This is a genomic window from Dongia sp. (genome assembly GCF_041918875.1).
In the GTDB taxonomy this organism is placed as follows: Bacteria; Pseudomonadota; Alphaproteobacteria; order Dongiales; family Dongiaceae; genus Dongia.
This window is the reverse complement of the sequence record NZ_JAYRUV010000009.1, coordinates 1-107532: the sequence shown is the minus strand read 5'-3', so window position 1 is coordinate 107532 and position 107532 is coordinate 1. Positions and strand designations below refer to the sequence as shown.

Annotated in this window: 130 protein-coding genes and 1 tRNA gene (1 of these 131 only partly in view); 35 read left to right on the top strand and 96 right to left on the bottom strand. The window is 64.0% G+C overall.

Translation table 11 applies throughout. From position 1 onward, the window contains the following. From ACE3TY_RS11445 to ACE3TY_RS11435, 3 genes are all read left to right on the top strand, one after another. Positions 1–1001, top strand: partial view of an ActS/PrrB/RegB family redox-sensitive histidine kinase gene (locus tag ACE3TY_RS11445; protein WP_374653164.1) — the 3' portion only. It extends 400 nt beyond the left edge of the window; the window shows 1001 of its 1401 coding nt (coding positions 401–1401); its start codon lies beyond the left edge, outside the window; its stop codon occupies positions 999–1001. A 13-nt stretch (positions 1002–1014) separates the two neighbouring features. Next, the gene (locus tag ACE3TY_RS11440) at positions 1015–1569 is read left to right on the top strand and encodes an ActR/PrrA/RegA family redox response regulator transcription factor (RefSeq protein WP_374653163.1); all 555 of its coding nucleotides are present in this window, start codon (positions 1015–1017) and stop codon (positions 1567–1569) included. Between the two features lie 123 nt (positions 1570–1692). Beyond that, complete coding sequence (locus ACE3TY_RS11435; RefSeq protein ID WP_374653162.1) at positions 1693–2181, top strand: NUDIX domain-containing protein; 489 nt, start codon at positions 1693–1695, stop codon at positions 2179–2181. A gap of 78 nt (positions 2182–2259) precedes the next feature. Here the strand turns inward: ACE3TY_RS11435 and ACE3TY_RS11430 are convergent, their stop codons facing one another. Next, positions 2260–3513, bottom strand: coding sequence for a UbiH/UbiF/VisC/COQ6 family ubiquinone biosynthesis hydroxylase (locus ACE3TY_RS11430; protein WP_374653161.1), 1254 nt, complete (start codon positions 3511–3513; stop codon positions 2260–2262). 244 nt (positions 3514–3757) lie between these two features. Between ACE3TY_RS11430 and ACE3TY_RS11425 the strand changes: the two genes are divergently transcribed. The 3 genes from ACE3TY_RS11425 (at position 3758) to ACE3TY_RS11415 (ending at position 6556) form a co-directional block, all read left to right on the top strand. Continuing rightward, positions 3758–4348, top strand: coding sequence for an N-acetyltransferase family protein (locus ACE3TY_RS11425; protein WP_374653160.1), 591 nt, complete (start codon positions 3758–3760; stop codon positions 4346–4348). Positions 4349–4436: 88 nt separating this feature from the next. Next, a complete protein-coding gene (guaA, locus tag ACE3TY_RS11420; RefSeq protein ID WP_374653159.1) occupies positions 4437–5984 on the top strand; it encodes a glutamine-hydrolyzing GMP synthase in 1548 nt (515 codons plus the stop codon). 233 nt (positions 5985–6217) lie between these two features. Further along, positions 6218–6556, top strand: coding sequence for a hypothetical protein (locus tag ACE3TY_RS11415; RefSeq protein ID WP_374653158.1), 339 nt, complete (start codon positions 6218–6220; stop codon positions 6554–6556). Positions 6557–6763: 207 nt separating this feature from the next. Here ACE3TY_RS11415 and ACE3TY_RS11410 read toward each other — a convergent pair whose 3' ends face one another. The 3 genes from ACE3TY_RS11410 to ACE3TY_RS11400 all read right to left on the bottom strand — a co-directional run bounded on the left by ACE3TY_RS11410 (position 6764) and on the right by ACE3TY_RS11400 (position 8810). Continuing rightward, on the bottom strand, positions 6764–7672 hold the full coding sequence (locus ACE3TY_RS11410) for a PLP-dependent cysteine synthase family protein (protein WP_374653157.1): 909 nt from the start codon (positions 7670–7672) through the stop codon (positions 6764–6766). Positions 7673–7746: 74 nt separating this feature from the next. Next, on the bottom strand, positions 7747–8133 hold the full coding sequence (locus ACE3TY_RS11405; protein WP_374653156.1) for a DUF488 domain-containing protein: 387 nt from the start codon (positions 8131–8133) through the stop codon (positions 7747–7749). Beyond that, positions 8130–8810, bottom strand: coding sequence for a winged helix-turn-helix transcriptional regulator (locus ACE3TY_RS11400; protein WP_374653155.1), 681 nt, complete (start codon positions 8808–8810; stop codon positions 8130–8132). Before ACE3TY_RS11400 ends, ACE3TY_RS11405 begins: the two co-directional genes overlap by 4 nt. Before the next feature lie 110 nt (positions 8811–8920). Between ACE3TY_RS11400 and ACE3TY_RS11395 the strand changes: the two genes are divergently transcribed. Continuing rightward, positions 8921–9268, top strand: coding sequence for an ArsC family reductase (locus ACE3TY_RS11395; protein ID WP_374653154.1), 348 nt, complete (start codon positions 8921–8923; stop codon positions 9266–9268). Positions 9269–9271: 3 nt separating this feature from the next. Here ACE3TY_RS11395 and ACE3TY_RS11390 read toward each other — a convergent pair whose 3' ends face one another. After that, the gene (locus ACE3TY_RS11390; RefSeq protein WP_374653153.1) at positions 9272–9931 is read right to left on the bottom strand and encodes a glutathione S-transferase family protein; all 660 of its coding nucleotides are present in this window, start codon (positions 9929–9931) and stop codon (positions 9272–9274) included. Between the two features lie 288 nt (positions 9932–10219). Between ACE3TY_RS11390 and ACE3TY_RS11385 the strand changes: the two genes are divergently transcribed. Beyond that, positions 10220–11293, top strand: coding sequence for a glycosyltransferase (locus ACE3TY_RS11385; RefSeq protein WP_374653152.1), 1074 nt, complete (start codon positions 10220–10222; stop codon positions 11291–11293). A gap of 53 nt (positions 11294–11346) precedes the next feature. Here ACE3TY_RS11385 and ACE3TY_RS11380 read toward each other — a convergent pair whose 3' ends face one another. The 4 genes from ACE3TY_RS11380 to ACE3TY_RS11365 all read right to left on the bottom strand — a co-directional run bounded on the left by ACE3TY_RS11380 (position 11347) and on the right by ACE3TY_RS11365 (position 14833). Then, positions 11347–12843, bottom strand: coding sequence for a calcium-binding protein (locus ACE3TY_RS11380; RefSeq protein ID WP_374653151.1), 1497 nt, complete (start codon positions 12841–12843; stop codon positions 11347–11349). A 403-nt stretch (positions 12844–13246) separates the two neighbouring features. After that, positions 13247–13798, bottom strand: a complete 552-nt coding sequence (locus tag ACE3TY_RS11375; RefSeq protein WP_374653150.1) for a GcrA family cell cycle regulator — start codon at positions 13796–13798, stop codon at positions 13247–13249. A gap of 211 nt (positions 13799–14009) precedes the next feature. Beyond that, positions 14010–14345, bottom strand: a complete 336-nt coding sequence (locus ACE3TY_RS11370) for a DUF2794 domain-containing protein (RefSeq protein ID WP_374653149.1) — start codon at positions 14343–14345, stop codon at positions 14010–14012. 104 nt (positions 14346–14449) lie between these two features. After that, complete coding sequence (locus ACE3TY_RS11365; protein WP_374653148.1) at positions 14450–14833, bottom strand: hypothetical protein; 384 nt, start codon at positions 14831–14833, stop codon at positions 14450–14452. A 209-nt stretch (positions 14834–15042) separates the two neighbouring features. On the opposite strand from ACE3TY_RS11365, the gene ACE3TY_RS11360 reads away from it, so the two are divergent. The 3 genes from ACE3TY_RS11360 (at position 15043) to der (ending at position 18625) form a co-directional block, all read left to right on the top strand. Further along, positions 15043–15708, top strand: coding sequence for a tetratricopeptide repeat protein (locus ACE3TY_RS11360; RefSeq protein ID WP_374653147.1), 666 nt, complete (start codon positions 15043–15045; stop codon positions 15706–15708). A gap of 80 nt (positions 15709–15788) precedes the next feature. After that, positions 15789–17147, top strand: coding sequence for a PQQ-binding-like beta-propeller repeat protein (locus ACE3TY_RS11355; protein ID WP_374653146.1), 1359 nt, complete (start codon positions 15789–15791; stop codon positions 17145–17147). Between the two features lie 53 nt (positions 17148–17200). Beyond that, complete coding sequence (gene der / locus ACE3TY_RS11350; RefSeq protein ID WP_374653145.1) at positions 17201–18625, top strand: ribosome biogenesis GTPase Der; 1425 nt, start codon at positions 17201–17203, stop codon at positions 18623–18625. Positions 18626–18646: 21 nt separating this feature from the next. Here the strand turns inward: der and ACE3TY_RS11345 are convergent, their stop codons facing one another. From ACE3TY_RS11345 to ACE3TY_RS11335, 3 genes are all read right to left on the bottom strand, one after another. After that, positions 18647–19312 carry a hypothetical protein gene (locus ACE3TY_RS11345; RefSeq protein WP_374653144.1) on the bottom strand — a complete coding sequence of 222 codons (666 nt, stop codon included), beginning with the start codon at positions 19310–19312 and terminating at the stop codon, positions 18647–18649. After that, positions 19312–19725, bottom strand: a complete 414-nt coding sequence (locus ACE3TY_RS11340) for a RusA family crossover junction endodeoxyribonuclease (protein ID WP_374653143.1) — start codon at positions 19723–19725, stop codon at positions 19312–19314. The genes ACE3TY_RS11345 and ACE3TY_RS11340 overlap by 1 nt, the downstream gene beginning before the upstream one ends. A gap of 111 nt (positions 19726–19836) precedes the next feature. Beyond that, positions 19837–20601, bottom strand: a complete 765-nt coding sequence (locus ACE3TY_RS11335) for an SDR family NAD(P)-dependent oxidoreductase (RefSeq protein ID WP_374653142.1) — start codon at positions 20599–20601, stop codon at positions 19837–19839. A 116-nt stretch (positions 20602–20717) separates the two neighbouring features. Between ACE3TY_RS11335 and ACE3TY_RS11330 the strand changes: the two genes are divergently transcribed. Both ACE3TY_RS11330 and ACE3TY_RS11325 read left to right on the top strand, forming a co-directional pair. Beyond that, positions 20718–21059 carry an NIPSNAP family protein gene (locus ACE3TY_RS11330; protein WP_374653141.1) on the top strand — a complete coding sequence of 114 codons (342 nt, stop codon included), beginning with the start codon at positions 20718–20720 and terminating at the stop codon, positions 21057–21059. Beyond that, complete coding sequence (locus ACE3TY_RS11325; protein WP_374653140.1) at positions 21056–21400, top strand: antibiotic biosynthesis monooxygenase; 345 nt, start codon at positions 21056–21058, stop codon at positions 21398–21400. The genes ACE3TY_RS11330 and ACE3TY_RS11325 overlap by 4 nt, the downstream gene beginning before the upstream one ends. Here ACE3TY_RS11325 and ACE3TY_RS11320 read toward each other — a convergent pair. From ACE3TY_RS11320 to ACE3TY_RS11300, 5 genes are all read right to left on the bottom strand, one after another. Next, positions 21397–21843 (bottom strand): gamma-butyrobetaine hydroxylase-like domain-containing protein, encoded by a 447-nt coding sequence (locus ACE3TY_RS11320; protein WP_374653139.1) that lies wholly within the window; start codon positions 21841–21843, stop codon positions 21397–21399. The genes ACE3TY_RS11325 and ACE3TY_RS11320 overlap by 4 nt on opposite strands. Then, positions 21840–22034 carry a Trm112 family protein gene (locus tag ACE3TY_RS11315; protein ID WP_374653138.1) on the bottom strand — a complete coding sequence of 65 codons (195 nt, stop codon included), beginning with the start codon at positions 22032–22034 and terminating at the stop codon, positions 21840–21842. The genes ACE3TY_RS11320 and ACE3TY_RS11315 overlap by 4 nt, the downstream gene beginning before the upstream one ends. A gap of 13 nt (positions 22035–22047) precedes the next feature. Next, positions 22048–22746, bottom strand: a complete 699-nt coding sequence (locus ACE3TY_RS11310) for an LON peptidase substrate-binding domain-containing protein (protein WP_374653137.1) — start codon at positions 22744–22746, stop codon at positions 22048–22050. 24 nt (positions 22747–22770) lie between these two features. Further along, a complete protein-coding gene (gene trxA / locus ACE3TY_RS11305) occupies positions 22771–23697 on the bottom strand; it encodes a thioredoxin (protein WP_374653136.1) in 927 nt (308 codons plus the stop codon). 122 nt (positions 23698–23819) lie between these two features. Next, positions 23820–24380, bottom strand: coding sequence for a prolyl-tRNA synthetase associated domain-containing protein (locus ACE3TY_RS11300; protein WP_374653135.1), 561 nt, complete (start codon positions 24378–24380; stop codon positions 23820–23822). A gap of 246 nt (positions 24381–24626) precedes the next feature. On the opposite strand from ACE3TY_RS11300, the gene ACE3TY_RS11295 reads away from it, so the two are divergent. Further along, positions 24627–24701: transfer RNA gene (locus ACE3TY_RS11295), tRNA-Gly, on the top strand. A 162-nt stretch (positions 24702–24863) separates the two neighbouring features. Here ACE3TY_RS11295 and ACE3TY_RS11290 read toward each other — a convergent pair. The 3 genes from ACE3TY_RS11290 to ACE3TY_RS11280 are packed head-to-tail and all read right to left on the bottom strand — an operon-like array spanning position 24864 to position 26673. Continuing rightward, a complete protein-coding gene (locus tag ACE3TY_RS11290) occupies positions 24864–25328 on the bottom strand; it encodes a hypothetical protein (RefSeq protein ID WP_374653134.1) in 465 nt (154 codons plus the stop codon). A gap of 48 nt (positions 25329–25376) precedes the next feature. Further along, on the bottom strand, positions 25377–25865 hold the full coding sequence (locus ACE3TY_RS11285; protein ID WP_374653133.1) for a thermonuclease family protein: 489 nt from the start codon (positions 25863–25865) through the stop codon (positions 25377–25379). Further along, positions 25858–26673, bottom strand: coding sequence for a DNA adenine methylase (locus ACE3TY_RS11280; RefSeq protein ID WP_374653132.1), 816 nt, complete (start codon positions 26671–26673; stop codon positions 25858–25860). The genes ACE3TY_RS11285 and ACE3TY_RS11280 overlap by 8 nt, the downstream gene beginning before the upstream one ends. 141 nt (positions 26674–26814) lie before the next feature. Between ACE3TY_RS11280 and ACE3TY_RS11275 the strand changes: the two genes are divergently transcribed. Next, on the top strand, positions 26815–27429 hold the full coding sequence (locus ACE3TY_RS11275) for a hypothetical protein (protein ID WP_374653131.1): 615 nt from the start codon (positions 26815–26817) through the stop codon (positions 27427–27429). Between the two features lie 49 nt (positions 27430–27478). Here ACE3TY_RS11275 and ACE3TY_RS11270 read toward each other — a convergent pair whose 3' ends face one another. The 50 genes from ACE3TY_RS11270 to ACE3TY_RS11025 form a co-directional block, all read right to left on the bottom strand. Next, the gene (locus ACE3TY_RS11270; RefSeq protein ID WP_374653130.1) at positions 27479–27655 is read right to left on the bottom strand and encodes a hypothetical protein; all 177 of its coding nucleotides are present in this window, start codon (positions 27653–27655) and stop codon (positions 27479–27481) included. A 1-nt stretch (position 27656) separates the two neighbouring features. Beyond that, on the bottom strand, positions 27657–27905 hold the full coding sequence (locus ACE3TY_RS11265; RefSeq protein ID WP_374653129.1) for a hypothetical protein: 249 nt from the start codon (positions 27903–27905) through the stop codon (positions 27657–27659). After that, the gene (locus tag ACE3TY_RS11260) at positions 27905–28702 is read right to left on the bottom strand and encodes a hypothetical protein (protein WP_374653128.1); all 798 of its coding nucleotides are present in this window, start codon (positions 28700–28702) and stop codon (positions 27905–27907) included. Before ACE3TY_RS11260 ends, ACE3TY_RS11265 begins: the two co-directional genes overlap by 1 nt. 9 nt (positions 28703–28711) lie before the next feature. Further along, the gene (locus tag ACE3TY_RS11255) at positions 28712–30286 is read right to left on the bottom strand and encodes a hypothetical protein (protein WP_374653127.1); all 1575 of its coding nucleotides are present in this window, start codon (positions 30284–30286) and stop codon (positions 28712–28714) included. Then, positions 30286–30408: a hypothetical protein gene (locus tag ACE3TY_RS11250; RefSeq protein WP_374653126.1), complete on the bottom strand. Its 123-nt coding sequence runs from the start codon at positions 30406–30408 to the stop codon at positions 30286–30288. Before ACE3TY_RS11250 ends, ACE3TY_RS11255 begins: the two co-directional genes overlap by 1 nt. A 36-nt stretch (positions 30409–30444) precedes the next feature. After that, entirely contained in the window at positions 30445–30987 is a 543-nt protein-coding gene (locus ACE3TY_RS11245) for a hypothetical protein (protein WP_374653125.1), read from the bottom strand. A gap of 3 nt (positions 30988–30990) precedes the next feature. Then, the gene (locus ACE3TY_RS11240; protein WP_374653124.1) at positions 30991–32502 is read right to left on the bottom strand and encodes a hypothetical protein; all 1512 of its coding nucleotides are present in this window, start codon (positions 32500–32502) and stop codon (positions 30991–30993) included. Positions 32503–32519: 17 nt separating this feature from the next. Beyond that, positions 32520–37682, bottom strand: a complete 5163-nt coding sequence (locus ACE3TY_RS11235) for a tape measure protein (protein ID WP_374653247.1) — start codon at positions 37680–37682, stop codon at positions 32520–32522. Positions 37683–37687: 5 nt separating this feature from the next. After that, a complete protein-coding gene (locus ACE3TY_RS11230; RefSeq protein ID WP_374653123.1) occupies positions 37688–37999 on the bottom strand; it encodes a DUF1799 domain-containing protein in 312 nt (103 codons plus the stop codon). 83 nt (positions 38000–38082) lie between these two features. Then, entirely contained in the window at positions 38083–38415 is a 333-nt protein-coding gene (locus tag ACE3TY_RS11225) for a hypothetical protein (RefSeq protein ID WP_374653122.1), read from the bottom strand. A gap of 153 nt (positions 38416–38568) precedes the next feature. Then, positions 38569–39501: a phage tail tube protein gene (locus tag ACE3TY_RS11220; RefSeq protein ID WP_374653121.1), complete on the bottom strand. Its 933-nt coding sequence runs from the start codon at positions 39499–39501 to the stop codon at positions 38569–38571. 6 nt (positions 39502–39507) lie between these two features. Continuing rightward, the gene (locus ACE3TY_RS11215) at positions 39508–39768 is read right to left on the bottom strand and encodes a hypothetical protein (protein WP_374653120.1); all 261 of its coding nucleotides are present in this window, start codon (positions 39766–39768) and stop codon (positions 39508–39510) included. Positions 39769–39805: 37 nt separating this feature from the next. Continuing rightward, positions 39806–40246 carry a hypothetical protein gene (locus ACE3TY_RS11210; protein ID WP_374653119.1) on the bottom strand — a complete coding sequence of 147 codons (441 nt, stop codon included), beginning with the start codon at positions 40244–40246 and terminating at the stop codon, positions 39806–39808. Beyond that, the gene (locus tag ACE3TY_RS11205; RefSeq protein ID WP_374653118.1) at positions 40243–40731 is read right to left on the bottom strand and encodes a phage virion morphogenesis protein; all 489 of its coding nucleotides are present in this window, start codon (positions 40729–40731) and stop codon (positions 40243–40245) included. The genes ACE3TY_RS11210 and ACE3TY_RS11205 overlap by 4 nt, the downstream gene beginning before the upstream one ends. After that, positions 40731–41156 (bottom strand): gp436 family protein, encoded by a 426-nt coding sequence (locus ACE3TY_RS11200; RefSeq protein WP_374653117.1) that lies wholly within the window; start codon positions 41154–41156, stop codon positions 40731–40733. The genes ACE3TY_RS11205 and ACE3TY_RS11200 overlap by 1 nt, the downstream gene beginning before the upstream one ends. Beyond that, a complete protein-coding gene (locus ACE3TY_RS11195; RefSeq protein WP_374653116.1) occupies positions 41153–41317 on the bottom strand; it encodes a hypothetical protein in 165 nt (54 codons plus the stop codon). The genes ACE3TY_RS11200 and ACE3TY_RS11195 overlap by 4 nt, the downstream gene beginning before the upstream one ends. Before the next feature lie 88 nt (positions 41318–41405). After that, positions 41406–41591 carry an HI1506-related protein gene (locus tag ACE3TY_RS11190; protein WP_374653115.1) on the bottom strand — a complete coding sequence of 62 codons (186 nt, stop codon included), beginning with the start codon at positions 41589–41591 and terminating at the stop codon, positions 41406–41408. An 88-nt stretch (positions 41592–41679) separates the two neighbouring features. After that, positions 41680–42573: a Mu-like prophage major head subunit gpT family protein gene (locus ACE3TY_RS11185; protein WP_374653114.1), complete on the bottom strand. Its 894-nt coding sequence runs from the start codon at positions 42571–42573 to the stop codon at positions 41680–41682. Positions 42574–42605: 32 nt separating this feature from the next. Continuing rightward, positions 42606–43010 carry a hypothetical protein gene (locus ACE3TY_RS11180; protein ID WP_374653113.1) on the bottom strand — a complete coding sequence of 135 codons (405 nt, stop codon included), beginning with the start codon at positions 43008–43010 and terminating at the stop codon, positions 42606–42608. Further along, the gene (locus tag ACE3TY_RS11175) at positions 43010–44110 is read right to left on the bottom strand and encodes a phage protease (RefSeq protein WP_374653112.1); all 1101 of its coding nucleotides are present in this window, start codon (positions 44108–44110) and stop codon (positions 43010–43012) included. The genes ACE3TY_RS11180 and ACE3TY_RS11175 overlap by 1 nt, the downstream gene beginning before the upstream one ends. Positions 44111–44586: 476 nt before the next feature. Beyond that, positions 44587–45837 carry a PBECR2 nuclease fold domain-containing protein gene (locus ACE3TY_RS11170; RefSeq protein WP_374653111.1) on the bottom strand — a complete coding sequence of 417 codons (1251 nt, stop codon included), beginning with the start codon at positions 45835–45837 and terminating at the stop codon, positions 44587–44589. Further along, positions 45830–47398: a DUF935 domain-containing protein gene (locus tag ACE3TY_RS11165; protein WP_374653110.1), complete on the bottom strand. Its 1569-nt coding sequence runs from the start codon at positions 47396–47398 to the stop codon at positions 45830–45832. Before ACE3TY_RS11165 ends, ACE3TY_RS11170 begins: the two co-directional genes overlap by 8 nt. Before the next feature lie 49 nt (positions 47399–47447). Next, positions 47448–47696, bottom strand: coding sequence for a hypothetical protein (locus ACE3TY_RS11160; RefSeq protein WP_374653109.1), 249 nt, complete (start codon positions 47694–47696; stop codon positions 47448–47450). A 58-nt stretch (positions 47697–47754) separates the two neighbouring features. Then, positions 47755–49131, bottom strand: a complete 1377-nt coding sequence (locus ACE3TY_RS11155) for a terminase large subunit domain-containing protein (RefSeq protein WP_374653108.1) — start codon at positions 49129–49131, stop codon at positions 47755–47757. Next, a complete protein-coding gene (locus tag ACE3TY_RS11150; protein WP_374653107.1) occupies positions 49128–49676 on the bottom strand; it encodes a phage protein Gp27 family protein in 549 nt (182 codons plus the stop codon). Before ACE3TY_RS11150 ends, ACE3TY_RS11155 begins: the two co-directional genes overlap by 4 nt. Before the next feature lie 3 nt (positions 49677–49679). Further along, positions 49680–49970 (bottom strand): hypothetical protein, encoded by a 291-nt coding sequence (locus ACE3TY_RS11145; RefSeq protein ID WP_374653106.1) that lies wholly within the window; start codon positions 49968–49970, stop codon positions 49680–49682. Beyond that, the gene (locus tag ACE3TY_RS11140) at positions 49967–50359 is read right to left on the bottom strand and encodes a DUF2730 family protein (RefSeq protein ID WP_374653105.1); all 393 of its coding nucleotides are present in this window, start codon (positions 50357–50359) and stop codon (positions 49967–49969) included. Before ACE3TY_RS11140 ends, ACE3TY_RS11145 begins: the two co-directional genes overlap by 4 nt. Then, on the bottom strand, positions 50344–50583 hold the full coding sequence (locus tag ACE3TY_RS11135; RefSeq protein WP_374653104.1) for a TraR/DksA family transcriptional regulator: 240 nt from the start codon (positions 50581–50583) through the stop codon (positions 50344–50346). Before ACE3TY_RS11135 ends, ACE3TY_RS11140 begins: the two co-directional genes overlap by 16 nt. Beyond that, positions 50573–50803: a hypothetical protein gene (locus ACE3TY_RS11130; protein WP_374653103.1), complete on the bottom strand. Its 231-nt coding sequence runs from the start codon at positions 50801–50803 to the stop codon at positions 50573–50575. The genes ACE3TY_RS11135 and ACE3TY_RS11130 overlap by 11 nt, the downstream gene beginning before the upstream one ends. Positions 50804–50805: 2 nt before the next feature. Further along, a complete protein-coding gene (locus ACE3TY_RS11125; RefSeq protein ID WP_374653102.1) occupies positions 50806–51255 on the bottom strand; it encodes a cell wall hydrolase in 450 nt (149 codons plus the stop codon). After that, positions 51252–51725: a DUF1353 domain-containing protein gene (locus ACE3TY_RS11120; RefSeq protein WP_374653101.1), complete on the bottom strand. Its 474-nt coding sequence runs from the start codon at positions 51723–51725 to the stop codon at positions 51252–51254. Before ACE3TY_RS11120 ends, ACE3TY_RS11125 begins: the two co-directional genes overlap by 4 nt. After that, positions 51722–52378: a hypothetical protein gene (locus ACE3TY_RS11115; protein WP_374653100.1), complete on the bottom strand. Its 657-nt coding sequence runs from the start codon at positions 52376–52378 to the stop codon at positions 51722–51724. Before ACE3TY_RS11115 ends, ACE3TY_RS11120 begins: the two co-directional genes overlap by 4 nt. Positions 52379–52381: 3 nt before the next feature. Next, positions 52382–52690 (bottom strand): hypothetical protein, encoded by a 309-nt coding sequence (locus ACE3TY_RS11110; protein ID WP_374653099.1) that lies wholly within the window; start codon positions 52688–52690, stop codon positions 52382–52384. A 119-nt stretch (positions 52691–52809) separates the two neighbouring features. Then, positions 52810–53265 carry a helix-turn-helix domain-containing protein gene (locus ACE3TY_RS11105; RefSeq protein WP_374653098.1) on the bottom strand — a complete coding sequence of 152 codons (456 nt, stop codon included), beginning with the start codon at positions 53263–53265 and terminating at the stop codon, positions 52810–52812. Next, entirely contained in the window at positions 53262–53957 is a 696-nt protein-coding gene (locus tag ACE3TY_RS11100; RefSeq protein WP_374653097.1) for a gp16 family protein, read from the bottom strand. The genes ACE3TY_RS11105 and ACE3TY_RS11100 overlap by 4 nt, the downstream gene beginning before the upstream one ends. Then, positions 53954–54175, bottom strand: a complete 222-nt coding sequence (locus ACE3TY_RS11095; protein ID WP_374653096.1) for a hypothetical protein — start codon at positions 54173–54175, stop codon at positions 53954–53956. The genes ACE3TY_RS11100 and ACE3TY_RS11095 overlap by 4 nt, the downstream gene beginning before the upstream one ends. Before the next feature lie 3 nt (positions 54176–54178). Next, positions 54179–54421: a hypothetical protein gene (locus ACE3TY_RS11090; protein WP_374653095.1), complete on the bottom strand. Its 243-nt coding sequence runs from the start codon at positions 54419–54421 to the stop codon at positions 54179–54181. A 3-nt stretch (positions 54422–54424) separates the two neighbouring features. After that, complete coding sequence (locus ACE3TY_RS11085; protein ID WP_374653094.1) at positions 54425–54715, bottom strand: hypothetical protein; 291 nt, start codon at positions 54713–54715, stop codon at positions 54425–54427. Then, positions 54712–55014 (bottom strand): hypothetical protein, encoded by a 303-nt coding sequence (locus tag ACE3TY_RS11080; protein ID WP_374653093.1) that lies wholly within the window; start codon positions 55012–55014, stop codon positions 54712–54714. Before ACE3TY_RS11080 ends, ACE3TY_RS11085 begins: the two co-directional genes overlap by 4 nt. Beyond that, positions 55007–55243 (bottom strand): hypothetical protein, encoded by a 237-nt coding sequence (locus ACE3TY_RS11075; protein ID WP_374653092.1) that lies wholly within the window; start codon positions 55241–55243, stop codon positions 55007–55009. Before ACE3TY_RS11075 ends, ACE3TY_RS11080 begins: the two co-directional genes overlap by 8 nt. 239 nt (positions 55244–55482) lie before the next feature. Continuing rightward, a complete protein-coding gene (locus ACE3TY_RS11070; RefSeq protein WP_374653091.1) occupies positions 55483–56142 on the bottom strand; it encodes a DUF3164 family protein in 660 nt (219 codons plus the stop codon). A 103-nt stretch (positions 56143–56245) separates the two neighbouring features. Further along, positions 56246–56692 (bottom strand): helix-turn-helix domain-containing protein, encoded by a 447-nt coding sequence (locus tag ACE3TY_RS11065; protein ID WP_374653090.1) that lies wholly within the window; start codon positions 56690–56692, stop codon positions 56246–56248. Then, positions 56689–56928 carry a hypothetical protein gene (locus tag ACE3TY_RS11060; protein ID WP_374653089.1) on the bottom strand — a complete coding sequence of 80 codons (240 nt, stop codon included), beginning with the start codon at positions 56926–56928 and terminating at the stop codon, positions 56689–56691. The genes ACE3TY_RS11065 and ACE3TY_RS11060 overlap by 4 nt, the downstream gene beginning before the upstream one ends. A gap of 3 nt (positions 56929–56931) precedes the next feature. Further along, the gene (locus tag ACE3TY_RS11055; RefSeq protein ID WP_374653088.1) at positions 56932–57297 is read right to left on the bottom strand and encodes a hypothetical protein; all 366 of its coding nucleotides are present in this window, start codon (positions 57295–57297) and stop codon (positions 56932–56934) included. 8 nt (positions 57298–57305) lie between these two features. Then, positions 57306–57980, bottom strand: a complete 675-nt coding sequence (locus tag ACE3TY_RS11050; protein WP_374653087.1) for a hypothetical protein — start codon at positions 57978–57980, stop codon at positions 57306–57308. Further along, the gene (locus ACE3TY_RS11045) at positions 57980–58735 is read right to left on the bottom strand and encodes an AAA family ATPase (RefSeq protein ID WP_374653086.1); all 756 of its coding nucleotides are present in this window, start codon (positions 58733–58735) and stop codon (positions 57980–57982) included. Before ACE3TY_RS11045 ends, ACE3TY_RS11050 begins: the two co-directional genes overlap by 1 nt. Positions 58736–58815: 80 nt before the next feature. Next, complete coding sequence (locus ACE3TY_RS11040; RefSeq protein WP_374653085.1) at positions 58816–60930, bottom strand: transposase domain-containing protein; 2115 nt, start codon at positions 60928–60930, stop codon at positions 58816–58818. Continuing rightward, a complete protein-coding gene (locus ACE3TY_RS11035) occupies positions 60927–61391 on the bottom strand; it encodes a DNA transposition protein (RefSeq protein ID WP_374653084.1) in 465 nt (154 codons plus the stop codon). The genes ACE3TY_RS11040 and ACE3TY_RS11035 overlap by 4 nt, the downstream gene beginning before the upstream one ends. Next, a complete protein-coding gene (locus tag ACE3TY_RS11030) occupies positions 61391–61606 on the bottom strand; it encodes a hypothetical protein (protein ID WP_374653083.1) in 216 nt (71 codons plus the stop codon). The genes ACE3TY_RS11035 and ACE3TY_RS11030 overlap by 1 nt, the downstream gene beginning before the upstream one ends. Further along, positions 61603–61944, bottom strand: coding sequence for a hypothetical protein (locus ACE3TY_RS11025; protein WP_374653082.1), 342 nt, complete (start codon positions 61942–61944; stop codon positions 61603–61605). Before ACE3TY_RS11025 ends, ACE3TY_RS11030 begins: the two co-directional genes overlap by 4 nt. A gap of 120 nt (positions 61945–62064) precedes the next feature. Here ACE3TY_RS11025 and ACE3TY_RS11020 point away from each other — a divergent pair, with 120 nt between their 5' ends. After that, positions 62065–62382: a hypothetical protein gene (locus tag ACE3TY_RS11020; RefSeq protein ID WP_374653081.1), complete on the top strand. Its 318-nt coding sequence runs from the start codon at positions 62065–62067 to the stop codon at positions 62380–62382. A 153-nt stretch (positions 62383–62535) separates the two neighbouring features. Here the strand turns inward: ACE3TY_RS11020 and ACE3TY_RS11015 are convergent, their stop codons facing one another. Genes ACE3TY_RS11015 through ACE3TY_RS11005 form a run of 3 tightly spaced genes read right to left on the bottom strand, consistent with a single transcriptional unit; the run spans position 62536 to position 64025 of the window. Next, positions 62536–63360, bottom strand: a complete 825-nt coding sequence (locus ACE3TY_RS11015; RefSeq protein ID WP_374653080.1) for a ParB N-terminal domain-containing protein — start codon at positions 63358–63360, stop codon at positions 62536–62538. Continuing rightward, complete coding sequence (locus tag ACE3TY_RS11010; RefSeq protein ID WP_374653079.1) at positions 63357–63704, bottom strand: hypothetical protein; 348 nt, start codon at positions 63702–63704, stop codon at positions 63357–63359. The genes ACE3TY_RS11015 and ACE3TY_RS11010 overlap by 4 nt, the downstream gene beginning before the upstream one ends. Before the next feature lie 18 nt (positions 63705–63722). After that, complete coding sequence (locus ACE3TY_RS11005) at positions 63723–64025, bottom strand: transcriptional regulator (RefSeq protein ID WP_374653078.1); 303 nt, start codon at positions 64023–64025, stop codon at positions 63723–63725. A gap of 219 nt (positions 64026–64244) precedes the next feature. Here ACE3TY_RS11005 and ACE3TY_RS11000 point away from each other — a divergent pair, with 219 nt between their 5' ends. Then, on the top strand, positions 64245–64745 hold the full coding sequence (locus tag ACE3TY_RS11000) for a helix-turn-helix domain-containing protein (protein ID WP_374653077.1): 501 nt from the start codon (positions 64245–64247) through the stop codon (positions 64743–64745). Positions 64746–65003: 258 nt separating this feature from the next. On the opposite strand, the gene ACE3TY_RS10995 is transcribed toward ACE3TY_RS11000, so the two are convergent. Together ACE3TY_RS10995 and ACE3TY_RS10990 are read right to left on the bottom strand one after the other, a co-directional pair. Then, the gene (locus ACE3TY_RS10995) at positions 65004–65447 is read right to left on the bottom strand and encodes a cupin domain-containing protein (protein ID WP_374653076.1); all 444 of its coding nucleotides are present in this window, start codon (positions 65445–65447) and stop codon (positions 65004–65006) included. 25 nt (positions 65448–65472) lie between these two features. Next, positions 65473–66051, bottom strand: coding sequence for a hypothetical protein (locus tag ACE3TY_RS10990; RefSeq protein ID WP_374653075.1), 579 nt, complete (start codon positions 66049–66051; stop codon positions 65473–65475). Positions 66052–66247: 196 nt separating this feature from the next. Here ACE3TY_RS10990 and ACE3TY_RS10985 point away from each other — a divergent pair, with 196 nt between their 5' ends. The 3 genes from ACE3TY_RS10985 to ACE3TY_RS10975 are packed head-to-tail and all read left to right on the top strand — an operon-like array spanning position 66248 to position 67520. Then, on the top strand, positions 66248–66784 hold the full coding sequence (locus ACE3TY_RS10985; protein WP_374653074.1) for a macro domain-containing protein: 537 nt from the start codon (positions 66248–66250) through the stop codon (positions 66782–66784). 11 nt (positions 66785–66795) lie between these two features. Next, on the top strand, positions 66796–67188 hold the full coding sequence (locus ACE3TY_RS10980; RefSeq protein WP_374653073.1) for a hypothetical protein: 393 nt from the start codon (positions 66796–66798) through the stop codon (positions 67186–67188). A gap of 47 nt (positions 67189–67235) precedes the next feature. Then, positions 67236–67520, top strand: a complete 285-nt coding sequence (locus ACE3TY_RS10975) for a hypothetical protein (RefSeq protein WP_374653072.1) — start codon at positions 67236–67238, stop codon at positions 67518–67520. On the opposite strand, the gene ACE3TY_RS10970 is transcribed toward ACE3TY_RS10975, so the two are convergent. Further along, complete coding sequence (locus tag ACE3TY_RS10970) at positions 67517–67993, bottom strand: CreA family protein (RefSeq protein ID WP_374653071.1); 477 nt, start codon at positions 67991–67993, stop codon at positions 67517–67519. The two genes, ACE3TY_RS10975 and ACE3TY_RS10970, sit on opposite strands and share 4 nt — an antisense overlap. A 118-nt stretch (positions 67994–68111) precedes the next feature. Here ACE3TY_RS10970 and ACE3TY_RS10965 point away from each other — a divergent pair, with 118 nt between their 5' ends. After that, positions 68112–68663, top strand: coding sequence for a superoxide dismutase family protein (locus ACE3TY_RS10965; RefSeq protein ID WP_374653070.1), 552 nt, complete (start codon positions 68112–68114; stop codon positions 68661–68663). Positions 68664–68732: 69 nt separating this feature from the next. Here ACE3TY_RS10965 and ftsY read toward each other — a convergent pair whose 3' ends face one another. The 3 genes from ftsY to dapF are packed head-to-tail and all read right to left on the bottom strand — an operon-like array spanning position 68733 to position 71832. After that, the gene (gene ftsY, locus ACE3TY_RS10960) at positions 68733–69671 is read right to left on the bottom strand and encodes a signal recognition particle-docking protein FtsY (RefSeq protein ID WP_374653069.1); all 939 of its coding nucleotides are present in this window, start codon (positions 69669–69671) and stop codon (positions 68733–68735) included. A 15-nt stretch (positions 69672–69686) separates the two neighbouring features. Further along, a complete protein-coding gene (gene mtaB, locus ACE3TY_RS10955; protein ID WP_374653068.1) occupies positions 69687–70994 on the bottom strand; it encodes a tRNA (N(6)-L-threonylcarbamoyladenosine(37)-C(2))-methylthiotransferase MtaB in 1308 nt (435 codons plus the stop codon). After that, positions 70987–71832, bottom strand: a complete 846-nt coding sequence (dapF, locus tag ACE3TY_RS10950) for a diaminopimelate epimerase (RefSeq protein ID WP_374653067.1) — start codon at positions 71830–71832, stop codon at positions 70987–70989. Before dapF ends, mtaB begins: the two co-directional genes overlap by 8 nt. Positions 71833–72077: 245 nt before the next feature. Here dapF and rpsT point away from each other — a divergent pair, with 245 nt between their 5' ends. The 6 genes from rpsT to gyrB all read left to right on the top strand — a co-directional run bounded on the left by rpsT (position 72078) and on the right by gyrB (position 80145). Further along, on the top strand, positions 72078–72341 hold the full coding sequence (gene rpsT / locus ACE3TY_RS10945) for a 30S ribosomal protein S20 (RefSeq protein WP_374653066.1): 264 nt from the start codon (positions 72078–72080) through the stop codon (positions 72339–72341). A gap of 683 nt (positions 72342–73024) precedes the next feature. After that, a complete protein-coding gene (locus tag ACE3TY_RS10940) occupies positions 73025–73453 on the top strand; it encodes a rhodanese-like domain-containing protein (RefSeq protein WP_374653065.1) in 429 nt (142 codons plus the stop codon). A 62-nt stretch (positions 73454–73515) separates the two neighbouring features. Continuing rightward, positions 73516–74946, top strand: coding sequence for a chromosomal replication initiator protein DnaA (dnaA, locus tag ACE3TY_RS10935; protein ID WP_374653246.1), 1431 nt, complete (start codon positions 73516–73518; stop codon positions 74944–74946). A gap of 276 nt (positions 74947–75222) precedes the next feature. Then, positions 75223–76341: a DNA polymerase III subunit beta gene (dnaN, locus tag ACE3TY_RS10930; RefSeq protein WP_374653064.1), complete on the top strand. Its 1119-nt coding sequence runs from the start codon at positions 75223–75225 to the stop codon at positions 76339–76341. Between the two features lie 21 nt (positions 76342–76362). Continuing rightward, positions 76363–77655 carry a DNA replication/repair protein RecF gene (gene recF, locus ACE3TY_RS10925; RefSeq protein ID WP_374653063.1) on the top strand — a complete coding sequence of 431 codons (1293 nt, stop codon included), beginning with the start codon at positions 76363–76365 and terminating at the stop codon, positions 77653–77655. 60 nt (positions 77656–77715) lie between these two features. Continuing rightward, entirely contained in the window at positions 77716–80145 is a 2430-nt protein-coding gene (gyrB, locus tag ACE3TY_RS10920; RefSeq protein WP_374653062.1) for a DNA topoisomerase (ATP-hydrolyzing) subunit B, read from the top strand. A 67-nt stretch (positions 80146–80212) separates the two neighbouring features. On the opposite strand, the gene ACE3TY_RS10915 is transcribed toward gyrB, so the two are convergent. Then, positions 80213–80464 (bottom strand): hypothetical protein, encoded by a 252-nt coding sequence (locus tag ACE3TY_RS10915; RefSeq protein WP_374653061.1) that lies wholly within the window; start codon positions 80462–80464, stop codon positions 80213–80215. Between the two features lie 197 nt (positions 80465–80661). Between ACE3TY_RS10915 and ACE3TY_RS10910 the strand changes: the two genes are divergently transcribed. Both ACE3TY_RS10910 and ACE3TY_RS10905 read left to right on the top strand, forming a co-directional pair. After that, complete coding sequence (locus ACE3TY_RS10910) at positions 80662–81102, top strand: antitoxin Xre-like helix-turn-helix domain-containing protein (protein ID WP_374653060.1); 441 nt, start codon at positions 80662–80664, stop codon at positions 81100–81102. Between the two features lie 74 nt (positions 81103–81176). Further along, a complete protein-coding gene (locus tag ACE3TY_RS10905; protein WP_374653059.1) occupies positions 81177–81842 on the top strand; it encodes an RES family NAD+ phosphorylase in 666 nt (221 codons plus the stop codon). 146 nt (positions 81843–81988) lie between these two features. On the opposite strand, the gene ACE3TY_RS10900 is transcribed toward ACE3TY_RS10905, so the two are convergent. Together ACE3TY_RS10900 and ACE3TY_RS10895 are read right to left on the bottom strand one after the other, a co-directional pair. Further along, a complete protein-coding gene (locus ACE3TY_RS10900) occupies positions 81989–82618 on the bottom strand; it encodes a DUF2272 domain-containing protein (protein ID WP_374653058.1) in 630 nt (209 codons plus the stop codon). A 227-nt stretch (positions 82619–82845) separates the two neighbouring features. After that, positions 82846–83661 (bottom strand): GGDEF domain-containing protein, encoded by an 816-nt coding sequence (locus ACE3TY_RS10895; protein WP_374653057.1) that lies wholly within the window; start codon positions 83659–83661, stop codon positions 82846–82848. Positions 83662–83933: 272 nt separating this feature from the next. Here ACE3TY_RS10895 and purE point away from each other — a divergent pair, with 272 nt between their 5' ends. Continuing rightward, entirely contained in the window at positions 83934–84467 is a 534-nt protein-coding gene (gene purE, locus ACE3TY_RS10890) for a 5-(carboxyamino)imidazole ribonucleotide mutase (RefSeq protein ID WP_374653056.1), read from the top strand. A 5-nt stretch (positions 84468–84472) separates the two neighbouring features. Then, a complete protein-coding gene (locus tag ACE3TY_RS10885) occupies positions 84473–85567 on the top strand; it encodes a 5-(carboxyamino)imidazole ribonucleotide synthase (RefSeq protein ID WP_374653055.1) in 1095 nt (364 codons plus the stop codon). A 222-nt stretch (positions 85568–85789) separates the two neighbouring features. On the opposite strand, the gene ACE3TY_RS10880 is transcribed toward ACE3TY_RS10885, so the two are convergent. The 13 genes from ACE3TY_RS10880 to ACE3TY_RS10820 form a co-directional block, all read right to left on the bottom strand. After that, positions 85790–86800: an ABC transporter substrate-binding protein gene (locus ACE3TY_RS10880; protein WP_374653054.1), complete on the bottom strand. Its 1011-nt coding sequence runs from the start codon at positions 86798–86800 to the stop codon at positions 85790–85792. Positions 86801–86850: 50 nt separating this feature from the next. After that, positions 86851–87819: an ABC transporter permease gene (locus tag ACE3TY_RS10875; RefSeq protein ID WP_374653053.1), complete on the bottom strand. Its 969-nt coding sequence runs from the start codon at positions 87817–87819 to the stop codon at positions 86851–86853. Next, complete coding sequence (locus ACE3TY_RS10870) at positions 87816–88907, bottom strand: ABC transporter permease (RefSeq protein ID WP_374653052.1); 1092 nt, start codon at positions 88905–88907, stop codon at positions 87816–87818. The genes ACE3TY_RS10875 and ACE3TY_RS10870 overlap by 4 nt, the downstream gene beginning before the upstream one ends. After that, a complete protein-coding gene (locus tag ACE3TY_RS10865; RefSeq protein WP_374653051.1) occupies positions 88904–89698 on the bottom strand; it encodes an ABC transporter ATP-binding protein in 795 nt (264 codons plus the stop codon). The genes ACE3TY_RS10870 and ACE3TY_RS10865 overlap by 4 nt, the downstream gene beginning before the upstream one ends. A 129-nt stretch (positions 89699–89827) precedes the next feature. Further along, the gene (locus tag ACE3TY_RS10860) at positions 89828–91066 is read right to left on the bottom strand and encodes a Zn-dependent hydrolase (RefSeq protein ID WP_374653050.1); all 1239 of its coding nucleotides are present in this window, start codon (positions 91064–91066) and stop codon (positions 89828–89830) included. 217 nt (positions 91067–91283) lie between these two features. Continuing rightward, positions 91284–92570 (bottom strand): amidohydrolase family protein, encoded by a 1287-nt coding sequence (locus tag ACE3TY_RS10855; protein WP_374653049.1) that lies wholly within the window; start codon positions 92568–92570, stop codon positions 91284–91286. A gap of 4 nt (positions 92571–92574) precedes the next feature. Then, the gene (locus ACE3TY_RS10850; protein ID WP_374653245.1) at positions 92575–93513 is read right to left on the bottom strand and encodes an ABC transporter permease; all 939 of its coding nucleotides are present in this window, start codon (positions 93511–93513) and stop codon (positions 92575–92577) included. A 4-nt stretch (positions 93514–93517) separates the two neighbouring features. Next, complete coding sequence (locus ACE3TY_RS10845) at positions 93518–94567, bottom strand: ABC transporter permease (RefSeq protein ID WP_374653048.1); 1050 nt, start codon at positions 94565–94567, stop codon at positions 93518–93520. Next, positions 94557–96101: an ABC transporter ATP-binding protein gene (locus tag ACE3TY_RS10840; protein WP_374653047.1), complete on the bottom strand. Its 1545-nt coding sequence runs from the start codon at positions 96099–96101 to the stop codon at positions 94557–94559. Before ACE3TY_RS10840 ends, ACE3TY_RS10845 begins: the two co-directional genes overlap by 11 nt. Beyond that, on the bottom strand, positions 96101–97102 hold the full coding sequence (locus tag ACE3TY_RS10835) for a BMP family protein (protein WP_374653046.1): 1002 nt from the start codon (positions 97100–97102) through the stop codon (positions 96101–96103). The genes ACE3TY_RS10840 and ACE3TY_RS10835 overlap by 1 nt, the downstream gene beginning before the upstream one ends. A gap of 371 nt (positions 97103–97473) precedes the next feature. Further along, positions 97474–99171 (bottom strand): ATP-binding protein, encoded by a 1698-nt coding sequence (locus tag ACE3TY_RS10830; RefSeq protein ID WP_374653045.1) that lies wholly within the window; start codon positions 99169–99171, stop codon positions 97474–97476. A gap of 160 nt (positions 99172–99331) precedes the next feature. Beyond that, complete coding sequence (preA, locus tag ACE3TY_RS10825) at positions 99332–100624, bottom strand: NAD-dependent dihydropyrimidine dehydrogenase subunit PreA (protein ID WP_374653044.1); 1293 nt, start codon at positions 100622–100624, stop codon at positions 99332–99334. Between the two features lie 134 nt (positions 100625–100758). Next, positions 100759–102120, bottom strand: coding sequence for an NAD(P)-dependent oxidoreductase (locus tag ACE3TY_RS10820; RefSeq protein WP_374653043.1), 1362 nt, complete (start codon positions 102118–102120; stop codon positions 100759–100761). A gap of 262 nt (positions 102121–102382) precedes the next feature. Between ACE3TY_RS10820 and ACE3TY_RS10815 the strand changes: the two genes are divergently transcribed. From ACE3TY_RS10815 to ACE3TY_RS10800, 4 genes are all read left to right on the top strand, one after another. Then, positions 102383–102589, top strand: coding sequence for a DUF1127 domain-containing protein (locus ACE3TY_RS10815; protein WP_374653042.1), 207 nt, complete (start codon positions 102383–102385; stop codon positions 102587–102589). 128 nt (positions 102590–102717) lie between these two features. Then, a complete protein-coding gene (locus tag ACE3TY_RS10810) occupies positions 102718–103902 on the top strand; it encodes an AGE family epimerase/isomerase (protein ID WP_374653041.1) in 1185 nt (394 codons plus the stop codon). A gap of 250 nt (positions 103903–104152) precedes the next feature. After that, the gene (locus ACE3TY_RS10805) at positions 104153–104830 is read left to right on the top strand and encodes a TetR/AcrR family transcriptional regulator (protein WP_374653040.1); all 678 of its coding nucleotides are present in this window, start codon (positions 104153–104155) and stop codon (positions 104828–104830) included. Between the two features lie 199 nt (positions 104831–105029). Further along, positions 105030–105506 carry an SRPBCC family protein gene (locus ACE3TY_RS10800; protein WP_374653039.1) on the top strand — a complete coding sequence of 159 codons (477 nt, stop codon included), beginning with the start codon at positions 105030–105032 and terminating at the stop codon, positions 105504–105506. 116 nt (positions 105507–105622) lie between these two features. Here the strand turns inward: ACE3TY_RS10800 and hydA are convergent, their stop codons facing one another. Next, entirely contained in the window at positions 105623–107083 is a 1461-nt protein-coding gene (gene hydA, locus ACE3TY_RS10795; protein WP_374653038.1) for a dihydropyrimidinase, read from the bottom strand. Positions 107084–107532 lie beyond the last annotated feature (449 nt).

Sequence of the window (107532 nt, the reverse complement as noted above, 5' to 3'; positions counted from 1 at the left end):
GCTTCCGCTCGACGCTGGGTCTCACGGCACTCGCCATCACCTGCATCAACATCCTCGCTTTGTTCCATCTGCCGCTGCCCTGGCCAGGTTCGAGCTTCGATCTGCCGCCGATTTTCGTCTTCGGCCTGACCATCGCCCTGGGCCTCGCCGTGGTTTTCATCTCGGTCTATGTCTTCAAGGTGGCCGAGGAATCGCGCCGGGTGACCGATGCGCTGATGGCGGTGCAGTCGGCTCTCGACCGCGAACAGCGCATTTCCTCCGTCGGCGCGCTGGCCGCTGCCGCGGCGCACGAACTGGGCTCGCCGCTGGGCACCATTTCCCTCATCGCCAAGGAACTGACCAACGAGCTTCCGGCCGAGTCGCCCTACCGCGCGGATGCCGAGCTGTTGCTGAGCCAGGCGGATCGCTGCCGGCACATCCTGGCCGAGATCGCGGCCCGGCCCGAGCAATCCTCGCACGATCATTTCCATGTGCTGGCCGCCCCCTTGCTGGTGGAGCTGGCGGCAGAGCCCTTCCTGCGCCCGTCGGTCGCCCTGCGCATCGAGGCGCGGAGCGAGGGCGGCGAACAGGACCCGCCTCTCATGCCGCGCCGGCCGGAAATCATGCACGGCCTCGGGAATCTGCTGCAGAATGCCATCGAATTCGCCAAGGAAGAGGTGCAGGTGGTCGTCGCCTGGTCGCGCGCGGAACTCAGCATCACCATCACGGACGATGGGGTTGGATTTCCGCCCGACCTTCTCGCCCGGCTCGGCGACCCCTATATTTCCGCGGCGATGCGGCGTTATGGTGGGGGCAAGCTGGTCGGCCGGGTCGGCAGCGGCGGCGGCCGGGCGGCGGACCGGCGCAAGGGCGACCATATGGGGCTGGGCATCTTCATTGCCCAGAATCTGCTGGAACGGTCGGGCGGCAACGTCCAGTTCGGCAATAACGATTTCGGCGGTGCCGAGGTAAAAGTGGTCTGGCCACGCAGCGCGCTTGCCCACGAAGCGTCAAGAGAGTGAAGAGCGAGGTGACATGAACGACAAGCCGGAAACCATGGCGGGCGAGAAGACCCTGCTGATCATCGACGACGATGCGCCCTATCGGCAGCGTCTTTCCCTGGCACTGGAGAAGCGCGGCTTCCAGGTGACCCAGGCGGAGAGCGTCGATGCGGGGATTGCTGCCGCCCGGTCGCATCCGCCGCGTTATGCCGTGGTCGATCTGCGGCTGGCCGACGGCAGCGGCCTCGACGTCGTGCCGGAAATCAAGAAGAGCCGGCCCGATTGCCGTGTGGTCATCCTGACCGGCTATGGCAATATCGCCACCGCCGTGGCCGCGATCAAATCGGGCGCCATCGATTACCTGCCCAAGCCCGCCGATGCCGACCAGGTCGAAGCGGCGCTGCTGGAGCATCGCGACGCCCTGCCGCCGCCGCCGGAACAGCCGATGACCGCCGACCGCGTGCGCTGGGAACATATCCAGCGCGTCTACGAGCAATGCGACCGCAACGTCTCGGAAACCGCGCGGCGCCTGCGCATGCATCGGCGCACCCTGCAGCGCATCCTCGCCAAATACGCCCCGCGCGCGTAATTGCATTTTCTACCGTCATCCCCGGGCTCGACCCGGGAATCAGGTTCGACTGAGCTCTGTCCTTCAGTTGCATACTGATGCCCGGATCAAGTCCGGGCATGACGTTATGAAGGAACCGCGGTTATGAGCTTCCGCGACAGCTATCTGTTCCCGCTGCGCCAGAAGGTCGGTAACGACCTGCTGCTGCTGCCGGGCGCCTCGTGCCTCTTCGTCCACGATGACGGAAGCATCCTCCTGGAGCGGCGCAGCGATTTCGGCATCTGGGGCATTCCCGCCGGCAGTCCGGAACCGGGCGAGGATATCGCCACCGCCATTCGCCGCGAGATGGCGGAGGAAACGGGTGTCGAGGTCGAGACGGTGACACCCTATGGCTTCGCGTCCGACCCGAGGACGAAGACCATCACCTTCCCCAACGGCCATCGCTGCCAGTTCTTCGTCATGCTGTTCTGGGCGGACTGGCCGCAAGGCGCCGTGCCGGTGACGTCGGAGGAGTCCTTCGAATTCGGCTGGTTCCGCCCGAACGCGCTGCCGGAAGCAATCATGCCTTCGACGCCGGTCGGCATCGCCGCCTATCTGCGCTTCCGCGAAACGGGCGCCTTTCAGCTGGTTTGATGTTCGATCCGCCAAACCTTTCTTGTCATGCCCCGGCCAAGGTGGCGCTGGGCGGGGCCGGGTCGAACATAGGCGCGGTCAGAGCTTTTCGCCGCGCACCAGACGCGGCAGGTCGCCCACCACACCCATCGCATGGCGCATGGCGAGCCGCTTCAGCGGCTTTGCCTTGTTGAAGAGGAAGAAACCGAGATCGCGCGCAAGCCGCAGCGGCGGCAGATCGTTGGAGAAGAGCCGGGTCAGCCCGTCGGTCACCACCAGCATCATGAGATTGTCGAAGCGGCGCCAGCGCGCGTAACGTTCCAGCACCTGCAAGCTGCCGAGGTCGAGGCCGCCGCGCCAGGCGTCGACCAGCACTTCGGAAAGTGCCGCCACGTCGCGCACCCCCATGTTGAAACCCTGCCCCGCGATGGGATGCATGCCATGGGCGGCATCGCCGGTCAGCGCCAGGCCTTCCTTGATATAGGTATCGGCCAGGATCATCTTGAGCGGATAGGTAAAGCGCGGCCCCGTGGGCATGATGGCGCCCAGCGTCTTGCCGAAGCGCCGCTCGATCTCGGCCCCCAGATCCGCATCCGAGAGCTTCAGCAGCATCGGGATGATGCGCGCATCCTCGGTCCAGACGATGGATGAACGATGGCGGCCCTCCGCATCGTCCCGCATCGGCAGCATCGCGAAGGGTCCGATCGGCAGGAAATGCTCGTGTGCGACGCCCTCATGCGGCAGTTCGTGGGTCACCGTGCAGACGATGGCGCTGTGCTTGTAGCCCAGTTCCTTGACGCCGATCCCCGCCATGCGCCGCACGGCGGAAGCGCGGCCGTCGGCGCCGATGACGAGGCGCGCGCGGATGCGCCGGCCATCGTCCAGCGTGACCAGGTTGCTGCCGCCGGCGAACTCGATCCCGCTTACGCGCGTGCCGGGAATGTGAAGGAGCGACGGGATTTCCTTGAGACGCTCGAGCAGCCCCACGCGCACCGCCCGGTTCTCGATGATCCAGCCGAAGGGCGGCTGGCCGCCATGAGCGCCCGGCACGGATTGGGGATCGAGATCGGCAAAATGATAGTGGACGAAAAAGGGGCTGGCCGCCTTGTACTGCCAGCCGCCGTCGGAGACGCGGATATCGCGGATGGGTTCGGCGAAGGGGGCGATATGATCCCAGGCGCCGATCCCGGCGAGAACCTGCTGCGAGCCATAGGCGATGGCCGAGGAACGGCCGTCGAACGCAGCCCTGGTGAGGTCCGGCAGCTTTTCCGATTCGACCAGGGTCACCGGGATTCCGGCCCCGCCGAGGGCCGCCGCCATGGCCATGCCGACGAGGCCGCCACCCACAATCAAGATTTCGGTTTCGTGTTGGGCGGCAGACGAAAGCGCAGTGAGCCTCAGACCTTTAGGGGAGAGGCTGGAGGGGGGCTGCTGGCGCGCATTTTGGGAGCCTTCACTTGCGCCTCCACCCTGCCCTCCCCCTGAAGGGGGAGGGTAAGTCCCTGCACTTGTTGACGCATTGGCGCCGGTCTTGAAGTCCATCATGAGCCGCACAATCCCGGTTTACGCCGCTCATGTCCAGCGGCTATAAGGCCACATGAATATCCGCTCCGCCATTGAAGCCGATCTGCCGGCGATTGCCGAGATCCACCTCAAGGGTTGGGAACTCGCCTATGGCGCCTTCATGCCGGCGGACCAGCTCGCCGCCATGCAGCCGGACCGGCGCCTGCCGCTCTGGCGCGCGTGGCTGGCGGACCCGACGAAACTGATCCTGGTCGGCAGCGTCGGCGAGCAGATCGACGGCTTCGTGCTGGGTGGCCCGGTCAAGGAACACGATATCCGCCGGGGCAGCCTTACCGGCTTCGATTGCGAAATCTATTCGCTCCACTGCCGCGCCGTGGTTCAGGGCAAGGGCCTGGGCCGCGCCCTCATCGCCGCCGCCGCCGCGCATTGGGCCGCGACCGGCAAAAACGCGCTGATGCTCTGGGCCTATAGCGACAACGCCTATCGCAGGTTCTACGAAAAGATCGGTGGCGAACTCATCGCCGAAGGCATCGACGACGGCGTGCCCGACGTTGCCTATGGCTGGCGGGATTTGACGGCGCTGGCCGGTCTGAATGAGACACCCCTCACCCCAACCCTCTCCCCGCCGGTGCGGGGCGAGGGGGTTGTCGGTGTGGAGAACTGAAGAAGACTCCCTCGCCCCCTCTAAGGGGGAGAGGGTCGGGGTGAAGGGGTTACCCTCGCTCAGGAAAGGCTTAAGCTAAGGAGACCGAATGACCGACCGTATACTTATTCTCGATTTCGGCTCGCAGGTGACGCAGTTGATTGCGCGGCGACTGCGCGAGGCTGGGGTTTATTGCGAGATTTTCCCGTTCAGCGCCGATGCGGCGCGCATCAAGGCGTTCGATCCCAAGGGCATCATCCTCTCTGGCTCGCCGCATTCGGTGACCACCGATGACGGCCCGCGCGCGCCGCAATATGTGTGGGAGTCGAAACTGCCGGTGCTGGGCATCTGCTATGGCGAGCAGGCGATGTGCGCGCAGTTGGGCGGCAAGGTCGAGGGGTCGGACCATCGCGAGTTCGGGCGCTCGGAACTGCATGTGCAGAAGGACGTGCCGCTGTTCGAGGGCGTCTGGGTCAAGGGCGGATCATATCAGGTGTGGATGAGCCATGGCGACCGCGTCGCCGCCATCCCCGCCGGCTTTGAAGTGGTGGCGGTCTCGGAAGGCGCCCCTTTCGCCGCCATCGCCAACGTCAAGGACAAGCGCTATGCCGTGCAGTTCCACCCGGAAGTGGCGCATACGCCGGACGGGTCGAAGCTGCTCGCCAATTTCGTCCACAAGATCTGCGGCTGCACGAGCGACTGGACCATGGCCGCCTTCCGCGATGCCGAGATCGCCAAGATCCGCGCCCAGGTCGGTAAGGGCCGCGTTATCTGCGGTCTGTCCGGCGGCGTCGATTCAGCCGTGGCGGCGGTGCTGATCCATCAGGCGATCGGCGACCAGCTCACTTGCATCTTCGTCGACCATGGCTTGCTGCGCGCCGGCGAAGGCGACCAGGTGGTGAGCCTGTTCCGCGACCATTACAACATCCCGCTGGTGCATCGCGACGCGAGCGCGCTGTTCCTTGGGGAACTCGACGGCGTCTCGGACCCGGAGACCAAGCGCAAGACCATCGGGCGCCTCTTCATCGAAGTGTTCGAGGAGGAAGCGAAGAAACTGGGCGGCGCCGAATACCTCGCGCAAGGGACGCTCTACCCGGACGTGATCGAAAGCGTCTCCTTCACCGGCGGACCCAGCGTCACCATCAAGAGCCACCATAATGTGGGGGGCCTGCCCGAACGCATGCGCATGAAGCTGGTGGAACCCTTGCGCGAGCTCTTCAAGGACGAGGTCCGGGTGCTGGGCCGCGAGCTCGGTCTTCCGGAAAAGATGATCCGCCGCCACCCCTTCCCGGGACCGGGGCTCGCCATTCGCATTCCGGGCGCCGTCTCCCGCGAGAAATGCGACATCCTCCGGAAAGCCGATACTATCTATCTCGAGGAGATCGACAAGGCCGGCCTCTATGAAAAAATCTGGCAGGCCTTCGCCGTGCTGCTCCCCGTGCGCACGGTCGGCGTCATGGGCGACGGGCGCACCTACGATTTCGTCTGCGGCTTGCGCGCCGTCACCTCGACCGACGGCATGACGGCCGATTTCTACCCCTTCGAACCCGCCTTCCTGGGCCGCGTCGCCACGCGCATCGTGAACGAGGTCAAAGGCATCAACCGCGTCGTCTACGACTATACCTCGAAGCCGCCGGGAACGATCGAGTGGGAATGATTGGGCGAGCTTCCCTTGCGCCTTCCCTTGGCTCCCGCCGCCATCGTCTTCGACATGGACGGTCTGCTCTTCGATACGGAGGCGCTGTATCAGAAGGCGATTGCCGCGGCGGCGGCCGAGGGCGGGCATGATCTGACAGCGGCCAGCAGCCTTATGATTGCGGCGTTCTCGGCCGGTGTTAGAATATCGCACCTCTGGATCAATGCGTTATCGGGACGCCAGGAGGAAGCTGCATGGACCTGCATGAACTCAGATGGTCTGGCTCCGAGAAGAAGATCGCGCGGCAAGCCTTTGAGGCTGCGATCGAGGCAGCTTTGGCGGGAATCGTCACCAAATTCAAGGCGAAGGCAGCCGCGGTAGTGACGGTTTCCGATGTGTGGGACATTGAGAACTACCTGCGGCGTCTACGCAGGGAGGCAGATGAGCTGTTCGATTATCGCTATTCGCGACTCTGCTCTGTCTTTGCCCGGCTCATCTGCCTCGGCCATATGGATGAAGGGCAGCTCGCTGGACTGTCTGACGACAAACGGGAGATCATTCTTGGATTGCGGGACTGGATGAGAGAACGCTAGGGAAGGCGATGGCGAAGCGAACCACAAAATGGATGTGGCGACCGGTGCTTCGCGCGGGGTGAGGCCTATCATCGCGATGACCGGATCGCCCTCCTGTCGCTCACCACCGATCGCGTTCTACCGGAAGGAACGATTCCGGCGACGTCGCGACTTCATGAAACTGCTTGACCGGATCCCGTAGCTCCCAGTGTTTATCCGATAAGTTGCTCAGCCGGTAAGTCCCTTGAGATATTTCATGCCCGTATCGCACATCACCGTGACGATACGGGCATCTGGCCCCAGCCGTTCCGCCGTGCGCAGCGCCGCCACGAGATTGGCGCCGGTCGAGGTGCCGGCGAAGAGTCCCTCTTCGCGCGCCAGCCGCAGCATCATCGCCTTGGCGTCCTCGGTCGAGACGCGCTCGATGGCATCCGCGATGCCGTCGCGCCACAGCGGCACCACATAGCCGGCGCCGATGCCGTCGATCCTGTGGGCGCCGGTGGGGCCGCCCGAGAGTACGGCGGATTCGGCGGGCTCGACGGCGACGATCTCGATTTCGGGATTGCGGCGGCGCAAGCCTTCGCTGAGGCCCCTGATGCTGGCGGCCGTCCCCACCGACTGCACCAGGGCGTCGATCCGGCCTTCGGTCTCATCCCAGATCTCGTCGGCCATCATGCGATAGGCGGCGAGCTGGTCGCGGTTCCGCATCTGGTCGGTGAGATAGGCGCCCGTCTCATCGGCGATCGCATGGGCCCGGGCGATCATGTCCCTGGTGAGCTTCTCGGTCATGCGGCCGCTGTCGCTCGGCAGCACCGTGAGCCTGGCACCCAGCACGCGCATATGGGCGAGCTTCTCGGCGGCGAAGGCATCCGATGTCACGATGTGGAGCGGATGTCCCTTGACCGCGCAGACAAGGGCCAAGGAGACGCCGGTGCTGCCGCCGGTATATTCGACCACCGCACCGCCGGGCGGAAGGCGGCCGTCCGCCGCCGCCTCGATCATGGCCAGGGCCATGCGATCCTTCATGCTGCCCGTCGGATTCTCGGTTTCCAGTTTAAGGGATATGCGCGCGCCGACCTTGCGCAAGGGCAGCAGGCGGGTTCCGCCGATACAATCCAGAATGCCGGTCGCGTTCATGAGCGCCTCCATCGTGCAGCCGGCGGGTTATAGCGCCGGAGCGGCGCCCTCGGCGGTACGAAATCCGGACCGGATCAGGCGATCTTCGCGCCGCGCTCGGCAAGAAGGGCGCGCAGGATGGAGCGATGGCAGCGCGCTTCGTCCGCGCAATAGCAGCCGAGCGAAAAATCGGCATGCTGCGAGAGCGCCGAGAGCAGATCGAGCGTGCGCCTGGCGGCGGGTGCGTTCATCTCGGCGCGGAAGGCGCGCTCGAAGGCGGACCATTCCCTGGGCGTCGCGGCACCCAGCGCCTTGGCCACCAGATCGGGGCTGGGCGAAAGCTCCGGGTACCAGACGTCGAACCAGTCGTCGGCGGCGAAACGTTCCTTGGAGACGCCGCGCGGCGGGCGGCGCACGGTGCCGATCCTTGTCCCCTCACCCTTCGCGCGCGGCGCGCCGAGACGGATGATGCGGATGCTCATTTCTTCCCCTCCCTCCCCCGGGCCGGGCCTATATCGGCCAGCAGGTAGAGTTGAAACCAGCCGGGAAAGGCGCGCACCAGTGCGCGCGCGCCTTCGAGCTTCAGCCCGGCGCGCTGCGCCCCGGCGAAGTCGGTATCGCCACGCCACCACCCGATGAGGGCCGCCAGCCTGCCGCGCACGACGAGCCCTTCCGGAAAGCCCGGATTCTCGGCGCAGGCCGCGGCTTCGCCGGGCTTGAGCAGCAGGAAGCGCGGGCGCTGCCGGTCTATCTCGAAGCGCACAACCAGGGGCGCCTTGGGCAGGCCGGCGAAGTTCACGCGGCGCTGCATGTCGACGAGCAGCGGATCGAGATCGATATCCTCCGCCTGCGCCTTGCGCGGCAGCCAGCGCTGACCCCAACTGCCGAGCGCGATGAGCGGCTCCATGAGATCGCGTCCCGCCTCGGTCAGGTCGTATTCTGGACCGCGCCCGCTTGCATACCGCAGGACCGCGCCCACCTCGACCAGTTCCCGCAGCCGTTCGGACAGCATGGTGCGCGAGATGCGCGGGATGCCGCGGCGGATATCGTTGAAACGCCGGCTGCCCATCAGCAGTTCGCGCACGACGAGCAGGGTCCAGCGCCCGCCCAGCACCTCATGCGCGCGTGCGATCGCGCAGAATTGGCCATATCCGCTCATGCGCGCATCCTAGCACAGGCCACGCGCGCATACGGTACGGAATCCGGACCGTGCTGGCAAAGGCTGGCGGATTGGGCTATGCGGAAGGTCCGGCAAGCGGGGTTTTCAGGATGAGCGTCACGATCTACGGCATCAGGAATTGCGACACGATGAAGAAGGCGCGCAGCTGGCTCGATGCCAAGGGCGTCGCCTATGCCTTCCACGATTACAAGGCGGTGGGCATCGACAAGGCGCACCTTGCCGCCTGGTGCCGGGAATTCGGCTGGGAGAAGGTGCTCAACCGTGCCGGCACGACCTTCCGTGCCCTGCCCGATGCCGAGAAGGTGAACCTCACCGAAGCCCGTGCCATCGCGCTCATGATGGCGCAGCCTTCGATGATCAGGCGCCCCGTGCTCGATCTCGGCAAGCAGCGCCTCATTGGTTTCAGGCCCGAGGAATATGCGGCGGCGGTGAAATAACGCCTAATCCCGATCCGGAGCACCGAGCGGGAATAAGTGACGATAGGGCCGCGCCTCGTCGACGGCGCGGGCGAAGCTCGGCCGCTTGAGCAGGCGCGCGCGATAGGCCTTCAGCGTGTCGAATTCGTCCGCGATCGGGTGAGCCCAATCGGCATAGAAGAGCGAGGGGGCCGCCGCGCAATCGGCCAGCGAAAAATTGTCACCCGCCGCCCAGATACGCCCGCCCAGATGCGTCTCGAGCCAGCGATAGCTCCTGTCGAGCAGCCGGCGCGCCTCGCCGACGCCGTGGGGGTCGCGGCTTTCTTCCGTGCGAAGGGCGTTGAAAACGATCTGCTGCAGCGGCGTCATCACATAATTGTCGAAGACACGGTCCAGGAACCGCACCTGCAGCGCGAGCGACGCGTCGGCGGGAATGAACCGCACGGGGCCCGGATGATTCACATCCAGATACTCGATGATGACGGTCGATTCCATGACGCTGGCCGCGCCGTCGCGCAGCAGGGGCATGCGCTGGATCGGCCAGGCCCGCGCGAACTCTGCCCCCGTCTCGCGCTGGTCTGGCGCGAGGAGCCGCAGGGTGAAGGGCGTCCCGTTCTCATAAAGGGCGGTCAGGACCTTCTGGCAATAGGAAGAAAAGGGATGGGCAAACAGCGACAGGGCCATGGTAAGCCTCCATTGATCTCATATTACAACCAGTTGTTATTTACAATCAGATTGCCATTTTGACAAGTCCAATTCAGGCTGTCGGCATGGTGCGCTTCAACGTTACTCAGAATCGTTCGCCTTGTTCCGTCATCCCTGTATTAGATCCGGGCCGGATACGAGTAGGCTTCTGGTGCGGTTGCAGCGCGTTGATCCCCGGAGCCGCTGAGGTTGGAAAGCCGCGTTTTCCGCCGAATTGCAAAGCTGCGGCCGGTTGAATGAACAGCACGATCACAGAATTCCGAACCCATGAAGATTGCCGTCTACACCATCGCACTCAATGAAGCGCAGTTCGTTGCGCGGTGGGCCGAGACCGCGGCACCGGCGGACTGCCGTGTGGTGGCCGATACCGGTTCCACCGACGGCACCATCGAAAAACTGCGCGCGGCCGGCGTCGAGGTACACAGCATCAGCATCAACCCCTGGCGCTTCGACCATGCACGCAACACCGCGCTGGCGCTGGTGCCGGGAGATGTGGATATCTGCGTCTCGCTCGACATGGACGAAGTCATCCAGCCGGGCTGGCGCGAAGCCTTGCTCGCGGCCTGGAAGCCGGGAACGACGCGGGTACGCAATCCGCTGGAAATCCATATCGGCGCCGACGGCGTGGCACGCAGCCATTTCAACAGCAGCCGCATCCACCAGCGCTTCGGCTATAGCTGGAAGTATCCGATTCATGAATTGATCGTGCCGGCGGCGCATATCACCGAGCAGACCGCCTATACCGATCAATTGCGCATCCGCCATCTGCCCGACGACAACAAGTCGCGCGGCCAATATCTGCCGATGCTGGCGGCGGCCGCGGCGGAGGCGCCGGACGATGACCGGCTGGCGCATTATTACGGCCGCGAACTGATGTTCCGCCACCGGTACGAAGAGGCCATCGTGGAGCTGCGCCGGCATCTCGGCCTGCCGCGCGCCACCTGGAAGGCGGAGCGGGCCGCCTCGATGCGCTTCATCGGCCGCTGTCACAAATCCCTGGGCCGCCTTGCCGAAGCGCGCGGTGCCTATCTTCAAGCCTGCGCCGAGACGCCGGATGCACGCGAACCCTGGCACGATCTGGCCAAACTCTGCATGGACGGAAAGGATTGGGCCGGCGGCATCTGGGCGGCACAGCGCGCGCTTGCCATCGACGTCATGCCGCGCGACCATACGCGCGACGCCAAGGCCTGGGGCATCGGCCCCTACGATATCGGCAGTATCTGCGCTTATTACGCCGGCCAGCACGAACTGGCGCGCGAATGGCTGACCAAGGCGCTGGCGTTCGAACCGGACAATGCGCGCCTGATCAAGAATTCCAGCTGGATCTTCGCCCAGAAATAAGAAAGGCGCCCCCGCGATGGGAGCGCCTTCTTTTTCCCGTTTCTTCCAGACGGTCAGGGCGTAATAACGATGTCGGTATCGACATAGACATGCACGGTTTCGCCGCCGACATCCGCGGTGAAGAGCGCATAGGTCCGCCCGTCGTCGCCATTGTGCAACGCCGCATCCTGGGTCCAATCGCCCAACATGCTGATCTGGTCCTTGTCGTCGCCCTGGACGAACAGCGTGTTGCGATCGTCCGTCATGTCGAGCACGCTCGACGCGTCGAGGGTGATCGTCGTGCCGACGCCGTCGTCGGCGCTGTCCGCCTGCTTGCCGTCGAAGTTCAGCACTTCGATCTCGCGGACATACTGGTCGTCGTTATTGGCGGTGTCGCCGCGGAAGTTCTGCAGCCCGCTCATCATGGCGATGTCGTCGCCCTGGGTCGAGCCATCGCCATTGTCGCCGACGATCACCGGCTGGTTGCCGTGCAGATCGTTATTGTCGATGCCGTGGAAGATGTCGTTGCCGGCACCGCCTTCGAACGCATCCGCGCCGCCTTCGCCGAACAGGCAGTCATTGCCCTCGCCACCATGGAGCTCATCGGCACCCAAACCGCCGAACAGCATGTCGTTACCGGTGCCGCCGAGGAGCTTGTCGTCATTGTTGCCACCCTCCAGCCAGTCGTTGCCGGTCTCGCCATAGAGCGTGTCGTCGCTCTGATCGCCGAACAGCGCATCGTCGCCGCTCCCGCCATAGAGCTGGTCGCCCTGCTGGTAGCCGTGGATGCTGTCATTGCCGTCGCCGCCATGCAGCTCGTCGGATCCGGTGCCGCCGCCCGTCACCACCGAAAGATCGGTCGGCAACGTGCCTTCACAGACACCGGCCGGCAGGTCCAGGTCAGGACCGGTCGGACCGGTTTCGCCAGTGTTGCCCGTTTCGCCAGTGTTGCCCGTTTCACCGGTGTTACCGGTGGGGCCGGTCGGGCCAGTGGGACCGGTCGGGCCGGTATTGCCGGTTTCGCCGGTTTCGCCGGTTTCGCCCGTCTCGCCGGTCGGGCCGGTTTCGGCCGCCACGACCTCGGCATCGTCCTCCTCGATCAGCAGGGGCGCTGCGCGCTGGATGGTCGCATAGTTCAGCGCCGTCGCCTGCAATCCGCCCACGGCATCGAGGCCGCCGATGCCGGCAGCCGGTGCGAAGGGCGAGAACAGGCCGCCATTATTGTCCACCGCCCCGGCACCCGGCGCGCCCGCCGCCGGCCCGGCCGCCGTTTCGATATCGAGGCTGGGATCGGTCGATGCCAGGATTTCGGCAATGTCGATGGGCTGCCCGGACGTCGTAAGGGTAATCGGAGCCGCCTGATTGGCCTCGGCATAGCCTAGCAGAATGACGGTCTGGTCCTGGACGCGGATCGACAGGTTGCCGTTTTCGCCCAGCTTTGCAGCCAGCTCCTGCGGCGCAAACGGCAGGTCGACCGTGGCACCCGGCACCATCTGGATGCGGATGGTCCCGGCGCCCTCGGGGAGGGTGATGGCATTGCTGCCCGGGATGCTGGTTTCGACACTGGCCATAATGAATCTGTTCCTTCGGTTTCCGGTTCGGCGCGGGCATCGGTGCCCGCGTGCCTCTGGTTCGAAAACGGAACATGGGACGCGCTAGTCCCGGCGGCCATTTCGTAAACGCGAAATCGCGCACACTATGGTGATGCGAACGTTCTTATCGGGAAATATTCTTAAAATCTATCGTAAACAATCAGTTAATCCCGCCGTGCAGATGCGCGGAACCGCCACGGCAAGGAGCGATGCCGTTCGATAGTTATGTTGCGTCCATAATAGTGTGATAAGCGGAAATTCCTGTTAGCGGGAAGCCGCAAAGCAAAAAGGGGCGGTCCGCTACCGAACCGCCCCAGTCTGGCCCCCACCGGAACAGCGCCTTTGCCGCGGCGCCGCTGCTAATAGGGAGAATAAAAGCCGTTTACGCCGCTTCGGATTTGCGGTGATAGGCGATGGTGCAATGATGCGCGCAATAGGGCCGGCCGGGTTCCGCCACATCGCCGCAGAAATGGAAGCCGGGCTGCTTGGGGTCGCCTACCGGCCAGGAGCAGGATTTCGACCCGGCGCCGGCCGCCACCCGCGGCGCACTCGGTGCCTTGACGGCAGCGACCTGCGGTTCGATGCGGGTTTCGACGATTTCCGGCGCCGGCGCCGCATAGCGGGTTTCGGCTGGCACGCTGGCCGGCGCCTGGATGTTCTGGTGGGCGCTCGGGGCAACCGCATGGCGCGGTGCCGGCATTGGCGCGATGGCGGGCTGCTGCCGGCGCTGGGCGGCCGGCTTGCGGCGGGGCGCGGCGGATTCGGCGCCTTCCCGCTTGATGGGCGACGGGCGGCCGGTCAGCCCCAGGCGGTGCGCCTTGCCGATCACGGCATTGCGGGTGACACCCCCCAACAGGGTCGCGATCTGGCTTGCCGTCTGGCCCTGGCCCCAGAGCTTGCGCAGCATTTCAATCCGCTGTTCGGTCCATTCCATGATGTCTTCTCCGCACCGGTTTCTGGCTGGCGATTTTGCTGGCGCCATAAGCCACAAAGGCGGCGCCAGCTCAAGATGTTGAGTGAGGATTATTTCACCCTACAAGATGCGGGGAGGCAAGAGGGGAAACTCAAAATGTTGTGGATAACAGCAGATTCTATCGGAACATATGGTGTTCACCCACGCAATCGGGCCACAATCGGGTGAGACATCAGTCCACGAGGTTGAGCTGCCGGTCGAGGAACTCGATGAGCTCGGGCAGGCGCCGCGAGGATTTCAGCTGCCGCTTGCCGGAGAGAAGGATGTAGTTGGGCTCCTTCTCGCCCCGCAGGAGGACCTTGGTGATGGCAAAGGTCGGCTGCTCCTGCGCCCGGCGGTAGACGGAGAAGACCGCCATGTTGCTGCGATGGTCGATCGCATAGTCGCGCCAGACGGCATGCGCCACCTTGCGGCTGTAGATTCCAAGCAGAAGATTGAGTTCGTCGCGGTTGAAATAGACCCGGCGGCCCTGACGGCGGTAATCATTAAGAAGAACGAGCTGCGCCATTCGGTCCTTATGATCACTGAACTATAGGCGACTCGGAGGTTGCTCCATGCCTTCGTTAAGTGTCGCCGAAAGTCACGAATCCGTAAAGCGCCGATCGGCCCTCCCTACCAGCCATGGGCTTCGGGATAGGTTTCCAGCGCATCGGTGGCGGTGCGGTCGGGTGTGTCGTAGCAGATGACCGTCGCCCGCTGGCGGTAGCAATAGCCGGGATAAGGCCGGTTCTTTTCCGCCTGCTCCTGGGCGATTTCGGCCGCGGTCCGGCAGTATTTGCCTGTCTTGGTATAGTCCAGGATCGAGCAATCGTCGCCGGTGGCCAGCGATGCCAGATGGTCTGAAGCCGTCTTGCCAGTCTGATTGAGCGATATGCCCTCGACCGCAGCATAGGCCGTTGTGCCGGAAACCCAGGTGGGAATCGTCGTGGTATTGCATCCCTGCAGGACCATGGCCGCCGCCAGCAGAATTGCACCCTTCCAGCTCGTCTTCGCCATCTCGTTCACCCAGATTGGTCGCATTGGCCCGTTGCCACCCCACGGGTAAGCAATTCCCGTTCCAATCGCCCGGCAAACCGCCCGGTGGATGCGCCAAAGCCTTGGTTGGCAAGGCAACGAGCTTGCCTGTATGTTAGCGCCCGATCAAGAACCCGGCCCATCAGGCTGGGGGTGAACAATTGCGCCCGGATGGGCTCCAGGGGTCTTAAGTGGCTGACATTTTTGAAGAAGTCGACGAGGATCTGCGCCGAGACACGGCAGCGGCGCTTTGGGCGAAATACCAGAACCTGGTCTATGGCGCGGTAGCGCTCATCGTCATCGGCACGGCGGCCGCCACCGGCTGGCAGATCTACGACCGCAACGCGCGCGAAAAGGCCGGGCTCGACTATCTTTCTGCCCTCCAGCGCACGACGCAGGATCCCAAGGCGGCCCCCGAACTCCTGGGCCAGCTCATCCATGCCGGCGGTCCCTTCGCCAGCCTCGCCCGCTTCGACCTGGTCCATGCCGCCCTCAAAGCCGGCGACAAGGCCAAGGCGCTGGAATTGCTGACCACCATGGCGGGCGATGCCGAATTCGCCGCCCCCCTCAAGGGTGCCGCCGCTCTCATGGGTGGCTATGTGGCGCTCGACCTGGGCAAAGCGGACGCAGCCCTTGCGCTGGTGCAGCCGCTCTCGGCCGAGGGCCAGCCCTACCGCTTGGCCGCCATCGAGATCACGGGCCTTGCCGCCTATGCCACCGGCGACACGGCGAAGGCCAAGGAAATCTACCAGGGCCTGGACACGGCGCTGAAGAAAGACGAGGCCCAAGGCCTTGGCACCGCGCCGGCCAACCTGCGCGATCGCGTCGCCATCATGCTCGACCGGCTGGGTGCGTGAACGGGCCCGATAAGCGTAAGTCCGATAAGCATGAGTCCGATAGGCGTAAGACGGCGATGGCACAGAATGATTTCGGGGGAATGATGGCGACCACTGGCAACCGAACCGACCGGCGGACTGACCGGATCAAGCGCGCCGGCGTGTTGCTGGCTGCGAGCCTCGCGGCGACGGCGATGCTCGGCGCCTGCGGTCCCAACAAGGTGCCGTTGCCGGGCGATCGCGTCTCGGTGCTGCAGCAGAGCAGCGAGAATGCGGCCGACCCGACCCTGGGCGAGATCGCCGTGCGCCTGCCCAAACCCTATGTGAACAGCGACTGGGCGCAGGTGGGCGGCAATCAGGCCCATGCCATGTATCACCTGCAGGCAACCTCCGACATACTCACCGAAGTGTGGTCCGCCGACATCGGCTCGTCGGCCGATTCCACCAACCGTCTGCTGGCCGAACCGGTCGTGGCCGACGGCATGGTCTATACGCTCGACGCCGAAGCCCTGGTGCGCGCCTTCGATGCCAATACGGGTGCCCGCGTCTGGCAGGCCGATTTCACGCCCGAGGACGAGGATGACGATCTCTTCGGCGGCGGCATGGCCTTGGCCGAAGGCAAGATTTTCGTCACCACTCCTTATGCCAAGGTTTATGCGCTCGACGCCAAGACCGGCGCCTTCATCTGGGAAGCCAAGGCTCCGGCGCCGATGCGCGCGGCCCCCACGGTGAGCGATGGGCGCGTCTTCGTCACCACCATCGACAACCAGCTCGTGGCCTTCGCCCTCGATGACGGGCGGCGTTTGTGGTCCAATGCCGGCGTCGAGGAGGCGGCGGGTCTGCTCGGCGGCTCCACGCCGGCGGTGCTCGGCAATGTCGTCGTCGCCGCCTACACGTCGGGCGAGCTTCTGGCCTTCGACGTGGTCAACGGCAACTCGCTGTGGACCGACAGCCTCGCCGGCAAGGCCCGCACCTCGTCGGTGGCGGCCCTTTCGGATATCCGCGGACGGCCGGTGATCGACCGCGACCGCGTCATCGCCATCGGCAATGGCGGCGTCATGGCGGCGATCGACGTGCGCCGCGGCGAGCGCTATTGGGACAAGGACCTGGGCGGCACGCAGATGCCCTGGGCCGCCGGCGATTTCATCTATCTCGTCACCTCGCAGAGCGAAGTCGTCTGCCTCACGCGCGACGACGGCAAGATCAAGTGGCTCACTCCCCTGCCGCCCTTCGAGGACATGGAATATCGCGAAGACCCGATCTACTGGTCCGGCCCTGTGCTGGTGGGCGATCGGCTGCTGGTGACCGGTTCCAACGGCCTGGCGCTTTCCATCTCGCCTTATACGGGCGCGCTGCTGGGCAAGCAGGAACTGCCCGACCGCTCGCATCTGCCGCCGGTCGTCGCCAATGAAATGGTGTACATGCTGTCGGACGATGCCGACCTCATTGCCCTGAAATAATACCGCGCGCGGTGCATTTGCGCCGCGCCTCGTTTTGATCGGCCCTTGACCTGATGTCCTTTACCGTCGCCATCGTCGGCCGGCCCAATGTGGGCAAGTCGACACTCTTCAACCGTCTGATCCGCAAGCGTCTCGCCATCGTCGACGATACGCCGGGCGTCACGCGCGACCGGCGCTATGGCGAAGCGCATCTGGGCGATCTCAGCTTCACCGTGATCGACACGGCGGGGCTCGAGGATGCGGTCGACGACAGTCTCGAAGGGCGCATGCGCCAGCAGACGCAGGCCGCCATCGCCGAGGCAGATGTGACGCTGCTGGTCTTCGACGCCCGCGCTGGCGTGACACCGATGGACGAGCATTTCGCGCGCCTCATCCGCAAGTCGAGGAAGCCCGTCATCCTCGTCGCGAACAAGGCCGAAGGCCGCGCCGGGACGGATGCCGCGCGCGAGGGTTTCTCGCTGGGCCTCGGCACGCCGCTGCCGCTCTCGGCCGAACATGGCGAGGGCTTGAGCGATCTATACGACGCGCTGGAACCCTTCGCGGTTCGAAAGGCCGGCGAAAAATCCACTGCCCATCTCGATGCCGATCTCGAGGAAGTGGCCCCGCTCGACCTCGAGGAGGATACGGGCGAGGAAGATCTGGTGGAGGCGCCGCCGGCGCCCAAGCATCTGCAGATGGCCATCGTCGGCCGGCCGAATGTCGGCAAATCCACCCTGGTCAATGCCCTTCTCGGCGAAGACCGCCTGCTGACCGGGCCGGAAGCCGGCATCACGCGCGATTCCATCGCCATCGACTGGTCATGGAAGGGCCAGGCGATCCGCCTCATCGACACGGCGGGTCTCAGGCGCCATTCGCGCGTCACGAAGAAGCTCGAGCGCCTTTCCGGCGCCGATACGCGCCGCGCCATCCAGTACGCCCATGTCGTCGTCCTGGTGCTGGACGGCAACGACATGCTGGAGAAGCAGGACCTCACCATCGCCAGGCAGGTGGTGGAGGAAGGCCGCGCCCTCATCATCGCCGCCAACAAATGGGACGCGGTCGAGGACAAGAACGCCGCCATCAAGAAGCTGCATGAGCGCATCGACTGGTCGCTGCCCCAAGCCAAGGGCATTCCCGTCATCACCATGAGCGCCATGACCGAGCGCGGCCTCGACAAGCTGATGCAGGCGGTGCTCGACATCTACGTGACCTGGAACAAGCGCGTCTCGACTGCCAGGCTCAACCGCTGGCTATCGGAAGTGACCGCCCAGCATCCGCCGCCCCTGGTCAGCGGCAGGCGCATCAAGATCCGCTACATGACGCAGATCAAGACCAGGCCGCCCACCTTCGCCATCTTCGCCTCGAAGGCCGACGATCTGCCGGAAAGCTATCACCGCTATCTGGTGAAAAGCTTGCGCGACGTCTTCGATCTCCCAGGCACACCGATCCGCATCGTCATGCGGCGGACGGACAATCCCTACGACACGGACCGGGATTGATATGTGTGAAACGAGTGCTTTTCACTTGGACGGTGTCAAGGAATGACCTGGCAACATTGACGCCAGGGCGATAAGAATTCTCGCCAATACCTCAATATGTTGCCGATCAATCCGCGTATCGAGTCCACCGTGAGCTGCGCGGTTTCTTATCTGGCCGATCTCTCTGAGTTGGTCCGCTTCGGTCGGTGTCACATAGCCTTCTGACGCAAGAGCGGAGATGAGCGGCGTAACGCCCTGAGGCCGGGTTAGACGCCCGGGGAGAAGAGAACGGCCGATTGCTTCGAGAATAGTCCAACCCATCATTAAGGTCGCGAAAGGTGCGCCGCCACCAGAAGCCAAATTTCTAAATTCCGCTAGTTCCGCTTCAATCGTTTCAGTCGGCATAATGTCGAGATCAACCTTGGAAGATGTAGGTGGTGCGTAGAAGACACGTAACTCCCACTCATCTTGATCTTGCAAAAGGCGCTTTAGTTCGTTCGCTCTCTGCTCATCGCGCTCCCTGCCGGTGAGCACCTCAATCAGAATCTTCTTGTCGCCCCGTCGCGCAATCGCATCGGGCCGGAAATTCTTCAGGAATGGCGGCAACGCAAACGACGACGGCTGCAGAAAAACTTCAAAGCCTTCGTCTTCAAGCCTTGCCACAATACTTTGGAGGACTTCACTTTCGCGCACGGCGGCAACACCCATTAGACTAATTCCTCTGATGGATTGTCCGACAAGCGGACGTAAAGCACTGGCTTGTCCCCATTCAGGGCTTGCTCCAAGGCGTCCGACGGAGCTGAGAACCGGAAGATACCACCCGGCTCAAACTTCTGCACCACGACGCGTTCGATCTGCCGATCATCGGCATAGATATCCCTGCTCATTGCATCGAGCACGGGCTTAACGATGTTGTCGATGTCGCCCTGCATCTCAGCATCCGGAAAATAATACAACGTCACAGCCAACGGGCCATCGTTTGCAAAGTATCCCTCTGGCAGAGCCCGCTTTCCAGCCGCTTTGATGCGCTCTTTCCACTCAGCGACAGACTCTCTTCGTTTGGCCGACAGAGATACAGCAGTGCCGCCAACGACAAACTCGACAGGAAATGTAATGTCCACGCTCATTTCCTCAAAACTTAAGGCGACAGTACAAACCAAGAACTACTTAGAAGAAATTTCACCTCGTTACAACAACTATGAGGCGTAAATACCCCAAAATTGTCAAACCCCTTACCGCGCCCCGCCGCCGTCCATGACGATGGTCTGGCCGGTGATATAGGGGGCTCCTGCCAGTAAATAGAAGATCGTTTCGGCATAATCGGCCGGGGTGCCGGCGCGTTGCAGCGGCAGTTTGGCCACATAGTTCTTCAATTGGTCGGGATCGAATCTGCAGTCCCAGCCGGAGCCGTCGACGACATTGGGCGCGATGGCGTTGACGCGCACCTCGGGGCCCATGGCGTAGGACCATTCGGTGGTGAGCAGGATGATGGCGGCTTTCGTCGAAGCATAGACACTCGACGAGCCGCCATAGCCGAGGCCCGCCGTCGAGGCGACATTGACCACCGCACCCTTGGCTGCCTTGAGATGGGGTGCCGCGGCCTTGAGGCAGCGATAGGGCCCGATCTGGTTGATGCTGACAAGCTTGGCCCAGAACGCCTCGTCCATGCGCGCAAAATCGTCGACGGGAATGGGCGCCGCCGTGCCGGGTGTGCCGGCGTTGTTGACCAGGTAGTCCAGCCGCCCGAAATGTGCGACCGCAGCCGCCACTGCCGCATCCATGTCGGCTTGGCTGGAGACATCGCCCGGGAAAGCGGCGACATCACGACCGGCGGCGCGCAGCCGCTCCACCTCGGCGGCAAGGCGCGGGCTGGCGGCAAGATCGTTGATCGCCACCCTGCATTTGTTGGCGGCGAGCCGCTCGACCGTGGCAAGGCCGATGCCCGAGGCACCACCCGTGACGAACGCCACCTTGCCGGAAAGATCGGCACTGATCATGCAACACTCCCCCTGCTGAATTCGACAGGCTGCAGCATGGCACATTTCGCTGCGGGACGAAGCATCGATCGCGCGTCATGCGGTAAAAGCGGGCGAACAATTCGAGAGATTGATCCATGGCCGTCACCGTTTTCATCCGCTACCAGATCGATCCCTTCCAGCTAGAGGCCTTCCATGCCTATGCCGGGAATTGGGGCCGCATCATTCCGGCCTGCGGCGGGCATCTGATCGGTTACTTCCTGCCCCATGAGGGCACCAGCGATATCGCCTGGGGGCTCATCTCCTTTCCCGACCTTGCCGCTTACGAGGCCTATCGCGCGCGGTTGAAATCGGATGAAGCGGGGCGCGCGAACTTCACCCTCGCCCAGGAAAAGCGTTTCATCCTGCGCGAGGAGCGGACATTCTTGGAACCCGTCGCCGGCACAAGAGACCAGGCCCCCAGGAGCGTCGCCCCATGATCGCCATCATCTTCGAAGTCGAACCCGTGGCCGCGCATCGCGACGCCTATCTCGATATCGCCGCGAGGCTGAGACCCGAGTTGGAAAAGATCGACGGCTTCATTTCCGTCGAGCGTTTCCAGAGCATCGCCAATCCGGGCAGGATGCTCTCGCTCTCTTTCTTCCGTGACGAAGAGGCCGTGCGCGCCTGGCGCAATCTGGAAGTTCACCGCCGCGCCCAGGAAGCCGGCCGCAACGGCCTTTTTGCCGGATACCGGCTGCGCGTGGCATCGGTCCTGCGCGATTACGGCCTCGACGAGCGTGAACAGGCGCCGGACGACAGCCGCGCGCTGCACGGCTAGCGGCAGCCGCAGCCGCCCGACCCGCAGCCGCCATCACGATCATGGGCTTTAGCCGGCGCCTTCACCGCGCGCGGGTCGCGGCTGAGGCCATGTTGGGCGAGTGCGTCGAGATAGCCTTGCCAGATCCTGTCCTTGTCGCGGCCCAGTTCGTAGAGATAGCGCCACGTATAGATGCCGGTATCGTGCATATCGTCGAAATCGATGCGGATGGCGTAGCGGCCGACCGGCTCGATCTTCATGATACCGACATGGCGCCGGCCCGGCACGATGGTCTTCTGCCCCGGTCCGTGCCCCTTCACTTCCGCCGAGGGGCTTTCGACGCGCAGCAGTTCGGCCGGATATTGAAACACCTTGCCGTCGTCGAACTCGATCTCCAGCAGCTTCTCCGCCTGGCGATGTCGGATCTCGACCGGCCAATGCTCGGTGCCGAGAGTGTCGCTCATTCATCGATCTCCAGCGGCCGCGCTTCGTCGACCAGCATGATCGGAATGCCGTCGCGGATCGGATAAGCGAGCCCGGCGGCCTTGCTGATCAATTCCTGCCTCTGCCGGTCGTAGACAAGCGTCGTCTTGCTGATCGGGCAGACCAGGATTTCCAGCAGCTTCGGATCGATGAGAATATCGTTGTCGCCCATGCTCGGCGTCCTTTCAGTGCAGCCGGTGTTCGCCGCCGGAAGCGGTGGCGCCGTGCACCTCGAACATCGCCGTCATCATTTCGACCACGGCGTCGAGATCGGCGCATTCCAGCAGCGACTGTTTTTCCTCCGGCTCCAGCGGTGACATCTGCGCCATGGCGACGACCAGTTCGTCATCGGCCACTTCCTCGATGCCCTTCCAGTCGAGCCGCGCCTGGCGCGTCTTCAGATATTCCTGCAGGACGGCCAGGAAGCGCGGCCGGTCCGCGAGCTGGAATTCATGCTCCGCCATGTCATGGGCGAAAGGCTGGAAGTCCGGCAAGACGCGGCGGAAACCGCCCTTGGCCAGCGGCAGCTCTTGCCTGATGCGAAAGCGGATGAGGCCGGAGAGGATGAGTTGATAGCGCCCGTCCGGCGTCTCCTCGAACGAGACGATGCGGCCCGCGCAGCCGATCCTGTGCACGGCCGGCACGAAATCGGCCTGCATGTTCCGGTCGGCATTGGCTTCGACCGGCTGCACCATGCCGATGAGGCGCTGCGGGGTCGAGAGCGCCGCGCGCACCATGGCGAGGTAGCGCTTCTCGAACACGTTGAGCGGCAGGCGGCCGCCCGGCAGCAGCAGGGCATTGGTCAGCGGGAAGATCGGCATTTCCGCCGGCAGATCGGCGAAACCCGGATCGAAGGGACCAAGATGGCTGGGGCCGGAGCGCATGACTGCCTTGCCTTTCCCGTGAGGTTACGAAAAGAGCAGCGAGGAAAGCCGCCGGCGCGCGCTCAAGGTCAGCGGATCCATCGGGCCCATCGCCTCGAAGAAGGTCACGAGCTGCTTCCTCGCCGCTTCCTCGTTATGGGCGCGGTTGATGCGGATGCTCTCCAGCAGCTGGTCGATCGCCCCTTCCTTGTCGCCGGTGGCGAACAGGGCCTGGGCAAGTTCGATACGCGCCTCGTGATCCTTCGGATCGGCATCGACCCGGGCGCGCAGCGCATCGGACTGGCCCGCGGCCTTCTGGCCGGCCATCGCCACGTCGAGCTGCGCCTTGGCGGCGGCGATGGCGGGATCGCCCTGCTTGTCCTTGGGCGCCTGGCCCAGGAACTCGGCCGCCTGATCCAGTTCGCCAAGGGCGACGAGGCAGCGCACCATGCCGCCGATCGCCTTCACATGGCCGGGTTCGTGCTCCAGCACCTGCCCGAAGATTTCGGTCGCGGTCGCATGGTCGCCGGTCTCGATCGCGGCTTCGGCGTGTTCGATCGCCTCGTCGATGGGCGAGGGGCCGGGCTCGCCGCCGAGCTTCGAGAGGCGCTGCACGAAGGCCTTGAGCTGGCCTTCAGGCTGTGCTCCCTGGAAGGCATCGACGGGGCGTCCCTGGAAGAAGGCGAACACGGCCGGGATCGACTGGATGCGCAGCTGGCCGGCCAGCGCCTGGTTCTCGTCGACATTGATCTTGACCATGCGCACGGCGCCGCGCGCTTCCTTCACCACCTTTTCCAGCAGCGGGCCCAACTGCTTGCACGGGCCGCACCAGGGCGCCCAGAAATCGACGATCACCGGCACTTCCATCGACGGGTCGATGACATCGGCCTTGAATGTCTGCTGGCTGCCATCCTTCACCAGGTCGGCCGGGGCCGCGCCATTCGTGGCGCCGGCGCCGATCAGATTGTCCATTCTCAAACACTCCCAAATGATCCGGATTCAAGGCTTATAGATGGGCCTTTCCGGCGTTCAAATCAACCGCGCTGGACTGGCCTTGTTCCCAATCGGACCAAGGTCTTAGGCGGGCACGGATCTTAGTCGAAATCGACCAGCTGCGGTTTGTGCCCCTCGGCCTCCAGGAACGCCAGCAGGTCCCCTGGCGAAATGGCGGTGGTCTTGAAATTGACCAGCGGATGGGCGTTCACGGGATCGCAGTCGAGCAGATGCCGGTCCAGCACCATCTTCACCTTGCGGCCCTTGTCGTTGATGACGGCGAAGGGCGTCACCGCCCCCGGGATGACGCCGAGATACGTCATCAGCCGGTCGGCCGAGCCGAAGGACAGCTTGGCATTGGAGCCGGTCTCGCCGGTGAGCTTCTCGCCCAGCTTCTTCAGGTCGACGCGGCGATTCTCCTCGACCGTCACCAGCCACATCTCTTCCCTTTTGTTGCGCAGGAACAGGTTCTTGATATGCCCGCCGCTCATGTCGCGGCTGACCTGCTGGCTCTCCTCCACCGTGAAGACCGGGACATGGTCCGTGGTCCGAGTGGCAAGGCCGAGTTCGGTCAGGCGCGCCAGAAGCTGGTCGGGGCTGGTCGGCAGGTTGGCTTGGGCAACGAGGGCGGCGCTGTGATCGGGTACGGTATCGGCGGGCATGGGGCTCTGGGACCTTCGTTAACGAACTCGCCGCCGGGTATAGCCGGGCCCGGCGCCCGCGACAATGGCGAGACCGCCGGGAAGCCGCCGCGCGGGACCGATTCCGTCAAGCCGCCAAACCGCCGATTCCTGGCTAAGCCTTTGCGCAGAAAAAAGAATAAGCCCACTTGCAAATGCGCCGCCGATGCGTATGATGCGCCGCGCTCGTGAGGCCAAGCCTCGGCGGGCGCCGCTGCCAAACGGAGTGCGGGCGTAGCTCAGGGGTAGAGCACAACCTTGCCAAGGTTGGGGTCGAGGGTTCGAATCCCTTCGCCCGCTCCAGTTTGGACTTTCAAAGAAGATGATCGCGAAGAACGGCCCCCAGCGGGCCGCTTTTGCATTTTGGCCCCCTACTTTGTAGCGCGCCACTTGATCCTGGAGCCGTCGCCACTTGATCCTGGAGCACTCGGAAAACAGTGGGTTCCAGGGACGTTCCGACCCCATTTAAGTGTGCTTGAAGGGGGCAAGTTCCGGCGGTGTGCCGGCCTCGCCCACGGCCTGCCGTTTGGCCTCGGCTGACCGCCGGCTGTATTCAAGGTCGACCAGCTCACGGAGCTTGTCTCTGGTGCCTCGCGAATGGGAGAGCATCTCCCCCATCCAGAATAGGAAGCTGGCGCCGATGAGGGCCGCCCCGGCAAAACCCAATGCCCACCGCATCTGGGCCTGACGTAGTTCTGGCGGCATCGAGCCGGCACATGTCCTGGGAGGTAGGGTCGTCGTTGGGTTAAGCATCTCCTGCAGGCGAGCCGTCTCGCACTGGGCCACCTCGACCGGGTCGCCCGCCGGGGCCGGCCAGGAGATCGAGGCGCTGTATATTCCGGCCAGAACGACCAGAACGCTCAATCCCTTGAAGAAGTATTCCAGTGCCATTTCGCCCACCCCAATTTGGTCATTGCCGCTGGCCAGCATAGAGAACCTCTCGGGCCTCGCACAGCCGTTCCGGACTCGACCTGGCCTCTAGACCCTGCCACACCAGCCAGCCCGCTTGCCGCCGTCATAGGGGCGCCCCAGCCCCTTGCCGATCAGGGTTCCGGCCATGTCTTGGCCGCCGATCAAGACGCGGGCGTCCACCCGACCGCCGTACTTGTCCCACTTCACCTCCCGGAACTCGATCGGCTGGCCCGCCCGGAGGGCCGCCGCGACCAGGCGCTTGGCCTCGGCCTTCGCCTTGGCGCCGAGATCGCGCTCGCTCTGGCACTGCGCCTTGCCCCCGGTCTCCGGAGTGTTGATGCCCCGGAGGCGCACGCCGATCGGGTTCAGCTCGGCCGGGAGGCCGGGGATCGCCACCTTGATGGTGTCGCCGTCCGTCACCTCGATCACAGGCCAGCGGTAGGTTCCCACCCCGGCCGCGTCGGCCGATGCCTGGGCGACCGTCAGCAGGCCCAATGCGACTGCCGCCACCAGCATGAGGGAGAGCGAGAGAGGGGCCACCTTCTGATTAGCCATTGGAGATGATCAACTCCTTTGCCTTTTTGCCCGGCCCGGTCTGTCGCACCGTGTAGGTCGTCGACACGGCCTGCTGTTTGAAGCGCCCGAAGATCCGGCGGATCTGGGGCACGTCGTTGATCGATAGTAGAAAGCGCCCCTTGATGCCGGCGAGCTGGTCCGCCAGCCGTTCAAAATCCGCCTTCCCGAACATGTCTTTGCCATAATATCCCTCGCTGCCCCAATAGGGCGGGTCGAGGTAAAAGAGCGTCCCCGGTTGGTCGTAACGGTCGATGAACTCGCCATAGGGCAGGCATTCGATCGTCACCGCCGTTAGCCTGATATGGAGATCCTCCAGCGCCGGCACGACCTTGCTGACATCGAAGCGTGCCGGGTTGCCCGGACTGGTGCCGAAATTCCGCGAGGCGACCTTCCCACCGAAACTGGTCCGCTGCAAATAGAGGAACCGCGCAGCCCGCTCCAGATCGGTGAGGGTGGATGGATCGGTGGCCATCAGCCGCTCGAACTCGACCCGCGTGGTGAGCTGGAAACGCAGCATGTCCAGGAAGGCGGTATAGTGCCGCTGCAGCACCCTAAAGAAGGTCGCCACGTCGCGGCTATAATCGTTGATGTATTCGGCCTTCGCGGCCGTCGGTCGCCGCAGGAAAACGCCACCCATGCCGATGAAGGGTTCGGCATAGGTATGGTGTGGGATCTTGGCAATGCGGGCGATGATGGCGGCCGCTAGACCCCGCTTTCCGCCGACATAGGGGGCCACCGGCCTGACATTGACCTGGTTGGCGGTTGCCGGACTCGACTCTTGACGCATGAAACTGGTACTCCAAACCCGCCCCTGCAGGGGTGGCGGGACGGCCTCAATCGGCCGGTTGTTGCTGTGCGAGTGACAGCTCGCGGTTCGGGCTGTTGACGCAGCCCTGACCCCCGCCCAAAAAGAATTGGGACGGCAGACATGTTCACGAAGCTCAAATCCCTCCAAGTCAGAAAGATATGGACCGGCCTCGGCGTGCTCGATTTGGCCCTTGTCACAATTCAACAGGGTAGTGATATCGGTGCCAAGCCCGAGACCATCGCGGCGATGCTTGGTATCATTCTCGCCATCGGCGTCCCGGTTTTTCAGAAAGCAATGGACCAAGATACTGCCGTCCGGGATAAGCAGGAGGCCGCGCTCACAGTCGGCTGGCGCATTTTCCCGGCCATGCTTCTGCTGAGCGACAACGTCGATCGCGTCATCATCGACTTCGACCAAGTTTCCAGTGGGACGCAATATAGGAACCCAAGTGCCTTTATCATTGGCCTTCCGCGCGATATTGACGACTCCTGGTTGGAGTACCGCCACTTTCCAAACGACCTGGCCAAGGTCATTAACCAGGGCGTCGGCCTTGCGAAGCTCCACAGCCAGATGATGCTTGATGCGGGTGATGCCGTGCCGGTCACCGAGGACTTTGTATTGATATACCGAAGACAACTCCAGGAAGCCGGGAATTGCATCCACAGAGCCTGCCTGGGTTTGGCCAATCTCCTCGGAGAACCGTTGCCTGCTCGGCGCGCCATACCTCACGCTTGAATTCACAAAGCGGGGTGTCGGGATAAACATGAAGGGTGCGGGTCGACGGTCACGGCAACACCTTCTCGGCCGAGAACTTGATGCCAAGTTCCTTCAGCACCTCGTCTGCGGCTTTCTGCGCTGGCCCGGCGGCGCGCTCACCTGGCTCCAGATGCGTCACGACCTTGGTCGAGACATTCCCTGGCCGGCGCTTGCTGTCCGTGATGGTGATGGTGACGCGCGCCATGTCATGCCCTCCCTTGGCCGGCTGGCAAGACGATCTCGATCCTGCCCCGCTTGGTGACGCGAAGCAGTTCGGTCGGATCGACCGGGTTCTTGACGGGTTGCCCGTCATTTCCGGTGACGTAGCAGATGGCCTTGCCGGCATCGCTATCCGCCGTGATGCATAGGGGCAGCACATGGCCGTCGAGCATGACCAGATATCGAGATGCGTCGGGACGAAAATCAACGTCGGCGCGGTCACAGGAAATCCGCATCACAGCCTCTCCTCGACTTCATATCGGCGGGCCCGCAGATTGACCTGGCGCCGGGTGACGCCACCCAATGTCGTGAGCGTCCCGAAGACCACGTCGTCATTCTGGTAGGTGCCGCCTGGATCGGGCACGACCAGGATGTTCTCGATCCGACGCGCGATGCGATCGAGCTGTGCCACCGGGCCGTAGCGCTCCGCATCGGTGAGGTTGTCGAGGGAAAACTGCTGAATGCGCGGCACGTCGGCACGGATTGAATATTTCTGGCCGCCTTCCGAATAGCTCGGCGCCTTGTCGTCCCGCATCCCATCCACGGCACCCCAGGAACGGCCATAGGTCGGCTGCCAGGCGTCGCCAACCCACGCCGCGCCGGCCTGGATGTAATTGAAGGCCGCCACGCCGGCATCGCTTAAATCGATCTTCACATAGCGGGCATTGACCACCGCCGGCAGATAGAGGGCGGCCTGCGAGACGTCACGCTTCTTGATGATGTTGACGACGGTCGCCTTCATCAGCACCGTGCCGCTGTCATAGAGATCGCCGGCATGGGCGGCGCTCGACGACAGACGGATGCGCCAGGTGGCAGTCGGCGTGAGGTTACTGCCGAAGATGCCGACCAGGCGGCAGGCTTTGACGGCGCCGAGATCGGCCGTGAGATAAGCCGAGGTACCCGGCGCGCTGCGCCACGCCGTCACCAGATGGTCGACCATCAGATTGCCAGCCGACAGGTCGCCCACTTCCGAGGAGGCCGCGAGCGTGGCGGTCTTCAGGTAATTGACCCAGGAGAGGTTGATTGTTCCCATGACGACTGGTCACCACATGATGAGGACGGAGCTGCTGCGGGTCTGCAGATCGAGATCAACCCCGGCCACGACGACCGAGCGCCCGCCCGCCAGCCCATAGCGCGGGTTGTCGACGCGGATCACATCGTTCGTTTCCAGCAGATAGCCCTGCTGCATGCAGCGCAGGCGCGCCATGGTGCGCATCTCGCCATAGAACGCGCCGATCGTGGCACCGAGCAGATCCGCATCCGGCTTCTCGTCGAAGAGGGAGTCCACATAGATGTCCTGGGCTTCCGGGTGCCGCACGATGACGGCGGCGTCTTCCCAGGGCGTGTAGCGGATCTGCGAGGTCAGGAATTGGAAGCGGTCGGGCTCGGTGTCGAAGACGCTGCCGGCGATGTCCTCGACCGCCATCGTATTCCAATTGACGCCCCAGCCGATCGACGCGCGCCAGAATGGCGGATTGATGGTGTCCGGCAGGGGTACGCGGCTTATCTCCAGGATGTCCCTGCTGTCGAGGGTGAGCTTGGGTGTCGCGGCCAGCGGCCCGCTGAGTGCGGAGAGAGCCAGCGTGCCGACACGGAGGCGACCATTACGGCCATGGTTGAGGAACCCCAGCACCGGCCCGAGCAAGCGGTTCAGCACCTGGACAGCGCTGGTCGCCTGGGAAGGGATATGAAGCCCGATGATGCCGGGCCAAGCCAGGTTCAACGCCATGAAACTGGAGCTGTCCATCAGCCCATCGGCGAGGTCCAACCGATGCCGCAGGATGCGATAGACAATGGCGGCCGTCGTCATGGCGGCAACGCCCCAGGTGTTGTCGCCGATGACGTCAGCCGTAACGGTGCCACCAGCCGGCGATGAACCAAGTCGCACATAGCCACCGGAAAGCTGTGTGGCAAAGCAGCCGGCAGAAGGAGCTGCCAGCATGATGTCGGCGACATCGACACTGGGCGTCCAGGCAGCGCCCTTGACATAGAGGGCGGTGACGCCACCGGCCGCGCCATCGTGAAACTGATAGATCAGATTGACCGGGTCGATCAGCTTCAAGGGCACATTGCGGGCGCGGCCGAAGGTGAGCGGTTTCGGCGTGCCGGCTAGATCGGCCGACCCGTCCAGGCCGCCGGTGCCGCCATAGAGGTTGGGCTGGATCGGCCGATCGAGTGGCCAGACCAGGTCGCGTAGGTTGAGTTCGATGCGGCCTTGGTCGGCCACATTCCAGCCACCGGCCGTGCCCTTGAAGAGGGTTTCAAACTGACTGCCATCGTAGAGCGGCGAGCCGACGCGGATCTCGACCTCGCGCCCATCGATCGCCATGTCGCTGACCATGGCATCGAGGCCGCCATCGGCATTGAGCAGGGAAAGGCTGCCGGCGATCGGCACCACGCGCTGCTGATCGAGCGGCGAGACAGGAATTGAGCGCGAGAGGTTCAGGGCCTGTTCGACCCTTGGGGCGAAATGGCGGTTGGGCCAGATGGTGTCATTGGGTTCGCCGGACCAGCCGCGATCGGAGAAATAGAACGGCGCCGGCCCAGCGAGGCCGGTCGGCAGGATGCCGGCGCCGCCAACAGGTGAAAAGGCAAAAGGATCTGCACCAAGCAACATCAGGCGGCGTCCTGGGTAAAGGGCGTCAGGATGGCAAGGGCCACCACATCGACAGCCGCATCGCCTTGGATCTGCGTGAAGTCAGGCACGGTGACGGCCGGTGGCACCGTCGTGGTCGCCACAGGCTGTGATGCGACGGGATCGCCGGCCAGCACGGCTTACCACCCCGTCTCGATATCATAGGCCTCGACCGCCGCTGGATCGCTGAGGGCCCGCACGGCGTCGATATGCGACCAGGCAATGTCCCGGCGCAGCTCGACCGCATGCGCTGCCCAAAGGCCGAGTGTGATCATGTCGTCGGGTGTGGCCAGCGGGTACCAGGAATTGTCGGCCAGACGCCAGCCACGCGACACCATGCGTGCCGGCCAGGTGACGGCACCGGCACTCGCCTTGACGACGGTCGCCTGCTGCGTCGCGTCACCGATATTGCCTTGGCTATCCTTGTCGAGCTGGACCGGTCGGTTGCCCGCGAGCGGACACGGCACCGAGAGCAGGGCCTGAGCGAGGCGTTGCTTGATCGCGGCGATCTTTCGTTGCTGCGCGATCTCGATGCGCCATACCCAGGAGCCGCCGCTCCAGCGCTGGCCGTCGGCATCAGCCGGTGCGGAGTTGATGGGCGTTCCAGCAAATGGGCTTTGGCCGGCCGGGCCGTCATAACTCCCGACGCATTTGCCTTCGGCATCCACATAGAATTTCTGCATGATCTAGCCCTTTGTGCACCTGGCGCGATGCACCAGTTTCCAATTCGCAGCGGTGAGAGCGATACCCGCACCCGTGGTCTTGTTCACGATGCTGGGATAGTAGGTTTGGTTAACGCTGGATCGAACATTCGTGGCATCGGCTTGAATGGCGCCACCATAGGTCCACTGAACGGCCGTGTAATCGATCTCATCACCCACCGCCCAGTTGGCGTCTGCTGTCGTGCAGCGAAATACGACCTGATACCAGTTCGGTTTTTCGCCAAGACCATGGGCGGTGGTAAACACGGTCGAGAGGGCGAGTGTTTGCTGGGTGCTCTCGAACGAGTACCAACCGCCGATGGTCTGCCAGTTGGTGCCATCACTCCGCATCAAGACCCAATCGCCCGGCCTCAACAGGCGCGTGGCCAGGCCGTCCAAGGTCTCAGCTCCGTTGGGGTCGATTGTCACGTCGCCCGACGCCGCAGAATTGCGCGCAGCAATGGTGCCACCATTGCCGACGGTTGCGGCTGCGAGCAGATTGAAGGTGACACCCGTCGCCGTGAAATTGATCTCGGCGCCCTTGTCGTTGGCCACCATCGTGTATGTGACGGCTTTGTTGGTGACCGGCATGTTAATGCCCTGGGCGGCCACATCACGGCGGGCGCGATAGTTGGCGCTGTCGCTGCGGAGTTCGGCACCAGAGTTCGGCGTGATCGTCAACGCAGCCGCGCCATCGATTGTTGATGTCGTCGGCGTGATCACCAAGCTACCGGTGCCGGCATTCTGGCATTCGATCCACCAGGGCGAGGCAAAGGCGCCAATCGCCTGTGGCAAGGTGACGGCGCAACCGGTGGCGCTGGTGAAGACCAGCAGCTTGCCGATATCGGAAGCGAGGATCGTATAGGTGGTCGCCGACACGACCTTGACGCCGAGCGAACCGGAGACGGCCGGGTTCATCACCTGCCAGACATCGGCGACGGCCTCATAGACGAACTCGGCGATGAGATCGGCCGGCAATTCGCCGGGCTCGGGATCGAGCGTCACACCGCGCTTCTTGATCGCCTTGGCGCCGAGGCCATTGTGGCTATAGGTGCAGGCACCGCTGTTCGTGGCCGGGATCTTGACCCGCACACGCATGCCGGCGACCAGGACCGGCGTCAGCACATCGGTGCTGCCGGTATAGGCGGCGGCGGTACCGCCGCCGATAAGATAGCTGTGCCGGCCGCCTTCAGGGCCAAAATCCTCTGCCAGGGCGACCAGGCTCACCACTTTGGCCGATGCATCCGGCCAGGCGATCGGCCCGCCGGTCGAGGATTGGATCAGTCGATCACGGGTCAGCGTTGACGGACTGGTGAAGGTGCCTTCATTGATCTCGAAATCGGTGCCGTTGATGGCCTCAACCTTGTAGCGGTATTTTTTGCCGCTGACACAGGCGGTAGCGAACGGCACGACGCCCTTGGTGGTGACCAGACCGGAAAGCGTGTAGGTGCCGGCGCCGGCCGTATTCGTGTTCTGCTGTACGTTGTTGCGGATCATCGATTAGCTCCCGGAAGTCATTTGCGGCCGGCGGCGACTTTGCCGCTCCAGCTCTGGTGGGTGGCGCTGTTCTGGCTGGCGATGCGGTCGCGCCGCGTCTCGCTGGTGAGTTCTTCAAACCGCTCCGCGAAGGTCGCGTTGAGTTGATCGAGGCCCTCGGCATTGATGTCGCGGATCTCGGTGAGCAGCCGCAGCGTCTCCGTGGTCGAGCTGCCACCCGTGAGGCCGGCCGTGCCGCTGCCGAGACCGAGCACCGCAGCCAGGCGCGCGTTGATATCGGATACCTTGTTGTCATTGGCGCTGGTGGTCGACATGGAGGCCGAGGTCACGCGCGCCAGCAGGCCCTGCAGGCCACCGCCACCTTCATGCTCGGAGAGGCTACCGGTGCCGCCCGACGTACCACCGGCTGAGCCGCCTAAACTCCCCAAGCTACCGGGATAGACGTTACCGATGCCGAGCTGGTCGCCGACCCATGAGCCGCCGATGCTGCCGAGAATACCGCCGCCAGGAAAGGCAAGGCCGCCGAGGATGCCGCCAAGCACGCCCATCGGGTCGAATGACCAGTGATAGGTTCCGTCCTCGTAGGATGCGGGCACTGTGGTGGTCGGCCGCTCGAAGTCGACGAACGGGCCGGCGACGAAGTCGAACAACTTCTCGTACCAAGGGCGCTCGTTCCACTCATGAACCGATTTGCCGTAACCCGGAGGACCGGAGAGGTTCGACATGCCAGCCTGCTTCAGGCTGTCGGCATATTCCTTGTAAGCCTTGGCGAGATCCTGCGTCGACGGACCTTTGGTGCCGCCGCCCTTGTCCTTATCGCCCCCGCCGGCTTTGCCGCCATGTCCGTCGCCGCCACCATCGGACTTGTCCTTGTCGGGCTTCCCGCCGGCACCTTCATTGCGTCCGCCAGGCGTATCGGACCCGTACCCGAACTCGCGAAGTCCTGTCCAAGGATTGATGGTGTTCGAGCCGCCAGCTCGGGCAAGCATCCGGGCTTCGTTGTCGTTGATATGGACGAGTTGCGTGTCGTCAAAGCGGTGGTACCGATTGAGCAGCTCGGCCGCCATGCGCGGATTGATGACCATGGATGGCATGCCGGCATTGATCAGCTCCGGCCCGCGCTCACCAACCAGTGAGATGCCACTGGCGACACCGCCATTGGCGAAACCCTGGATGTTGCCGAGCTTCCGCGTCAGCTCCAGAACCTGGTCATAGATCTTGGCATAGGCCGCATTGGCGCCGTAATAGCCTTGGGCCACCTGCAGATAGTCGCGCGCGGCCTCGACGAAATGTGCATTGTCGTTGGCCGCCACGACGTCATTGAAGCGGCCCTGCGCCTGGGCGAACTTCTGGGTCGGGTTGTTGGCGGCGAGATCACCCAGGGTCAGCTCATCGAAGAAATCGCGGAACTGATCCTGCATCTGGTTGAGGCCAGCCTCGACCACCTCCTTGCGCTTCAGCGCATAAAGCTCTTCGACCTTGGTGAGGTCGACGCCCAGTTCGATGGCGACGGCCTTGCGCGCCGCATATTCCTTGTCCAGCTCCGCCAGGGCATAGGCCTGGGGATCCTTGATCTGCAGCAGCTCAGCATCGACCTGGTCGAGGAAGTTTGCTTGAAAGACCTCTGTGACATGGTCGACCGAGAGCCCGAATTCCTCGGCCGTCGATTTGGCAGTCGACAATGCCTTCTTGAGATCGGTCAGCGCATCTGCGGCGGCGATCGCCGGTGTCCGCACCTCGTCGACCCGATCATAGAACTTGCCGAACTCGACCATCCGGGTCAGCTCGTCGCTGTCCTGGATGCCCATGTTGTTATTGTCTTTGAAGACGTTCTTGAAGATGGTGAGAATGGTTTCCGAAACGCCGGTCACCAGGCCTTTCTCGGCAGCAACGGCAAGCGACCCGCTGAGGAACTGCGGCACGAATTGCTCGGCCGTTTCCGACGTGCCGATATATTGATCGGCAAAGCTGCCATAGAAGTAGTGCTTTTCGCCCTTCTTCTTCTTGCCCTTGACCTTGGCCTGATAGACCTCCTGGACCTGCGCCTGGGCGCTCGGGTCAAATTGCGCGCCGATATCCAGGAAGAAGTCGTTGAAGGCATCCGACATGGCATCGCCAAGCTTGCCACCCGCCTGGTTGTCGGCCTTCATGCCCTTGCCCTTGGTATAGGCAAAGCTGCTGTCGACGCCGAGCAGACCGTTGTCGCCAAAGCCCAGGACGGCGCCGGCCACGCTCTTCTGCTTCTTCCACTTCGGCTTCTTGCCGAACAGACCACCCAGCATCTTGCCGGCGATGCTGCCGATGGTGCTGCCGATCATGGTGCCCACCGGTCCAAAATATGAGCCGGCGATGCCGCCAACCATGCCGCCGACGCCTGCGCCGATGCTTTCGGCGGCGTTGCCACCAGACGCGTAGGTCGTGGCGCCGGCCACTAGGCCGGAGAAGATGCCGCCGCCGATCGGGCTATTGAGCGCACCGCTAAGCTGACCGCCGCCCGTTCCAAATAGGCCGGATGTCGCCGTTCCTGGCGCAATCTGGCTCGACACGCCACCGCCACCCTTACCGAGTGCACCAAGGGTTGTGCCCGCGCTGCCAAATAGCATCGATCCGATGCCAGTATTCCATTGCCCGCTGCTCAAGCTGCCGCTGAGGATGCTTCCTCCGCTGCCACCGGTGTTGGCGCCGCCATTGCCGCTGCCGAGCCCGAGCTGGTTGCTGAGGTCGCCCATGCCGAGATTGCTGAGAACGCCGCCGACGATTGGGCGGAAGACCAGGAGGGTGGCGATTTCGGCCGCGAGTTGTTTGAAGACCCCGAGCAGCGACCGGCCGAAATCCTTGAACGACTTCATGTTGCCATCGAGGACTTTGCGGAACATATCGGTCCAGGCCTGCTGGATCCCGCGCAGGGCGTTTTTGAACGGCTCCTGCATCATCTCGGCCGACTTCTTCGCGGCGTCGGTAATATCTTTCTGGCGATCAATGGCGGCATTGAGCTTGTTCTGCTCGTCGAGCAGTGCCGTGAGCTGCTGCCGCTGGTCGCTGGTCAGCTCCTTTCCACCCATATCCGCTTTTAGCCGCGCCTCCGCCTGCAATAATGGAATGAGGTTCTTTCGGCCGGAGACCTCAAGCTTCAGCTCGGCGTTCTGTTGTTTCAGATCCTCGATATACTTGGCAAAGGTCTCGGGCGCATCGGCCTGCTTCTGCAGCAGATCGAGGTTTTCGGCGATCGCGTCGTTGAGGGTGCGCTGCTCGGAAAGCCAGTTGGCGATCTGCTCGACGGTGGCGCCGGCGGCCGTCTCCAGGGCGGCGAGATCATCCGTCCCAAGTTTCGCCGCATCCCCGAAGGAGAGCAGCATGTCGCGGGCTTTCTGGGCATCCTGCGTGATGCTGAGACCGTCAGCGCCGCCCTTGTCGAGCGAGATCTTCTGGGCCGACAGGTCGATGACTGTCTGCTGGAGAGCCTCGATCTCTTTGCGCGCCTTCTTGATTTTGTCGGCGAGACCAGTGTCAGAACTGCTTCCTGAGCCACCCACCACCTCTGGCGCGCCATTTAGAATGCGCCAGATCGTTTCCCCCGTGCCCATTATGGTGGTCTTAAGGCCGGCGATCTCCTCGTCGATCTTGGCAATTTCTGCTCGGGCAGTCCGAATGGGCGAGTCGGCATCGTTCGATGTATCCCGTGCGCCGATGCCAAGATCCTGATAATCCTGATTGTGCTTCACCGCCTTTGCAAGATCGGCATATTGGCTAACGCGACGCAATTCGAGTTCGGCGACCGCCTGTTGCTGGGTCGCCGCGGCATCTTTTAGTTTCTCGACGGTGAGCTGGCGCTCCATCTCCGTCAGGTTCTTGACCTGGGCCGCCGACAGACGACGAGCGTCCTCCGTCGTCTTCATGGCATCGGCGAGTGCTTTCTCCTGGCGCGATGCTTCCGCATTCTCCATCCAGAGGTAGGACACTGCCGCTGTTATCAGGCCGATCGCGACCAGCGCGGCTCCAAACGGTGTCGCAACAAAGGCCAGGCTTTCGAGTGCCAGGGCCCTCATGCCGAGAATGGCGCCGTTCAACCAGCCCGCGATATTGAAGGCAACCAGGCCGGCCACCGCAGAGCCAATCAGTTCAAGATGATCCGACACGGCGACGGCGGCGTCGATCGCCAGCGTCAGCCCCTTGGTTAAGACCTCGGCAAAATTCGCCACAGCGGCCACGACCTGCGGCTCGCTCAATTTTCGGGCAAGGCCGGCAATTGCTTCTGCGATCACTGCGGAACTGCCTGAAGCACTATCGGCGAGGCCGACCAGGCGCTGCAGGGAATTCCCGAGCTGGGTCATCGCGCGGCCGACCGTCAGCGGCATCTTCGCGAATTCCTGACCGATCTTCGGCGCTTCCTCGGTGAGCGCTTTCAAGATCATCTGAACCGTGAGTTGGCCCTGCTCGGCCATTGTGCGCAATTCGCCCCTGGTCTTGCCTAGGCTATCGGAGAGAGCCTGCGACAGGCGCGGTGCTTGTTCCATGACGGAATTGAATTCGTCGCCGCGCAGAACGCCGGAGGCAATCGCCTGGCTGAGCTGAACGATCGCGGCCTGGGCTTCAGCAGCACCGGCGCCGGAAACCACAAACGCCTGATTGATCGTCTCGGTGATGGCGAGGAGCTGCCGCTGGCTGACGCCGAGCTGCGTCGTGGACTGTGCCAGCCGGCTATAGAGCGTGGCAGTGCTGCCGAAGGCCTGCCCGGTGCGTTGGGAAACCTCGAACAATTGCTGCTGGACGGCCTTCAGCTCCAGCGTCGACTTGGTGACTAGGCTCAACCGGCCTTCAGTCAATTTCCAGGCGTCAGCCCATTGAATGATTTGCCGAACGACGAGCACGCCGCCGATCGCCGCCACCATGCTGCGAAGCTGTGACACCATACTGGTGGTTGCGCCGGTCGCCCGCTGGGTCGAACCGGTGAGGCGATCAACCTCGCGGGCTGCACCACCGGCAGCGGTGGCGATCCCAGCGGCGCTTGCCCGCGCGGCACCGGCACCGGCCGTGAAGCGGCCGACGGCATCGCGGGCGCGACCCGTTGCCCGCGCCGTCTGCTCGACGCTTTCGGAGAACCGCTTGACCTCGCCGCTCGCCTCTCTGATGCCAGTTTTAAGACCGCTGGCATCCGAGGTAAGAACGAGGGCAACCCGCATATCGTTCACGGGCGCCCTCCAGGATCTGCATTCGGGCCTGCGACCCGCGTGCACTCAGCAACATAGGCGCTCTCAAGGATCTGGAGGTCCTGGAATTCCTCTGCTGAAATGCGCCGTCGCATCATCTTCAAACCCGCTTGAACGCCGTTGTAATCGAGGCCGGTAGGCAACCCGCTGGTCGCATGGCGACGAAATTGCGTGATGAAGCCGAGGAACAGGTGCAAAACTTCTAGGTTGTCCGGCCAGATTTCGGTGAGGTTGGCATCTTCGACCGCTTCGGCCTTTGCCATCATCGCCTCGATCTCTTCTTCCGGCACGCCGAGAGCCAGAAACTCCGCTGCTACATCGTCATCAATCGTTGTCGAACGACGGCCGCGCGCGATTGCCTGCGCGGCCTCTTTTAGTTTTTTTGCCGGCCGGTCCCCCGGATGGCTTCCGACAGGTAGGCTTGGGAAAGTGCGGCCAGCACGAGTGGCTCATCGAGCAGCGCGTCGCGGGTCTCGTCGTTAAAGAGCGCCTCGGTGCCGTCTTCGTTAACGACCTTCTCGAAGCCGACAAACACCTCCCGCAGCAGGGCGAGATCTTCGCCACCTTCGCGCAGCGCATCGATCTCGCTCACCTTGAGCGCCTTGAAAATTGCATTGAAGTCGATCTGGGAATGGCTACCGTTCTCATTCGGCATGCGGACGACGATCTTGGTCTTGAATTTGCGTTCGGTAGCGAGCTTGAACATGCGAAACCTCGTCTGTTGGTGCCGCCTGCCAGCGGCATGGTTGATGATGAGAAGATGGCCGGGATTTCACCGGCCGCCGGCTGGATCAGTTTCCGCCGGTAGCCCGGCTAGAGCTGCCGGGCACATGCCGCAAAACCAGCGGCAGGATCCCCGTTACGAAATCGCGACCTTCAATTCGTCGTTGCCGGCCACCGGCGCGAAGATCAGCGGCAGGGTCATCATGACCACACCCTGGTCCTGGCTGTAGCTCGGCCGGCCGATCTCGACGGCCGGCGCGTCGAACTGGATGATGTTGCCGGCGCCGACACCGTGCTTGACCTGGACGGCGGCACGGGTGCGGTTGGTGGCGATCGCGAAGAAGTCCTTGGCCGTGATGTCCGGGCTTTCGATCACGACGCTGCCGGTGGGCTTGCTGTCGACGATCTCAATGGACTCGGCCCCGATCAGGAAGCGGCCCTCGATCTGATTGCCCCAATCGGCTTCGAAGGACTGCGCGATGCAGTTGAAACCATGCACCGAGAAGATCGTCGTGTTGATCTTGTTGACCACCTGGGGGTTCTTGAAGCCCGTGAGCGTGAGGGCGGGCAAGGCAGCCGAGGCGGTCGCGACGAGCAGACCCTTGAAGGTGAAGCGCCAGACGGGCAAGCCATTGGCATTGATCGCCGCCCGCACTGAACCACGGGAACCGATCATCTTGTGGACGCTGCCGGCGAAGTGGAAATAGATCGACAGCGACTCGAAGGCGGTGGAGACGCGGGCGTATTCCGCCTTCACCGAGGCGGTCAATGTCTCGGCATGGCCGCAGCCACGGAGCAGCGGGGCATAGGCAGGGGCCGTGCCGGCGGCGCCGGAACCGGCCATCTCGATATCGAAGCTAAGGCTGACATGCGACTTGATCATCAGTTCGCCATTATGGCCAAAATACGGCAATTCGATATCGCGACTGATGCTGTCGCCATCGAGCGGCGTCAGTTCGACATTCATGCCCTGCATGGCATTGGCGACACCGGTTGGCACGGCATCGGTGCCATAGACGGTTTCGACCTTCGCCAGGAGGGCCTTCTTCTTCCATTGATAGCTCGCCATTCGGGATTACTCCTTGCTCGGGGTGGCGTTGGTGCGGGTGCGACCGGTGCGGCCGCCCTCGGTCTCGCCGGCCGCAGCCTCGATCGCCGCCGCATTGGTGCTGACCGGTGAAGCGGCTTGGGCCTCGGCCGCCTTCTGGGCGTCGGCGACGATCTGCTCCGCCTTGGCTTTTGCCGCCGCGCGCTCATCGTCGTTCATGTTGAGGCCTTCAACCTGCAGGAGAGAGCCGTCCGCCTGCTTGATGAAGCTGCCACCAGAACTATTCATCTCGTCTTCTCCTCTAAGGTCGAATGCCGGCAGCGCATCACGCGCGGAGATACCAGCGGGTCAAAACATCGGTCTGTATGAAAACGGCGCCGGCCTGCAGGCCGACCAGGCGCGACCGCCGGAATTCAATGAGGTCGCAGCCTGGCGCCGGCTCCCAGCCGACCAGGGCGGTCTTCACGGCATCGTTGATGAGGTCGAGCGGCGCGCGGGACTTGGCGCCGCTGGCATCGCCCGCGACCGAATTCACCAGGACGATGCCGATCGTCTCTGTCACGCGCTGGCGCAGGGTGCCCGACATGTCGACAGCGGGCTCCGCATCTTCGCCGATCGGCACGACGAAACCGGCCGGCACCTGGCGCGGCGCGGTGCCGGCGGCGATGAGGCGCGCCAACTCGCCGGCATCCTCGACGCGGCCATGCAAGGCCGTCACCTGGGCCTTCAACCGGGCGATGATGTTTTCCATGACGATGGCGCTCATGGCAGCGCCTCCAGCCATTCGGAAACCGTCTCGGCAATCATCGCCCGGTCGCCATCGTCTATTCCGAGGAACGGGCGGGCCGGGATGGTGACGCGTTCCTTGCTCACGTATCGGCCGCCGACCTTGAATTTGAGCGTCTTGGCATTCTTGGCCTCGATCGTCGCGCCGAACTGATGGACGGCGGCATAGAGGACATTGCTGCCGACCTCCACGCCATTGGCGCTCGCCACATGCGTGATCGAGCCATAGAGCTGATTGTGATCCCGCAGCGTCTTGCCGCCTTCAATGAGGGCGCGGATGGAGGGCGGCCAGGCCTGGCCGTCCGGACCCTGCTCGCGCTCAAAGCGCATCTGGGTCGAGGTGACCAGGCTGGCGCCGATATTGTCGAGCAATGGGGTGAGATCCGCGGCGCGCGCGGCAGCCTGGGCCAGAGCCTGAATGACCACATGATCGTCGAGCCGGATATGGATCGCGGCGCCACTCATCAGAAGCCGCCCATGGTCGAATTGGTGAAGATCTGGTCGGGCGCATCGATCTGCGCCTCGTTACCGCTGCTCTCCGGCGCCGGCACCTGGGCGCCGGTCAAATGAATGCGGCCGTCGGCGACGTCGCGCAGCCAGCGCAAGGCATCCTCATAATCCTTGCGAACCTTCTCGGGCGCCGTGTCGCGGTGCAGGAGGTAATAGGTGAGATGGACGCAGCGCAGCTTGACGTCGTCGGTGGGCGTGGCAAGCGGCACCGTGTATTGGCCGGCGAGATAGCCGTCCATCAGGCCGGTGGCCTGGTCGAGCGCTGCCTGCAGCACCACGGTATCGATGACATTGGCGGGCGGTTCGACGCGGTCGGTCAGCGCAATGAGATCCGCGACCGAGCAGCGTGCCACCATGTCGGCCTGATTGGCGTAGCTCATGGCTTCAGAGCCTTCGAGTACGATACCCAGGCAAGCTGGACGATGAAATTGACCACAGCGATCTGGAGACCCAGCAACCCATTCCCCGCCGGCAGCAGCAACACCGTGGCAAACACCACGATGTTGACCGCGAGGAGGAGAATGTTGATTGACCTGGTCATGGGCATCCGCCGCTGGTTGGGCGGGGAGCCGCCAACAGTGAAACTGCCGGCCGCTCCCCTACTGGCGCAGGCTTCGCGTGCGCCGTTATTACTTCTTCTCTTCCTTGGGCGGCTTGCCTTCGAATTCCTCGACCACCAGCATCGGCTCTGCCTTCATGGCCTCGATCTGTTTGGCGGTGAAGTCCTCGGCCTTGTGCTCGGCCGGCGCGCTGGAGTGCTCGACGCCGGCACGACGGAAGCCGTCCTTCTTGGCGGTGATCCTCAACATCTTCATCAGATGGTTCCTTGGTGGCTTGGTGTGGATGGGATGGAAGCCGGCGCGATCGGACGGCCCCGCTCAAATTCGAGCGGGACCATCAGGATCAGGCGAGATCGGGTACGACCAGCAGTTCGGCAGTACCTTTCCACTCGTTGGTGGCACCGTTCGCGGCCGTCTCATTGTGCAGAAGACGGCGGCCGGCGCCTTCGAGCGACGGCGGAACGACCAGCAGATCGCCGACGATGCCGAGCGATTTTCCGTTCGGACCACGGAGGCTCGACATCGCAGTGCGTGCCGCGTCGAAGGTCGTCGCGTCGAGTGCTGCCTTGCTGCCGTGAGCGAGCTGCCACAGACCGTAGCCGGCGTTGGCGCGGGCGTCGACGCCATAGACGAACTCATCCTTGTCGAACACGTTGTCGTCGGTGAGCTGATCCTTGGCCACGAACTTGTAATCGCGGCGCTTTTGGAAAATCAGCGGCTTGACGAAGTTGCGGGCCGAGATCAGATACCATGGCGTGGCGGCGCCGGCCTGCATGTTCGAGACTGACACAATGGCGCCGGCGGCATCGTAACCGGGATGGTCGGTGTCGAAGAAATACTGGCCGTCATAGCAGAGGCCGGTGAAACCGCCCTTCAACAGGCTATAGACCAGCTCGTCCGGGTGGCGCTTCGCCTCGGCCCCCATTTGACCGATCATCGGCCGGAAGACGCCGTAGCTGTCATCCTCGATCGACTCTCGTTTCACGCCGACCGTCATTTCGAAGGTCTTGTTCTTGATCGTGAAGTCGCTGACGGAGAGGTTCTGGACGACGCGGCTGCCCAGCCATTCACGAAAGCGCGGCATCGAGCCGAGCCACGCGTATTGTTCGGAGGTGTTGTTCGACGGCACTTCCATGGCGACCCGGCTGGAGGTCGGCGTGACGCCCGCAAAGGCGTCGTTGAAGACCGTCTGAAAGCCGGTGGTCATGGCCTGCAGGTTGGCGCGATTGAGTTCCATTTAGAAATGCTCCTGAGGTGAGAGAGAGCGGCTTAGATCTCGACCCAGACGCCAGAAGCGTCCACGTCGCGAACAATGCCGGCGATGCTGCGGGTGCCGGTGCCATCGGTCTTAGCCACCGTCTGATCGTCGACGATGTAGCAATTGGCCCCGACTTCGGTGAGGGCGATGAGGTCGCCGGCCGCGGAATTGGCAAAGCGGAAGACACCGCGCTTCACCGGGACGTTCAAATCGCCAGCAGCGCCGGCATTCACCACATTCGCCTCGGCGCGGCCCAGGGCCTTGAGGGTGGTGGCGGTGCGGCCAGGGGCGGCGACGCCGGCATCGTTGACCACCAGCGAACCGGCGAAGATGGTGGTGGCGGCCTTCACGGGGAAGGACAGCAGGGTGGGATCGGACTTGCGTTGCGTGTCGCGATCTTTGGTGAGGGCTACCATTAGACGTTCTCCCGTGTTTTCTTGAACTGCTCAGGGGTGATGCCGATCTGGCTGCAGACAGCCGTCTCCTCGGCGGTGAGGCCGTTGGCGCCAAGATTGGCCGGCGGCTGAGCGCCCCCGCCCTGGCGATTGTGCGACGGGGTGACGATCACCGGCGCGGCCGAGGCCCAGGCGATGAAGCCGTCGAGATCCTTGGTCGCGTAACTCTTCGCCCATTCTTCCTGGGCCGGGGCCAGCTTGCCGTCGGCCTTGGCGGTGGCCACGGCTTGGGCGACCTTGTCGCCCGAGAGCTGCGTCGACATCGCCGCAACGCGGCCCTGCAGATCCTCGAAGGCCGACATCGGCACGAACTTCGCCGGATCCGGATCGGTCGGGTTGGCCTTCGCCTTGGTGCTGACGTCCTGGGCGGCGGCGGCAAGCACCTCGCCGGTGGCGTCCTCGGCCTGGCCGAGCGACTTGGCGATCGCCGCCAGCGACACCTTGGCCGCCTTCGCGTCCGTGTCGAGCTTCTGGCAATGCGCCGACAGCGCCTCGGCCGTGGTGGTTTCGGGCAACCCAAGCGCCTTCAACAGCGCCTTCATCGCGACTTCGTCCATGGGATCCTCTTCTCGGTCTGAAAGGGACTGACTGGCGAGTGCCGTCAGTTCGAGGTTGGGCATGTTGGTCAAAGCAAATGCCCGGATGCGGGTGACGACGCCGGCCTTGTCGTGATTGAAGACCGGCGAGAGATAGCGGTATTCCTTGCGGCCGAGACGCTCGGAGCCGGAGGCGGACCATTCGACGCGCCCCCAAAGCCCGTCGGCGCGGACGTCCATTTCCTTGATCCAGCCCGAGGCCGGCGCTGGCTGGCCGTTCTGGGCCGCAAACAGGATCTGGTGATCGAAGTCGCCGGGAATGTCGGCGCCGCCCTGGTATTTCCTGGTGGCGGCGATGACCTCACTGGCGTGGGCCGCATCGCGGAGCGTGTAGGGGCCGCGACCGTCGCGGCCGTGGAAGGTGCCGAGCGGCAGCAGGTGAACCCAGTCCGGCAGGCCGGTGCCGCTGGCGCCGGTGGCGGGGAGTTCGGTGCTATGAGCGGCAATGTTGCGACGGAGGACCACCGGCAGTTCCTGCTGACCGTGAAAGTGGTCGCAGTGTGGCCGGAGGGCGGTTGTTCGGGCCCCTGAAGGGTTTCAGGTGTCTATCTATATGGAGGTCATGGCGACGCGCGGGCCGGAGGGGCGGGTCCGGGGCGCCACCAATGCGTCAGGGGGCCAGAATGACGATTGGCCCCGGCCGTGGCAAGACGATTGCCTGCGGCTTGGCACCAGGCGCCCCCACGGGCCTTCAAAAACGCCTTCAAAGGATTTCGCGCTAACACCGTGGCTGACGAGGCCGTCCAGGGCGCCCGTGGGCCGTTTCTGCCGGATGTCGGATTTTGGGGTCAGGAAGGGTGGTCCTAGCTGGCGGCTACGGCCTGGCGGCCTTGCCGCGATGGGAGCGGAGGGCTATATTCCCGGGCACACGATGGATCGGGCTGGGATGCAGCCCTGTTGAACCCCTTCCTGGTGTCGGCGCGGCTGCATCGCGCTAGGCTTCACTCCCCCTCAGAACCAGGCTCAATTATCCGCCGGCCAAACAGCAACCGGCCGCGCCGCTGATTGCGCAGATAGCCGAGCTGCCGGGTCGGAAAGAACGTCCAGGCCTCCAGCCGCCCCTTCACCACCTGGGCCGACATGGTGAGGCCGCGTTCCTTGCCACCGATATCCAGCACCTTGACCAGGCGCTTGCGCAGCTCCACCCGGCCGGTGCCCTTGTGACGCTCGAAGCTGATCCAGATCTCGAACGGGTCGGTGAGCAGCTCCGGCAGGTATGGGAGGAACGGCGCGCGCTCGATCGGGATATGGGCGGCGAGACTTTCGGCATTGACGGCGACGACGCTACCGTCCGGCAGATCGAACATCCGTTCTCGCCCACCGATCGCATGGCTGATCGCCGACGCCATGTTATCGGCCGACGATAGTTTGGGGCCGGCATGCGCCACCGCCGCATCGGCCGGCAGCTCGGCCGGGCGCGCGTAGGCCTTCCAATCGCCCCGCGTCATTGTCTCCCAGGCATCGGCGCCGGATTGGCGCCAGCCATCCATGACCTCGTCAGCGAGGCGCCGGCCATAGGCGGCCTGGCCGGGGTTGTAGCCGAAACCCGGATCGATGCCGTCCGGCACCTGGACGGTGCGCGGCCCTTCAGGGAAATTGACGTCGCGGTCGACCAGGGTCACCGGTGGCGCGCCATCGCTCGGAGTCAAGCCGAAGCGGTCGAGATCGCGCTGCGACAGAGACTGCGTCGTGCAGCGGCAATTCCAGCCGTTCGGCGGATAGTGCGTTTCCCAGAATGGATCGTCGACGGGGAGGATGGTGTTGTGCCAGGCGCGATGCTGCTCCCGCGTCCGGCCGTCATCGACGGCGACATAGCGCAAGAAGGGCCGATCGGCTTTCAAGCGCTGCGCCTGCTCCCATTTGCCGGCGGCATAGGCCATGCGCAGATTGGTGTGGAAGATCACGCGGGTCCGCCAATTGCGGCCGCCTTTGTAAGACCAGCCATGGGTTGCGACGATGCGGTCGAAATCCTGCCGGAAATCGGCGAGCGTGCCGCCGGTCTCGATCGCCTTCTGGATGGCGGTCTGGAAATCGCGCAGCAGATCATCCTTCATGGCGCCAGCGACGACAAAGGCGCGCGCATGCTCGCCCTGCCACAGATCCGTCCAGGTCGCGGTCGGCAGGCGCACCTTGTCACGGAAATACCGGATTGCCTCCGGAAAGGGAACCGACCCGACTTTGGGATCAGGCATCTCGCACCTCATCCCGGCCGGCGAGGTTGGCGGTCATTGAGGCTTCCGCCAGGCGTTCGGCGATCTCCGACGGGTCGAGGCCGGGGTAGAGATCGATCAATCGCGTCGACAGCTCTTCCAGGCTGGTGATTGAAGGATCGTTCACCAGCTCCTTAACGCGGTCGATATTCCGGTCCATCGCGGCCTGCGCCGCGCGCTCGGCCTGCCGTGCCAGGCGCTCGACGCTGTCGCGCGGCTGATCACCACCGCCTTGATCCAGGGCATCTTGCGATTGCGCTGCTGGTTCGTCAACGTCAGCGCCAGGCGCGGCCGGGGCAGCTTTGGCCGCTGGCGCCGTCAGCAGCTCCGCGCCTTTGTCTGGATCGGGGATGCCCAACTTGTCGGCCATATAGCTCCGTTCGACACGAAGGCCGAACGGCACCAGCTTGGTCACGTTGTCGACCAGGGCACCGATGTCTTCCTGATCCGGACGGAACAGCTTGATGCGCGGATAGCGGCGGCGCGGCCCCATATTGAGATCGACGATCGGCCGCGCCAGGTCGCGGGTGAGCGTCGTCGACAATTGGCCCGCATCGGCGGTCTCGATGTCATCGCGGACGCGCTCATGGGCATTGGCCGTGCCGACGCGCGTGCCGGTATCGGTCGTGCCGGTCTGACCCAGCACCGCCTTGCTGGTCTGCCGGTCCACCCAATCGGCGAAGCGTTCGAAGAGTTCGATGTTGCCGGAGATCTTCGCCTCGATGAGGTCGATCGTCATGCCCTGCGGCATGATCGCGGCGGCATCCGACCAGATGTTGCGCACGGCGCGGAGCAACGTGTCTTTCTCGGCCTGGCTGGCGCCGGGCCCATATTTGCCGATGCGGATCGGCTTGCCGAACGCCTCCGAGAATTGCACCCACGAGCGGATATCGAAATTCTTGAAGAGATAGAACCACGCCACCGGCCGCGCCAGGCCGCCTCGGATCGGCAGGCCGGATTTCGATTTGTGCACATGCTGGATATAGCCATAGGGCTTCAGCGGTTCCGGCAGCCCGGCTTCGCCGCGCAGCATCACCGTCTCGCCATCTGTGCGGTCATGCGTGAACCAGCGCGGGTCGCGCCAGATTAGCCGCTCGGGCATCCAGCGGCCGTCCGACTTGGTGTCCCAGATGATCTCGGTGATGGAGAAACCCTTGCCGATCGCATCGAGGACGTCGAACAGCTCCTGCTGCAGCGTGTCGCGCCACAACACCTCGCGCACCAGATCGGCCGCTTTCACATCTTCCTTGTCGTCGGTCGCGGCCTCGACGGTGATCTCCAGGCCGGCCACCTGGTTGCGCCGGGTGCCCAGCACAGAGCGGTAATGTGGATCCTTCTCTTCCATCTGCTCGGCGAGTTCGAGATAGCCTTCTGCATCGCCTTCCTCGGCCGCGCGCAGCAGATGTGCCAGGCGATGCGGCGTCAGGCCGTCGGCCGGATGCCCGGAGATGATGCGGCGCACGCCAGTGATGGTCGGGCCAGCCTCCTCCTCCCGTAGGCGGTTGAGGTCGATGGGGTTGCCGAACTGATCGAGGATGGCCATGGCGTCACCGGGAACTGGTTGTTGAAAGTCTGTCTAGCGCTGCCGGGCGTCAGGCTTGCGGAGCGGCCGGTGCCGCCACCGGACTGAAGTCGAGATAATAGACGTGGCCGATCTCGAACGCGGCCAGGGCGGCGGGGTTGTCGACCTGCATTTCGAGTCGACCGTTCGGTGTGTATTTGGCGAAGCGGACGTCTTCCGGGATGCTCTCGTCATATTGCGGGCTGAAGACCAGAGTCTTGGCCGGTGTTCCCGCGAGGGTGGTGATGCTGATAAGCTTGAATTTGGCTCGGACGTTCATGGTCGATCTTCCTTTCGAGGTTTAGTCGGGCACGCGCTAGACAGATGGATGGCCGCCATCACCAGGCGCCATCGCTGAAGCCGCCGGGCTGGAGCTGATCCCGTTCGAGATCGCTGGCCCCGCCGGTCTTTTTCGCATTGGCTGGCTGATAGCCGTATTCTTCGGTTGGGCCTTGGGCGGCCGACATCGCCAACATGCCGGCCCAGAACCGGTCGGCGTGACCTTCGGCGTCGTCATCGGCAACGAGGCGGATGCCACCGGTTTCGCCCACGACCTTCCGCACCTTATGGAGATCCGCGCGAAGCGATGTGTCGCCCATCGGAATGCGGATCTTGCGATCCTCGAATTTCTGCTTGCCGACCGTCGCGATGTTGAGGCGCGTTGCACCCTGCAGCAGCACGCCGTCGACGCGCAGCTCGCCATAGCGGAGCTTGGCGTCCTCGACCGGCTTCTCGCCCATGCCGCCTTGATCCATGGCGAGGCGCATCATGCGGTATTTGTGCGCCAGGCCGTCCATGATCAGATCCTGTTCGGCAAACGAGATGTTGCGCTTCGCCTCGATCTCTCGGGTCCACAGCACGTCACCCACCAGCTCTAGCACCCAGGCGACCCAGAGGTTGTTACGGCGCGCGATGTCGTTGCCGATGAAGACCTGGCCGCCCTGATAGAGGTCAGGCCGGCCGGCATTCTCGTCCTCGCAGGCGGTGATGAGATCGTAGGTCAGCCATGAGGTGGCTTCGTCGGCCCATTCCAGCAGGAACTCCTGGGCCCAGGCTTCATCGTCATTGATGCCGGCCTTCAAGGCCTCGATGTCGCGCGGCAAACCGTCCGCGACGGCCTGATAGATATCGACTGTATGCCGCGACCAGATCGAGTCCCTGGCGGTCATCAGCTCATAGAACTTGTTGCCCTTGCCATTGGGCGTCGAGGTAACGCGGATCTTCCAGCCGGCCGAGATGACGGGAAAGAGCGCCTTCCAGATTTCGCGGCTGTCCTTGTGGAAGGCAAATTCGTCGAGGAAGACGTTGGCGGAAAAGCCGCGCGCCGTGTCCGGATTGGCCGGCAGCGCGGTGATACGGCTGCCACCGGCCAGGGTGATCTCCAGCGCCTTGTAGCTGACGTCTGGCTTGTCGTCCGGCCGCCAGTCATACTCCGTCTCGTTCTCGATCACGAAATTGGCGGCTGCCTGGTAGGCCTTGGCATGCAGCTTGATGCCGGTGTCCATGGCCTCCTTGGCCTGGCGCTCACCACGCGACAGGATGACCCAACGCGCCCGCCGGCCTTCGCTCCAGGCCTCGAAGCAATCGTCGACGATCTCCTGGGTGGTGGTGAAGGTCTTGCCGGTCTGGCGGGCGAACATCCCGATCTTGAAGCGGCTCTTATCCTGGATCCACTTCCGCTGGTAATCGTAGAGCTGGAGCGCTGGCCCGATCATCCGACGATCCCATAGACGTCTTCGCGGATCTTCCGCAGCAGCTCGGCCTTGTCCGGCGCGCCGCTGGCGTCGATCGCGCGCTCGGCGGCGGCAACCGTCTTCTTCGCCATCTCCTCGCGGATCTTAATCTCCATATCGACCATGGTCTTCGACCCGGCATTGAGGGAACGAAGGGCGCGCGACAGCAGCGAGACTTCCTTGGCGTCGATCGTGACGTCGCCGCCATCCTCGCTCTCGGTGACCAGCTTGAAGATCAGGCCATGCATCAGTTCGACATTGAGGCGCGCCACCTCAGTTTGGCTGGCGCTGTCGATCTTCGCCGAGACAGCCTGGGCGATTGCCCTGGTCTTGTTCATGGTATCGAGGACGGCGTCGACCTTCTTTTGCACATGGACGTGGAGGCCCGAGCGCGAAATATCGATATCGGGTTTCAACTCGCGGAGCTTGGCGAGGATCTCATCGACGGTGCAGCCATCCTGGCGCAGTTGACCGATCAGCGACTTCAGCTCCGATGGCAGGCGATCGATCTTGGATGGCCGGGCCATGCTCTACTCCGGCCGTTCCAGGCCTTCGACAGGCTCACCCCGGCCAGCCGCGGCTTCCCGGCCGCGATCGGTGACCGTCGCCACCATGACGGTGTCCCTGACCATTTCAATGGTGACCAGGTCGCGCTTTTCCAGCCAGCGGAGATCGTCGCGGGTTTCTTGCCGTGACGTCTTGCGGAAGCCGAGGGCGTGAATGCCGATGTTGAGGACACTCTCGTTGCAGCCTTCCTGTTCCTTGACCAGGCGGAGCATGGCCAGCCGGCGGCTGGCGATCAGATCATCACGAAAGCTCATGCGCGATTTCCCGTTTTCAGCAAATAATTTTCGATGCGGGTGACCGAGCTGCCGATGGTATCGACGGCGCTCTTTACGCCGCCCATCTCCGCCCGGAGGGTCTTATGGTCGCCATGCAGGTCGGCGATCTTCAAGGACATGTCGTTGAGATCGTCGGCCGACGGCACCGTCTTCAACCGCTCGTCATGTTTGATCAGCAGCTTTTCGATGGCCGAGACGCGCGTCTCCATGGCGGCGTTGGCATCGGTCTGAGATTTGGCAAAGGTGGCGGCCAAGGCTTCGACGGAAGTCTTGCTGGCAAATGAATGCCGCGCCGACCACATCGCCCAGCCCCAAAAGAAGGCGATGACGGAGACGCCGAGCGGCCAGTATTTCAGAGCTTCTTCCATTTACCTTCCTTCTCGGCCCGTTCGTGATCGATCTGGCAGTCGACGCAATGGCAGGCGTTCGGCACCGCCTTCCGTCTGGCCGCTGGGATCTTGATGCCGCAATCGCAGCAATGCGTCGTTCCCTTTAGCCGTTTGTTCTCCGCCTCACGGTCAAGTTGTCGGTTGAGATCCTGGTCCAGGAGGCGCTGGGCCAGGGCCTGTGCCCGGTCGATCTCATCCACCATCGGTGGCTTTCTGTTTCAGGCGTTGTTTGATCAGTAGCAGGGCGCCCTCGTTGCCGGCATCGCGCTTCTCGACGCAGGAGTGGCAGAGGTAGATCTGGCCGCATTCCCAGCCATGGAGGCGCAGGAATTTTCGCGCCGAGGCATCGTCGAGCGCGGGGACCGGCAGAAGTGTACCGCAGACGTCGCAATGGCCGTTGAAGCCGGAAGCATGCAGCCCCATGGCTATTTCACGCTGTTGTAAAAGAGGTGCGCACCGATCGCGGCGGCCGGCTTCACGCCTTTGGCCCAGGCCGGCATGATGGCGCGGGTGTGATAGTGGGTGCTGCTTTTGGTCGGATCCGGGATCTTGTCCGAGAACACCTCGTCGACGAGCTGCAGACACTCACGGAAGACCGGGTCGCCAATCTGCACGCTGGAAATGCGCTTCAGGTTCGGATCGCCGATATTCCAGCAGGAGAATTGATGGACGCCCCTGGCGTTCTGCTTCTGGCACACGCCGGCAACGCCTTCACCCCACCAATCCGGTTTGCCATCGTTGCCGAGGTCGGCCTCGGCCCGGTTGCGGATGACCCACAAAATGGCGATGCGGCCAGCGCGCGACTCACCACGCCCTTCGCCGAACAAAGTCCTGGCCGCGATATCCTTGTCACGCGCCGTGACCTGGATCTTCATGCCGGCACCTCGACGAGATTGTTGTCCGGCTTGAATGTGCAGGCGGCGTAACTCTTGGCCCCCGCCGCGCGCACCGCCGTGAAGACCTCAAGACAATCGCCAAGGTCGGCGCCACCGGCACGCATCAAGGCACCAAGAAGGAGGTCCGCCCGGCGCCGGCCGTCGCCCTGGCACAGAGGATCGAAGCAACGCGTCCAATAGCACCAATCGTGGACGATCGAGGCCTCGAAGAGGGCGCCCCAGAACGGGACGATGCCATGGAGGATCGGTGGCACCGATGGCGCAGCAAGGAAACCGGCCGGCACCGTCAGGCTCCAGCGCAAATCGCGCCAGCGGAACGAGACGTGATAAGGGGCCGTGAGGATGGCCTCGACGCGGGCGCCATCCCGCTTCACGGCTTCCAGATTGCGGCGGATATCGAGATTGGCCTCGAACCGCGCCTCGGTGATGTCGTTGGCGAACAGCGTCATGGTTGCTGCGGCCCCGTCATGCCGATCATCGCCGCGACCCGGTCCTGGTTGAGATCGATGCGGGCACGGCAGGCCGCCATCGAAAGCGCTGGATCGGCCGTGCCGGTATTCAATGCCGTCACCCGCTCACGGATGTCCTGGATGCCAGCGGCCATCAAGGTGCCCTGGCCGGCGGCGATCGCGGCCCTATCGAGGAGGCCGAGGACATTGATGCCGCCCGCGAAATTGGAGAGCAGCCTGGGAATGCGGGCCTTTGCCGAGTCCACCATGATCGATGTCATGGTGAGGGTGACCTGAGCGATCTCGGTGTTGAGCCACATGGCATCCGCCCGCTCGAAGCGATTGACGGCGCCTTCAAGGGCGACGATCTGGCCATAGCCCATCATCGCCTGCTCGGGCTCCTTGCTCATGCGGTAGGCGACGAGTTCGCTGGCGACGGCGGCGATCATGCACATGCGGACGGCGCGGTGATCCTGGCCGCCGACCTCGCCCAGAAGGCGGTCGGCGAGCTTCTTGGAGAGCGTGCTGTCTTCATCGGCCGCCTGCTCGATATCGCGCAGCGAGCCGGCCGTCGTGGTGCAGCCACTAAGCAAAGGCGTCAGTGACACACCGATCAGAAAGCCGACAGTGTAGAGAAGCCAGGAACGCCTCATCGGTTAGGCCTCCCCGGCGCGGCCGAGCCGCGTGATGAGATAGGCGAAGCCCGCCGTGACCAGCATGGCAACGCCGGTCCAGCCGGTGGTGATGACGCTGGCGGCCGCCTCCCTGACCGCATCCGGCAGGGCGTCGAGCTGGTACCGGTACATCGTCAGCGTGGTGAGGTTGGGGGCCAGGGACAGATAGGCGGTGCCGCCGGCAACGCTGCTGCTCAACACGGTCGGCGAAAGAGACGTCGCCGACTTCAGGAGCGTGCCGACGATCGGCTGGGGCGCGATCTCTTGAACGGCCGGTGAAGCGGTTGTCATGATCCCCTCCAATGAGCACCGCCGGCCCGAAGAGGTGCCGGCGCCAGGGCGCTAAAGTGAGGATCAGATTAGAGGCGTCGCTCGCCGCCCGGACCCTGAAGGGTTTCAGGCGCCAGTTCTCAAGCGGCCGGGAAGAGGTCGAGTTGGGGCTTCGGCAAGAGCGATGTCTCGCCGAGATCGCGGGCGCGCGCCTGCATCAGATAGATGGTGCGTTCGGTGACGCCGTAACGCCGCGCGGCCTCCCGCACGGTAACGCCCCCGGCGAGCAACGACAATAGCTTCAGACGGCGCGCCTTCTGCTGGGCGGCTGACATACGCGGCACGTCGACCTCGATCTCACCGGCGGCACCCTTGCCGCGCCAGATCTGCCAGACGCGCGTGGCGTCACTATCGCCCAGCTCCCGGACCAGGATCGATCTACTGGTAAGGCGCACCGGGATGCGGATGGCGGTGCCGCCCAGGCGTGCGATGACGCGCAGCATCAGCTCTTCGCCATCGGCGCCGCTTTCGATCAGCCGCACGCAAGGCTCCGGCAGATAGCCGTAGGTCTCGCGGTATGACGGCTTGCCGCTCACCGCCCGTCCTTGGCCGCGCGAACCATCGCGCCGAGCTTCTCGATCAGCCTATCCATGTCCGCGTCGTCGTAGAGCGACAGGACCGGTCCGAAGCCGAGGTTCGACAGGAACCGTCCTAGGGCGAAAGAACCCACCAACTCGACGCCGTGCAGTATCTTGTATTGCGCCCGTACCACGTCGCGGCGCGGAAATGCGCCACGATCACCCTCATGCCACTTCACTGACCAATCGACGCCGGCTTCACGGGTCAGCATGGCCTTCGCCGCTTCGATCGCTTTGCGTGCATCGTTGTCGGTCATCCATTGCAGGGCATCGACGCCGCGCTTCTTGCCGCCCGTCACCCGCTTGACGAAGGTGGCGAGTGCTGCCTCGGTGGGATCCTTGACGACACCAAGGTGGTAGCCGGAGATCCACAGTGCCCGCAGTTTGGCGGCCGTCTCGCCGTCCGCCAACGGTCGGTTGCCGGCGCGCGGATGGGCTTTCCTTGCCGGCGTCCAACCGAGATTAACGAATTCGGCCTTCACATTCTCCAGCTCGGTGATCGAACACTGGCTGGACGACTCCTTGCCGGTGATGCGCCTCAGCACGCCGCGATAGGTATCGTCATCGAGGCCGAGCTGGGCCTTGGCGACATGCAGCTTGCCGATGAGGCCTGCGCGCACCGGGTTGGGTTTCCTCGCTGCTGCCGTCATGACGGATAGACCCGACCTTTGAACTGCCAGTATTTGCAGCCCTGGGTTTCAAGCTTGATCGGCAGGCCGGTGCCGGCATGCCGCGCGAGATCAGCAGCCTTGAAGCAATACGTGAAAGCCTTCTCCCGACCGGTCTTCGGGACGTAGCGCGCATGAACGCACTCGCCGCAGGTGCCGCCGGCATCGGGATCTGGGACATGGGCATAGCTCGGCTTCATCTTCTATCTCCCCGGATTGTGAACATAGGCGGCCATCCGGCGGACCATGAAGATCCGGCCGGGATGTTTCCTGGAAAGGCGATCGGCCTCGCCCAATGCCTCCCGTTCGAAATCGAAGACGGTGAAGTCGCCGGCAGCGACCTTGCCGGCGCGCGTCGTCATCAACCCGTCGTCGCCGCGCGCGAACGTCATTTCAATGGCGATCCAATGGCCCTTCACCTCGGCCTGATGCATGGCTGGCACCATCTTCTATCTCCTGGAGTTGCCCGGCCGCGCCATGGGCGCCGACGGGAGGAAGGTAACGATTGCCCAGAGCGGGACGCTGAAAAGCGGATAGGTAATGAGGCCGCCGATCGGCACTGCAAAGGCGATGGTCCGGCGGGGCCGCACGGCGAGCCAACAATAGTCGCCAGCCACCAGCTTCGCCTCCAGGTGCAACAACTCGGCTTCGTTCATGCGGATGCCAAACCGCTCGCGCAGCCGCCGCAGCGCATGCCGGCGCGCGCAGATGACGTGAGCGGGTTTGGCATGAGCATTCATCGGGCGGTCGGCTGCTGGCGCTGCGAGGCGCTGTCGTTGAACCAGGTCACGATGTCCATGTTGCTGATGCCGTTGTGGACCAGGGCGCGACAGACGGCCTCGAAGGCGGCGCGCCCGGTCGCTTCGTCGACCGCCTCGCCGGCAGGCAGCTCGTGGCCGTTGAGGGCGGCGAGGGCGCGCAGCGACAAGGTCCGCACCTCTTTCCGCTCCTCGGCGGTACAGCGCGATGGCTTCACCAGCAGCCGCTGCATGAGGCAGGCGAGATCGAGTGCCGCGATGACGTTCGAGCGTTCAGACATCCTGCACCTCCACGAAGATGCCCTCCGGCTGTTCCAGCGGGCGGAACTGATCGTTGAGTTCGCGGGCCAGGGCGGCCACCCGAACATCGGAGTCCCGGATCGCGGCGTCGGCGAGTTGTTCATCGGTGATGTTGTGGCCGGTCATCCGCAGGCGGAATTCGTAGCAAACCCGTCTGCCGGTGGCCGGCGAGATGTAGCGGCAGACGACGGCAACGAAGCGGGTCAGCATTTCGCGCACGCCTCCTCGATCGCCTGGTTGGCCGCCTCGCGGTACCGGAGCAAGGCCGGCTGCCGATGGGCGCCTGTCGCGTGCTGGAAGTCGTCCCAGGTCGACCAGACCGCGCGCTGCACGTTGCGGCTGACGCGACGCCAATGACGGAGACAGAGGAGCCGCCCGTGCTTGCGGTGTTCCCTGCAGCCAATCACTGGGCAGGGAGAGGATTTGCCAGTCATGTGGGCTGCCATGGATCACGCTGACGCCAGGTCGATCGGCACGGCCTGCCAGCCTGCATCATGGTTCTCGCGGGTGTAGAAGCGAAAATAGGACTTGGAGCCGACGACGCGGATGCTGTCCCGGATCGCGTCTTGTCCCGCCTTCCACTGCGGATGATCGAAATCGAGCCGCAGCAGGCGGAAGACGGCTTCGCGGTTAATGTTGCCTTCCTTGTCGGCCTCGAATGCCTGGTCGACGATCGCGCGCATTTCGGCTCGGGCACCTTGGCCCCACTCGGCGATGCAGATAGCGAACGCCTCCTGGGCAATCCGGAGTTCCGGACCGAATACGAGCTGGTCGGCGATCTGCACCTGCACCTTCATAAGGCCGTCGAACGTCATGAAGGTCATGTTGCCCTTCCCGCGCGCGCCCCGAGGGGTGATGCCGTACTGCTGGCGCAGGAGGTCGAGGAAGTCGCCGATGTCGGCCAGCGTATGCGCGCGGAAACGCCGCACCTGGTTGGCAAGGTCGGCGGCATGCCCCATCACTTTGCGGACCATCTCGTCCTCAAGCTGCTCCTGGGCCTTGATGGCGCGCTCCGGCACCAGCCGGCCTTTGCCGTCCATGCGATGGCCTTCCGGGATGCCGTCAGCCGGCGCCGGCAGGCGATAGACGTTCAGTTCTTCAAGTGACATTGAAACCTCCTAGAACAGCGCCCGGAGCAACCGGGCCAGAAAGGCGCGGAAGCCGCGCCGACGCCTGTACGGCGCCGAAATGGCGCCGCCCAGATAGACGGGGTTAATGGTGGTGCGTCGGGTCATAGCTGCCTGCCTGCAAGACGAGTTGATCGAACCCTTTCGGGTTTTCGAGGGCGAGGCGGTGGATGGCCTGCAGCACGTGCCGCTGCGCGCGGCGTTCGAGCCTGCTCTGCAGCACTGTCGCCGCTTCCTTGTTGGCCACCAGATGTTGCTCGGCGGCCGTGATCAGCAGAGCCACCTTGGCCGCGAAGTCGGCATCGCGTGCCTTCAGCTCTTCGGCGCGGACCAGGCCGTGCATGACGGTCGTGTGGTCACGCGACACGGCTCGCCCGATCGCCGGCAGCGACAAGCCGAGGGTCTCCCGCGCCACCAGGTAGAAGGCGAAGCGCGGATAGGCGAGGCGCCGGGCGCGGCCGACGCCCGCCAGCAGGATCTTGTGAACGCCGAAGACCTCCGCAGTCGCATCAAGCATGGGATCGAGGTTCATGACGCACCTCCCGCCTGTTCGAAGGCGAGGACATTCTCACCCAGGACCTGGCGGCGCACCTCGGACGGAACCACGCGGGCATGGTCCGGCACCGTGATGGCTTCAAGCTGGGTGACGCCCTCGGCGATGGCGCGGAGTTTCGAGGCGATAAAGGTGGTGTCGACCGGCCGGCCGGCCTTCAGCCGATCGGCGTCTTCCATGTGCCGTGCCAAATTGATCAGTTCGGTGGAAAGCATGGGTCAGCCTCCTTTGCCGACGTTGCGGGGACAGATCCTGCAGGCGGACAACATGATCCGCCGCAGGCTGCTGGTGGGTTGGAAGTCCTCGGCACGCTTGCGCCACTCCAGGCATTGCGCGAGGGAGAGTTCGCCCATCTCCGGGCAGGTGATGGTGCTGGCCATCAAAGTGGCGCGGACGCGCTCCTCGACTGCCGGCATGTCGCCGCCATAGCGGTTGCCGATGACATAAGAGAGGGTCGCGGCCGAGTAACCGACCAGGCCGGCCGCGCGCGACTGGCTGGTCTCATCGCATCGCAAGGCCAGCACCTTCACCCAATCGGGCAAGATATCGCCCCAGGCGGCCTGGGCTTTGGCCAGATGGCTCATGACGGGGCTCATCGGGCACCGCCTTTGCCGTGCTTCGTCGCCGGCCGCATCTCCGACCGCACCGGCTTGCCTTCCGGCCCCATCACCTGCTTGCGATTGGGATCCCACACGAAATCGGTGCGCTGGATCTGCGGTGCCAGCGGACCGGTGTTCATGCTGGGCAGCAGGCGATAGGTCGCCAGCGTGCCGGTGCCAGGCTTATGGCCCGGTTTGGCGGGAGCGGCCTCGGCGAGATAGCCGGCGCGGTGGAGGCGTGAGATGTAGCTTTTTGCCGCCACCAGCGGCACCGGCACCTCTTCGGTGCTGGCATGCACGGAGACCTCCCGCGCATCGAAACGAGTCAGCATCTTGATGGACCGCCACATCTGTTCCTGGCCAAGACCAGGTTCAATCGCCGGCGTGCCGTCACGCTTCAGGCGCGGCGCGTCAGGCTGATCCTGCACCAAGCGATAGAAGGTGGTTTTGGCGGTAGCACCGTCCTTGACGATATAGCCGCCCTTCAACAGGCGTTGAATGAAGTCGTCGACGGTTCCCCGATTGACATTGCTGCGCCCGTCGACCTCCTGGACGGTCCAGGCGCCCTTGTCGCGGTGCAGTTTTCGGATGATCTCCCAGAAGCCCTGATGGCCACGTGGAACACGCGCCGTCAGCCGAACCATGATATCGGCGGCGTGGCGACCCATCAGCCAATCCTCCGCGACGGTGCAGCACCCGTGAAGAGCGCGCGGTCACCCCAGAGGCTGCGGTCGATCTTTCCCTTCCAGCCTTCCAGTACCGATGCCTCGCGGATGCGGTCGATATTGACGACGATGCGCCGGGCACGCTTTTCAGATTTGGTGAGCAGCAGCTCGACCAGATCCGCGGCGATCTCCAGGCCGGGTGCATAGATGCCAGCGAGGGCGACGACGTCGCGCGCGTTGCAGGGCTGCGCCGGTACCCAGTCGAGAACGCGGTTATGAAACCGCTCCCACTGTTTCAGCTTGTCGGGCAGCAGCTCCTCGCCAATGAGGATGATGGGCGCGCCGGATTTGTCGTGGATCTCGCGGATGGTCTCGACATAGCCGCGTTTCACGACATGGTCGAATTCGTCGATGATGAGAGGCCGGTTGGTTTCGGCGAGCATGGAGATGATGGTGTCGACCATGCTGGCAATCGTGCCGCGCGGCGGTACACCCAACTCGGTCAGCAACGCCTGGCAGAACTTGGCCAGCGTCCAGCTCGACCCGACCTCGACATAATAGGCCCGGAAGCGGTGTGCGCCATAGGTCGCGGAAATCGTCTTGCCGAGGCCCGACCATCCATACCAGGCGCCGATCGCCGGAAGGTTTCGGTGGCGCGTCGTGATGCGCTCGACCAGCTCGGTGAAGAGGGTCACATTGGTCAGCGGTGCGATGTTGCTGCTGGCCGGGGTCTTGACGCTGGGCTTTGAAACGGTCATTTTTTCCTCGTTTGCTGTTGTCATCGGGCGGCACGTTCCTGCCAGGGTGTGCCGCCCACGCGCTCGGTCAGGGCCCTAATTCAGGCGAGCACCTGACCCAGATCCTCTTGAACAGAACGGCGGGCCTTGTATTCGGCCTCGTTCCGATAGCCTTCCAGCCACGCCACTTCGCCGTCGCCGACCTCGCCGCCGGTCGCCAGCGCCAGCTCGATGCGCATCGCCTTCTCGAAGCGAAGGTCGGCCGCACTGCGCTGCTGATCGACGGCGGCAGCCGGCAAACGGAACTCGGCAATCAGCGCCTCGTGGCGCGCTTCCTGTTCGGGGGTGACCTCGCGGCTCGGCATGCGCTTCAAATCGTGGACCGGGCGTGGCAACCGCACGACGGTGGCGGCCGGCAGTTCCGAGGGGCCGGCATTGAGCGGAACCAGGTCGGCAACGGCAGCCGCTGACATGCGACGTTCCGCCTCCAGCATTTCACGCTGCGCGCGCAGCCAGCGCTTCCGCTGGCGGCCATGCTCGCGGGCCTTGTCGGCGTTGTCGAAGCCGGCGGCTTCGATCACCGGTGCGTGGCCGAGATAGACGCCGTCGAGCCGGTAGACATGGAGGCCGTCATGGAGGAAGTCAGGATCGAAGCGGGCCGCGATCTTTTCCCCGCGATAGAGATGCAGGAAGTCCGCCCAATAGCGGTTGCCCATCAGCTTCAATGAGCCATCCTGCCCGGAGACCGAGATGCCTTCCGCCGCCAGCAGCCAGAGCCGGCGCTGTTCCTCGGTGGCCTTCTTGATCGGCGACTGGGTGTAGGAACTGGCGAAGGTGGCGTCGAAGGAGAGGCCGTTGCAGATCTTGGCTTGGCGGCCGGTGCGCGCATTGTGTTCGTGGATCTCCGACCGCGCTACCTGCAGGAACCGCTCGAGCGGGATGGCCTTCGACCGGTAATTCTCCGGCTTGTCGACCGGGCTGTTGCCGGTATAGGCGCCGGCAAAGGCCGGGTGTTTGGCGATGGTCTGGGCGAAGTCCCTGAAGGCGCGTTCAATCGGCTTTGACTGGCCGCTATAGGGCTGGGTCCAGTGCACCTCGACGCCGAGCTGGGTCAGGATGCCGGAAGGATCCTCCTCGCGCACCGTGAAGCGGTACCGCGTCGGCGTGCCGCCGGTAAACCACTTGTTGGCAAACTCGCGGCCATTGTCGAGATAGCAATATTCAGGAATGCCCCAATCCTCGACCAGATCGCCGAAGGCCAGGCGCACCGCGCCGCCATTCATGGTGCGATCGACGCGCCAGGACAGGATCTTGCCGGAATAGAGATCCTGGAACACCGTCATGCACGGGCGCGAGATCTCGCCATCGGGCCACTCGACCCAGATGTCCCAGCGATGGCCATCCGCATTCACCGCCTGCAAGGCGTGGAAGACCGAACGGTCGCGTTCCTGTGCTGGATACATGCGCTTCACCGCATCGGCGCCCTCACGGATCAGCACGATCACTGCCGGCGGCACCTGGGCATGGAGGCGACGCTGCAAAGTGCGTTCTGACGGAAAGGTCCAGCCGCGCTCCTTGGCGGCCCGTTCAACGCGGCGATAACAGTCGGAGAAATTGGGCGCCTCTTCCCGGAGATAATCCGATTTGATCATGTCCCAGGCATCGGGATCGCATTCCAAGGACGCGGTGCGGCCGACATGGCGCGGCGCCAGCGCCGGCAGCCAGTCGCTGCGGTCCCGGCCAGCAACTAGGTTGAGCCAGTTGTAAATGGTCGACGCGCCGACCTTCTTGTGATTGGCGACCGAGACAACCGCGATGTCTTTCTGCATGCCGGTCTGATAGAGGTCGGCAACCGCCGTGATGACAGCAAGGCGCTCGCGTGCCTTCGCCTTCTTCGCTTCCGGCTGGGCTTCAAACCAGCGCCATAGCTCGCCCCGCTCCAGCACGTTGCGCTGGGCCTGTTCCGGTGCCGGTGTTTGCGGCGCCAGCTTCAGCATCAAGGAAAGATGGGCGGCGGTGGGTAGTGCGCCAATATGGTACTCGACACCTCCGCCGCGCCCAGTTCGTTCGCGACGGGTCCAGCGTTCGGCCTTAGCACGCCGGATCATGGCGCTCTCGCTCTTTGGCAATGCCGGCAGATTGAAGGCGGCCAACTCGCGCGCGGTGAACCACTCGCGCTGCTCCTGCAGGCCAACCGGCGCCGTCCCCATGATCATCCGCGTGCCCCTTTCCAACGTCCCCGCGACAGCTTTTGCCGCTGCGTCAGCTCTTCGATCTTGTCGGTGATGATGGCTTCCTCGATCGCCGCCACGTAGCGCGCCGGAATGACCGCCAGATCGAACATCTCGGCGAAGGTCTGCAGCAGGCGCTGCGCATCGCCCGTGGCATGCGCCAGGCCGATGAAGCGAATGAGGTTGATGACATGGTCTTCACGACCTTCGCTGGCATAGGCGTCCAGCATGTTCTTGGGGCAGTCCTCGCCGAGGAAGGCCGTCATCTCGGCAGCGATCTTGTCGCGGTCCTGGCCGCATTCGTGCAGCGACAGGGCGACCGCCTTCGAAATCTTCGCGCGCAACGTCGCGGCGCGGACCTTCTCGGCCGGGAACGCCGCCGCCGTGGCCGGCGGCTGCCAGTTCAACAGATCCATTGTCTTGCCGTCATTGCGTTGCCGTGCCATCAGGCGGTCCTTTCCGCGAGCTGGGTGCAGATGTCGGAGAGGCGCTGGTTGTGCTGGCGGGCGAGATCCGGGCTGAGCCAGCCGATGGTGTACGGCGCCCCGAACACCGCGTCGGCCGTGACCTTCACCATCGGTCCATAGATGCTGTCGACGATGTCGAAGCCGATGACGCCGGCAAGGTTATTTGCGGGCGCTGCGCGTGGGTCGCGGCTCATTGCACGCTCCCGGTCGGCGGCGCGTCGTTGATCTTGTCGAGCGCCGCGCTTTCGGCTTCGTTCTTGGCAACGAACGCCTTCAGGACAGCGAGCATGTCGGGCCGCTCAGCACTGCTGATGTAATTGAACCGGGGCAGTTCGCGACCCTCGGTGGCGGCCCGCTCCGCGACAAACAGCGTGACGTCGCAATTTGGGAAACCTTGCAGCAGCGCCTCCAGCACTGCTGTCATCTTGGCGGCCGTCTCCCCGGGGATGGGGCGATGGCCATCCGGGAAGATCTCGTCGGGCGTGGCACTGCGCGACAGTTTTGCCGCGCGTCGACGTTCATGGCGGTTCATTGGGGACCTCCCGCCAGCATCGGCGCGGCCGTCATGGGTGGGACTTGGTCTCCCAAGACGGCCGCCACCGGCTCCCCTACAATCGACAGACACGACTCGATCGAGAGGAGGGGAAGGACGATGGACAAAGTTGCCGAGGAATTTCTGCTGAACCGCACCTTCGATGCCGGCATAGCCAGCGGGCCGCTATTTGCCGGATTGATAGAGGTGCTGATGGCCGAGAAGGTGCTATCGCCCTCAGCAGTTAACTGCGTTTTTCTCTTCGCGCGAGGGCACATCAAGAAGCTTCCCCCTGAGCATCGCGCGACAAGCGCCGCGCTTCATGAAGCCGCCGCAACTGATCTTCGACATAGGCTTGCCGCCGCTGGTCATGAGAACGTTCCGGTGCGGTGCCCTGAAAGCTGGTGGGAAGATCATCCAGAGGATGATCTGGGTTAAAGCTTCGCGCATGGTCGCCCTGCCAGAGCGTTTCCCAGCCCGCCGGTGCCGGTCTCGACCATGGATCGCCGGCAGGGCACACCCGCTCGCTGCGGAGCGCTTCCTTGATAACTGGCCCCAACAGGCGGGCCATGAGGCGGATCAAGATGCCCATCACGCGGCCTCCTTCCGGCCGGCTAGGCGCAGCTCGCCTTCCTTGTTGAGGAAGGCGAGGAACTCCCTGCGCTCGGCGCCGGTGGCATGGCGCCAGGAAGTCACCAGGCGGGCATAGCCATCGACCGCCTTGGGCTTGCGCCCGGTGAGGTTGTCGGCGGCCTGCCGTACCGAATGGAATTTCGGGGCGTCGCCCAGCAGCCCGGCGAGGGCCTTTCGCTGCTGGACGGGGGTCAGCTTGGCGAGGGCCAGCAGCTCGGCCTGTTTCAAGGCAAACGCGGTGCCGGCGATGGCAGCGCGGCTCTCCGGGGAAAGGCCGGTGGCGATGGAGACGGCCAAGCGGATGGCACGGTCGGTCAGGCCGACCTTGTCGGCCGTGTCCTTGGCGAACGACCAAACGGAAATCGTTTCCGTTTGATCCTTAGCCGCCTTCGACTTCCGGTCACCGCCCTGCTTGGCGGCGGGGTGAAGCCGCTCATAGATCGCCTTGCGCTCGGCCAGGAAGACGGCCCGGTCGAGCGGGTTCAGCTCGTGCCGGACCAAATTCTCGTCGATCTCGGCAATCCGGGCCTCGTCGTCATTGGCCTCGAACACGAAGGCGTCGATCGTCGGGTGTTTCAGCAGGCCGATGGCGGCCAGGCGGTGACCGCCCGCGATCAGCTTGAACCGGCCGCCCTTCGCGGTCCGGACCTCGATCGGGTTTCGGAGGCTGGTTTCCCTGATGTTGTCGGCGATCAGCGCCGCATGCGCCGGGCTGATCGGCCGGAGGCGGCCATCGGCGTCAATCTTGCTGATGTCGATCTTCTGCAGGCCGAGGCTCTTCATTTGCGCACCTCGCGGGTGGCGATCTCGGCCATCACCAGCTTGCGGACCAGCGTCCGCGCGGCATCCTTTGAAGGGAAGGTGAAGTGCTCATCAAAGACATAGGCCGGCTTGAAACCGGCCAGGATCGCGTAATCGACGAACTCGGCGACGAGCTGCGCGATGGCGTTGTCTTCGTCCGCCATTGAGACCAGGGCGATCGCGGTGTCGATCACTTTGAAAGCGCCGGAAAAGTAGGCCTGGAGCTGGACTTCCCGCTTCGGCTTGCTGAGGCGCAGGCGCCGATCGAGGAGCGGTGATGGTTTTTGGGGGGCGGTGGCCGGCTCGTCGGCCGGCAGAATGGTCAAGTTTGCTGAAATCATGGTCTAGGCGGCCTTTCGTTTTTGACTGGTGCGAAGGCGCGGCCGATCCCTATAGTTCTCGACAGGTTGGGGCGTGAGACGCACACCCGTCTCGGGATCGAAACGCGACGGCCAGATCTGGTGGGGAGCGAGGCCCAAGGCGGCAGCTATCGCTTGTTCGCCAGCGATATGTGGATGGCGGCTGGTCATGCGGGCGATGCCCGACTTAAGGCCATGCTGCCGCTCGATATCGGCAAAGGTCAGGCCCTTGCGGTTCAAGCGGTACCGGATTTCCTCCGGCGCCAGGTCTCGGGATTTGCGCGCCATGCCTCGTCTCTGAAGGACCGGCCCTGCCAGGCCGGTTTTTGTGAAGCGATGTAGTCTACGAACGAAGAAAATAATACACGAACGTAAACATCATTCAACACGAAAGTGACGTCAGTGTTGGGAGGGAGCTTCAGGGGCGTAAAATGATGGCTAACTATATGGAAATATTTAACTCTGACGCGAGACGCGGGCAATCAATGGAAAGTCAGAGTTACAATCATGAACACTGACAGTACACGAAAGTTTACAGAGCGGGTTGAGGCCATCATTGAGATTGTCGGCGGGCCTTCGAAGCTTGCCAGGGCGTCTGGATTGTCCCGCGCGGTGATCGATAAATACCGTGAAGGCAAGTCCGATCCTTCCCGCGAGCGGCTCGTTGCGATGGCAGCGGCGGCAAACGTCTCGGTAGCATGGCTGGCGACCGGCGAAGGCCCGATGCAGCACCTGGTTCCGCTGTCGAAGGGTGGAAGTGAGGCAGTAAACGAGGAGCTTCTGGGGCGAATTTCTGACGGTATTGCAAGGATTTATAAAGAGGAAGGCGCTCGTATAGCGCCTATTGACCAAGGCCGGGCACAGGCCCGGATTTTGAACAGACTGCTGGCTGTCTATGACGACCCGGAAGAGAGGCTAGTAGGGTTGAAGGTGATGCTGGAGGAACTCCGGCACGACCTCCGGAAATCGCCGGCAGACGGCGCCTCATCTAGCAAACGGTCGGCCTAAAGCTAGTCCGGGTCACTCGGATACCACCATTTGGTGCTGATGGCGTCAATGCCTTGCACGCGAAAAGAGACCGCCCGAGCGGGCGCGTTTCTCTAACATCAAGTGGCGGCGGGGGCTCGGCAGACAGCTACTCCAGGTTCTACGCGGCGCCGTCCGTCGGCAGCGCCGCCAACGATGACGACGACGAGAAACGCCCGATTTGCGCTGGTTTCGTCCAGGCTCGTCCGGCCAAATCCAGGAAGATCCCGGTTCAATGCCTCACTCCAGGTTCATGTGTCCAACAACATACTTCTTCACCACGTTGCCCTCGCCCTTCTCGATCATGTCCATGACGAAGAGCTTGACCGGGTCGGGGCCGATATTGGCGCCCTTGTGCCATTGGTTGACGGCTTCGACGATGACGTCGCCGGGGTGGAAGATGATCGCCTTGCCGGTTTCGGTGTTGGTCACTTCGAGCGTGCCGGCCAGCACATAGGCGTAGCGCGGGAAGGGGTGCTTGTGCACCGGCAGGCTGGTGCCGGGCGCGATCTCGTAAGTGGCGGTCACCAGTTCGGCATTCTGCCGCGGCCATTGGATCGGCTGGCCGCTCACCGTCCTGTCGGTGGTGAGGATCGGCGTCACCACGACCGGCGGTTTTGCGTCCTCGGCCAAGGCCGGCGCGGTCGCAAGCAGCAAGGTCATGACAGGCCAGAATTTCCGCATATTCATTTTCCTCTCTGCCGCGTTTCTATTCGACCTTATAGCAGCGGTCCGGTTCGTCGCCGTCATTGCCGCTGAAATAGAAGGCCAGCTTTTCGCGCGACACCGACATGCGCCCCACCTCCATGAAGAAGGGGATGCCGAGCACGCGCTCGCCCACTTCGACAGTATGGTCGGGATCGTAGGTGAGCGTGGCGCCGCCCGGCTCCAGCCGGTAGCGGCCGAGGATGAGTTCGGGCAAACGGAACAGCGTTTCGCGTTCGGCGAAAATGCCTTCGACCGTGATGCGTTCGGGGCCCCGGTTGGCATAGTCGCCGCCGCTGGCCGTGCGCCGCTGCAGCTGGACGCGGTCGCGGGTATCGAGCTCCTGGCGGTCCTCAGGCCCGATCTCGGTCACGCCGAACAGGACCGCATCGATCGGCATGGTGCCGCTGCCCGCCCCTTGCGCATGGGCGGCCTGCGCCAGGAAGCTGTCGATCTCGCCGACGATGCCTGGAACGGCGGTGCAATCCCTCTCGGCCCGCGCCGGTGCCGCCGCCCATGCCAGGGCCGTCAGCAGGATCGCCATCGCGTGGCGATATCGGGAATAGACCCTGGAAACGATCATGGGGCGACCTCCTTTTCATGAGGAAGACGCTAGCGCCCTCCGGGGGCGCGGCGAATGAACCGGATCACAATATACCCGCCTTTCGCCGCGAAGGAATGGCCGCCCGCGGCCTCTTGACCTACATCAAGGTCAGCGCGCGCGCAGGGACTAACCTTTTGGCAACGAATTGCAACACGGCGCATGAAGGACGAAGCACATGATTCGCGAAGTGGAAGGCGACATCCTGTTGAGCAAGGCCCAGATCGTGGCGCATGGCGTCGCGCCGGGGGACCATTTCGACAGTGGTCTGGCTCTCGCCCTGCGCGAACGCTGGCCGGCCATGGTCAGGGATTTCCGCCACTATTGCCAGTCGAACCATCCCAAGCCCGGCGAATTGTGGTTCTGGGCCGGTGCAGAAGGTCCGGCCATCGTCAACATGATGGTGCAGGAGCCTGCCTACGGCCATGGCGAGAAACCGGGCAAGGCGACGCTTGAGAATGTGCATCATGCGCTCCGGGAACTCACCAAGCTCATCGCCAGGGAAGGCATCAAGAGCCTCGCCCTGCCACGCCTGGCGACCGGTGTCGGCGGCCTGGACTGGAGCGACGTGAAGCTGCTGGTCGAAAAGCATCTCGGCAATCTCGACATCCCCATCTTCGTCTATGCGACCTATCACAAGGACGTGGCGGCGATGGAGGCGGGCCTCGCCGACAAGACCCGCGCCGGTGCCGGCGCCGCCAAGAACGCGTCCTGAGAGAGGATCACATGAGTGGGGGAGCTGGTACTTCCGGCAAACCGGGCGGGCTCAGGACCATCCGTCTTGAACTCGCCCGGACCAGGGAACGTCCCGACGGCGATCCGGGCTGCGGCTACGAATTCAGCGCGCCGCTGACCGCCGACGGGTATCTCGACGCCGACGCCTTCAAGGCGCAGCGGACCGATTGCCGCGTGCGCCGCTTCTGGACCGGCGAGAAATACGAACAAGGCATCCTCAAGCATCTCGGCAAGGACCGCTGGGTCTTCTCCTACGCGCCCGGCACCGATGACGACGAAGCCGCCTTCAAGTTCGACAGGCACCGCTTCGCCACCGGCGAATATGTCTCGATCACGGAACATGACGGCGTCACGCGGCCGTTCAAGGTGGTGTCGGTCATTTGATCCGGCAGGCAAATGATCCGGTAGGTAAATGATTCTGGGAGGTGGACATGCTGACCTTCGAGGATTGCCAGGCCCTGTGCGGCGTCAGCAAGGGCGTCGTCGCGGCCATCGCCGAGCATGAACATATCCCGCAGATGGCGGCCGCCGAGATGGCCAATTACCTGTGCGAGAACAGCGCCGGCGAGCGCTGCATCCGCCGCTACATCCTCGACGATATCGCGGCCGCCGAAAAGCGCGGCGACAGCAGGCATGCCGCGGTGCTGAAGGCGGTGCTGTGCCGTTTCGTCGACACGCATCCCCGCGCCGCCCGGAACGGCACGCCCGAAGCCTAATCCAGCGGCACGACCGAGATCGAGTTGTAGGGCGACCCGTCGATCAGCTTGGTCGACCAGACCAGATAGACCAGCACGTTCTTCTGCGTGTCGTGGAAGCGGCTGATGCGCAATTCCTTGAACATGATCGACGTATCTTCGGAAAAGACCACTTCGCCCTTCTTGTCGGCGGGGATCTTGCCGACGATCCTCGTCGGGCCGACGGCGCGGCAGGCGATGGAAAAGCGGCTGGGATCTTCCGCCAGACCCACGGCACCGCTCCAGCCGCCGGTTTCGGCGCGGGACAGATAGCAGGAGACGTTCTCGACCTTGGGGTCGTCATAGCGTTCGATGACGACCTTGTCGTTGGGGCTCATCAGGCGGAAGGTGGTCGACACCTCGCCGATCTTTTCCTGCGCCAGGCCAGGCCCGGCAACCGCGGAGAGGGCCAGCACGGCCGATGAGATCGCGGCGATCGTTCGAGCGCGCATCATGGTTCGTCGGGTCCTTCCTTGGGCCACGGAAAACCCGGACAGGAACCTTGGCCGGCCTTCGGGGTTTCAAGAAGCGCTGGATTTGGCCCCTCTTATCCGCAATTTCAAGGAGATCCGCATGGCCAGCAGCCGCGTTGCGATTTTCGCCGCCACACTCGCCATCCTTTCATGCCCGGTGGCCACCGGCGCCGTGGCCGAAGGGCCCAAATCGCTCAGCAGCGATCTCAAGGATGCCGGCGGCGTCCCGCTCGGCACCGTGACGATGACCGATGCGCCGCGAGGGATTCTCATCCGGATCGAGGCAGAGGGCCTGCCCGCCGGCTGGCACGGCGCCCATCTTCACGAGAGGGGCGATTGCTCCGGTCCGAAATTCGAAAAGGCGGGCAGCCATGTGCATCGCGGCGCCGGGCTTGTGCACGGCCTCCTCAATCCGGAGGCGAACGATGCCGGCGACCTGCCGAACATCCATGTCGGCGCCGATGGCAGTGCCGCGGTCGAGCTCTATTCCACTTTATCGTCGCTGGGCGGCGGGGATGACGGCGCACTGCTTGCCGACGCCGATGGCTTCGCCCTCGTCATCCACGCAGCGCCCGACGATTATGCCAGCCAGCCGATCGGCGGTACCGGCGCCCGCATCGCCTGCGCTGCCTTCAACCTGCGCGGCCTTTAACCGCCACCCGCGCCTGCAAGGCGGCGGCAGCCTGACGGCTCGCCCGGCCATTGCGGCGGGCACGGCCCCTTATGCCACATCCATCAGCGACCGCGCGAATTCCCGCGCCTCGAAAGGTTTGAGATCGTCCTGGCCCTCGCCGACACCGATGGCCACGACCGGCAGGCCGAAGCGTTCCGCCAGGGCGACCAGTACGCCGCCCTTGGCGGAACCGTCGAGCTTGGTGACGACGAGGCCCGTCACCTGGCAGATCTGCTTGAAGATATCGACCTGGGAATGCGCGTTCTGCCCCACCGTCGCATCCAGCACCAGCAGGCAATCATGGGGCGCGGTCGGGTCGACCTTCTTGATCACGCGCACGATCTTGGCCAGTTCCTCCATGAGGCCCGCTTTGTTCTGCAGGCGGCCGGCCGTGTCGATGAGGAGCAGGTCGATCCCCTCCGCCTTGGCCTGGGTCAGCGCATCGAAGGCAAGGCCCGCCGGGTCCGCCCCTTCGCCGCGCGCGACGACCGGCACCCCGGCGCGCTCGCCCCAGATCTTCAGCTGCTCGACGGCGGCGGCGCGGAACGTGTCGCCGGCGGCCAGCATGACGCGTCTGCCCTGGCCCTGATAGAGGCGTGCCAGCTTGCCGATCGTCGTCGTTTTGCCCGACCCGTTGACGCCTACCACCAGCACCACATGCGGCCGGTGCGGCGCCAGGACCAGGGTCTTGGCCACCGGGTCCAGCATGCGTGCTATCTCGTCGGCGAACAGGCCGCGCACTTCCTCCGGCGTCACTTCCTTGTCGAAACGGTCCTTGGCCAGCGCCCCCGTGAGCTTGGCCGCCGTGGCCGGTCCCAGGTCGGCGGCGATCAGCGCTTCCTCCAGTTCATCCAGCAGCGCGCGGTCCAGCTTCCGCTTGGTGAAGATGCCCGTGATGCTCTCGGTGAGCTTGGATGAAGAGCGGCTGAGGCCGGCCTTCAGGCGCTGGAACCAGCCCCGTTTTTCGCTATTGCTGCTGTCGGTCATGGATCTTCTGGAAAATCATGCGGCGGTGGCGAGGAGATGCTCGTCGGTGGCGCCGTTGATGCGGGTATCGATGATGCTGCCCGGCCGCGCACCGAAGCTTAAGGATACGGGGGCAAAATGATCGCTGTGGCCGAAGGCGGCATCGCCTTCCGACTTCTCGACCAGCACGCGCGCCGGCGTGCCGAGGAGCCGGGCGAAATAGGCGCGCTGATTGACAAGGCCCCGTTCGCGCAAGGCCTGGGCGCGTTCCTTGCGGACCGGCCCCGGCACCTGGGGCATCTTCGCCGCCGGCGTGCCGCTCCGCGCCGAATAGGGAAAGACATGCAGGAAGGTGAGGTCGCATTCGTCGACGAGGCGCAGCGAGTTCAGGAACATCTCATGCGTTTCCGTGGGGAAACCGGCGATGAGGTCGGCGCCGAAGACGAGGTCGGGCCGTGCCGCACGCATCTCGCGCGCGAAGCGGATCGCGTCGTCGCGGCTGTGCCGGCGCTTCATGCGCTTCAGGATCATGTCGTCGCCAGCCTGGAGCGACAGGTGAAGATGCGGCATCAGCCGCTCTTCATGGACAATCAGGCGGCGCAGTTCGTCATCCACCTCGACCACATCGACCGAGGAAAGCCTCAAGCGCGGCAGGTCGGGCACGAGGTTCAGAATGCGCCGCGTCAGACTCCCAAGGTTGGGCTTCCCCGGCAGGTCGCCGCCGTACGAGGTGATGTCGACGCCGGTCAGCACCACTTCGCGGACGCCGTTCTCCACCAGCTGCCGGATCTGCTCGACGATGGCGCCCACCGCCACCGACCGGCTGTTGCCGCGTCCGAACGGAATGATGCAGAAGGTGCAGCGATGATCGCATCCCTGCTGGATCTCGACGAAGGCGCGCGCGCGCGCGGCGAAGCCGGAAATGAGATGCGGCGCCGTTTCCGTCACCGTCATGATGTCGGCCACCGCCACATGCGGCCCGCTGGACAGGCTGAGGGCCTTGAAACTCTCCGCCTTCAGCTTCTCCTCATTGCCCAGCACCGCATCGACCTCGTCCATCGCGGCGAACTTTTCCGGCGCGATCTGCGCGGCACAGCCGGTGACGATGATGCGCGCATCGGGGTTGAGGCGGCGCGCCTTGCGGATCGCCTGGCGCGCCTGGCGCTCGGCCTCCGAGGTGACGGCGCAGGTATTGATGATGATGGCGTCGGCAAGACCCGCGGCACTGGCATGGTTGCGGATGACTTCGCTCTCAAACGCGTTCAAGCGGCAGCCGAAGGTGACGAGCTGCGGCTGGCCTGACCTGGGCGCCTCTTCGATGACAGGCAGGACTTCCTCAGCCATGGCCGCCCACCAGGCTGTCGAGGTCGATCCTGCCCTCGTAGGAGAGAGTCCACGGCCCCGTCATGCGCACATGGCCGTTCTCCAGCCATTCGATGGTGAGCGTGCCGCCATCGACGATCACCTCGCCCTTGCGGGCGGTGAGGCCCCGGCGCGCCGCGGCGACCAGGGTCGCACAAGCACCGGATCCGCAGGCCAGCGTGATGCCGGCCCCACGCTCCCACACCCGCATGCGGATGCGGTCAGGGGCGATGATTTCGGCAAATTCGATGTTGGCGCGCATCGGGAAGAAGGAATGATTCTCGAGCTGCGGCCCCACCACCGGCAGATTGACCACATCCACATCGTCGACAAAGAAGACGGCGTGGCTCGATCCCACATTGACCCCGACCGGATCGGCAAGAGACCCCAGGGCGACCGGCATGTGCAGTGTGTCGCAAGGGGCAGCCACGGGAATCTGCTGCCAGTCGAGGCCGGCCGGACCCATATCGACGGCGATCAAGCCGTTGCCGAGCGATTCCGCCGGCAGCAATCCGGAAACAGTCTCGATCAGGGCGTGACCGTTCTTCTTCTCGCCCATGATGCGCGCGGCGATGCAGCGCGTGGCGTTGCCGCAGGCCCGCGCTTCCGATCCGTCGGCATTGTGGAGGCGCATGAACACGTCGGCCCCCGGCGTCACCGGGTTCTCCAGCGTCACCATCTGGTCGAAGCCCACCCCCAGATGCCGGTCGCCCAGGCGCCGGCGCTGCTCCGGCGTGAGATCGAGTTTCTGCCCGCGCGCATCCAGCACGACAAAATCGTTGCCGAGGCCATGCATCTTGAGAAACGGGACAACTCTCATCGGAACCCAATCGCCATCTGCGCTGATCTTAAGGCTGGTTATGCCGTCCACCCTTTCTCAAGTCCAATGATTTCAGGGACATCGCGGCCTGCAGCGAACGCAGGTCCGCCACGACCCCGGCACCGCTAGAGACCTGGAAAACCTCAAGAATCCCAGGGTCGATAGCAGCGGTTGACGCCTGCCCTCCCCCTCTGTATAACCCGCCGCCAACAGAAATCCCGACGTTTCAAGGCAGGTATTGCTCCATGGCCCATCATAAATCCGCGGAAAAGCGCATTCGCCAGACCGTTGTCAGCACGGCGCGCAACCGCGCCAACACCAGCCGCATGAAGTCGGCGGTGAAGCAGGCCGAAGAGGCCATTGCCAGCGGCAACAAGACCGCCGCCGAAGCCGCCCTCAAGGCCGCCCAGCCGGAACTCGCCCGTGGCGTGGTGAAGGGCGTGCTGCACAAGAATACCGCAGCGCGCAAAATGTCGCGCCTCACCAAGCGCCTGCGCGCCCTCGCTTAAGGTTACGAACCAAAGCATCAAATGCCGCCCGCAAGGGCTTGGCAGCGCTCACATCAACCGCGGCCTTCGCGCAGAAGGCCGCGGTTGTCGTTTGTGCCTCCGACGCGGCAACGCCACCATCCGTTGTAGGATTGCACGCACTCCGCATTGTTGAATCTGTGTTCAATCTGCCACAGCGATCTTCGCAAGACTCGATTCGAGTCTGTTCCCGATTCAGACTTGTTGCATGCCCGGAAGCGCGCGCGTAGAGTTCGTCTCGGCCGCGGACAGGGCGTCGGCCAAAGCTCCGACAAGAGCTTGATCACGGGAAAATTTTATATAAAAAACAAAGACCTATGATGCGTGACGACACGTTTCATCAATGCCCCAGCCATGGCCTCCGCGCGATTTGGGCGGAGCCTGCCAAGGACCGTCCGAAAGCCGCCGGCTTGCGCCATTCCGGCCTCGGCGAAGGGTCCGTTTTCCCCCATCGATACCTGTGGCAACCAAGTCACGGCTACATTGCGCGTTTGCACGGCATAATCGCGCACTGGTTGCAGCCGACGGCCCCCAATCCCAACGGGTTCGGCGGCCGGGCTTAAGTTAACTATTAAGACCGCCGCCGATCCAGGTCCCACGCCCCGTCCGGGTGCGTGATTCCTCGTGCCGGTGGCGATGTGGTTTTTCGTGGGGGTATTGAGAGCATGAACGAGACTGGAACCTATGCGGGCGATGTGACGCCCCAAGCCGCCTGGGACGCGCTCAAGGGCAGCCCGAAGGCCTGCCTGGTCGATGTCCGTACCCAGCCGGAATGGAGCTTCGTCGGCCTCCCCGATTTGGGTTCGCTCGGCAAGAAGGTCCTGCTCGCTTCCTGGCAGGTCTATCCGAACATGGCCGTCGATCCCGACTTTGCCGCCAAGGTGAAGGCGCAATTGGGCGCCGGGGCGGGGCCGGTCTATTTCCTGTGCCGGTCGGGTGCGCGCTCGCGGGCGGCGGCCATCGCCATGACCGAAGCGGGTCTCGGTCCCTGCTACAATGTCAGCGGCGGGTTCGAAGGCGACAAGGATGCCCAAAGCCATCGCGGCCACAGCAACGGCTGGAAAGCCGGCGGCCTTCCCTGGGTGCAGGATTGATGGCCACGATGAGCCGTAACGACGACATGAATGCGAATTTGAGTGCTCCTGGGGGGAAAGCCATGATCGAAGCCGGCAGCGATTCGCTCCTCAACGCGCAATGGGCCCGTGTGCGCGGGCGCCTGCGTGCCGAATTCGGCGAGGCGACGTTCCGCTCCTGGCTGAAGCCGCTGACCCTCGCCGGGCGTCGCGGCCAGGACCTGCGCGTGGCCGTGCCATCGCGTTTCATGCGCGACTGGGTGGCGACGCATTATGCCGACCGCATCATGGCGCTGTGGAGTTCCGAGTGTCCGGAAATCCGCTCGGTCGAAGTGATCGTCGATGCGCGCGACGCCGCCGCCGCGGCGGACGATTCCGCGCTTGACGAGGCGATGGTCGAAACGCCGGTAGCGGCCGAGGGTGCGACCGCCGTCGAGGCGATGCCGCAGATCGTCGGCGGCCAGATCGGCGAAGCGGATGGCCTGGCTGAAGTGAGCGCCACGCTCGATCCGCGCCTGACCTTCGACAATTTCGTGGTCGGCAAGTCGAACGAGCTGGCGCATGCCGCGGCCCTGCGCGTCGCCGAATCCGATGTCGTGCCGTTCAATCCGCTGTTTCTTTACGGCGGCGTCGGCCTCGGCAAGACGCACCTCATGCACGCCATCGCCCATCACATCAAGAAGAAGCAGCCGCAAAAGCGGGTGATCTATCTCTCGGCCGAAAAGTTCATGTACCAGTTCATCCGCGCGCTTAGGAACAAGAACACCATGGCCTTCAAGGAGCTGTTCCGCTCGGTCGACGTGCTCATGGTCGACGACGTGCAGTTCATCATCGGCAAGGAATCGACCCAGGAAGAATTCTTCCACACCTTCAACGCGCTCTTCGACCAGAACAAGCAGGTGGTGCTTTCGGCCGACAAATCGCCCTCCGACCTGCAGGGGCTTGAGGAGCGCATGCGCACCCGCTTCGGCTGGGGCCTCGTCGCCGACATCCATCCCACGACCTATGAACTGCGCCTCGGCATCCTGCAGGCCAAGGCCGAGCAGGCGCCGATCGACATTCCGGGCAAGGTGTTGGAATTCCTCGCCCACCGCATCTCGTCGAATGTGCGCGAGCTGGAAGGGGCGCTGACCCGCATCGTGGCGCATGCGACCCTGGTCGGCCGGCCCGTCTCGGTCGAATCCGCCCAGGAACTCTTGAAGGATTTGCTGCGCGCCAATGACCGCTCTGTCACCATCGAGGAAATCCAGCGGCGCGTCGCCGAGCATTACAACATCAAGCTTGCCGACATGAGCTCGCCCCGGCGCGCCCGCCAGGTCTCAAGGCCCCGCCAGATCGCCATGTATCTGGCCAAGCAGCTCACCACCAAATCGCTGCCCGATATTGGCCGCTCCTTCGGCGGGCGCGACCATACGACGGTCATGCATGCGGTCAAGAAGGTCGAGGAACTGGCCTCCGGCGACATCTCCTTCGCCGAGGATATCGACCTCCTGAAGCGCATGCTGGAAGGCTGATTTTCGCGAGGCTTTCCGCAGGCCGCGAGGGGTCGGCGACGGCCCAAAAGCGCCATAAAACCCTGTTGCCCGGGGCCTGACCTGCTATAATCCCCCACTTGCTGGAAACCAGGGGCCGATTCGGCCATTTCCGCCTGCCGGTTTAGTCGGGGCGCGGGGGGACCTTCAGGCAAGGTTGGAAAAGATCGGACCGACGGCGTCGGATCGCGCCTCTGCGGCCCTCAAGGTCGCTTTGGACGATACCGCCAGCGGCCAGAAACAGGGTTGAGTTAGGCCATGAAACTGACCATTGAACGGACCCTCCTGCTGAAAGCGCTGGGGCATGTGCAGAGCGTTGTCGAACGCCGCAACACCATTCCCATTCTCTCCAACGTCCTGGTCGAGGCCAAGGACGGGCAATTGGCGCTGACCGCCACCGACATGGACCTCGCCGTGGTCGAAAAGGTCGCCTCCGACATCGCCATCCCCGGCGCCGCGACCGTTCCCGCCCATACGCTCTACGACATCGTGAGGAAGCTGCCCGAAGGGGCCCAGGTCCAGATCGAGCTTGCCGCCGACGGCCAGCAGGTCACCGTGAAGGCCGGTCGCTCGCGCTTTGCCCTGGCGACCTTGCCCAAGGAAGACTTCCCGGCCATCCATGCCGGCGACCTGGCCCATAAGTTCCCGCTTTCGGCATCCGACCTCAAGGGCCTCATCGACCGCACGAAGTTCGCGATCTCGACGGAAGAGACCCGCTATTACCTCAACGGCATCTATGTCCATGCCTATGCCGCCGGCAAGCAGACGAGCCTGCGCGCCGTCGCCACCGACGGCCACCGCCTGGCGCGGGTCGAGATGCCGCTGCCCGAGGGCGCCGAGGGCATTCCCGGCGTGATCGTGCCCAGGAAGATGGTCAACGAGGTGAGGAAGCTCATCGAGGATTTCGAAGGTGCCGTCGATGTGTCGCTTTCCGACAGCCGCATCCGCTTCGCCTTTGCCGATGTCGTCTTGACCTCGAAGCTGATCGACGGCTCGTTCCCGGACTACCAGCGCGTCATCCCCACCGCCAACGACAAGGTGCTGGAAGTGGACCGCAAGGAGTTCCGCGACGCGGTCGACCGTGTTTCGACCATTTCGTCCGAAAAGTCCCGCGCGGTGAAGCTCTCGTTGAAGCCCGGCATGCTGACCCTCTCGGCCACCAGCGCCGAAAATGGCAGCGCCTCGGAAGAGATCGAGGTGAAGTATGACGGCCAGGCGATGGAAATCGGCTTCAATTCCAAATATCTTCTGGATGTCGCCGACGAGATCGAGGGCGAGGGGCTGGAATTGAAGCTGGCTGACTCCGTGGCACCCACCCTGCTGCGCGACATGGCCGACGCTCAGGCACTCTACGTGCTGATGCCGATGCGGGTCTGACGATGGGGCGCGTGTGAGGCAATGGCAGTCGCCGAACGCGGAACCGACCGGGCCGATAACGCGCCACACCGGGTAACGCAGGTGGCGAACGGGTTTTCATATCTCTCGCTGACCTCCTTCCGCAATTACCGGGAGGTCAGCTTCGAAACGGGGCTGGAAAAGGGCCTCGGCGCCCTCGTGCTCACCGGCCGCAACGGCGCCGGCAAGACCAACCTCCTCGAAGCCGTCTCCTATCTCGCCCCAGGCTCCGGCCTGCGCCAGGCCGGCATCGCCGAGATCGAATTGCGCCAGGCCAGCAATCACTTCCCGGCCGGCGCCGGCCCCGACGATATCGCGCGCCCCGGCGGCATGGCCTGGGCGGTGCATGCGCGCTATCTGGGCCGTGGTGGCGAAAATGCGCTGGGGACAGGCCGCGATCCGCTGGCCCAGGCGCAGTCCGGGCGCGAGCGGCGCATCTCGCGCCTCAACGGCGCCGGCATGCGCTCCCAGGCCGGCTTTGCCGAAATCCTCACGGTGCTGTGGCTGACCCCGCAGATGGACCGTTTGTTCAGCGAGGCAGCAGCCTCGCGCCGGCGCTTCCTCGACCGGCTGGTCTATGGCCTCGATCCTGCCCATGCGGCACGCGTGGCGGCTTATGAGCAGGCAATGCGCGAGCGCGCCCGGATCCTGCGCGGCGAGGCGCCGATGGCGTCGGGCGGCGATATGAATGCCTGGCTTTCCGGCCTTGAAAACGAAATGGCGGCGCAAGCCGTGGCGATCGGCGCGGCCCGGCTCGATGCCGTGGCGAGCTTGAACGCCGCCATGGCCGAAGCGGTCGGCCCCTTCCCGCAAGCCGAGCTTGGCGTCGCAGGCCTGGTCGAGGAATCGCTGGACGCCATGTCCGCCTTGCAGGCCGAAGATGCCTTGCGCGAACGCCTCGCCGCCGCACGCGGATCCGATGCGGAAAGCGGCATGACGCAATGGGGCACGCATCGCTCCGACCTGGTCGTGACGCTGGCAGGCCGCCAGCTGGGCGGTGCTCCCTTGCGGGCCGGCGATTGTTCGACCGGCGAGCAGAAGGCGCTCCTCATCGCGATCATCCTGGCAGAAGCGCGCCTGTCGACGCGGCGACGCGGCGAGCCGCCAGTCATTCTCCTCGACGAAGTGGCGGCGCATCTCGACCGCACGCGCCGCGAGGCGCTCTTTGCCGAATTGCAGGCGCTCTCCGCCCAGTGCTGGCTGACCGGCACGGAGCGCGACATCTTCCAGCCGCTGCAGGGCTGGGCCCAATTCATGACCGCAGGCGATGGCCGCCTGCTGCCGGACACGCACTAGATCCTGATGCCAAGTCCGGGCCGTATCCGAACCCTTTTTCAGTAAACGAGCTTCAAGACCATGAGCGACGAGAACAAAGACCAATCCCAGCCGGGCGCCGACGATTACGGGGCCGATTCCATTCGCGTGCTGAAGGGCCTCGACGCCGTGAGGAAGCGCCCTGGCATGTATATCGGCGATACCGATGACGGGTCGGGCCTGCATCACATGGTCTATGAAGTCGTCGATAACGCCATCGACGAGAGTCTTGCCGGCTGGTGCGACCGCGTCCTCGTCACCTTGAACGGCGACGGCTCTGTCACCGTGAACGATAACGGCCGCGGCATTCCGGTCGATATCCACAAGGAGGAGGGCGTCTCGGCGGCCGAGGTCATCATGACCCAGCTCCATGCCGGCGGCAAATTCGACCAGAACAGCTACAAGGTCTCGGGCGGCCTGCATGGCGTGGGCGTTTCCGTGGTGAATGCGCTCTCGGAACGGCTCGATTTGCGCATCTGGCGCGACGGCAAGGAGCATTTCCTGCGCTTCCGCCATGGCGATCCGGAAGCGCCGCTGGCGGTGGTGGGCGATGCGGAAGGCAAGCGCGGCACCGAGGTGACGTTCCTCGCCTCCAAGGAAACCTTCACCAAGACCGAATATGATTATGCGACGCTGGAACATCGCCTGCGCGAACTGGCCTTCCTGAATTCCGGCGTGCGCCTCATCCTCACCGACAACCGCACCGTCGAACCCAAATCGGTCGAACTGCATTACGAAGGTGGCATCGAGGCCTTCGTCCACTATCTCGACCGCAGCAAGACGGCAATCCACAGCCCGGCCATCGTCATCGCCGGCGAGAAGGACGGCATCACGGTCGAGGCGGCGCTGGAATGGACCGACGCCTATCACGAGACGATGCTGTGCTTCACCAACAACATCCCACAGCGCGACGGCGGGACCCATCTGCAGGGTTTTCGCGCCGCCTTGACCCGTCAGGTCAACAAATACGCGGAGGAAAGCGGCATCGCCAAGCGCGAGAAAGTGACGCTGACCGGCGACGACGCCCGCGAAGGCCTCACCTGCGTTCTCTCCGTGAAGGTGCCGGACCCGAAATTCTCCTCGCAGACGAAAGACAAGCTGGTTTCGTCGGAAGTGCGGCCCGTGGTCGAGAACATCGTCAACGAACGCCTGGCGCAATGGTTCGAGGAACATCCGGCCGACGCCAAGCGCGTGGTCACCAAGGCGGCCGAAGCGGCTGCCGCGCGCGAAGCCGCGCGCAAGGCCCGCGAGGCCACGCGCCGCAAGGGTCCCCTCGACATCTCCTCGCTCCCCGGCAAGCTTGCCGATTGCCAGGAACGCGACCCGGCCTTGTCCGAACTCTTCATCGTCGAGGGCGATTCGGCCGGCGGCTCGGCGAAACAGGGGCGGCACCGGAAGAACCAGGCGATCCTGCCCTTGCGCGGCAAGATCCTCAATGTCGAGCGCGCGCGCTTCGACAAGATGCTTTCATCCGACCAGATCGGCACACTCATCGCGGCACTCGGCACCAGCATCGGGCCGGAGGAATTCGACATCGGCAAGGCGCGCTATCACAAGATCATCATCATGACCGACGCCGATGTCGACGGCTCGCATATCCGCACGCTGCTGCTCACCTTCTTCTACCGGCAGATGCCCGAACTCATCGAGAAGGGCTATCTCTATATCGCCCAGCCGCCGCTCTATCGCGCCGCCAAGGGCAGGACCGAGCATTATTTGAAGGACGATCTGGCGCGCGAAGACTATCTCATCACGCTGGGCCTTGAGGGCGCCATGCTGACCCTGGGAACCGGTGAGCAGATCGTCGGCGCGGATCTGCGGCGCGTGGTCGATCTCGCCGCGCAAGCCAAGCATCTGATGGAACCCCTGATCCGCAAGGTGGGCTCGGCCGCGGTGGTGAGCCAGACCGCCATCGCCGGTGGGCTCAACCCGCCGGCCGCCGCCAGTCCGGATATCGCTTCCGCCATTGCCGCGCGGCTCGATGCCCTGTCGCCGGTCACCGAACGTGGCTGGTCGGGCCTCTCCGACAGCGAGGGCGGTCTTGCCTTCAAACGCCGCCTGCGCGGCGTCACCACGGGCCATGTCATCGATGCCGGCCTCATCCGCTCGGCCGAGGCGCACCGCCTCGACCAGATGAAAGAGGGCTTGGGCGAAACCTTCGGCAAGGCCGCGACCTTCACCGCCAAGGACCGCAGCGTCACCATCCACGGCCCCATCGACCTCATCGACCTGGTGGTCGAGATCGGCGGCAAGGGCATCGATATCCAGCGCTATAAGGGCCTCGGCGAAATGAACCCCGAACAGCTCTGGGCCACCACCCTCGACCCCACCGCCCGCTCGCTCCTGCAGGTAAAGGTGGCCCATGTCGACGAAGCGGAAGAAATCTTCTCCACCCTGATGGGCGACCTCGTCGAACCCAGGCGCGACTTCATCCAGCAGAACGCACTCAACGTCGCGAATCTGGATGTGTGATCACTGTTGCTGAAAATCGGCGGGACAAAGCGACCCGCCGGCGATGACACGCAAAGGGACTTCAAAGTCAGTCAGCGCAGAGTTCGCCAAAGGCCGTCTTGAGGTCGCCAAACAGCACCGACAATCCGCCAATGATAGCCTCGTATTGGCCTCGTCCAAACTCGGTGGCAGCCCAATTATTTCGGATATTGTTCTGTCGGCAATTGCTTACGGCGACGCGCTGACAGCTCATTTTGCTCGCCAAGTCAACCAACAGGATCATGGAGGGCTGATTAAACTGCTTCGTGATGCGCTTGGCAACGAATTGCCTCAGCAGCACGCGACAGCGTTAACGCGCCTCCTCGGCATAAAGGACCAGGTACAGTACGGTGCTCGCCTGCACACGCTGGATCAGGCTAATCGGCATTCTCCGCCCTGGCAAAGGTTGGTGATTGGACAGAAAAAATACTGGCCGACCGAGGTCTTTATTGACGAAGCTCCATTTGATGCTTATGTTAGCACCAAATGGAGGTCGCGATGGGCGAGAATATTGTCTATCTTCACGCGGCGGACGGCGCACCGAATGCGGTGCAGACTTTCGTTAAGGACGAGGATCGCAAGCGGCTGACCCCGACGGCGGTGGAAGCGCTCACCAGGATCGCCGATGCGTGGAAGCTGACCGGATCCGAGGCAGCCCCATTGCTCGGTCTCTCGGAAACCACCTGGGACAGAGTGAAGGCGGGGCACTGGAAGCAGTCTTTTTCCCAGGACCAGTTGATGCGCGCCTCAGCCATCATCGGTATCTGGAAGGGCCTGCACCTGCTGTTCATCGGCGATCTGGCCGATCGCTGGCCCAAGCTTGCCAACCGAGGTCCGCTGTTTGAGAATCGCGCGCCTGTCACCGCAATGATCGAAGGCGGCATTCCCTTCATGCTGGAAGTGCGCCGTCACGTCGATGCATTGCGTGGCGGCCTGTGACAGGGAATGCGGATGGAAAATCCGGCGACGCTGTTGCCGCTGAAATTCCCGCACGCGACTTTCCCGTCCGTCGCGTGGCCATCGAAAGAACGATACGCCTCGTTTCTTCCGCGCGGCTGCGCGATCCGGTCTTATTGAAACTGGTCTCGCCTGAAAAAATCGATGAACTGTCGGAAATCGAGGGGGCGACGAGCGCAAGGCTTCGCGCGGACAAATATGGCCAGGAAGGCTTGCTCAAAGGCGAACTGGTTCACGGCATCGCGCATGAACGCTTCATCAACGCAGCCTTTACCTATTGGCGCCCGAGAGATCGCAATCGCTTCAATGGACCCGGCCGAGGTGCCTGGTATTCGGCGTTCAAAGTGGAGACCTGCATCGCGGAGGTCGCCTATCACCTCAGCGTGGAATTGACGCGCATCGACGATTTCAACACCGCCGTCGAATATGCCGAGATGTTTGCGAGCTTCGCCGGCGACTTCATCGATCTGCGCGACCTGACGACGCGCCCGGAATGCTTGCACCCCGACCCGAAAATTGGCTATCCGGCCGGGAACATGCTGGCGGACAAGGCGGTCTCTCAAGGCCATAACGGCATAATTTTTCCCTCTGTAAGAGATATCGGCGGCACCTGCTTGGTGGCCCTGCGGCCGCATGCGGTTCAGTCCGTTGCACAGGGACGCGTCTATCGCCTGACATGGAAGGGCAGCGCCGAACCCGTCGTGCAGGACATTGGCGGCTAGATGCGAGCGTTTCATGGGCTGGCGGGACCGCTGATTCCTATATCGCCATCCCCGGGTTTGACCGAGGGCAATCGCACGTATCCAAATTCGTCATGCCCGGGCTCGACCCTTTCCGCCTCCGCCCCCCCAAAAAAAACTGCCGGGCCTCACATGTTGTTTTCGATGGCCACGAACCATTTCTGCTTGGTGTCGATTAGCAGCCCGTCGGCGTCGAGTGCCACTTCGCGCTTGGTGACGCTGTCGCCGACATTGCCGCCGATCGAGTAAGCGTGCCGGTTCGGCACATCGACCGCCACCACGATGTCGGTATGCGCGGGATACCAGCCGATGGCGCGTGCCGTATCGTAGGTCACCGCGACATCGCCACGCCAATAGCCGATGAGATCGCCGACCTTGGGTGCATAGTCGCCGAGCTTGTGACCGACGATGGGCGCGTCCATCAGTCCCTTCGCCTTGTTCGATATCGCCCGGTTGATATAGACCGAATGGCCCGGACTGTAGGGAAACATGGCGTGGGGGCCCATCTCGCCGGCACCCGCTTCATGCATGCAGAAGGAAATGAACGCCGCCGACCAAGGCTGACTGGTGGACTTGCCCGTCAGGTGGGCATAGTCGCCACCGATGAAGCGCCAATAATCGCCGACGCGCTGAAAGACCCGCTCATCCGATTCCTTGATGCCCCTGGGCGATGGTGGATGCAGGTTGGCCTCCTGCCTGCCGAACCGTTCCCATTCCGCCCGCGCGACGCCGATCAGTCTGTCGACAAAGGCTGTCATCGCTCCCCTCCGCTCTGTGCGTTGGCGGCCCGACGATACGGGCAGCCGGGGAAAGTCTAGGCCTGCGCCTCGGGGTTGTAAATCAGCACGCTTCCGCCTGCAATAATTAAACGGCTTGGCGCGTGGAGACGCATCCGGATGTATCGCGGCACGCGGCCCCCTGGACAGTGGGGATCATGTCGATCCCGCTGCCATCCCTGGAGAGCGGCAGGTAAAGCGGCGATGCATCAGGTCTCGTCGGCCTCATCCGCTTCCGCCTCGGCATTCTCGGCACGGCTCTTGCCGGCATAATGCTGGCGCTTGGCCTGGTACATCGAGGCATCGGCCTGGGAGAGCGCGTCGTCGGCCGATTGCTGGCCGTGGAATTCATGCAGGCCCACCGCGCAGGAAAGCTGAATATCGACCCCTTCCCAGATGAGCGGCGAGCGGGCGATGACGGAGAGCAGCTGGTTGGCCTTGTCCTGGGCCTGGGCGATATCGGCCTGGGCCAGGATGACGCCGAACTCGTCGCCGCCCAACCGCCCCACGACATCGGAATCGCGCACATTGTTGAGGAGCAGGGTCGCGAAATGCCGCAAGGCCGCATCGCCCGCCGGATGGCCGAAACGATCGTTGATCTGCTTCATGCCATTGAGATCGAAATAGAGCACCGAACCCGGCGAGCCGTAGCGTTCCGAAAAGGAGATGAGCCGCGTCAGTTCGCGCACGAAGGCGCGGCGGTTGGCGATGGGCAGCATGGCGTCTTCATCCGCCACGCGCTCCAGATGCGTGATGCGCTTCCTGGTGCGGTCGAGTTCATCCCGCAGGCGCCGCACTTCGTCGAGCAGCGCCGTGAGGGCAGCGCGCACATTGGGCGACAGTTCGGTTTCGGTGAGGCCGAGGAAGGTTGCCTGGTCGACCGGCCCTGCCTGGGTCGCGGAACTGGCTGCATCGACGCCGGCCGCGGCACCCGCCTTGGCGACCTTGCCGACCTTGGAAACCGGCCTGGCGCCGCCAGCGGGACCAACCCCCGTCGGACCGCCAGCTCGATCTCTGATCTTCATACTGCAGCCTCTCACGCCCGGCTTGACTTGACGATTTCGCTCCAGGGCGGGCGCCGTTGCCCCAGGCTCCGGATGTTGGCGATCCGGGATCGCCCTCGCAATCTCTTTTTGGCAGCTCCCGCGGGCCCGCGCTGTCCACCAAAAAATGATGCCGAATCATGCCAATAACGGAGTTAAGGGCACGTTAATGCGGCCCCCGCCGATGCTTGCCAAGGCGGGCTTTGCACCTATAATCGCGGCCCTTCACGGGTTGGTCCGAAAGGCGTAAGGCCATGGCAACAAAAGAGAAACGCAAAACCGCCTCGGGCCGCGCCGCAGCCGCGCCGAAAGTCGGCATCATCATGGGCAGCCAGTCCGACTGGGCTACCATGCGCCATGCCGTCGAAACGCTGGAAACGCTGGGGGTTCCCGCCGAGACGCGAATCGTTTCCGCCCACCGCACGCCCAAGCGCATGTTCGACTATGCCCAGGGCGCCAGGGCGCGCGGGCTCCAGGTCATCATCGCCGGTGCCGGCGGTGCCGCCCATCTTCCCGGCATGACGGCGAGCCTGACCGAACTCCCGGTGTTCGGCGTGCCGGTCGAAAGCCACGCCTTGAAGGGTGAGGATTCGCTTCTCTCCATCGTCCAGATGCCGGCAGGTGTTCCGGTTGGCACGCTGGCCATCGGCAGAGCCGGCGCGGTCAATGCGGCGTTGCTGGCGGCGGCTGTCCTCGCCTTGCATGACAAGGCGCTCGCCAGGCGCCTCGCCGCCTTCCGCCAGAAGCAGACGCAGGCGGTCGCCGAAGTTCCAGCGCGCGAGGGTTGACGGCCATGAGTGCGGAGAATGGCCAGATCCTGCCGCCTGGCTCGGTCATCGGCATCCTGGGCGGCGGCCAGCTGGGCCGCATGTCGGCGCTGGCGGCTGGACGCCTCGGCTACAAGGTGCACATCTTCTCGCCGGAAAAGGACGGGCCGGCGGCGCAGGTTTCCTGGCGCAACACGGTGGCGCGGTATGACGATCTCGCGGCTCTCGAAGCCTTCGCGAAATCGGTCGATGTCGTCACCTTCGAGTTCGAGAATATTCCGGCGGAGGCGGCCGAAATCCTGGCCAAGGTGAAACCCACCCGCCCGGCGCCGCGTGTGCTGCACGTCACCCAGGAACGCCTGCGCGAAAAGCGCTTCCTGGAAGGGATCGGCGTGCCGGTCACCGCCTTCCGAGACGTGAAAAGCGCCGCCGGCCTGCCGGAGGCGGTGGCCGCCATCGGCACGCCCTCGATCCTCAAATCCGCGAGCTTCGGCTATGACGGCAAGGGTCAGGTGCGCATCGAAGCCGGCACGGACCTCGAAGAGGCCTGGAAGAAGATGGGCGGAACCGTCGCCATCCTCGAAGGCTTCATCGACTTCGACTGCGAGATATCGGTCATCGTGGCGCGCAATCCGCAAGGCGAGGTGGCCTTGTTCGAACCGGCGCGCAACCACCACAAGCATCACATCCTCGACACATCGAGCGTACCGGCCGGCATCCCGGCCAAGACGGCGCATGCCGCCGAAGCCATCGCCCGCCAGATCGCCGGCGAGATCGGCCTCGTCGGCCTGCTGGCGGTCGAGATGTTCGTCACCAAGGACGGCCGCGTGCTGGTCAACGAGCTGGCCCCGCGCCCGCACAATTCCGGCCACTGGTCGCAGGACGGCGCCGTGACCAGCCAGTTCGAGCAGCATGTGCGCGCGGTCTGCGGCTTGCCCCTCGGCAATCCCGCCCGTCATTCCGACACGGTGATGACCAACCTCATCGGCGACGAGGTCGAAACCTGGCCGCAGCTCCTCGCCGACCCGGACGTGAAGCTCCACCTCTACGGCAAGGCGGAGGCGAGGCCGGGCCGCAAGATGGGCCATTGGAACCGCATTCGGCAGAAGAGCGGCGTCTAATCGCCCCCCTCTCCCTAACCCTCCCTCGTTGGGGGGAAGGAACTGTAGCCAGCTTGCGCGCAAAAGCTTCAGCGAACTCGGCGGGCTCCCTCCCCCCAACGTTGGGGGAGGGTCGGGGAGAGGGGGATCTCTCCGCGCAAAGACTCTCGCCAAAAAACAAAAACCCCGCCGGTTTCCCGGCGGGGTCTTCCAGTTTGGAGGAAACGATTGCCGCGCGGACGCTTACATCGCATTGGCTTTTTCGATGATGGCGTGCGTCCAGGCACCTTCCGGCTTCTTGGTGATGACCGGGTCGGAACCGCCCGACATCAGGGTCTCGACCGTCCGCTCGGCAGCGGCATCATCCAGCCAGCCGGTGCCCTTGGCGTTCTTGCCGACGAGCTTGGCGATTTCCTTCATCATCCTGAGCTGATGCTTCTCGGTCTGGGCGCCGGTCGCGTCATTGGCCAGCACGATCTTGACCGAGTCCTTCGGGTTCTTCACCGCCCAGTCCCAGCCTTTCTGCGCCGCCTTCACGAAGCGGGCCAGCTTGTCGACCATCGCCGGGTCGCTCAAATTCTTGTCGAGCGTGTAGAGCCCGTCCTCGAGCGTCGCCACCCCTTCCTTTTCATATTGGAAGGTGACGAGCTGCTTGGCCTTGAGGCCCCCGTCGATGACCTGCCAATATTCATTATAGGTCATGGTGGAAACGCAATCGGCCTGCTTCTGCAGCAGCGGATCGACGTTGAAGCCCTGCTTCAGCACCTTGACGCCGCCGGCCGAACCGTCGGTCTTCAGCCCCAGCTTGTTCATCCAGTTGAGGAACGGATATTCGTTGCCGCCGAACCAGACGCCCAGCGTCTTGTCCTTGAAATCCGCGGGCGTCTTGATGCCGGAATCCTTGCGGCAGGTCAGCATCATGCCCGATTTCTGGAAGAACTGGGCGATGTTGACCAGCGGCACGCCCTTCTCGCGCGTCGCCAGGGCGGATGGCATCCAGTCGACGACGACATCGGCGCCGCCGCCGGCGATCACCTGGGATGGATTGATGTCGGGACCGCCCGCCTTGATCGTGACGTCGAGGCCGACTTCATCGAAGAAGCCCTTTTCCTTCGCCACGTAATAACCGGCGAACTGCGCCTGGGTCACCCATTTCAGCTGCAGGGTCAGCGCATCCTTGGCTTCCGCCATCGTGGCCCCACCCAGCAGCAATCCCGCGATGACCGCGGAACCGAACAGTTTCTTGAGCACCATTTTAAGCCTCCGTTTTCGTTATGATTAACGCCCAAAGAACTCTTTAGAAATCATCGCCCCCGGAAGGACGCGTGCCAGGAGGTGAGTCGGCGCTCCAGCAGCGCCAGCACACCGTAGGAGAGCGAACCCGCCAGGGCCGCCACGGCGATCGTCGCCCAGACCACATCGACATTCATGCGCGCCACCTCGACGCTGATGCGGAAGCCCATGCCCGAGATGGGCGAGCCGAAGAACTCCGCCACGATGGCACCGATGAGCGCCAGGGTCGAGTTGATCTTGAGAGCGTTGAACAGAAAGGGCAAGGCGGCGGGCAGGCGCAGCTTGAGGAGCGTCGCCCAATAGCCGGCGGCATAGGAACGCATCAGGTCGCGCTGCATGTTGTCGGCGGCGTTGAGGCCCGCCAGCGCATTCACCAGCATGGGAAAGAAGATCATGAAGACGATGACCGCCGTCTTCGATTCCCAGCCGAAGCCGAACCACATCACCATGATCGGCGCGATGCCGATGATGGGCACCGCGGAAACCATGTTGCCCAAGGGCAGCAGCCCTCGCTGCAGGAAGGGGACGCGGTCGACGATGAGTGCGGTGGCAAGACCCAGCGCATTGCCGATGACGAAGCCGGCGATGACGGCCTTCAAGAACGTCTGGCGGAAATCGTCGACGAGGGTGGGGAGTTCGCGGAAAAAGGCCAGCCAGATCTGGCTGGGCGCCGGCAGCAGCACCTTGGGCACGCCGAAGCCCCGGCAGATGAATTCCCAGCCCAGCAGCAGCGAGATGCCGAAGACCGCCGGCACCAGCCAGCCGATGAACGGCCAATCCTTGAGGCCTACGAGGTTGCCGAGCAACCACCAGGAAGCCGCCGTGCTGGCAAGGATGAGGATGCTGGCCCAACCCGTGTCGGGCAGGGTTCCCGCCGCTTCCGCCGAGAGAATGCCGTGAAAGCCGTAGATCGAAAGGCCCGCCAGCAGCACGGCCGCCAGAATGCTGATGACGAAGGGATGCGGATGATGCTGTTTCATGCGCGGGCACTCGCTGCCTGGCCGGCGCCGCGCAGCACCAGCCGCTCGATGCCGCCGATGCCATAGACCAGCGCCGTGCCGAGCAAGGCCGCCGCGAACAGCGCCGACCAGATCTGCACGGTCTGGCCGTAATAGGAGCCCGAGAGCAGCCGTGCGCCAAGCCCCGCCGAGGCGCCGGTCGGCAATTCACCGACGATGGCGCCGGTGAGGCTGATGGCGACCGCCACCTTGAGGCTGGCAAAAAGGAACGGCACGGAAGCCGGCACGCGCAGCTTCCAGAATATCTGCGCGACGCTCGCATTATAGGAACGCATGAGGTCGAGCTGCATCGGGTCGGGCGAGCGCAGGCCCTTCACCATGCCGATGGTGACGGGAAAGAAGCAGAGATACATCGAGATGATCGATTTCGGCACCAGCCCCGTGATGCCGATATTGCCGAGCACGACGATGATCATGGGTGCTATGGCCAGGATCGGCACGGTCTGCGAGGCGATGATCCAGGGCATGAGGCTGCGGTCGAGGGTGCGGACATGCACGATGCCGGCCGCGAGCAGCATGCCAAGCACGGCGCCCAGCGCAAAACCCACCAGCGTCGCCGAGGCGGTGACACCGGCATGATAGACCAGCGACTTGTTCGAACTCACCGGCTCGGCAAAGGTCGTCGCCGCGAACTCATTGAGGATCTGGTCCGGGCTCGGCAGCACCGGCCGGTCCATCGCCCAGGTGCCGCGCAAGGTTTCCATGAAAGGCGGCTTGACGGCCGGCGCTGCGGCCGCCGCATTCGAAGTCACATCGCCTTCGTCGCTGCCCGCGATATCCTCTTCCGGCTCCGCCGTCGCCGAATCATAGGATTGGCTCTCATCATCCTCCGCCGCCACATCCCCGGCGGCGTCATCCGCATCGCCACCGAGCGCCGCCTCGGCTTCCGCCTCGGCCGCTTGGTCGGCGGCGGCGTTGACCAGGCCTTCCTCGACCTGGGTCCAGTTGAGGATGGCCGCGAGCCCGTACCAAGCCACGACGATGATGGCGACGACCGCCAGCACCGGCAGCGCCTTATGCTTCACACCCTGCGCGAAGCCCGTGCTCATTTGACCTCGTCATAGGAATGGCCGGCCTTGAGACCCATCCGGATGCGGTGCGCCAAATCCTGCGCCTCGGGCGATTCCCGCGTTTCCAGCGTGCGCGTCGCGGGCAGGTTGCTGTCGATGATGTCGATGATGCGGCCGGGCCGGGCACTCATGATGACGATGCGTGTCGAAAGCAGCACGGCTTCGTCGATCGAGTGCGTGACGAAGATGACAGTCTTCCTCGTCTTCGCCCAGATCGACAGCAGTTCCTCGTTCATGCGGTCGCGCGTGATTTCATCGAGCGCGCCGAAGGGCTCGTCCATCAGCAGCAGGTCGGGATCGAAGGAAAGGGCCCGCGCGATCGAGGCGCGCTGCTGCATGCCGCCCGAGAGCTGGAACGGGAACTTCTTCTCGAAGCCCTTCAATCCCACCAGATCGAGATAACGCCGCGCCTTCTCGGCCCGCCCGGCCTTCGCGACACCCATGATCTCATGCGGCAGCTCGACATTCCTTTGGATGTTGCGCCAGGGATAAAGTGCCGCCGCCTGGAAGATGTAACCATAGGCGCGTTCGAGGCGCGCCTCGCGCGGGGTGACGCCATTGACCGTGACGCTGCCCGAGGTCGGCTGCTCCAGATCGGCGACGATCCGCATCAAGGTCGTCTTGCCGCAGCCCGACGGTCCGATGAAGGTGACGAACTCGCCGCGCCGGATTTCGAGGTTGATGTCCTGCAAGGCATGGACCGGCGCATCCGGCGTCTGGAAGGTGAGACCCAGATTGCGCACGTCGATGACGGTGTCGGAGCCTGTCATCAGAGCCCCCTCACCCCCGCCCTCTCCCGCGAGGGGAGAGGGAGTTTTGAGCGAGTTTGCATTGAAAGCCCCTCTCCCCTCGCGGGAGAGGGGTCGGGGTGAGGGGGTGTCCATGCGCGCACCGTTCTATCACGCCGCATTGGCGCGTTCGACCATGGCGCGCAGCAGCACGTCGCAGCCGTCGCGGCAATCTTCCTTGGTCGCGTTCTCGATCTCGTTATGGCTGATGCCGCCTTCGCAGGGGATGAACACCATGGCGGTGGGGGCGACGCGGTTCATGTAGCAGGAATCGTGCCCGGCACCGGAGATGATGTTGAGGTTGGAAAGGCCCAGTTCGTCGGCCCCTTTCTTCACCGCCGCCACACAGGATGCGTCGAACTTCACCGGCGGCGAATACCAGATTTCCTTGAAATCCATCTCCAGATGATTCCGCGCTACCGCTTCCTCGCAGGCCGCTTTGGCTTCCGCCGCCATCTTGGAAAGGATCGCGTCGTCGGGGTGGCGCAAGTCGATGGTGAAGAACACCTTGCCTGGAATGACGTTCCTGGAATTGGGGCTGGAATTGATCATGCCCACCGTGGCGCAGGCAAAGGGCTGGTTGTCATGGCCGATTCTGTTGATGGCGCCGATCACATGGGCGGCCCCCACGAGCGCGTCCTTCCTGACTTTCATCGGCGTGGGGCCGGCATGGGCTTCCTGCCCCGTCAGCACCACTTCGAACCAGCGCTGGCCTTGCGCCCCTTGCACGATGCCGATGGTCTTCTTTTCCGCTTCCAGGATCGGGCCCTGTTCGATATGCGCCTCGAAGAAGGCATGGACGGGCCTGCCGCCCACTTCATCCTCGCCGGCATAGCCGATGCGCTTCAGCTCCTCGCCCATGGTCTTGCCGTCGGGATCGGCGCGGTTCAGGCCGTAATCGAGGTCGAAGACGCCGGCAAAGACGCCCGACGCCACCATGGCCGGGGCAAAGCGCGAGCCTTCCTCATTGGTCCAGATCGCGGCTTCGACCGGGCGCAGCGTCTCGTATTTCATGTCGTTCAGGGAACGGATGACTTCGAGCCCGCACAGCACGCCGTAAACGCCGTCGAACTTGCCGCCCGTGGGCTGGCTGTCGATATGGCTGCCCGTCATGACGGGGGCGAGGCTGTTATCCTTCCCCGGGCGACGGGCGAACACATTGCCCATCTTGTCGACGCGGATCGAACAGCCGGCCTCCTTGCACCATTTGACGAAGAGATCGCGGGCCTGCCGGTCGAGATCGGTCAGGGCCAGACGGCACACACCGCCCTTTTCCGTGGCGCCGATCTTCGCCATTTCCATCAGGCTGTCCCACAGCCGCTCGCCATTGATCTTGAGATTGGTCGCCATGCTCTCCTCCGGGTACCCACCGGCGGCTGACCGCCGGTTCTGCCTCGTGAACAGGGAGCATGGATGCGAACAGCCCGCCCCCGGCCTCACGCTTAGGGCGTGATGTAGCACGAGGGACGCGTGATCGCAGCCCAAACCAACCCTGTCTTGCCTTGCGGACTTCTTCAAATGGCCTTTGCGGCCTTGCGGGAAATCCTGCCCAATCCTGACTGGTTGGTCAAGCTTGCTGTGGAGCATGCCGGAAGGTCACCTCCGGCGGCCGATCCGGCAGATTGAGCCGCATCGCGCCGCCCGGTCCTTCCGCCACGACCTTGCCCCGGCGCAGCACCTTGAGCCGCGCCGCCTTGAGACGGATGGCCTCAATGGGGTCGCCGGCATCGAGAAGGACGAGATCGGCATAACAGCCGGGTTCGAGCCCATAGCCGTCGAGATGGAGGATCCTGGCCGGCGTCTCGGTGACCGATTGGTAACAGGCGCGCATGGCCTCCAACCCCGTCATCTGCCCGACATGCAGCGCCATGGTGGCCACATCCAGCATGTCGCCCGACCCCATCGAATACCAGGGGTCCATCACGCAATCATGGCCGAAGGCCACGGGGACGCCGGCCGCCATCAGTTCCGGGACCCGCGTCATGCCCCGGCGCTTGGGGTAGGTATCGTGCCGCCCCTGGATGGTGATGTTGATGAGCGGGTTGGCGATGGCAGCGACGCCGCTCTCCGCCATCAGCGGGATGAGCTTGCTGACATAATAATTGTCCATCGAATGCATCGAGGTGAGATGCGAGCCGGTAACGCGGCCTTGCATCCCCAAGCGATGCGTCTCCGCGCTGAGCGTCTCGATATGGCGCGACAGCGGATCGTCCGTCTCGTCGCAATGCATGTCGACGGGCAGCCCGCGCGCGGCGGCCAGTTCGCACAGCATCCGCACCGAGGCGGCACCCTCCGCCATCGTGCGTTCGAAATGGGGGATGCCGCCCACCACATCGACCCCACGGTCGAGCGCCGATTTCAGCAGATCGACCGCACCTTCGTTGCGCAGATAGCCGTCCTGGGGGAAAGCCACCAATTGCAGATCGAGATAGGGTTTGACGCGGCGTCTCACCTCGAGGAGCGCATCCACCGCCAGCAGCCTGGGGTCGCAGATATCGACATGGGAGCGGATCGCGAGCAGGCCCCGCGCCACCGCCCAGTCGCAATAGCGCAAGGCGCGCTCCATGATCGCTTCCTGGGTGAGATGCGGCTTCAACTCGCCCCAGAGCCGGATGCCTTCCAGCAAGGTGCCCGATCTGTTGAGGCGCGGCAGCCCCAGGCTCAAGGTCGCATCCATGTGGAAATGCGCATCGACGAAGGGCGGGCTGACCAGATTGCCGCCGGCATTGATCGTCGCCTCGCCGGCATCGGGCAGGCCATGTTCGACCGCGACGATGCGCGGGCCCTTGATGCCGATATCCACATCCTTGCGCCCGTCCGGCAGGGTCGCGTGACGCAGGATCAGGTCGAACATGGCTTCACCTTTCCCCCTTGCGATAGGGAATCATCAGCGCCCGGGGATAACCCGCCCGCCGCGCCATGGTGACGAGCGCGAGGATCGAGAGGATATAGGGCAGCATCAGGAAGAATTGATAGGGAACGCCGGCCACGATCTGCTGCAGCCGCAGTTGATAGGCATCGAAGGCCGCGAACAGGATGGCGCCGATGAGCGCCTTGCCCGGCCGCCACGACCCGAACACCACGAGCGCGATGGCGATCCAGCCGCGCCCGTTGACCATGTCGAAATAGAATGAGTTGAAGGCCGACATGGTGAGGAACGCCCCGCCAATGGCCATGAGGGCACTCCCCGCCATCACCGCGCCGATGCGCAGGAGCGTCACGTCGATGCCCTGCGCTTCGACGGCGGAGGGATTCTCGCCGACCATGCGCACCGCAAGGCCCAGCGGCGTGCGGTAGAGGATATAGGCCACCAGCGCCACGGCAACGAAGGCGAGATAGGTAAGCGGCGTCTGGTTGAACAAGGCCTCGCCGAGGAAGGGCAGATCGTGCAGGCCCGGTATCGCCCACGGCTGGAACGGCTCGATCTTGGGCGGGCTGGTCACTTCCGGCAGTGAGACGCGGTAGACATAGGAGGTGAGCGAGGTCGCCAGCAGCGTGATGCCGATCCCCGTCACATGCTGCGAGAGGCCCAGCGGCACCACGAGCAGCGCATGCAGCAGGCCGAAGGCGGCCCCCGAGAGCGCCGCCACCGCCACGCCCACCCACAGATCGCCGCCCAGATAGACCGTGAACCAGCCGGTGAAGGCCCCCACCGTCATGATGCCTTCGATACCGAGGTTGAGCACGCCGGCGCGTTCGCAGATAAGCTCGCCGAGCGTCGCGAAGATGAGCGGCGAGGCGATGCGCAAGGCGGCGGCCCAGAGGCTGGCGGTGAAGACGATCTCAAGCGCTTGCATCACCTCACCTCCACTTCACGCGGAAGCGGGTGAACAGCATGGCGACCACCATGGTGAGCAAGGCGGTCGCCACCATCACCTGCGCGATATAGCTGGGGACGCCCGCCTGCCGGCTCATCGCGTCGGCGCCGACGAACATGGCCGCCACGAAGATGGACGCCGCGACGACGCCCAGCGGATGCAGCATCGCCAGCATGGCGACCACGATGCCGGCATAGCCGAAGCCGGGACTGAGATCGAGCGTGAGATTGCCCTTGAGGCCGATCACTTCCGAGACGCCGGCCATGGCCGCGAGCCCGCCCGACAGCAGCGCCACCTTGACCATGACGAGGTCCACCTTCATGCCGGCAAAGCGCGCCGCGCGTGCATTGAACCCGACCGCGCGCATCTCATAGCCATGGATCGTGCGCGTGTTGACGAACCAGACAAAGGCCGCCATGGCGATGGCGATGAGGAATCCCAGATGCAGGCGCTTCCCCTGGATGAGCTTGGGGAGTTGCGCCGCCTCGATCACCTTCCTCGATTGCGGCCAGCCCATGCCCATCGGGTCCTTCAACGGTCCTTCGAGCAGGAAGGAGACCAGCAGCAGGATGATGAAATTCAACAGCAAGGTGGTGACGACCTCGTCAACGCCGAAGCGCGACTTCATCAAGGTCGGTCCCAGCAACAGCAACGCGCCGGCCAAGGCGCCCGCGATCAGCAGCAAGGGGATGAGGATGGGGCCGGGCAGCGGCAGCAGGCCGGTTCCCAGCACCGCCGCCATGATGGCGCCGCCATAAAGCTGCGCCTCGGCCCCGATATTCCACAGGCGCGCGCGGAAGGCCACCGCCGCCGCCAATCCGGTGAAGATGAGCGGCGTCGCCCGCGTCAGCGTCTCGAAGAGCGCGAACTGGGTGCCCACGGCCCCCTTGATCACCAGGCCGAACACGCCGAACGGGTCCGCCCCGCTCCACAGCACCAGCAGCGACGCGAAGGCGAGGCTGACGCCGACCGCCGCCAAAGGTGCCGCGAGCCAGATCGTCCAGGATGTCTCCAGGCGCGGTTCAAGCCGCATGGGAGAATCCATGGCCGGCCATCATCAGGCCGATCTGCTGCACCGAGAATTCGGCGCGCGGCAGCGGTGCCGACACGCTGCCGCGATAGATCACGGCGATGCGGTCGCTCAAGGTCAGCAATTCGTCGAGATCCTCGGAAATGAGCAGGATGCCGGCGCCGCGTTTGCGCGCGCTCAGCAATTGTTCATGCACATAGCCGACGGCACCGATATCGAGCCCGCGCGTCGGCTGCGCGGCGAGGATCAGCCTGGGGTCGCCCGCCATCTCGCGCCCCAGGATCAGCTTCTGCATGTTGCCGCCGGAAAGCAGCCGTGCAATCGCCTGCGGGCCCGGGCAGCGCACGTCGAACCCGGCGATGATATCGGCCGCGAACTTCCGCGCCGCCGGCCAGTCGATGAGATGATGCTTCGAGAAAGGTGCTTCGCGATAGCGTTCCGCGATCATGTTCTCGGCAATCGTCATATCGCCGATGAGGCCCACCGCATGCCGGTCCTCGGGTATGCGCCCGAGGCCCCGGCGCACCATCGCCGCCGCGTCGGCGGCGATGACCTGCTCGCCGAACAGGGTGAAAATGCCGGCATGCCATGCGGCCAGCCCGCAGAGCAGATCGGCCAGCACCGCCTGCCCATTGCCACTGACGCCGGCAAGACCCAGAATCTCGCCTTCATCGAGGCTGAGATCGACGCCGTCGAGTTCGGCGCGGCCATGGGCGCCCATCACGGTGACGCCTTTGAGTTCCAGCAGCCGCGCGCCCGTCGGCTGCGGTTCCACTTTCGGCGCCGGAACCGCGCGCCCCACCATCATCTCGGCAAGCTCCCCGCGCGTCGCTCCTTCGGTCGCGCGCCCCGCCACCAGTTTTCCCTGGCGCAGCACCAGCACCCGGTCGCTCACCGCCAGCACTTCATTGAGCTTGTGGCTGATGAAGATGATGGCAAGCCCCCGCGCCACCAGTTTTTCCAGCGTCGCGAACAGGTTCTCGCTTTCCTGCGGCGTCAGCACCGCCGTCGGTTCGTCGAGGATGAGGATGCTTGCGTTGCGATAGAGCGCTTTCAATATCTCGACGCGCTGCCGCTCGCCAACCGACAGATCGCTCACGCGCGCCTCTGCGTCGATGGCAAGGCCGAAATCCGCCGCCAATTGCGCGACCCGCGCCTTGGCCGCCGCCTTGTCGGAACGCCACGCCGAGAGGCTTTCGGTGCCCAGCACGATATTGTCGAGCACGCTGAGATTGTCGGCCAGGGTGAAATGCTGATGCACCATGCCGATGCCGGCATCCAGCGCCGCGCGCGGGCTGCCCGGCGGCAGGCTGGTCCCGAACACCTCGATCGTGCCCGCATCGGCCACGTAATGGCCGAAGAGGATGTTCATCAGGGTCGTCTTGCCGGCGCCGTTTTCGCCGAGCAGGGCCAGCACTTCCCCGCGCCGGAGCTCGAAGCCGATATCGTCATTCGCCTTGAGGGATCCGAAGCTCTTGGAAATGCCGGCCAGCCGGAGGACGATCTCCCCCGGCCGGCCGTTCGCGATGCCGCTCATCAGCTCGATTTCGGCTCGTTATCGTCGATGGCGACCTGGAAGGCGCCGGATCTGATCGCGGCCTCCTTCTCCTTCGCCTTGGCGACGATATCCGCCGGCACCTTGGCCTCGAACGTGCCCAGGGGGGCAAGGCTGCAGCCGCCTTCCTTCATGAAGGAAAGTGCCCCGTAATCTTCCGCCGTGAAGCTCTTATCCTTCACCTTGGCGATGGCCTTATCCAGCGTCGGCTCGAAATGCCACAAGGCGGACGCCACCACCGTCTCCGGATAATCGGCTTGCGTGTCGATCACGTTGCCGACCGCCAGCACACCCTTTTCCTTGGCCGCATCCGACACGCCGAAGCGTTCGGCGTAAAGCAGGTCGGCCCCGGCATCGATCTGCGCCAAGGCCGTCTCCTTGGCCTTGGGGGGATCGAACCAGGAACCGATGAAGGCCACCTGGAACTTGGTATCCGGCTTCACCTCGCGCACGCCAGCCATGAAGGCGTTCATCAGCCGGTTGACTTCCGGAATCGGATAGCCGCCGACCATGCCGATATTGCCACTCTTGGTCATCGCCCCGGCGATCATGCCGGTGAGGTACGAGGCATCCTGGATGTAATTGTCGAAAGTCGCGAAATTGGGCAGGGCGGCATCCGGCTTGAACGATGACCCGATCAGGAAGGCGGTGCCCGGATAGTCCTTCGCCACGGCCCGCGCGGCATCCTCGACCGCGAAGGCCTCGCCGACGATCAGCTGGTGGCCGGCTTCGGCATATTCGCGCATGACGCGCTCATAGTCGGTATTGGCGACCTTTTCCGAAAACACATAGTCGATATCGCCCCGCTCCTTGGCGGCATTCGCCGCCTTGTGGATGCGGCTCACCCATTGCTGCTCGATGGGCACGGTATAGATCGCCGCCACCTTGATCGCATCGGCCGCGCGGACCGCGCGCGGCAGAAAAGTGACGGCCGAGATGGCAGCCGATGCATGCAGAAACGCACGTCGAGATACCCGGATCATAGCCTTCTCCTGCTACAATTTATGTCGCGTTTATGTCTTGTAACCCCTGCTGTACGAGCCCACCCGACGGCCAGGGGGTATGGTGGCCGCAATAAGGTCGGGTGCAAGTGCGGATGCGCACGGTCCCACCGGACTGAGGCCCGCCTATCAAACTCGCAGTCACGATAGTTTCACAAACCGGAGAGACCGGCAATAATTTTCCCACAAACGCCAAGGCAGCATTGGCCTGGCTTCTCATTTGTCATCCCCCGCGAAGGCGGGGGATCTACGAGTTTCTGGCCGATCCCCGAACGCTTGCCCGCAACCGCGTGGATGGCCCGCCTTCGCGGGCCATGACAGATTTAGACGTGAAAGAACACAAGTGACAGGTCTCACGCCGCCTTGGGGGCCGGGGGAAAGCTGATTCGTACCGTGGTGCCCTGTGCCGGCGCGCTGCTGATCGAAAAGCGCCCGCCATGCATCTCGACCAGGCGCAGCACGATGGCAAGGCCCAATCCCGTGCCGCCCTGGCGCTGGCCCTTGGAGCCGGCCTGTTCGAAGGGGAGGAGCACCTGTTCCAGTTCCGCCTCGCTCATGCCGACGCCGGTATCGGCGACCTCGATCGTGCCGCCGCCATCCGGCTGCAGGCTGAGGCGGATCTCGACCGAGCCGCCGGCCTCGGTGAACTTCACCGCGTTGGTGAGGAGGTTGAGCAGGATCTGCCGCAGCGCCAGTTCGTCGGCGTGCAGCAAGGACGCCCCTTGCGCCTTGACGCTGAGCTTGAGGTTCTTGGCCCCGGCGCGGCTGGCCAGCAGATCGAGGCACGCGGCGGCGATGGCCGGCGCGTCGATGAGGCGAGGTTCGATCTCGCGCTTGCCGGCCTCGATCTTGGCATGGTCCAGGATCTCGTCGATCATGCCGAGGAGCAGCGAGCCGCTGGCATGGATGTCGTTGGCATAGTCGCGCACCTTTTCCAGGCTCAGCACCTGGCGCGTCGGCGTGCGCAGCAGGTCGGCAAAGCCGATGATGGCGTTCAAGGGCGTTCTGAGGTCATGGCTGGCGGTAGCCAGCAGCATGCTCTTGCCCCGGTTGGCGGCCTCGGCCGCGCGGCGCTCGCGAAAGAGGGCCACGATGGTCAGCACCGACATGGTGAACAGCACGATGAGCTCGCCCGCGAGCTGCAGCGGGTTGATCGTGGCCGGGGCATGGAACGGGCCGACACCGGCCGCCGTCCCCGCCATGGCGATGACGCTGGCCAGCGAGACCAGCGTATAGGCGGCGCGCAGCGACGTGTTGAGCGCGATCCAGGACAGCGGCACCACCAGCAGGAAGGGAAGCGTGGCGAAGAGTGCTATCGGCGCCGGGGGTGCCGCGAACAGGCCGATGACGATGATGGCGACGCCGGCCCAGACGATGCGGTCCTGGCGCGTCAGCTTGCGGGTGGGTTCCTCCGGCGATTTGTCCCCGCCCAGCCACAGCAGCAGGCAGGGCGCGAAACTGAGCGTGCCGCCGCTGTCGCACAGCCACCAGCCGACCCAGGTCTTGACCAGTGCCGTTTGTTCCCATGGCCCCGCGATGTTGAGCGCCAGCGTGCCGCCGGTCGCGGTGATCGCCGGATGCAGGACCACGGCGCACAGGATGAAGGCGACGACGCCGGTAAAACTGCTGAAGAGCGACGGCTGCTTGCGCCAGCGCCGCATCAGCTGCGTGGCAAGGATCGGGCCCAGCGCATTGGTGAGCGAAATGAGCCCGGCCACGGTCAGGCCGGAGCCGAAATAGCCGTAATTGATGAGGAAGGAGCCGAGGAAGAGGCCGGGAAAGAAGCGCCAGCCGCCCAGCATGGCAGCGACCACGGCGACACTCGATGGCAGCCAGATCGGCGCCGGGAACAGGCCGTAGGCGGAAAAATACTGGCCGACGGCAAGGCCCAGCAGGAAATAGAGCGCCGCCGCCGCCAGATTGCCGCCGAGACGCGGCAGCATGCCGCCATCCGCGCGCAACCAATCGCCCAGGGCCGGTAGCGACAGGCGGGCGGCATCGAATCGATGCACGATCCCTTTCACCCCGACCGCTTCACCCGAAACCGACATGATCGACTTGCTGCCCACTGCTCCGCCGCGCGGCACCCCATATCCCAGCGCTGCCCTGGGAGATGGGACCGGACGTTACGATGGGGATTTTTCCCTCATCTTCCTTAATTTGGTGTGAACATCCGGAAAAACTCTTGCCGCCGCGACAATAGGCTGCGCCCTACTCCGCCGCCTTCTTGCGCATCGGGTTCCTCGGATCCTGGGTCCAGTTGAGATAGGGCTTGCCGGTATTCTGCGGCACCATGGCGATGACGTTCGGCACCGGGCAGGCGTGGTAGCAGAGGTTGCAGCCCACGCATTCCTCCGCGATCACCTCATAGCGGCGCTTCCCCCCACCCTTTCCATCAGGCACGCGCTTGGCGGCGATCGCCTGATGCGAAGTGTCCTCGCAGGCGATGTGGCAGAGGCCGCATTGGACGCACTTCTCCTGGTCGATCTCGGCGATGGTCTTGAAATTGATGTTGAGCTGCTGCCAGTCGGTGACGTTGGGCACGGCCTTGCCCCGGAAATCCTCGATCGTCCGATAGCCCTTCTCGTCCATCCAATGGCCGAGGCCTGACGCCATCTCCTCGACGATGCGGAAACCGTAATGCATGGCCGCCGTGCAGACCTGCACATTGCCGGCCGACATGGAGATGAACTCCGCCGCGTCCCGCCAGGTGCCGATGCCGCCGATGGCCGAGATCGGCAGCCCATGCGTTGCCGGGTCGCGCGCGATTTCCGCCACCATGTTGAGCGCGATCGGCTTCACCGCCGGCCCGCAATAGCCGCCATGGGTGCCCTTGCCGTCGACCACGGGCGTCGGTGCCATGGCATCGAGATCGACCGAGCAGATCGAATTGATGGTGTTGATGAGCGAGACCGCATCCGCCCCACCCTTCTTCGCCGCCTGCGCCGGCTTCCTGACATCGGTGACGTTGGGCGTCAGCTTGACGATGACCGGCATCCTGGTGTTCTGCTTGCACCAGCGCGCCACCATCTCGACATATTCGGGGACCTGGCCCACGGCCGCCCCCATGCCGCGTTCCGACATGCCGTGCGGGCAGCCGAAATTGAGTTCGATCCCGTCGGCTTCCGTTTCCTCGACGCGTTTCAGGATACGCTTCCACGCATCCTCCTCGCAGGGCACCATCAGCGAGACGATCATGGCGCGGTCCTTCCAGTCGCGCTTCACCCGCTTGATCTCCTGCAGGTTGACATCCAGCGGCCGGTCGGAGATGAGCTCGATATTGTTGAAGCCGACCATGCGGTCGGGCCCCAGATGCATGGCGCCGTAGCGCGAGCTCACATTCACCACGGGCGGGTCCTCGCCCAAAGTCTTCCACACCACCCCGCCCCACCCGGCCTGGAACGCGCGCACCACATTATATTCCTTATCCGTCGGCGGGGCGGAAGCCAGCCAGAACGGATTGGGCGATCTGATGCCGATGAAATTGGAACGCAAGTCAGCCATGTGTCCCTCCTTGGGGAGATGCCGCTACTGTTTTCCTCTCCTTGTCGTGGCCCGCGAGGGCGGGCCATCCACGAGTTTGCCGGCAACTGAGGAAAGCAACTCGTGGATCCCCCGCCTTCGCGGGGGATGACAAATCAGGATTCACCGCGCAAATACGCATCGATCGCCATCGCCGCATCGCGGCCGTCGGCGACACTCTGCACGGTGAGGTCGGTGCCGCTCGTCACGCAATCGCCGCCGGCGAAGACGCCCTTGATCGAGGTCGCGAAATCCTCATTGACCGCGATCTTCGAGCCGGCGAGGTCGAGCACATCCTTCGCCTTGCCGTTGACCGGATCCTTGACGAATGTCTGCCCGATCGCCTTGAAGACCGTATCGCAGAGGATGCTGAACGTCTCGCCCGTTCCCATCAGCTTGCCCGCCGCATCGAGCTGCGTGTATTCGAACTCGATCTCGCGCACGGCGCCATTATGGCCATGAAGCTTCACGGGCCGCGCCCAATGCTTGATCCTGACACCGTTCACCTGCGCGAATTCCTGTTCGTGCCGGGTGGCGCTCATATTGTCGGGGCCGCGGCGATAGACCAGGGTCACGTCCTCGGCGCCCAGGCGCTTCGACTGGATGGCGATATCGATCGCCGTATTGCCGCCGCCGATGACGACCACTTTGCGCCCCACCGGCAGCGCACCCTTGTCCCTGGCCTGCCTGAGTTTCGCGATATAGGCGACGGCGTCCTCGACGCCCGTCATATCCTCGCCTTCCGCCCCCAGCGCATTGACGCCGCCAAGTCCCATCGCCAGGAACACGGCATCGTAATCCTTCCGCAATGCCTCCAGCGTGATGTCGCGCCCCAGGGCCTTGCCGGTTTCCACGTGGATGCCGCCCAGCGCCAGGATGAACGCCACTTCCGTCTGCGCGAAATCGTGCACCGTCTTATAGGCGGCGATGCCGTATTCGTTGAGGCCGCCCAGTTTCGCGCGCGCCTCGAAGACCGTGACATCGTGGCCAAGGCGCGCCAGGCGGTGCGCCGCCGAAAGCCCGGCCGGCCCGCCGCCCACCACCGCCACCTTCTTGCCCGACGATGCGGCGCGCGTGAAGGGCTGCTTCCCCGCCGCCACCAGCGCATCCGTCGCGTAACGCTGCAGCGCGCCGATCTGCACGGGCTTGTCTTCCGAATTGTTGCGCACGCAGGAATCCTCGCAGAGGATTTCCACCGGGCAGACGCGGCTGCACATGCCGCCCATGATATTGGCTTCCAGGATCGTCTCGGCGGCGCCGATCGGGTCGCTGACCGCGATCGAGCGGATGAAGCTCGGTATGTCGATGCTGGTGGGGCAGGCCTCGATGCAGGGCGCGTCGAAGCAATAGAAGCAGCGGCTGCTTTCGACCAGCGCGCGCTTATGGTCGAGCGGCGGCTTCACATCCTCGAAATTCGCAGCCAGATCCGCAGCGCCCAAGCGGCCTGAACGGATATCGGGTGCGGCATACGCGCTCATCGGCGGTCCTCCCGGTTGACGTCAAAAGACACTCAATGCCGGACCGCCCCGGCGCCTCCGTTTGAACATGGGGCGCGATATTCGATGTCGGTGGCGATCTGGCTACCTGTAGCGAGCCATGGAAACACATTCCGTCCACATGGTCAATTATTCTTGACCGATTGGAAAGATTTATTGATTCGACCGGAATGTGAATGGCCTCACAGCACGCTTTTGCCAAAGCGCCTATCTCCGTTCCATCACGCTTTGAACGGAGGCCCCCATGCCAACGACTTATCTCATCGCCCAACGCCGCCGCGCCGCCCGCACGCTCTCCCTGCTCGGCGCCGTCGTTGCGCGCATCAGCCGCGCCATCGAACGCCGCCGTGCCGTCACGGCCCTGTCGCATCTCTCCGACCACCAGTTGCGCGATATCGGCATCAGCCGTACCGAGATCGATCACGTGGTCGATCGCGGGCGGTTCCAGTAACCTGCTTAGCCAGATTACCAAACTGCATTCCGTCTATTCTCCCCGATTGACGCCGCCGACGGGAACATCCCAGTATTCGCACATGGTCGCGCGTCGCCGCCGGCGTTTCCATCTAGAGGTTTTTCCCCGTGCCGAATTTCCGCGACCGCCAGTTCCTGCTGGATCACATATCGAGGACCATGGAATTCTATCATCCGCGCAGCCTCGATCCCAGCGGCGGCTTCTATCATTTCCTCAAGGATGACGGCTCGGTCTACGACGCCACCACGCGGCATCTGGTGAGCAGCACGCGCCTCGTCTTCAATTACGCGATGGCCTGCCGGCATTTCGGTCATGACAGATATGCGGGCGGCCTCCGGCATGCGCTCAACTTCCTGCGCGACGCGCATCGCGACCCGGCAACCGGCGGCTATGCCTGGACCCTCGAATGGGAGAACGGCACAAAGACGCTGCTCGACGGCACCAATCATTGCTATGGCCTGGCCTTCGTCCTCCTCGCTTATGCCCATGCCCTCATGGCCGGCGAGGAGTCGGCGCGGCCGCACCTCGCTGAAACATTCGATCTGATGGAGCACCGCTTCTTCGAACCCATTCACGGCCTCTATGCCGACGAAGCATCGCCCGATTGGTCGTACACCCATCCCTATCGTGGCCAGAACGCCAACATGCACGCCTGCGAGGCGATGCTGGCGGCCTTCGAGGCGACGCGCGACACGCGCTATCTCGACCGCGCGGAAGCTTTGGCCCACAACATCACGCGGCGCCAATCCGCCTTGGCGGGCGGCGCGATGTGGGAGCATTACCATGCCGATTGGTCGGTCGATTGGGACTATAACAAGCACGACAAGACCAACATCTTCCGGCCCTGGGGTTATCAGCCGGGCCATCTCACCGAATGGGCGAAGCTCCTCCTCATCCTCGAACGCCATCGCAAGCTGGATTGGCTCGCCCCCCGCGCCAAGGAATTGTTCGACACGGCCCTCGCCAAGGCCTGGGACCGCACCCATGGCGGCATCCATTACGGCTTCGGGCCCGAGGACGAGATCTGCGATGCCGATAAATATTTCTGGGTCCAGGCCGAAAGCCTCGCCGCCGCCGCCTGCCTTGCCGCCCGCACCGGGGATGCGCGCTATTGGGACTGGTACGACCGCATCTGGGATTATAGCTGGCGGCACTTCGTCGACCACGAACACGGCGCCTGGTATCGCATCCTCACCGCCGACAATCGGAAAATGAGCGACGAAAAAAGCCCCGCCGGCAAAGTCGACTACCACACGATGGGCGCCTGCTACGAGGTGCTGGGGGTCATCTGAGGTGGTAGCCGTCACTTGCGCCCCCCTCCCGACCTCCCCCCTGAAGGTGGAAGGAGAAGAGAGAAAACCCCTCCCACCTTCAGGGGGGAGGTTGGGAGGGGGGCCGGTTTCAGTCTCTATCTCCCTGACACTCCTCGGCTTCTCCAAAATCCTGACCGATCCCTTGTCCGCCGGGTCAAACAATCCGGTTGTGAGCGGTGGCCGATCCGGTTTTACTGGCGTCCTGGGGGTTCAATCTGGGGGAAATCGGATGACCGGGGCGCCGGACGAAACGGCCAATGCGGAAAACGAGGATGGCGGCATAGGTGTGCGCGCCCGTTCCCGCGCGCGGATCGAGGCCAGCATCCGGAAAGCGGCCGAGGAGGTTTTCGCCGAGATGGGCTTCGAGGGTGCCTCGACCAGCCTCATCGCCAAGCGTGCCGGCCTGCCCAAGGCCAACCTCCATTATTACTTCAAGACCAAGAACGATCTCTATCAGTTCGTACTGCGCGACATCATCGAGCTGTGGCTCAACACCGCGCAAGAAATCCAGCCCGAAGCCGATCCCGCGACGGCGCTCGCCCATTATATCGGGCAGAAGATCGACCTCGCCCGCGACCGGCCGATCGCATCGCGCGTCTTCGCCAACGAAGTGCTGCACGGGGCACCCCGCTTCGATCGTTTCATGCGCCAGGATCTCAAGGATTGGGTCGAACGCAAATCGGCGATCATCGAGGAATGGATCGGCCAAGGAAAGATCGACCGGATCGACCCCAAGCATCTCTTCTTCATGATCTGGTCGACCACACAGACCTACGCCGATTTCGCCAGCCAGATCGCCGCCGTCCTCGGCCGGCGCGAACTCATCGAAACCGATTACCAGCTGGCCGCCAAACAGATCACCCAGATCATCCTCAAAGGCTGCGGCCTCAAAACACCGGAAGCCTGAGTCGGAAGTCTGAAACAATGGCGCCCCCCACCCAACCCTCCCCCCCTGAAGGTGGGAGGGGGGCCGCGACTTCCGAGGACAGCGCCTGGCGTGCGCGCGGCGTGCCGATCGACTGGTAGGGCTGGCTGGATGTTCGCTGCTGACAGAATCTGACACTCCATCGCGCTAGGGTCCTTCTCCAGATATCGAGGAGGATCCAATGCGCCGACATTCCTATGAAACCACATCCGATCTGCCGCCGGAGCGGCTTTACAAGGCGCTGGCCGACATTGCGAGCTGGCCGCAATGGGATGACGGCATCGAGGCGATCGTCCTCGACGGGCCGGCGGAAAGCGGTGCCGTCTTCGCGCTGAAGCCGCGCGGGCGGCAGGCGGTGAAATTGCGCGTCGAGACCATGGTGGAACCCTATCGCTTTGCCGACATGGCCTACCTGCCGCTGGCACGCATGCGCACCGAGCATAGTTTCATCCCGACGCCGGACGGCACTTTGGTCAGGAGCACGGTCGAGATCAGCGGGCCGCTCGCCCGCTTCTGGGACCGGACCTTGACCCGGGATTACCGCGAAGGTGCTGCGCGGCAAACCCGCCGTTTCCTCGCCTTCGCCGCCAACTGGAACGGACCGGCGGTTGCGCCCGCTCCGGTGAAGAGGGCGTTACCGTTCTATACGGTCTGTTGAGAGAGCCCCCCACCCTACCCTCCCCCTGAAGGGAGAGGGTTTTTCTAGCGAGATGGATCGCTCGAGCCCGGTGCCAAGGCCCCTCGCCCCGCCGCCGACGGGCGGGGAGAGGGGAATTACTCCGCCGCTTTGTCGGTCACGCGTTTCACCGCCTTGGGGGCGCGGATTTCGTTGATCTTTTTCACGGCGTCGAAGACGGCCGGGAAGGTCGGGCGGTCGATGTAGCGGCCGGCACCCCTCTCCACCTTGAGCTCGCCTTTTTCATAGACGATCTTGCCCTGCGAGATCGTGACCGAGGCGTTGCCGGTGACGCTCATCCCTTCGAAGATGTTGTAATCGACCTTCTGGTGATGGGTCTTGGCCGAGATGGTGCGCGTGGCGGCCGGGTCCCAGACGACGATGTCGGCATCGGCGCCGACGCTGACCGAGCCCTTCCTGGGATAGATGTTGAAGATCTGCGCGGCCGCCGCCGAGGTGACGCGCACGAATTCGGAACGCGTCAGGCGTCCGGTGCCGACGCCGTGATGCCACAGCACCGACATGCGATCCTCGACCCCGCCGGTGCCGTTGGGGATCTTGGTGAAATCGTTGCGGCCGGCCGCCTTCTGATCGGCGCAGAAGCAGCAATGGTCGGTGGCCGTGGTGTGGAGATTGCCCGATTGCAGGGCGCGCCACAGCACTTCCTGGTTCTCCTTCGGGCGGAAGGGCGGGCTCATCACATGGGCGGCCGCCACGGTGAAGTCCGGGTGGCGGTAGACGCTGTCATCGACCAGCAGGTGACCCGCCAGCACCTCGCCATAGACGCGCTGGCCCTCGCTGCGCGCGCGCGTGATCGCCTCGACCGCCTCGCGGCATGAATTGTGGACGATATAGAGCGGATTGCCGATGACTTGCGCCACGCGGATGGCGCGGTTCGCGGCCTCGCCCTCGACTTCGGGCGGGCGCGAGAGCGGATGGCCTTCGGGGCCGGTGATGCCTTTTCTGAGGATCTCGGCCTGGAGGTGATAGACGAGTTCGCCATTCTCGGCATGGACGGTGGGAATGGCACCCAGTTCCAGGCAGCGCGCGAAGCTCTGCACCAGGTTCTCGTCCGGCACCATGATGGCGTTCTTATAGGCCATGAAATGCTTGAAGGAGTTGACGCCCTTCTCGCGCGTCAGCACGCCCATTTCCTCGCGGACCTTGTCGGACCACCAGGTAACGGCGACATGGAAGGAATAATCGGCGCAGGATTTCTCGGCCCATTCGCGCCACTGGTCGTAGGCGGAGAGGAGCGAGGTCTGAGGTGCGGGAATGACGAAGTCGATGATCATGGTGGTGCCGCCGGCGAGACCCGCCGCCGTGCCGGTGAAGAAATCCTCCGACGCCACCGTGCCCATGAAAGGAAGCTGCATGTGCGTGTGGGGATCGATGCCGCCCGGCATCACATACTGGCCGCCGGCATCGACCACCTTGGCACCCGAGGGCGCCTCGAGGTTCGGCCCGACGCCGACGATCTTCCCGTTCTCGCAATAGACATCGGCGCGGGTTTCGCCATCGGCATTGACGACGGTCCCGCCACGAATCAGCAACGACATGGCGCGCACTCCCTTGGCTCGGTTGAGCCTTCGGGCGCGTCAGAAGCTGGCGAGGCCGAAAGGCTCGTGGCTACGGCACCGCCTCGCTGCTGGCTCTGGAACCTCGCAACGCGCGGCGTTCTTTTTTGATCATTCGGTCAAGGATGGTAGCGGAAAGCAGGCGGTGTGAAAAGTGTTGCGTATGGAAGGTGTGATGCTTCCACCCGTCACTTGCGGCCCCTGCCAACCTCTCCCCTGAAGGTGGGAGGGGTAGCTGTTGCAACCACCTCGCTCTAATCTCCTCCCACCTTCAGGGGGGAGGCCGGGAGGGGGGCCGGTTTCAGGGTATAGACCGGAGAGATAGGTAACAGTTTGGACCGGAGAGATGGGTAACAGGTCAACATGGTCGGCAAGGGGGACTTGCCGATGCCTTGGAAAGAGACCTGTGTCATGGATGAGCGTTTGCAGTT

Bases quoted from the DNA above. Each gene is read 5' to 3' on its own strand.
- ACE3TY_RS11110 (WP_374653099.1), bottom strand. From the start codon at position 52,690: ATGACAACCGCTTCACCGGCCGTTCAAGAGATCGCGCCCCAGCCGATC.
- ACE3TY_RS11075 (WP_374653092.1), bottom strand. From the start codon at position 55,243: ATGCTGACCCGCTTCGTTGCCGTCGTCTGCCGCTACATCTCGCCGGCC.
- ACE3TY_RS11400 (WP_374653155.1), bottom strand. From the start codon at position 8,810: ATGAGCGGATATGGCCAATTCTGCGCGATCGCACGCGCGCATGAGGTG.
- ACE3TY_RS11390 (WP_374653153.1), bottom strand. From the start codon at position 9,931: ATGGCCCTGTCGCTGTTTGCCCATCCCTTTTCTTCCTATTGCCAGAAG.
- ACE3TY_RS10875 (WP_374653053.1), bottom strand. From the start codon at position 87,819: ATGAAACAGCATCATCCGCATCCCTTCGTCATCAGCATTCTGGCGGCC.
- ACE3TY_RS10970 (WP_374653071.1), bottom strand. From the start codon at position 67,993: ATGATGCGCGCTCGAACGATCGCCGCGATCTCATCGGCCGTGCTGGCC.
- ACE3TY_RS11235 (WP_374653247.1), bottom strand. From the start codon at position 37,682: ATGCGGGTTGCCCTCGTTCTTACCTCGGATGCCAGCGGTCTTAAAACT.
- ACE3TY_RS11130 (WP_374653103.1), bottom strand. From the start codon at position 50,803: ATGGGGCTGCATGCTTCCGGCTTCAACGGCCATTGCGACGTCTGCGGT.
- ACE3TY_RS11300 (WP_374653135.1), bottom strand. From the start codon at position 24,380: ATGCCCGCCGATACCGTACCCGATCACAGCGCCGCCCTCGTTGCCCAA.
- ACE3TY_RS11160 (WP_374653109.1), bottom strand. From the start codon at position 47,696: ATGAACGTCCGAGCCAAATTCAAGCTTATCAGCATCACCACCCTCGCG.
- ACE3TY_RS11440 (WP_374653163.1), top strand. From the start codon at position 1,015: ATGAACGACAAGCCGGAAACCATGGCGGGCGAGAAGACCCTGCTGATC.
- rpsT (WP_374653066.1), top strand. From the start codon at position 72,078: ATGGCCCATCATAAATCCGCGGAAAAGCGCATTCGCCAGACCGTTGTC.
- ACE3TY_RS11320 (WP_374653139.1), bottom strand. From the start codon at position 21,843: ATGAGCGACACTCTCGGCACCGAGCATTGGCCGGTCGAGATCCGACAT.
- ACE3TY_RS11015 (WP_374653080.1), bottom strand. From the start codon at position 63,360: ATGAAGAGCCTCGGCCTGCAGAAGATCGACATCAGCAAGATTGACGCC.
- ACE3TY_RS11080 (WP_374653093.1), bottom strand. From the start codon at position 55,014: ATGTCTGAACGCTCGAACGTCATCGCGGCACTCGATCTCGCCTGCCTC.
- ACE3TY_RS11345 (WP_374653144.1), bottom strand. From the start codon at position 19,312: ATGGGTGTTGCCGCCGTGCGCGAAAGTGAAGTCCTCCAAAGTATTGTG.
- ACE3TY_RS11060 (WP_374653089.1), bottom strand. From the start codon at position 56,928: ATGCTTTCCACCGAACTGATCAATTTGGCACGGCACATGGAAGACGCC.
- ACE3TY_RS11280 (WP_374653132.1), bottom strand. From the start codon at position 26,673: ATGCGTCAAGAGTCGAGTCCGGCAACCGCCAACCAGGTCAATGTCAGG.
- ACE3TY_RS11020 (WP_374653081.1), top strand. From the start codon at position 62,065: ATGGACAAAGTTGCCGAGGAATTTCTGCTGAACCGCACCTTCGATGCC.
- ACE3TY_RS11090 (WP_374653095.1), bottom strand. From the start codon at position 54,421: ATGGTGCCAGCCATGCATCAGGCCGAGGTGAAGGGCCATTGGATCGCC.
- purE (WP_374653056.1), top strand. From the start codon at position 83,934: ATGGCAACAAAAGAGAAACGCAAAACCGCCTCGGGCCGCGCCGCAGCC.
- preA (WP_374653044.1), bottom strand. From the start codon at position 100,624: ATGGCTGACTTGCGTTCCAATTTCATCGGCATCAGATCGCCCAATCCG.
- ACE3TY_RS10800 (WP_374653039.1), top strand. From the start codon at position 105,030: ATGCGCCGACATTCCTATGAAACCACATCCGATCTGCCGCCGGAGCGG.
- ACE3TY_RS10980 (WP_374653073.1), top strand. From the start codon at position 66,796: ATGAGTGGGGGAGCTGGTACTTCCGGCAAACCGGGCGGGCTCAGGACC.
- ACE3TY_RS11355 (WP_374653146.1), top strand. From the start codon at position 15,789: ATGATGGCGACCACTGGCAACCGAACCGACCGGCGGACTGACCGGATC.
- ACE3TY_RS10995 (WP_374653076.1), bottom strand. From the start codon at position 65,447: ATGCGGAAATTCTGGCCTGTCATGACCTTGCTGCTTGCGACCGCGCCG.
- dapF (WP_374653067.1), bottom strand. From the start codon at position 71,832: ATGAGAGTTGTCCCGTTTCTCAAGATGCATGGCCTCGGCAACGATTTT.
- dnaN (WP_374653064.1), top strand. From the start codon at position 75,223: ATGAAACTGACCATTGAACGGACCCTCCTGCTGAAAGCGCTGGGGCAT.
- ACE3TY_RS11085 (WP_374653094.1), bottom strand. From the start codon at position 54,715: ATGAATGCTCATGCCAAACCCGCTCACGTCATCTGCGCGCGCCGGCAT.
- ACE3TY_RS10910 (WP_374653060.1), top strand. From the start codon at position 80,662: ATGGGCGAGAATATTGTCTATCTTCACGCGGCGGACGGCGCACCGAAT.
- ACE3TY_RS11375 (WP_374653150.1), bottom strand. From the start codon at position 13,798: ATGGAATGGACCGAACAGCGGATTGAAATGCTGCGCAAGCTCTGGGGC.
- ACE3TY_RS11265 (WP_374653129.1), bottom strand. From the start codon at position 27,905: ATGCGGATTTCCTGTGACCGCGCCGACGTTGATTTTCGTCCCGACGCA.
- ACE3TY_RS10830 (WP_374653045.1), bottom strand. From the start codon at position 99,171: ATGTCGGTTTCGGGTGAAGCGGTCGGGGTGAAAGGGATCGTGCATCGA.
- ACE3TY_RS11005 (WP_374653078.1), bottom strand. From the start codon at position 64,025: ATGGCGCGCAAATCCCGAGACCTGGCGCCGGAGGAAATCCGGTACCGC.
- hydA (WP_374653038.1), bottom strand. From the start codon at position 107,083: ATGTCGTTGCTGATTCGTGGCGGGACCGTCGTCAATGCCGATGGCGAA.
- ACE3TY_RS11165 (WP_374653110.1), bottom strand. From the start codon at position 47,398: ATGGCCATCCTCGATCAGTTCGGCAACCCCATCGACCTCAACCGCCTA.
- ACE3TY_RS11065 (WP_374653090.1), bottom strand. From the start codon at position 56,692: ATGAACCTCGATCCCATGCTTGATGCGACTGCGGAGGTCTTCGGCGTT.
- ACE3TY_RS11385 (WP_374653152.1), top strand. From the start codon at position 10,220: ATGAAGATTGCCGTCTACACCATCGCACTCAATGAAGCGCAGTTCGTT.
- ACE3TY_RS11120 (WP_374653101.1), bottom strand. From the start codon at position 51,725: ATGACGCTGTTCGCCAACGACATCACCGAGGCGCGGTTCGAGGCCAAT.
- ACE3TY_RS11095 (WP_374653096.1), bottom strand. From the start codon at position 54,175: ATGAAGCCGAGCTATGCCCATGTCCCAGATCCCGATGCCGGCGGCACC.
- gyrB (WP_374653062.1), top strand. From the start codon at position 77,716: ATGAGCGACGAGAACAAAGACCAATCCCAGCCGGGCGCCGACGATTAC.
- ACE3TY_RS11025 (WP_374653082.1), bottom strand. From the start codon at position 61,944: ATGAACCGCCATGAACGTCGACGCGCGGCAAAACTGTCGCGCAGTGCC.
- ACE3TY_RS11435 (WP_374653162.1), top strand. From the start codon at position 1,693: ATGAGCTTCCGCGACAGCTATCTGTTCCCGCTGCGCCAGAAGGTCGGT.
- ACE3TY_RS11200 (WP_374653117.1), bottom strand. From the start codon at position 41,156: ATGAGCTACGCCAATCAGGCCGACATGGTGGCACGCTGCTCGGTCGCG.
- ACE3TY_RS11215 (WP_374653120.1), bottom strand. From the start codon at position 39,768: ATGAATAGTTCTGGTGGCAGCTTCATCAAGCAGGCGGACGGCTCTCTC.
- ACE3TY_RS11365 (WP_374653148.1), bottom strand. From the start codon at position 14,833: ATGGCGAAGACGAGCTGGAAGGGTGCAATTCTGCTGGCGGCGGCCATG.
- ACE3TY_RS11330 (WP_374653141.1), top strand. From the start codon at position 20,718: ATGGCCGTCACCGTTTTCATCCGCTACCAGATCGATCCCTTCCAGCTA.
- ACE3TY_RS11050 (WP_374653087.1), bottom strand. From the start codon at position 57,980: ATGGGTCGCCACGCCGCCGATATCATGGTTCGGCTGACGGCGCGTGTT.
- ACE3TY_RS11035 (WP_374653084.1), bottom strand. From the start codon at position 61,391: ATGGCACGGCAACGCAATGACGGCAAGACAATGGATCTGTTGAACTGG.
- ftsY (WP_374653069.1), bottom strand. From the start codon at position 69,671: ATGACCGACAGCAGCAATAGCGAAAAACGGGGCTGGTTCCAGCGCCTG.
- ACE3TY_RS11205 (WP_374653118.1), bottom strand. From the start codon at position 40,731: ATGAGTGGCGCCGCGATCCATATCCGGCTCGACGATCATGTGGTCATT.
- ACE3TY_RS10850 (WP_374653245.1), bottom strand. From the start codon at position 93,513: ATGCAAGCGCTTGAGATCGTCTTCACCGCCAGCCTCTGGGCCGCCGCC.
- ACE3TY_RS11220 (WP_374653121.1), bottom strand. From the start codon at position 39,501: ATGGCGAGCTATCAATGGAAGAAGAAGGCCCTCCTGGCGAAGGTCGAA.
- ACE3TY_RS10880 (WP_374653054.1), bottom strand. From the start codon at position 86,800: ATGGTGCTCAAGAAACTGTTCGGTTCCGCGGTCATCGCGGGATTGCTG.
- ACE3TY_RS11260 (WP_374653128.1), bottom strand. From the start codon at position 28,702: ATGGGAACAATCAACCTCTCCTGGGTCAATTACCTGAAGACCGCCACG.
- ACE3TY_RS11185 (WP_374653114.1), bottom strand. From the start codon at position 42,573: ATGGAACTCAATCGCGCCAACCTGCAGGCCATGACCACCGGCTTTCAG.
- ACE3TY_RS11180 (WP_374653113.1), bottom strand. From the start codon at position 43,010: ATGGTAGCCCTCACCAAAGATCGCGACACGCAACGCAAGTCCGATCCC.
- ACE3TY_RS10990 (WP_374653075.1), bottom strand. From the start codon at position 66,051: ATGATCGTTTCCAGGGTCTATTCCCGATATCGCCACGCGATGGCGATC.
- ACE3TY_RS11140 (WP_374653105.1), bottom strand. From the start codon at position 50,359: ATGGAAGAAGCTCTGAAATACTGGCCGCTCGGCGTCTCCGTCATCGCC.
- ACE3TY_RS10865 (WP_374653051.1), bottom strand. From the start codon at position 89,698: ATGACAGGCTCCGACACCGTCATCGACGTGCGCAATCTGGGTCTCACC.
- ACE3TY_RS11410 (WP_374653157.1), bottom strand. From the start codon at position 7,672: ATGAACGCGACCGGCATTCTGGATTGTATCGGCGGAACCCGCCTGCTG.
- ACE3TY_RS11240 (WP_374653124.1), bottom strand. From the start codon at position 32,502: ATGATCCGCAACAACGTACAGCAGAACACGAATACGGCCGGCGCCGGC.
- ACE3TY_RS10940 (WP_374653065.1), top strand. From the start codon at position 73,025: ATGAACGAGACTGGAACCTATGCGGGCGATGTGACGCCCCAAGCCGCC.
- ACE3TY_RS10840 (WP_374653047.1), bottom strand. From the start codon at position 96,101: ATGAGCGGCATCGCGAACGGCCGGCCGGGGGAGATCGTCCTCCGGCTG.
- ACE3TY_RS11245 (WP_374653125.1), bottom strand. From the start codon at position 30,987: ATGCAGAAATTCTATGTGGATGCCGAAGGCAAATGCGTCGGGAGTTAT.
- ACE3TY_RS11290 (WP_374653134.1), bottom strand. From the start codon at position 25,328: ATGCTGGCCAGCGGCAATGACCAAATTGGGGTGGGCGAAATGGCACTG.
- ACE3TY_RS11125 (WP_374653102.1), bottom strand. From the start codon at position 51,255: ATGAAGATCCAGGTCACGGCGCGTGACAAGGATATCGCGGCCAGGACT.
- ACE3TY_RS10870 (WP_374653052.1), bottom strand. From the start codon at position 88,907: ATGAGCACGGGCTTCGCGCAGGGTGTGAAGCATAAGGCGCTGCCGGTG.
- ACE3TY_RS11000 (WP_374653077.1), top strand. From the start codon at position 64,245: ATGAACACTGACAGTACACGAAAGTTTACAGAGCGGGTTGAGGCCATC.
- ACE3TY_RS11045 (WP_374653086.1), bottom strand. From the start codon at position 58,735: ATGACCGTTTCAAAGCCCAGCGTCAAGACCCCGGCCAGCAGCAACATC.
- ACE3TY_RS11135 (WP_374653104.1), bottom strand. From the start codon at position 50,583: ATGGTGGATGAGATCGACCGGGCACAGGCCCTGGCCCAGCGCCTCCTG.
- ACE3TY_RS11380 (WP_374653151.1), bottom strand. From the start codon at position 12,843: ATGGCCAGTGTCGAAACCAGCATCCCGGGCAGCAATGCCATCACCCTC.
- ACE3TY_RS11210 (WP_374653119.1), bottom strand. From the start codon at position 40,246: ATGAGCGCCATCGTCATGGAAAACATCATCGCCCGGTTGAAGGCCCAG.
- ACE3TY_RS10885 (WP_374653055.1), top strand. From the start codon at position 84,473: ATGAGTGCGGAGAATGGCCAGATCCTGCCGCCTGGCTCGGTCATCGGC.
- trxA (WP_374653136.1), bottom strand. From the start codon at position 23,697: ATGGACAATCTGATCGGCGCCGGCGCCACGAATGGCGCGGCCCCGGCC.
- ACE3TY_RS11425 (WP_374653160.1), top strand. From the start codon at position 3,758: ATGAATATCCGCTCCGCCATTGAAGCCGATCTGCCGGCGATTGCCGAG.
- ACE3TY_RS11190 (WP_374653115.1), bottom strand. From the start codon at position 41,591: ATGAAGATGTTGAGGATCACCGCCAAGAAGGACGGCTTCCGTCGTGCC.
- ACE3TY_RS11170 (WP_374653111.1), bottom strand. From the start codon at position 45,837: ATGCCTGATCCCAAAGTCGGGTCGGTTCCCTTTCCGGAGGCAATCCGG.
- mtaB (WP_374653068.1), bottom strand. From the start codon at position 70,994: ATGGCTGAGGAAGTCCTGCCTGTCATCGAAGAGGCGCCCAGGTCAGGC.
- ACE3TY_RS11115 (WP_374653100.1), bottom strand. From the start codon at position 52,378: ATGAGGCGTTCCTGGCTTCTCTACACTGTCGGCTTTCTGATCGGTGTG.
- ACE3TY_RS10895 (WP_374653057.1), bottom strand. From the start codon at position 83,661: ATGAAGATCAGAGATCGAGCTGGCGGTCCGACGGGGGTTGGTCCCGCT.
- ACE3TY_RS11055 (WP_374653088.1), bottom strand. From the start codon at position 57,297: ATGAGCCATCTGGCCAAAGCCCAGGCCGCCTGGGGCGATATCTTGCCC.
- ACE3TY_RS11070 (WP_374653091.1), bottom strand. From the start codon at position 56,142: ATGTCACTTGAAGAACTGAACGTCTATCGCCTGCCGGCGCCGGCTGAC.
- ACE3TY_RS10860 (WP_374653050.1), bottom strand. From the start codon at position 91,066: ATGGCGACCAATCTCAAGATCAATGGCGAGCGGCTGTGGGACAGCCTG.
- ACE3TY_RS11100 (WP_374653097.1), bottom strand. From the start codon at position 53,957: ATGACGGCAGCAGCGAGGAAACCCAACCCGGTGCGCGCAGGCCTCATC.
- ACE3TY_RS11310 (WP_374653137.1), bottom strand. From the start codon at position 22,746: ATGCGCTCCGGCCCCAGCCATCTTGGTCCCTTCGATCCGGGTTTCGCC.
- ACE3TY_RS11155 (WP_374653108.1), bottom strand. From the start codon at position 49,131: ATGATCGGGCCAGCGCTCCAGCTCTACGATTACCAGCGGAAGTGGATC.
- ACE3TY_RS11275 (WP_374653131.1), top strand. From the start codon at position 26,815: ATGTTCACGAAGCTCAAATCCCTCCAAGTCAGAAAGATATGGACCGGC.
- ACE3TY_RS11315 (WP_374653138.1), bottom strand. From the start codon at position 22,034: ATGGGCGACAACGATATTCTCATCGATCCGAAGCTGCTGGAAATCCTG.
- ACE3TY_RS11405 (WP_374653156.1), bottom strand. From the start codon at position 8,133: ATGAGCATCCGCATCATCCGTCTCGGCGCGCCGCGCGCGAAGGGTGAG.
- dnaA (WP_374653246.1), top strand. From the start codon at position 73,516: ATGATCGAAGCCGGCAGCGATTCGCTCCTCAACGCGCAATGGGCCCGT.
- ACE3TY_RS11255 (WP_374653127.1), bottom strand. From the start codon at position 30,286: ATGTTGCTTGGTGCAGATCCTTTTGCCTTTTCACCTGTTGGCGGCGCC.
- recF (WP_374653063.1), top strand. From the start codon at position 76,363: ATGGCAGTCGCCGAACGCGGAACCGACCGGGCCGATAACGCGCCACAC.
- ACE3TY_RS10845 (WP_374653048.1), bottom strand. From the start codon at position 94,567: ATGCGGCTTGAACCGCGCCTGGAGACATCCTGGACGATCTGGCTCGCG.
- ACE3TY_RS11040 (WP_374653085.1), bottom strand. From the start codon at position 60,930: ATGATCATGGGGACGGCGCCGGTTGGCCTGCAGGAGCAGCGCGAGTGG.
- ACE3TY_RS11150 (WP_374653107.1), bottom strand. From the start codon at position 49,676: ATGGCCCGGCCATCCAAGATCGATCGCCTGCCATCGGAGCTGAAGTCG.
- ACE3TY_RS11145 (WP_374653106.1), bottom strand. From the start codon at position 49,970: ATGAGCTTTCGTGATGATCTGATCGCCAGCCGCCGGCTGGCCATGCTC.
- ACE3TY_RS11325 (WP_374653140.1), top strand. From the start codon at position 21,056: ATGATCGCCATCATCTTCGAAGTCGAACCCGTGGCCGCGCATCGCGAC.
- ACE3TY_RS11335 (WP_374653142.1), bottom strand. From the start codon at position 20,601: ATGATCAGTGCCGATCTTTCCGGCAAGGTGGCGTTCGTCACGGGTGGT.
- ACE3TY_RS10835 (WP_374653046.1), bottom strand. From the start codon at position 97,102: ATGATCCGGGTATCTCGACGTGCGTTTCTGCATGCATCGGCTGCCATC.
- ACE3TY_RS11195 (WP_374653116.1), bottom strand. From the start codon at position 41,317: ATGACCAGGTCAATCAACATTCTCCTCCTCGCGGTCAACATCGTGGTG.
- der (WP_374653145.1), top strand. From the start codon at position 17,201: ATGTCCTTTACCGTCGCCATCGTCGGCCGGCCCAATGTGGGCAAGTCG.
- ACE3TY_RS10805 (WP_374653040.1), top strand. From the start codon at position 104,153: ATGACCGGGGCGCCGGACGAAACGGCCAATGCGGAAAACGAGGATGGC.
- ACE3TY_RS11395 (WP_374653154.1), top strand. From the start codon at position 8,921: ATGAGCGTCACGATCTACGGCATCAGGAATTGCGACACGATGAAGAAG.
- ACE3TY_RS11415 (WP_374653158.1), top strand. From the start codon at position 6,218: ATGGACCTGCATGAACTCAGATGGTCTGGCTCCGAGAAGAAGATCGCG.
- ACE3TY_RS10975 (WP_374653072.1), top strand. From the start codon at position 67,236: ATGCTGACCTTCGAGGATTGCCAGGCCCTGTGCGGCGTCAGCAAGGGC.
- guaA (WP_374653159.1), top strand. From the start codon at position 4,437: ATGACCGACCGTATACTTATTCTCGATTTCGGCTCGCAGGTGACGCAG.
- ACE3TY_RS10900 (WP_374653058.1), bottom strand. From the start codon at position 82,618: ATGACAGCCTTTGTCGACAGACTGATCGGCGTCGCGCGGGCGGAATGG.
- ACE3TY_RS10815 (WP_374653042.1), top strand. From the start codon at position 102,383: ATGCCAACGACTTATCTCATCGCCCAACGCCGCCGCGCCGCCCGCACG.
- ACE3TY_RS10820 (WP_374653043.1), bottom strand. From the start codon at position 102,120: ATGAGCGCGTATGCCGCACCCGATATCCGTTCAGGCCGCTTGGGCGCT.
- ACE3TY_RS11270 (WP_374653130.1), bottom strand. From the start codon at position 27,655: ATGGCGCGCGTCACCATCACCATCACGGACAGCAAGCGCCGGCCAGGG.
- ACE3TY_RS11030 (WP_374653083.1), bottom strand. From the start codon at position 61,606: ATGAGCCGCGACCCACGCGCAGCGCCCGCAAATAACCTTGCCGGCGTC.
- ACE3TY_RS10965 (WP_374653070.1), top strand. From the start codon at position 68,112: ATGGCCAGCAGCCGCGTTGCGATTTTCGCCGCCACACTCGCCATCCTT.
- ACE3TY_RS11285 (WP_374653133.1), bottom strand. From the start codon at position 25,865: ATGGCTAATCAGAAGGTGGCCCCTCTCTCGCTCTCCCTCATGCTGGTG.
- ACE3TY_RS10985 (WP_374653074.1), top strand. From the start codon at position 66,248: ATGATTCGCGAAGTGGAAGGCGACATCCTGTTGAGCAAGGCCCAGATC.
- ACE3TY_RS11225 (WP_374653122.1), bottom strand. From the start codon at position 38,415: ATGTTCAAGCTCGCTACCGAACGCAAATTCAAGACCAAGATCGTCGTC.
- ACE3TY_RS10855 (WP_374653049.1), bottom strand. From the start codon at position 92,570: ATGTTCGACCTGATCCTGCGTCACGCGACCCTGCCGGACGGGCGCAAG.
- ACE3TY_RS11370 (WP_374653149.1), bottom strand. From the start codon at position 14,345: ATGGCGCAGCTCGTTCTTCTTAATGATTACCGCCGTCAGGGCCGCCGG.